Origin of the sequence: Exiguobacterium sp. s78 (genome assembly GCF_018618985.1) — a bacterium.
Lineage (GTDB): Bacteria > Bacillota > Bacilli > Exiguobacteriales > Exiguobacteriaceae > Exiguobacterium_A > Exiguobacterium_A abrahamii.
Genome location: NZ_JACSNB010000004.1, coordinates 115344 through 223825, shown reverse-complemented (window position 1 = coordinate 223825; position 108482 = coordinate 115344). Strand labels below are relative to the sequence as shown.

Annotated in this window: 104 protein-coding genes, 1 tRNA gene, 1 pseudogene and 1 other annotated feature (1 of these 107 only partly in view); of the genes and pseudogenes, 45 read left to right on the top strand and 61 right to left on the bottom strand. The window is 46.7% G+C overall.

Annotated elements, in window-relative coordinates:
* Positions 1-319: 319 nt before the first annotated feature.
* The gene (locus tag KNQ18_RS15550; protein WP_035398755.1) at positions 320-1189 is read right to left on the bottom strand and encodes a nucleotidyltransferase-like protein; all 870 of its coding nucleotides are present in this window, start codon (positions 1187-1189) and stop codon (positions 320-322) included.
* Positions 1190-1303: 114 nt separating this feature from the next.
* On the opposite strand from KNQ18_RS15550, the gene KNQ18_RS15545 reads away from it, so the two are divergent.
* Positions 1304-1666: a DUF2614 family zinc ribbon-containing protein gene (locus KNQ18_RS15545; protein WP_029340912.1), complete on the top strand. Its 363-nt coding sequence runs from the start codon at positions 1304-1306 to the stop codon at positions 1664-1666.
* A gap of 14 nt (positions 1667-1680) precedes the next feature.
* Here KNQ18_RS15545 and perR read toward each other — a convergent pair whose 3' ends face one another.
* Positions 1681-2103: a peroxide-responsive transcriptional repressor PerR gene (gene perR / locus KNQ18_RS15540; RefSeq protein ID WP_369792039.1), complete on the bottom strand. Its 423-nt coding sequence runs from the start codon at positions 2101-2103 to the stop codon at positions 1681-1683.
* Between the two features lie 175 nt (positions 2104-2278).
* Here perR and KNQ18_RS15535 point away from each other — a divergent pair, with 175 nt between their 5' ends.
* Complete coding sequence (locus tag KNQ18_RS15535; protein ID WP_215085359.1) at positions 2279-3577, top strand: glutamate-1-semialdehyde 2,1-aminomutase; 1299 nt, start codon at positions 2279-2281, stop codon at positions 3575-3577.
* Positions 3578-3626: 49 nt separating this feature from the next.
* Here the strand turns inward: KNQ18_RS15535 and KNQ18_RS15530 are convergent, their stop codons facing one another.
* From KNQ18_RS15530 to mutY, 4 genes are all read right to left on the bottom strand, one after another.
* On the bottom strand, positions 3627-5360 hold the full coding sequence (locus KNQ18_RS15530) for an ABC transporter ATP-binding protein (protein ID WP_064300881.1): 1734 nt from the start codon (positions 5358-5360) through the stop codon (positions 3627-3629).
* 90 nt (positions 5361-5450) lie between these two features.
* Positions 5451-5993: a nucleoside tri-diphosphate phosphatase gene (gene ntdP / locus KNQ18_RS15525; protein WP_023467311.1), complete on the bottom strand. Its 543-nt coding sequence runs from the start codon at positions 5991-5993 to the stop codon at positions 5451-5453.
* 116 nt (positions 5994-6109) lie between these two features.
* On the bottom strand, positions 6110-6535 hold the full coding sequence (locus tag KNQ18_RS15520; RefSeq protein WP_023467310.1) for an SRPBCC family protein: 426 nt from the start codon (positions 6533-6535) through the stop codon (positions 6110-6112).
* Positions 6535-7551 (bottom strand): A/G-specific adenine glycosylase, encoded by a 1017-nt coding sequence (mutY, locus tag KNQ18_RS15515; protein ID WP_149426889.1) that lies wholly within the window; start codon positions 7549-7551, stop codon positions 6535-6537. The genes KNQ18_RS15520 and mutY overlap by 1 nt, the downstream gene beginning before the upstream one ends.
* A 103-nt stretch (positions 7552-7654) precedes the next feature.
* On the opposite strand from mutY, the gene KNQ18_RS15510 reads away from it, so the two are divergent.
* Positions 7655-8638, top strand: a complete 984-nt coding sequence (locus tag KNQ18_RS15510; RefSeq protein WP_050677381.1) for a metal-dependent hydrolase — start codon at positions 7655-7657, stop codon at positions 8636-8638.
* A gap of 45 nt (positions 8639-8683) precedes the next feature.
* On the opposite strand, the gene KNQ18_RS15505 is transcribed toward KNQ18_RS15510, so the two are convergent.
* From KNQ18_RS15505 to KNQ18_RS15485, 5 genes are all read right to left on the bottom strand, one after another.
* Positions 8684-8956 carry a YfhJ family protein gene (locus tag KNQ18_RS15505; protein ID WP_023467307.1) on the bottom strand — a complete coding sequence of 91 codons (273 nt, stop codon included), beginning with the start codon at positions 8954-8956 and terminating at the stop codon, positions 8684-8686.
* On the bottom strand, positions 8953-9273 hold the full coding sequence (locus KNQ18_RS15500; protein ID WP_023467306.1) for a DUF1811 family protein: 321 nt from the start codon (positions 9271-9273) through the stop codon (positions 8953-8955). Before KNQ18_RS15500 ends, KNQ18_RS15505 begins: the two co-directional genes overlap by 4 nt.
* A 60-nt stretch (positions 9274-9333) precedes the next feature.
* Complete coding sequence (locus KNQ18_RS15495; RefSeq protein WP_215085357.1) at positions 9334-11394, bottom strand: ABC transporter ATP-binding protein; 2061 nt, start codon at positions 11392-11394, stop codon at positions 9334-9336.
* Between the two features lie 14 nt (positions 11395-11408).
* Positions 11409-13136: an ABC transporter ATP-binding protein gene (locus KNQ18_RS15490; RefSeq protein ID WP_050677384.1), complete on the bottom strand. Its 1728-nt coding sequence runs from the start codon at positions 13134-13136 to the stop codon at positions 11409-11411.
* A 321-nt stretch (positions 13137-13457) separates the two neighbouring features.
* Positions 13458-14276 (bottom strand): RecX family transcriptional regulator, encoded by an 819-nt coding sequence (locus tag KNQ18_RS15485; protein WP_149426886.1) that lies wholly within the window; start codon positions 14274-14276, stop codon positions 13458-13460.
* A 132-nt stretch (positions 14277-14408) separates the two neighbouring features.
* Between KNQ18_RS15485 and KNQ18_RS15480 the strand changes: the two genes are divergently transcribed.
* From KNQ18_RS15480 to KNQ18_RS15450, 7 genes are all read left to right on the top strand, one after another.
* Complete coding sequence (locus tag KNQ18_RS15480; protein WP_050677386.1) at positions 14409-15317, top strand: TIGR01777 family oxidoreductase; 909 nt, start codon at positions 14409-14411, stop codon at positions 15315-15317.
* Between the two features lie 18 nt (positions 15318-15335).
* Positions 15336-16475: an amidohydrolase gene (locus KNQ18_RS15475; protein ID WP_055966708.1), complete on the top strand. Its 1140-nt coding sequence runs from the start codon at positions 15336-15338 to the stop codon at positions 16473-16475.
* 230 nt (positions 16476-16705) lie between these two features.
* Positions 16706-17266, top strand: coding sequence for a GNAT family N-acetyltransferase (locus KNQ18_RS15470; RefSeq protein ID WP_023467300.1), 561 nt, complete (start codon positions 16706-16708; stop codon positions 17264-17266).
* A gap of 127 nt (positions 17267-17393) precedes the next feature.
* Positions 17394-18077: a response regulator transcription factor gene (locus tag KNQ18_RS15465; RefSeq protein ID WP_023467299.1), complete on the top strand. Its 684-nt coding sequence runs from the start codon at positions 17394-17396 to the stop codon at positions 18075-18077.
* Positions 18074-19468: a sensor histidine kinase gene (locus KNQ18_RS15460; RefSeq protein WP_023467298.1), complete on the top strand. Its 1395-nt coding sequence runs from the start codon at positions 18074-18076 to the stop codon at positions 19466-19468. Before KNQ18_RS15465 ends, KNQ18_RS15460 begins: the two co-directional genes overlap by 4 nt.
* Complete coding sequence (locus KNQ18_RS15455; protein ID WP_133208558.1) at positions 19465-20031, top strand: TVP38/TMEM64 family protein; 567 nt, start codon at positions 19465-19467, stop codon at positions 20029-20031. Before KNQ18_RS15460 ends, KNQ18_RS15455 begins: the two co-directional genes overlap by 4 nt.
* A 32-nt stretch (positions 20032-20063) precedes the next feature.
* Positions 20064-20942: an aldo/keto reductase gene (locus tag KNQ18_RS15450; RefSeq protein ID WP_215085356.1), complete on the top strand. Its 879-nt coding sequence runs from the start codon at positions 20064-20066 to the stop codon at positions 20940-20942.
* Positions 20943-20992: 50 nt separating this feature from the next.
* On the opposite strand, the gene rlmD is transcribed toward KNQ18_RS15450, so the two are convergent.
* Together rlmD and KNQ18_RS15440 are read right to left on the bottom strand one after the other, a co-directional pair.
* Positions 20993-22378 (bottom strand): 23S rRNA (uracil(1939)-C(5))-methyltransferase RlmD, encoded by a 1386-nt coding sequence (gene rlmD, locus KNQ18_RS15445; protein WP_023467295.1) that lies wholly within the window; start codon positions 22376-22378, stop codon positions 20993-20995.
* Between the two features lie 40 nt (positions 22379-22418).
* Positions 22419-22631: an SE1561 family protein gene (locus KNQ18_RS15440; protein WP_023467294.1), complete on the bottom strand. Its 213-nt coding sequence runs from the start codon at positions 22629-22631 to the stop codon at positions 22419-22421.
* A gap of 84 nt (positions 22632-22715) precedes the next feature.
* Here KNQ18_RS15440 and yfkAB point away from each other — a divergent pair, with 84 nt between their 5' ends.
* The 3 genes and pseudogenes from yfkAB to KNQ18_RS15425 all read left to right on the top strand — a co-directional run.
* Positions 22716-23828 carry a radical SAM/CxCxxxxC motif protein YfkAB gene (gene yfkAB, locus KNQ18_RS15435; protein ID WP_023467293.1) on the top strand — a complete coding sequence of 371 codons (1113 nt, stop codon included), beginning with the start codon at positions 22716-22718 and terminating at the stop codon, positions 23826-23828.
* A gap of 86 nt (positions 23829-23914) precedes the next feature.
* Positions 23915-24097, top strand: coding sequence for a hypothetical protein (locus KNQ18_RS15430; protein WP_023467292.1), 183 nt, complete (start codon positions 23915-23917; stop codon positions 24095-24097).
* A 68-nt stretch (positions 24098-24165) separates the two neighbouring features.
* Positions 24166-25320: pseudogene (locus tag KNQ18_RS15425) on the top strand (MFS transporter); the annotation flags it as partial.
* A gap of 41 nt (positions 25321-25361) precedes the next feature.
* Here KNQ18_RS15425 and KNQ18_RS15420 read toward each other — a convergent pair.
* Both KNQ18_RS15420 and KNQ18_RS15415 read right to left on the bottom strand, forming a co-directional pair.
* Entirely contained in the window at positions 25362-25649 is a 288-nt protein-coding gene (locus KNQ18_RS15420; RefSeq protein WP_023467290.1) for a hypothetical protein, read from the bottom strand.
* A gap of 163 nt (positions 25650-25812) precedes the next feature.
* Positions 25813-26742 (bottom strand): DMT family transporter, encoded by a 930-nt coding sequence (locus KNQ18_RS15415; protein WP_050677392.1) that lies wholly within the window; start codon positions 26740-26742, stop codon positions 25813-25815.
* A 185-nt stretch (positions 26743-26927) separates the two neighbouring features.
* Between KNQ18_RS15415 and KNQ18_RS15410 the strand changes: the two genes are divergently transcribed.
* Positions 26928-28877: a heavy metal translocating P-type ATPase gene (locus KNQ18_RS15410; RefSeq protein WP_215085352.1), complete on the top strand. Its 1950-nt coding sequence runs from the start codon at positions 26928-26930 to the stop codon at positions 28875-28877.
* 49 nt (positions 28878-28926) lie between these two features.
* Here the strand turns inward: KNQ18_RS15410 and KNQ18_RS15405 are convergent, their stop codons facing one another.
* The 4 genes from KNQ18_RS15405 to KNQ18_RS15390 all read right to left on the bottom strand — a co-directional run bounded on the left by KNQ18_RS15405 (position 28927) and on the right by KNQ18_RS15390 (position 32360).
* Positions 28927-29835 (bottom strand): YihY/virulence factor BrkB family protein, encoded by a 909-nt coding sequence (locus KNQ18_RS15405; RefSeq protein WP_050677394.1) that lies wholly within the window; start codon positions 29833-29835, stop codon positions 28927-28929.
* Positions 29836-29921: 86 nt separating this feature from the next.
* Positions 29922-30350, bottom strand: a complete 429-nt coding sequence (locus KNQ18_RS15400) for an NUDIX hydrolase (protein WP_023467286.1) — start codon at positions 30348-30350, stop codon at positions 29922-29924.
* A gap of 28 nt (positions 30351-30378) precedes the next feature.
* Entirely contained in the window at positions 30379-31290 is a 912-nt protein-coding gene (locus tag KNQ18_RS15395) for a guanosine-inosine kinase (protein ID WP_215085350.1), read from the bottom strand.
* 176 nt (positions 31291-31466) lie between these two features.
* Complete coding sequence (locus KNQ18_RS15390) at positions 31467-32360, bottom strand: 1,4-dihydroxy-2-naphthoate polyprenyltransferase (protein ID WP_029340886.1); 894 nt, start codon at positions 32358-32360, stop codon at positions 31467-31469.
* Positions 32361-32519: 159 nt separating this feature from the next.
* On the opposite strand from KNQ18_RS15390, the gene KNQ18_RS15385 reads away from it, so the two are divergent.
* The 6 genes from KNQ18_RS15385 (at position 32520) to menC (ending at position 39667) form a co-directional block, all read left to right on the top strand.
* Positions 32520-33905: an isochorismate synthase gene (locus tag KNQ18_RS15385; RefSeq protein ID WP_050677396.1), complete on the top strand. Its 1386-nt coding sequence runs from the start codon at positions 32520-32522 to the stop codon at positions 33903-33905.
* Positions 33895-35538 carry a 2-succinyl-5-enolpyruvyl-6-hydroxy-3-cyclohexene-1-carboxylic-acid synthase gene (gene menD / locus KNQ18_RS15380; protein ID WP_215085348.1) on the top strand — a complete coding sequence of 548 codons (1644 nt, stop codon included), beginning with the start codon at positions 33895-33897 and terminating at the stop codon, positions 35536-35538. Before KNQ18_RS15385 ends, menD begins: the two co-directional genes overlap by 11 nt.
* A complete protein-coding gene (menH, locus tag KNQ18_RS15375; RefSeq protein WP_215085346.1) occupies positions 35535-36311 on the top strand; it encodes a 2-succinyl-6-hydroxy-2,4-cyclohexadiene-1-carboxylate synthase in 777 nt (258 codons plus the stop codon). The genes menD and menH overlap by 4 nt, the downstream gene beginning before the upstream one ends.
* 18 nt (positions 36312-36329) lie before the next feature.
* Complete coding sequence (menB, locus tag KNQ18_RS15370; RefSeq protein WP_023469886.1) at positions 36330-37154, top strand: 1,4-dihydroxy-2-naphthoyl-CoA synthase; 825 nt, start codon at positions 36330-36332, stop codon at positions 37152-37154.
* A gap of 72 nt (positions 37155-37226) precedes the next feature.
* Entirely contained in the window at positions 37227-38600 is a 1374-nt protein-coding gene (menE, locus tag KNQ18_RS15365; RefSeq protein WP_133208552.1) for an o-succinylbenzoate--CoA ligase, read from the top strand.
* A complete protein-coding gene (gene menC, locus KNQ18_RS15360) occupies positions 38597-39667 on the top strand; it encodes an o-succinylbenzoate synthase (protein ID WP_215085344.1) in 1071 nt (356 codons plus the stop codon). The genes menE and menC overlap by 4 nt, the downstream gene beginning before the upstream one ends.
* Before the next feature lie 293 nt (positions 39668-39960).
* Here menC and map read toward each other — a convergent pair whose 3' ends face one another.
* From map to KNQ18_RS15335, 5 genes are all read right to left on the bottom strand, one after another.
* Positions 39961-40722: a type I methionyl aminopeptidase gene (map, locus tag KNQ18_RS15355; RefSeq protein ID WP_023467279.1), complete on the bottom strand. Its 762-nt coding sequence runs from the start codon at positions 40720-40722 to the stop codon at positions 39961-39963.
* A 13-nt stretch (positions 40723-40735) separates the two neighbouring features.
* Complete coding sequence (locus tag KNQ18_RS15350; RefSeq protein WP_050678230.1) at positions 40736-41926, bottom strand: EAL-associated domain-containing protein; 1191 nt, start codon at positions 41924-41926, stop codon at positions 40736-40738.
* A 72-nt stretch (positions 41927-41998) separates the two neighbouring features.
* Positions 41999-42265, bottom strand: a complete 267-nt coding sequence (locus tag KNQ18_RS15345) for a hypothetical protein (RefSeq protein WP_023467277.1) — start codon at positions 42263-42265, stop codon at positions 41999-42001.
* Positions 42266-42371: 106 nt separating this feature from the next.
* A complete protein-coding gene (cshA, locus tag KNQ18_RS15340; protein ID WP_215085342.1) occupies positions 42372-43931 on the bottom strand; it encodes a degradosome RNA helicase CshA in 1560 nt (519 codons plus the stop codon).
* Between the two features lie 332 nt (positions 43932-44263).
* Positions 44264-45118, bottom strand: a complete 855-nt coding sequence (locus KNQ18_RS15335; RefSeq protein WP_023467275.1) for a CvfB family protein — start codon at positions 45116-45118, stop codon at positions 44264-44266.
* 233 nt (positions 45119-45351) lie between these two features.
* Between KNQ18_RS15335 and KNQ18_RS15330 the strand changes: the two genes are divergently transcribed.
* From KNQ18_RS15330 to KNQ18_RS15300, 7 genes are all read left to right on the top strand, one after another.
* Positions 45352-45519 carry a hypothetical protein gene (locus KNQ18_RS15330; protein ID WP_023467274.1) on the top strand — a complete coding sequence of 56 codons (168 nt, stop codon included), beginning with the start codon at positions 45352-45354 and terminating at the stop codon, positions 45517-45519.
* 126 nt (positions 45520-45645) lie between these two features.
* Complete coding sequence (locus tag KNQ18_RS15325; protein ID WP_050678231.1) at positions 45646-45951, top strand: hypothetical protein; 306 nt, start codon at positions 45646-45648, stop codon at positions 45949-45951.
* A 38-nt stretch (positions 45952-45989) separates the two neighbouring features.
* Positions 45990-46247 (top strand): hypothetical protein, encoded by a 258-nt coding sequence (locus KNQ18_RS15320; protein ID WP_023467272.1) that lies wholly within the window; start codon positions 45990-45992, stop codon positions 46245-46247.
* Between the two features lie 78 nt (positions 46248-46325).
* The gene (locus KNQ18_RS15315; protein WP_215085340.1) at positions 46326-47024 is read left to right on the top strand and encodes a lysophospholipid acyltransferase family protein; all 699 of its coding nucleotides are present in this window, start codon (positions 46326-46328) and stop codon (positions 47022-47024) included.
* A gap of 1 nt (position 47025) precedes the next feature.
* Complete coding sequence (locus tag KNQ18_RS15310) at positions 47026-48924, top strand: ABC-F family ATP-binding cassette domain-containing protein (RefSeq protein WP_133208550.1); 1899 nt, start codon at positions 47026-47028, stop codon at positions 48922-48924.
* Positions 48925-49092: 168 nt separating this feature from the next.
* Positions 49093-50934, top strand: a complete 1842-nt coding sequence (locus KNQ18_RS17475; RefSeq protein ID WP_215085338.1) for a diguanylate cyclase domain-containing protein — start codon at positions 49093-49095, stop codon at positions 50932-50934.
* A gap of 10 nt (positions 50935-50944) precedes the next feature.
* On the top strand, positions 50945-52732 hold the full coding sequence (locus KNQ18_RS15300) for a GGDEF domain-containing protein (RefSeq protein WP_215085336.1): 1788 nt from the start codon (positions 50945-50947) through the stop codon (positions 52730-52732).
* 56 nt (positions 52733-52788) lie between these two features.
* Here the strand turns inward: KNQ18_RS15300 and KNQ18_RS15295 are convergent, their stop codons facing one another.
* The 3 genes from KNQ18_RS15295 to KNQ18_RS15285 are packed head-to-tail and all read right to left on the bottom strand — an operon-like array spanning position 52789 to position 55059.
* Entirely contained in the window at positions 52789-53433 is a 645-nt protein-coding gene (locus KNQ18_RS15295) for a hypothetical protein (protein WP_023467267.1), read from the bottom strand.
* Complete coding sequence (locus tag KNQ18_RS15290) at positions 53430-54602, bottom strand: DEAD/DEAH box helicase (protein ID WP_023467266.1); 1173 nt, start codon at positions 54600-54602, stop codon at positions 53430-53432. Before KNQ18_RS15290 ends, KNQ18_RS15295 begins: the two co-directional genes overlap by 4 nt.
* Positions 54603-54630: 28 nt before the next feature.
* Positions 54631-55059 carry a hypothetical protein gene (locus tag KNQ18_RS15285; protein WP_050678235.1) on the bottom strand — a complete coding sequence of 143 codons (429 nt, stop codon included), beginning with the start codon at positions 55057-55059 and terminating at the stop codon, positions 54631-54633.
* A 339-nt stretch (positions 55060-55398) separates the two neighbouring features.
* On the opposite strand from KNQ18_RS15285, the gene pflB reads away from it, so the two are divergent.
* The 3 genes from pflB to abc-f all read left to right on the top strand — a co-directional run bounded on the left by pflB (position 55399) and on the right by abc-f (position 60377).
* Positions 55399-57648, top strand: a complete 2250-nt coding sequence (gene pflB / locus KNQ18_RS15280) for a formate C-acetyltransferase (RefSeq protein WP_215085334.1) — start codon at positions 55399-55401, stop codon at positions 57646-57648.
* 34 nt (positions 57649-57682) lie between these two features.
* A complete protein-coding gene (gene pflA, locus KNQ18_RS15275) occupies positions 57683-58402 on the top strand; it encodes a pyruvate formate-lyase-activating protein (RefSeq protein ID WP_215085332.1) in 720 nt (239 codons plus the stop codon).
* Positions 58403-58676: 274 nt separating this feature from the next.
* Positions 58677-60377, top strand: coding sequence for a ribosomal protection-like ABC-F family protein (gene abc-f / locus KNQ18_RS15270; protein WP_050678238.1), 1701 nt, complete (start codon positions 58677-58679; stop codon positions 60375-60377).
* A 72-nt stretch (positions 60378-60449) separates the two neighbouring features.
* Here the strand turns inward: abc-f and rsgA are convergent, their stop codons facing one another.
* Positions 60450-61499 carry a ribosome small subunit-dependent GTPase A gene (rsgA, locus tag KNQ18_RS15265; protein WP_251133443.1) on the bottom strand — a complete coding sequence of 350 codons (1050 nt, stop codon included), beginning with the start codon at positions 61497-61499 and terminating at the stop codon, positions 60450-60452.
* 273 nt (positions 61500-61772) lie between these two features.
* Between rsgA and KNQ18_RS15260 the strand changes: the two genes are divergently transcribed.
* The 5 genes from KNQ18_RS15260 to KNQ18_RS15240 are packed head-to-tail and all read left to right on the top strand — an operon-like array spanning position 61773 to position 65245.
* Positions 61773-62150, top strand: a complete 378-nt coding sequence (locus tag KNQ18_RS15260; RefSeq protein ID WP_023467260.1) for a lmo0954 family membrane protein — start codon at positions 61773-61775, stop codon at positions 62148-62150.
* 50 nt (positions 62151-62200) lie between these two features.
* The gene (locus tag KNQ18_RS15255) at positions 62201-62818 is read left to right on the top strand and encodes a PspA/IM30 family protein (protein ID WP_029340865.1); all 618 of its coding nucleotides are present in this window, start codon (positions 62201-62203) and stop codon (positions 62816-62818) included.
* A gap of 59 nt (positions 62819-62877) precedes the next feature.
* Positions 62878-63597: a cell wall-active antibiotics response protein LiaF gene (gene liaF, locus KNQ18_RS15250; protein WP_029340864.1), complete on the top strand. Its 720-nt coding sequence runs from the start codon at positions 62878-62880 to the stop codon at positions 63595-63597.
* Positions 63594-64619 (top strand): sensor histidine kinase, encoded by a 1026-nt coding sequence (locus tag KNQ18_RS15245; protein WP_035398797.1) that lies wholly within the window; start codon positions 63594-63596, stop codon positions 64617-64619. Before liaF ends, KNQ18_RS15245 begins: the two co-directional genes overlap by 4 nt.
* Positions 64616-65245, top strand: a complete 630-nt coding sequence (locus KNQ18_RS15240; RefSeq protein WP_023467256.1) for a response regulator — start codon at positions 64616-64618, stop codon at positions 65243-65245. Before KNQ18_RS15245 ends, KNQ18_RS15240 begins: the two co-directional genes overlap by 4 nt.
* Positions 65246-65440: 195 nt before the next feature.
* Here the strand turns inward: KNQ18_RS15240 and KNQ18_RS15235 are convergent, their stop codons facing one another.
* From KNQ18_RS15235 to KNQ18_RS15185, 11 genes are all read right to left on the bottom strand, one after another.
* Positions 65441-67132 (bottom strand): b(o/a)3-type cytochrome-c oxidase subunit 1, encoded by a 1692-nt coding sequence (locus tag KNQ18_RS15235; protein WP_133208545.1) that lies wholly within the window; start codon positions 67130-67132, stop codon positions 65441-65443.
* 1 nt (position 67133) lies between these two features.
* The gene (locus tag KNQ18_RS15230) at positions 67134-67604 is read right to left on the bottom strand and encodes a cytochrome c oxidase subunit II (protein ID WP_050678241.1); all 471 of its coding nucleotides are present in this window, start codon (positions 67602-67604) and stop codon (positions 67134-67136) included.
* A 12-nt stretch (positions 67605-67616) separates the two neighbouring features.
* Positions 67617-67730, bottom strand: a complete 114-nt coding sequence (locus tag KNQ18_RS15225) for a cytochrome C oxidase subunit II (protein ID WP_082202575.1) — start codon at positions 67728-67730, stop codon at positions 67617-67619.
* A gap of 218 nt (positions 67731-67948) precedes the next feature.
* Positions 67949-68662, bottom strand: a complete 714-nt coding sequence (locus KNQ18_RS15220; RefSeq protein ID WP_251133442.1) for a Crp/Fnr family transcriptional regulator — start codon at positions 68660-68662, stop codon at positions 67949-67951.
* Between the two features lie 160 nt (positions 68663-68822).
* Entirely contained in the window at positions 68823-69977 is a 1155-nt protein-coding gene (locus KNQ18_RS15215; RefSeq protein ID WP_050678242.1) for a CDP-glycerol glycerophosphotransferase family protein, read from the bottom strand.
* 53 nt (positions 69978-70030) lie between these two features.
* On the bottom strand, positions 70031-70420 hold the full coding sequence (tagD, locus tag KNQ18_RS15210; protein ID WP_050678243.1) for a glycerol-3-phosphate cytidylyltransferase: 390 nt from the start codon (positions 70418-70420) through the stop codon (positions 70031-70033).
* 16 nt (positions 70421-70436) lie between these two features.
* Entirely contained in the window at positions 70437-71606 is a 1170-nt protein-coding gene (locus KNQ18_RS15205) for a CDP-glycerol glycerophosphotransferase family protein (RefSeq protein WP_050678274.1), read from the bottom strand.
* A 62-nt stretch (positions 71607-71668) separates the two neighbouring features.
* Entirely contained in the window at positions 71669-73051 is a 1383-nt protein-coding gene (locus KNQ18_RS15200) for an aldehyde dehydrogenase (protein WP_215085330.1), read from the bottom strand.
* Positions 73052-73152: 101 nt separating this feature from the next.
* Positions 73153-73860 (bottom strand): purine-nucleoside phosphorylase, encoded by a 708-nt coding sequence (deoD, locus tag KNQ18_RS15195; RefSeq protein WP_023467244.1) that lies wholly within the window; start codon positions 73858-73860, stop codon positions 73153-73155.
* Positions 73861-73884: 24 nt separating this feature from the next.
* Positions 73885-74589: a response regulator transcription factor gene (locus KNQ18_RS15190; protein WP_050678245.1), complete on the bottom strand. Its 705-nt coding sequence runs from the start codon at positions 74587-74589 to the stop codon at positions 73885-73887.
* Positions 74586-76349: a sensor histidine kinase gene (locus tag KNQ18_RS15185; protein ID WP_215085329.1), complete on the bottom strand. Its 1764-nt coding sequence runs from the start codon at positions 76347-76349 to the stop codon at positions 74586-74588. The genes KNQ18_RS15190 and KNQ18_RS15185 overlap by 4 nt, the downstream gene beginning before the upstream one ends.
* 197 nt (positions 76350-76546) lie before the next feature.
* Between KNQ18_RS15185 and KNQ18_RS15180 the strand changes: the two genes are divergently transcribed.
* Positions 76547-77839 carry an NCS2 family permease gene (locus tag KNQ18_RS15180; RefSeq protein WP_149426858.1) on the top strand — a complete coding sequence of 431 codons (1293 nt, stop codon included), beginning with the start codon at positions 76547-76549 and terminating at the stop codon, positions 77837-77839.
* Between the two features lie 57 nt (positions 77840-77896).
* Here KNQ18_RS15180 and KNQ18_RS15175 read toward each other — a convergent pair whose 3' ends face one another.
* Positions 77897-79177, bottom strand: coding sequence for an ABC transporter substrate-binding protein (locus KNQ18_RS15175; RefSeq protein WP_064300814.1), 1281 nt, complete (start codon positions 79175-79177; stop codon positions 77897-77899).
* A gap of 188 nt (positions 79178-79365) precedes the next feature.
* Here KNQ18_RS15175 and KNQ18_RS15170 point away from each other — a divergent pair, with 188 nt between their 5' ends.
* Positions 79366-80826: a potassium/proton antiporter gene (locus KNQ18_RS15170; RefSeq protein ID WP_215085327.1), complete on the top strand. Its 1461-nt coding sequence runs from the start codon at positions 79366-79368 to the stop codon at positions 80824-80826.
* Positions 80827-80885: 59 nt separating this feature from the next.
* Here KNQ18_RS15170 and KNQ18_RS15165 read toward each other — a convergent pair whose 3' ends face one another.
* The 5 genes from KNQ18_RS15165 to KNQ18_RS15145 form a co-directional block, all read right to left on the bottom strand.
* Entirely contained in the window at positions 80886-81521 is a 636-nt protein-coding gene (locus tag KNQ18_RS15165) for a DedA family protein (protein ID WP_149426856.1), read from the bottom strand.
* 16 nt (positions 81522-81537) lie between these two features.
* Positions 81538-81759, bottom strand: a complete 222-nt coding sequence (locus KNQ18_RS15160) for a hypothetical protein (RefSeq protein WP_058703665.1) — start codon at positions 81757-81759, stop codon at positions 81538-81540.
* Positions 81760-81929: 170 nt separating this feature from the next.
* Positions 81930-82904 carry an aspartate--ammonia ligase gene (gene asnA, locus KNQ18_RS15155; RefSeq protein ID WP_215085325.1) on the bottom strand — a complete coding sequence of 325 codons (975 nt, stop codon included), beginning with the start codon at positions 82902-82904 and terminating at the stop codon, positions 81930-81932.
* 66 nt (positions 82905-82970) lie between these two features.
* Positions 82971-83218, bottom strand: a binding site (T-box leader).
* 144 nt (positions 83219-83362) lie between these two features.
* Positions 83363-84250, bottom strand: a complete 888-nt coding sequence (locus tag KNQ18_RS15150) for a carbohydrate ABC transporter permease (protein WP_058703664.1) — start codon at positions 84248-84250, stop codon at positions 83363-83365.
* Positions 84247-85134, bottom strand: coding sequence for a carbohydrate ABC transporter permease (locus KNQ18_RS15145; RefSeq protein WP_023467232.1), 888 nt, complete (start codon positions 85132-85134; stop codon positions 84247-84249). The genes KNQ18_RS15150 and KNQ18_RS15145 overlap by 4 nt, the downstream gene beginning before the upstream one ends.
* A 166-nt stretch (positions 85135-85300) precedes the next feature.
* Here KNQ18_RS15145 and KNQ18_RS15140 point away from each other — a divergent pair, with 166 nt between their 5' ends.
* Both KNQ18_RS15140 and KNQ18_RS15135 read left to right on the top strand, forming a co-directional pair.
* Positions 85301-86980 carry a formate--tetrahydrofolate ligase gene (locus KNQ18_RS15140; RefSeq protein ID WP_215085323.1) on the top strand — a complete coding sequence of 560 codons (1680 nt, stop codon included), beginning with the start codon at positions 85301-85303 and terminating at the stop codon, positions 86978-86980.
* Positions 86981-86996: 16 nt separating this feature from the next.
* Positions 86997-87953 (top strand): alpha/beta fold hydrolase, encoded by a 957-nt coding sequence (locus KNQ18_RS15135; protein WP_082202576.1) that lies wholly within the window; start codon positions 86997-86999, stop codon positions 87951-87953.
* A gap of 74 nt (positions 87954-88027) precedes the next feature.
* Here KNQ18_RS15135 and KNQ18_RS15130 read toward each other — a convergent pair whose 3' ends face one another.
* Complete coding sequence (locus KNQ18_RS15130; RefSeq protein ID WP_023467229.1) at positions 88028-88447, bottom strand: hypothetical protein; 420 nt, start codon at positions 88445-88447, stop codon at positions 88028-88030.
* A complete protein-coding gene (locus KNQ18_RS15125; protein ID WP_231681776.1) occupies positions 88444-88989 on the bottom strand; it encodes an imm11 family protein in 546 nt (181 codons plus the stop codon). Before KNQ18_RS15125 ends, KNQ18_RS15130 begins: the two co-directional genes overlap by 4 nt.
* Positions 88990-89158: 169 nt before the next feature.
* On the opposite strand from KNQ18_RS15125, the gene KNQ18_RS15120 reads away from it, so the two are divergent.
* A tRNA-Gly gene (locus tag KNQ18_RS15120) sits at positions 89159-89232 on the top strand.
* A 152-nt stretch (positions 89233-89384) separates the two neighbouring features.
* A complete protein-coding gene (locus KNQ18_RS15115) occupies positions 89385-90194 on the top strand; it encodes an MBL fold metallo-hydrolase (protein WP_215085321.1) in 810 nt (269 codons plus the stop codon).
* Between the two features lie 53 nt (positions 90195-90247).
* On the opposite strand, the gene argF is transcribed toward KNQ18_RS15115, so the two are convergent.
* The 7 genes from argF to argC are packed head-to-tail and all read right to left on the bottom strand — an operon-like array spanning position 90248 to position 99411.
* Entirely contained in the window at positions 90248-91177 is a 930-nt protein-coding gene (gene argF / locus KNQ18_RS15110) for an ornithine carbamoyltransferase (protein ID WP_215085319.1), read from the bottom strand.
* Entirely contained in the window at positions 91174-94206 is a 3033-nt protein-coding gene (gene carB / locus KNQ18_RS15105; RefSeq protein WP_215085317.1) for a carbamoyl-phosphate synthase (glutamine-hydrolyzing) large subunit, read from the bottom strand. The genes argF and carB overlap by 4 nt, the downstream gene beginning before the upstream one ends.
* Complete coding sequence (locus KNQ18_RS15100; RefSeq protein ID WP_215085315.1) at positions 94196-95254, bottom strand: carbamoyl phosphate synthase small subunit; 1059 nt, start codon at positions 95252-95254, stop codon at positions 94196-94198. The genes carB and KNQ18_RS15100 overlap by 11 nt, the downstream gene beginning before the upstream one ends.
* A complete protein-coding gene (locus KNQ18_RS15095; RefSeq protein ID WP_215085313.1) occupies positions 95251-96396 on the bottom strand; it encodes an acetylornithine transaminase in 1146 nt (381 codons plus the stop codon). The genes KNQ18_RS15100 and KNQ18_RS15095 overlap by 4 nt, the downstream gene beginning before the upstream one ends.
* Positions 96362-97135 carry an acetylglutamate kinase gene (argB, locus tag KNQ18_RS15090; protein ID WP_075642958.1) on the bottom strand — a complete coding sequence of 258 codons (774 nt, stop codon included), beginning with the start codon at positions 97133-97135 and terminating at the stop codon, positions 96362-96364. The genes KNQ18_RS15095 and argB overlap by 35 nt, the downstream gene beginning before the upstream one ends.
* Positions 97132-98349 carry a bifunctional glutamate N-acetyltransferase/amino-acid acetyltransferase ArgJ gene (gene argJ / locus KNQ18_RS15085; protein WP_215085311.1) on the bottom strand — a complete coding sequence of 406 codons (1218 nt, stop codon included), beginning with the start codon at positions 98347-98349 and terminating at the stop codon, positions 97132-97134. The genes argB and argJ overlap by 4 nt, the downstream gene beginning before the upstream one ends.
* A 30-nt stretch (positions 98350-98379) precedes the next feature.
* A complete protein-coding gene (argC, locus tag KNQ18_RS15080; RefSeq protein ID WP_215085309.1) occupies positions 98380-99411 on the bottom strand; it encodes an N-acetyl-gamma-glutamyl-phosphate reductase in 1032 nt (343 codons plus the stop codon).
* 507 nt (positions 99412-99918) lie between these two features.
* On the opposite strand from argC, the gene nhaC reads away from it, so the two are divergent.
* The gene (gene nhaC / locus KNQ18_RS15075; RefSeq protein ID WP_050678258.1) at positions 99919-101295 is read left to right on the top strand and encodes a Na+/H+ antiporter NhaC; all 1377 of its coding nucleotides are present in this window, start codon (positions 99919-99921) and stop codon (positions 101293-101295) included.
* A 259-nt stretch (positions 101296-101554) separates the two neighbouring features.
* Positions 101555-101764 carry a DUF3006 domain-containing protein gene (locus tag KNQ18_RS15070; RefSeq protein WP_023467214.1) on the top strand — a complete coding sequence of 70 codons (210 nt, stop codon included), beginning with the start codon at positions 101555-101557 and terminating at the stop codon, positions 101762-101764.
* A 91-nt stretch (positions 101765-101855) separates the two neighbouring features.
* Here KNQ18_RS15070 and KNQ18_RS15065 read toward each other — a convergent pair whose 3' ends face one another.
* From KNQ18_RS15065 to nfsA, 5 genes are all read right to left on the bottom strand, one after another.
* Positions 101856-102308 carry a hypothetical protein gene (locus KNQ18_RS15065; RefSeq protein WP_050678259.1) on the bottom strand — a complete coding sequence of 151 codons (453 nt, stop codon included), beginning with the start codon at positions 102306-102308 and terminating at the stop codon, positions 101856-101858.
* A 2-nt stretch (positions 102309-102310) separates the two neighbouring features.
* Positions 102311-102856: a TlpA family protein disulfide reductase gene (locus KNQ18_RS15060; RefSeq protein WP_050678260.1), complete on the bottom strand. Its 546-nt coding sequence runs from the start codon at positions 102854-102856 to the stop codon at positions 102311-102313.
* Positions 102857-103004: 148 nt separating this feature from the next.
* Positions 103005-103715, bottom strand: a complete 711-nt coding sequence (locus tag KNQ18_RS15055; RefSeq protein WP_023467211.1) for an NAD(P)H-binding protein — start codon at positions 103713-103715, stop codon at positions 103005-103007.
* 156 nt (positions 103716-103871) lie between these two features.
* A complete protein-coding gene (locus tag KNQ18_RS15050; protein ID WP_251133441.1) occupies positions 103872-105113 on the bottom strand; it encodes an LCP family protein in 1242 nt (413 codons plus the stop codon).
* A gap of 15 nt (positions 105114-105128) precedes the next feature.
* Positions 105129-105875: an oxygen-insensitive NADPH nitroreductase gene (nfsA, locus tag KNQ18_RS15045; protein WP_050678262.1), complete on the bottom strand. Its 747-nt coding sequence runs from the start codon at positions 105873-105875 to the stop codon at positions 105129-105131.
* Positions 105876-106019: 144 nt separating this feature from the next.
* On the opposite strand from nfsA, the gene KNQ18_RS15040 reads away from it, so the two are divergent.
* A complete protein-coding gene (locus tag KNQ18_RS15040) occupies positions 106020-106931 on the top strand; it encodes a hypothetical protein (RefSeq protein WP_050678263.1) in 912 nt (303 codons plus the stop codon).
* Between the two features lie 104 nt (positions 106932-107035).
* Here the strand turns inward: KNQ18_RS15040 and KNQ18_RS15035 are convergent, their stop codons facing one another.
* On the bottom strand, positions 107036-107299 hold the full coding sequence (locus KNQ18_RS15035) for a hypothetical protein (RefSeq protein ID WP_050678264.1): 264 nt from the start codon (positions 107297-107299) through the stop codon (positions 107036-107038).
* A 149-nt stretch (positions 107300-107448) separates the two neighbouring features.
* Here KNQ18_RS15035 and KNQ18_RS15030 point away from each other — a divergent pair, with 149 nt between their 5' ends.
* Complete coding sequence (locus KNQ18_RS15030) at positions 107449-108279, top strand: GNAT family N-acetyltransferase (RefSeq protein WP_353049777.1); 831 nt, start codon at positions 107449-107451, stop codon at positions 108277-108279.
* On the opposite strand, the gene KNQ18_RS15025 is transcribed toward KNQ18_RS15030, so the two are convergent.
* Positions 108268-108482: the final stretch of a hypothetical protein gene (locus KNQ18_RS15025; RefSeq protein WP_215085305.1), read on the bottom strand. The gene runs 721 nt beyond the window's last position; only the last 215 of its 936 coding nucleotides appear in the window; its start codon lies off the right edge, out of view — the gene reads right to left on this strand; it ends in the stop codon at positions 108268-108270. The two genes, KNQ18_RS15030 and KNQ18_RS15025, sit on opposite strands and share 12 nt — an antisense overlap.

Genomic DNA, 108482 nt, shown 5'->3' with positions numbered 1-108482 from the left:
AGTCACGATTGACGAAGCTTGCGCTTCATTCATTTTTGTATTCCGTAGAATACGATTTTTGCCTCATCGTTCAGTTTTCAAAGTTCGTCGTGTCGTTTTCAGCGACTTTAATAAGATATCACGGAATAACTTAAGCGTCAATCCCTTTTTGAAATCTTTTTTCTTTCTCGTCACCGTCCAGTGCGTGTTGCCCTGTCGACATGTATTAATATACTATCTCGATATAATACCGTCAATAGTTTTTCTAAAAAAACTTTTATAATCTTTTCCCTTCTATATATAGCAAAAAACAATCAAATGGATAAAATAAAGCCGATCGTCATACGACCGGCTCATACGTCACGAGTTCGACCCCTGCTCCTTTAGTTGTTTGATACGAAATCCTGATTAGACCTTTTCGCATGAAGAAATCAATCAGACTACTTAAATCCACTTTGACTTCTTGCAATCGCTCTTCTTCCATCAATTCATACATCGTCCAAGGACTCGTTCGCTCACGCATGATTTCGAATAAATAGCGTCCTCCCGATAAGACCTTAGACTGCAGAAGATGCTCAAGACCAATCAAGGCGAGGTGAATACGTTGATCTAATGTCTCTTCACTCATCAACAATTGTTCATATAGTTTATAGACATCCGGATCATCCAGTCGTGCTTGTTCCCAGACGACTGTCTCGGGATGTTTTCCTTTTTCAAGAACAGATAATCGCGCGAGATGATGCAAAGCGTGATGGACGTGTGTATAGGCATCATAATGATGTCCGCGACTGAACAAATTCCTTCCGTCTTGGAAACGACGCAGAAGTTTAGCGAATGAGATCGTCATCTGTAGACATCTTTCCTCATCAGGAAAGTTTAAGAGTTGCCGTTTTAAGTCAACTAAATAATCGTTCCGTTCGAAAACGATCGTTCCTTCTGCAATCCAGTGAATCGCACGTCGATTGGCATTTAACAAAATCCAGCGTGATAAGACATCTTCATGTACGAGGTGTAATGAAACCTTTAGTGTATTCAGTCGATAATGTTTGATCGTCCACTCGACTTCTGGGTCTCTCGTGATGACGACAAGAAGTGTATCAAATTGATCCGTCAAGGAATCCCGTGGTTGCCGTTTCTCAACAGCAATGATCCCTTGTGTTTCACGATAAGCCGCGTATTCCGAATAAATCGTTCGTGTTGCTTGTTCCATGTACTTCTCACCCTTCTATACGAACTCGTCGTTACCATTTTCGACAAAAAAACAAGCTTTCCTCCTTCAGACAGTTGCACTTCTTATGCTAGACTGACAACAGGGGGAATTCACTTGAAAAAACAACGTAAAAATAAAATAAACCGCGCGCGAAACCTTGCTATGTTTCTTGTGTTCGGTGGGATGCTCGTCATGTATGGCGGTCTATTACTCAAACAATTTGAAATCATCATGGTCTTACTCATGCTTCTCGGTTTCGTCATGGTTCTTGCCAGTACGGCACTCTATTTCTTGATTGGTCTGACATCAACGAAGGCAGCTGTCGTCACTTGTCCAAACTGCGGAAAAGAAACAAAAGTCCTTGGTCGCGTCGACTTATGTATGCATTGCGATGAACCACTTACGATGGATCCGTCTCTTGAAGGAAAAGAATTCGATGAAAAATATAATAAACACAATAAACGAGCTCCCCGCTAAGGCAGCTCGTTTTTTTATTGGACATTCGATTGACAGTCCGGACAAGTTCCGTACACTTCTAATCGGTGACGATCGACTTTAAAGCCCGTTAAGTGCGCCGCAACCGTTTCGACATCATCGAGCACAGGATAGTTGAAATCAACGATCTTTCCACAGTTCTCACAGATCATGTGGTAATGGCGTGTCGTAACGAAATCGAAGCGACTTGAAGCGTCTCCGTAATTCATTTCCTCAACGATTCCCTTTTCTCGAAACACGCGTAAGTTATTATATACAGTCGCCACACTCATGTTTGGAAATCGATGTTCGAGTGCACGATAAATCTCATCCGCTGTCGGATGCGTGTGTCCCGTCGTTAAATATTCCAAAATCGCGTGACGTTGTGGTGTCATTCGAACGCCTGATTCCCGAAGTGACTTCACGGCGTCATCCAGCATTTCGTTAGCCACGTCCATCCCCTCATTTCTATCTTTCATTGATTATCAGATTGTAATCTTTATAATTAGTCTACCTACAAATAGGCATTCCGTCAACGGCTCTGCATCGGATTTGACGTCCATGATACAATCATATCGTGATATTTTTCACGAATCATCGATTGGAGGAATCCTCATGTCTACCCACACTACACGTCCTACTTCAGAGGCGTTATATGAAATCGCACAAGAGTGTATCGTCGGTGGCGTCAACAGCCCATCCCGTTCATTCAAAGCCGTCGGTGGCGGCGCACCTGTCTATATGGAACGCGGAGAAGGTGCTTACTTTTATGATGTCGATGGCAATCGCTATATCGATTACTTAGCAGCCTATGGTCCGATCATCACGGGACATGGTCATCCTCACATTACGGAAGCGATCACCCATGCTGCCCAAAATGGTCTTCTTTACGGCACACCACACCGTCTAGAAATTGACTTTGCACATAAACTACAAAAAGCGATCCCTTCGCTTGAAAAAGTACGCTTTACGAACTCGGGAACCGAAGCCGTCATGACGACGATTCGTGTCGCACGTGCGTATACAGGTCGTGAGCTCGTCGTGAAGTTCAGTGGTTGTTACCACGGTCACTCGGATCTGATGCTCATTGCAGCAGGAAGCGGACCAGCGACACTTGGTTCCCCAGATTCAGCCGGCGTCACGAAAGCGACGGCAAAAGAAGTCATTACGACACCGTTCAATGATATCGAATCGTATCGTCAAATCATGGAACAATGGGGCGATCAGGTCGCTTGTGTACTCGTCGAACCGATCGTCGGAAACTTCGGTATCGTCGAACCGCACCCTGGATTCCTTGCTGCAGTCAACGAAATCACACATGCTCACGGCGCACTCGTCATCTATGATGAAGTCATCACAGCCTTCCGTTTCACGTACGGCAGTGCACAAGAGTTACTCGATATCCGCCCTGATATGACGGCACTCGGCAAAATCATCGGTGGTGGTTTACCAATCGGCGCTTATGGCGGTCGTAAGGAAATCATGGAACACGTCGCGCCACTCGGTCCTGCTTATCAAGCGGGAACGATGGCAGGTAACCCAGCATCGATGGCTGCCGGTATCGCTTGCCTTGAACTACTTGAGCAGCCTGGTGTCTATGAACAACTTGATCACCTTGGCGCATTACTCGAACAAGGTGTACTTGAAGCAGCAAAACGCCATGACGTCACGATTACGATCAACCGTCTAAAAGGTGCCATGACGGTCTACTTCACGGACGAAACAGTCATCGATTACGATGGTGCAGAACGTGCAGATAGTGAGATGTTCGGACGTTTCTTCAAATTGATGTTGGAAGAAGGCGTCAACCTTGCTCCTTCGAAATACGAAGCGTGGTTCTTGACGACGGAACATACGGAAGCCGACATCACAGAGACGATTGCAGCAGTCGATCGTGCCTTTGCTCGACTCTAAGTCCTCCCACTAAAAAAGCAGCGACCTCGCAAAGGTCGCTGCTTTTGTGTTATTCGACAAGTTCCAGATTTTGAATGGCATACAGTTCGAAATAAGCGCCTCGTTTTTGCATGAGGACTTCGTGTGTTCCGATTTCCGTAATTTGACCATTTTCGATGACGACGATCTTATCGGCATCGGTAATCGTTGATAAACGGTGCGCGACAGTAAACGTCGTCCGTCCTTTCGCGAGACGTGCTAACGAATCTTGAATCATCGCTTCGCTCTCTAAATCGAGCGCACTCGTTGCCTCATCCAAAATCAGAATCGGCGGGTTCTTCAAGAAGACCCGAGCGATGGCTAGACGTTGCTTTTGACCACCTGATAACTTGACGCCTCGTTCACCGACCGGCGTATGATAACCGTTTGGTAACCGTTCGATGAATTCGTGGGCATTCGCTGCTTTTGCCGCTGCGATGACTTCCTCATCCGTCGCCTCCGGATTCCCCATCTTAATGTTCATCTGAACCGACTCACTGAAGAGAATTGACTCCTGCATGACCATCCCGATCTGATCGCGAAGACCACGCAACTTCAAGTCACGAATATCAACGCCGTCAAGCGTGATCCGACCGGCAGACACATCATAGAAGCGTGGAATTAAACTGACGAGCGTCGATTTCCCACCACCTGACATCCCGACGAAAGCAATCCGTTCACCTGCCTGAACGTCAAGCGTTAAGCGATCAATTGCTAGCTCGCCGCCTTCTTCGTAAGCGAAACTGATGTTTTCGAACTGAACGTTTCCGCGGACATCTTTTGGATCGCGTGCATTCGGTTTTTCCGTGATGTCATACGGCTCATCTAAAAACTCAAACATCCGGTCCATCGAAGCGATCGACTGCGTCAACGTCGTTGAGGAGTTGACGAGACGACCGAGCGGCGCATACAGGCGATCGATGTAACCAATGAACGCAACCATCGTCCCGAGTGTCACTTGTCCGTTCAAGACGAAGAAGGCTGCCGTTCCGAAGATCAGGATCGGTGCGAAGTCCGTAATCGTCGAGACGACGACGTACGTCCGCGCATTCCAGTTCGTTTGACGCAGCGCCGCTTTTAAGAACCCATCATTTTGATGTTTGAACGCTTTGTTCTCGTGCGGTTCGAGTGCAAAACTACGAATGACTGCCATGCCGTTGACCCGTTCCGTCAAATGACCTTGTAGTTCCGCAAGTGCTGCCGAACGTTCCCGTGTCAATCCGCGTAAGCGACCGTAAAAGAACTTAACGGCGAGGGCGTAGAATGGTAACGGAATAATGGCGACGAGCGTCAACTTCGGATCAATCGTCCACATGATAGCGATCGCAATGAAAATCGTGATCATATCAAGCCATAGGTTCATTAATCCCGTGACGACGAAGTCTTTCGTCTGCTCGACATCATTGATGATTCGCGAGATGACTTCTCCAGTTTTCGTATTCGAATAAAAACGAAGCGATAATTTCTGAACATGATCAAACAATCGATTACGAACGTCAAATAAAATCTTAGACGCGGACCATTGCGCGAGGTACTGACGGACGTATTCGAGCGGCGGCTTGACGATCAAGAAGATGAAGACACCCGCTCCAATCAAATACGCCAATTGTTTACTTTTTTCCGCCATCGGCATCGTGTTTCCAGTTAGGATATTGTCGATGATGTACTTATACAACAACGGAAGTCCAAGTGGGATCGAGAACTTGATGATCCCGACGAAAACCGTCAGGAGAATCTGTTTTTGATACGGCTTGACGAACGCCATATAGCGGCGGATCGAACCTTGTTTCTTACGTTTTGCTTGTGTTGCCACGTGTTTCACTTCCTTCAATTAAAAAAAGACGATGGCGAACCATCATCTCCGATATCTTGTTTCATATTCACGATACCACATATCCACGAAAGCCGGGTTAAATGGACCCTTCCGACTGCGGATCCATTGAATCAGGATTTGGACATTGTCTTTCAAAATACGATCGATTGCCTTCGGATAGTTCATCTCGCGGCGATGCTTCTCATACTCGTCCTCATCGAGGATCATGTAGGACATGTCCGGATACACTTTGATATCTAAATCGTAATCAATGTACTTAACTGCTCGATCTTTCTCATCGAACGTAGAAGGTGATCCAAGATTGCAGTAATAGTAAATGCCATCCTCCCGAATCATACAAATGACATTGAACCAGAGTTCTGTTGAAAAGTAACAGATTGCAGGCTCTCGCGTTCGCCACTGACGACCATCCGATTCACTGACCATGATGCGGTCATTGAACCCAATCAATTCTTCTTCCGTCGATTTCAGCACGAGCGTTTCTTCCCAAACTCTGTGTAAGCTCCCGTTATGTTTGAAACTTTGAATCTCAATCTTGCTACTTTCTTTTGGGAATCGACTCATGTGCTACTCCTTTCTAAAGCGTTTTTCTTCCATTCTGTTATACTCTCGTGCTTATTATACCCATTTTCAGAACGCATGAAAAACGAAAGGGTATTTTTTCAGAAAAATGACGGAATTCAGGCTTGAAAGTGATTCAAAATCGCATTTTTTCGTTGTTTGAACATCGGTTTCAAGATGAATGCTTCAATGACGAAGGCTGGCAAGAACGATGCATACGTCACTTCATCCACGAAATAGACGCCAGATTCACGTTCTTCGACTCGGTGCACGTGGCACCATGCCCGGAATGGATACGGAACTTTTGTACCGACATCGACGAAGACATATTCTTCTACGAAAGGAATCCAAGACGTCCACGAGACAAATAGTGGAGGAACACCAACGCGCAGACGAATCGTATTTCCTGCTCGCGTCCGTGTATCACCCGACGTCTTCACTTGCGGAAATACCGTCAATCGACTTAAGGCCTTGGCGTCACTTAAAAAATCCCACGCTTGCTCCTTTGATGTATCGACACGTGTCTCAAAACGAAAAGTATGCATTAGATCTCCCCCTTTAATAGTCGATCAATCTTCATTTGCGCGACAGATACCGGATGCGTCGCATACGTTTCCTGATCAACCAGTATTGTCTGGTCCGGCTGTTCCGTCACGCGATAGACGGCAATTTCCCAAATCCGGTGTGAGAAGATATGTCGGACGTGACCGACAAGCGTCCCATTACGATCTTCTTCTGCTTCTCGAAGTGGGTATTGCCACATACCTGCGAGCAAACCCGTTTCTGCTCGTTGTTCAATTGCGATTTTTCCGTTCGTTTCATAGACGAGAGCATCATACGGAATAATTTGCGTCTTCCCTTTCTTCGTCTTCACAGGTAGTTCTTCCTGTGCATTTCGATCATATGCGAAACAAACGTCTTGAACAGGACAGAGTCCACACATCGGAGACTTTGGCGTACAGACCATCGCACCGAGTTCCATCAAGCCTTGATTGAAACTGGACGGATCAGCCGGATCAATCAATTGATGAACTGCTGCTTCAAACAATTTCCGCGTCTTCGGCGCAGCAATGTCTTCATAAATCCCAAGTACACGCGAGAGGACGCGCATCACGTTTCCGTCTACTGCCGGTTCTGCTTGCCCATAAGCAATCGATAGAACCGCTCCTGTCGTGTATGGACCAACGCCCTTCAGCTGACTGAACAATTCCTTTTCGTCCGGAACGATTCCATCATATTTTTCAACAACTTCCTGAACCGCGATTTGAAGATTCTTGACACGGGAATAGTACCCTAAGCCCTCCCAATGTTTGAGCACTTCACTTTGATCCGCTTGCGCTAAATCATGTGGTGTCGGAAAACGTTTCGTGAAGCGCTCATAATACGGAATGACCGTATCGACGCGCGTTTGTTGGAGCATGATTTCACTAATCCAGATATGATATGGGTTTTTGGTTCTTCGCCATGGGAGATCTCGCTGTTCACGAAGGAACCAGGCAATCAGTTCTGTGGTAAATTGTGTTTTATTAAAGTTTGTGAAATATTCTTGAACGACAGTCAAAAGGTTACCTCTTTTCTCTTGAATACGATATATTTATTAAAAATTACTCGGCAGAACCACGATGGATCAACCATCACGATTTTATAGAAGGAGCGAATTGGCATTGGATACTGGTACGCATATCGGCATGGGACTTTGTCTCGCCGCCATCTCGACGCTACACCCTGACGTCGCAGCGAGCACGACGATGTTTGCTGCCGTGACGACGACGGCGCTCGTCGGCTCACATGCACCGGACTTCGACACTGTCTTCAAGTTCAAAGGAAACAGCGCCTACTTGCGCCAACACCGCGGAAAATCGCACGGGTTGATTGCTTTGCTCGCCTGGCCATTATTACTTTCAATCGTCATCGGTACATTGTTTGGTGTACCTCCGACTTCATTATGGCTGATGGCGCAGATCGCTGTCGCCCTCCATGTCTTCGTCGATCTGTTTAACGCTTATGGAACACAAGCTTTACATCCGTTCAAACAATCCTGGATTGGTTGGGGCGTCATCAACACATTTGATCCGTATCTGTTCGCGATGTATTATGCCGCGTTCGGGATTTGGCTACTAACGAGAGCGACGATCGTCATTTTCCCGATTTTGATTGCCATCGTCATCATCTATTACGCTGTGCAGTTTAAGTTACGAAACGATGCACTCGCGACCGCAGCACGCTATTATCGTGGTGCGCATAAACTGTTCATCTCACCTGGCATGAAATGGGATGAGTGGCATGTCGCGGCACGGTTACGCGATGAGTATTCCGTCGTTAAGATCAATAGTGGAACGGTCGTCGAATGTGGAAACTTCCGCATCAAGGACGAACCACACGGTGACGCCTTGTACGAAATCGTCAAACAAAACGCTGACTTGCAAGCGTTTCTTGAGTTTTCGAAGATTCATACGTATACGGTCTCACGAAAGGACGGTATTGTCGAATACCGCTTTACGAACTTACGTTACTTCACGAAGGAAGTCTATCCATTCGTTGCCGTCGTCAGAATCGACGCTGCTACACAAGAAATCGTCAGCTCCTATACCGGCTGGGTCTTCAGCGAACGGACCTTGCAGAAAAAACTGTTCATCCCTGCATTATAAAGACAAAGCTCCGCGCAACGGAAATCCCGATGTGCGGAGCTTTTTTCATTCGACGTTTCGACCTGTCATCAAATGCTTGAATTTTTCGTTCGTCGTATTAAACCGGTGTAACATTGCCCCGTGCTGTTTAATCTGTTGTTCGACGAAATGAACTGCGACGGCTTCACCTTGATATTTCTCACCTGCGCGCGCGAGTGTCGCTTCGAAATCTTCCCAAAGCACTTCCACCCACGTCAGTGCTTCTTCCGGTGTCAGTACTTCATTTACTTGCAATAATTCTTCAGCCAATTGCTGAAGGGCTTGTTCTCGATTCGTCATGTCTGTTCTCCCTCTCCTGTGAATAACGCGAGCGGAATCGCGACTTCCTGAGCGGTTCCTTCAAAATGTCCCCAGCCCATGACCCCATTGACGAAATGTAACTCAAATCGTGCCTCTTCTCCTTCGATTCGGTAAAAGGCTCCCCGTTCGAATCGTGCTGGATCGATCAAATAACTTTTCGCAATGGCGATTTTTCGCGTCACGACTTCCACTTCACTCACATTCCCATGTTGCTCCGCTTTTCGTTTTTGTTCACTTAATTTCGTGATCAACATCTCAAGCTCGTATTTCGATAATTGACTCATCCGTGTCTCCATTACAAAAACTCCCCCTCTTCGTTTTTCAGTATAAACGAAAAGGAGGAGAAACTGGATGGATTAGCTTGATTTCAATTCAAGATTCCGTTTACTTTGTAACGCATACATTTTCGCATAAATACCGGATGCTGCGAGGAGCACATCATGGGATCCTCGCTCGACGATCCGACCATGATCGAGAACAAGAATCTCATCCGCATCCTTGATCGTCGACAAGCGGTGGGCGATGATGAACGTCGTCCGCCCTTTCGTCAACGTCAGCAAGGCATCCTGAATGACCGCTTCCGTTTCCGAGTCAACGCTCGCTGTCGCTTCGTCAAGAACTAGGATCGCAGGATCGAACGCTAACGCACGGGCAAAACTGATCAACTGTCGTTCACCCGCTGATAACGTGGCACCTTTTTCGATGACTGGTTCATCGAGTCCGTTCGGTAAACGATCAATGAAGCGATCCGCGCCGACGGCTTCGATCGCTTGGCGAACACGTGCCTCGGAAATGTCAGGATTGCCAAGTGTGATGTTCGAGCGAATCGTTCCTGTGAAGAGGAAAGGATCCTGTAGGACGATGCCCATATGCTCACGGACCGCTTGTTTCGGCAAACGCGTCACGTCCTGTCCGTCAATCAACAACTGTCCTTTTGACGGATCATAGAAACGCATCAGCAGGTTCATGATCGAACTTTTCCCACTACCCGTGTGTCCGACAAGAGCAATCGTCGCGCCAGGACGAGCATCGATTTGAATTTCACGTAATACGGGATTTCCCGCTTCATAACTAAATTCGACGTCCTTGAAGGACACCGCTCCTTTAAACCGAGCAACGCGACCTTGTTCGACCGGCTCTCCCTTTTCGTCGAGCAACTGGAACATCCGGTCCGCTGAAACGAGTGCTTGTTGTAGTGGTGACAGCTGATTCATGATTTGGGTGACGGGTTCGAATAAACGGGACACGTAATCGATATACGCATATAAGATCCCGAGCGATAAAAACGACCCATTCGTCAGACTTTTTCCGCCGACGACCCAAATCAACAAGGCGAGCGTCAAGTTTTTCAAAAAGTAGGATAAGTTATGGGACATCAGGGCATCGAGTCGTAACAACTTTGCCCGGGTCTGATAGTTCTCTTCGTTTTTTTGTTCGAATTCAGCAAGGACTTCCTTCTCGCGTGCATAAGCCTGAATGATCGGCATCGTCTGGATGTTCTCATTCAGTTGACCATTCATGTCGGCAACGAGGGAGCGGACCTTGAAGTTGTTCTTCGTCGCGAGTTTCTGGAACAGCTGAATCCAGAAATAGACGATCGGAATGATGATCAGCGAGACTAGTCCTAAGCGATAATCGAGGAAGAACATCGCGACCAGAATCCCCGCCATCGTGATGATCCCCGAGAAGACCCGGGCGAGCACACCGAGATATAGATCGCGAATCGTTTCCGTATCATTCGTGACGCGACTGACGATTTTCCCGATCGGTGTCTGGTCGAAATAACGAACCGGTAACCGTTGCAGATGCGTAAAGACATCAAGACGCATCCGTTTAATGATTTTATGAGCAGATCGCTGGAGCAAGATTTGCTGAATCCAGTTCAAACCAGCTGCTACCAGCAGCAAAAGGACGTAGATCAAGGACAACCAGCCGATTGCTTTTAAGTCTTTTGAATAAAAATCATAGACCTGTCCTTGTGTCAGTTTTTGAATATTATCATACGTGTAGACGTCGTCTCCACGCGTGACCGTCATCGTATTTCCACTGATTTTCCGCTCTCCTCCACTGACGACTTGTTTCGGTATGAAAAAGTAGCCGTTGGTCGTTTGGACGATCGAGACGGATTGAACGATCTGACTTTTAGAGACGTCTTGTGCTTTGGCGAACTGACGACCGTCATACGTGACCGCACCGTCCGATTTAACTTCGACCCAGTCCTTCTCAATTGCCACGATATGTTCATCAATGATGACTTTGGCGATATACGGACCTGTCAATTCCGCTCCGACTGCCAGTACGAGTAAAAATAATCCTAAAAAGATCGCTTGTTTCTCATGCATCGCATAGCGGATCAACGAACGGATCGTCGTCTTCCGACGTGCCGGATCGAGTTGGTATAATTCTAATTCATTCATGCAGAGGCACCTCCTTACATCTCTTCACTTTGTCGCTCGAATTGTTGAGCGTACCAGCCATTTTGTGCCATCAGGCTGTCATGTGTTCCTCGTTCAGAAATCATTCCATCTTGCAAGACGATGATTTCGTCCGCATGTGCCACTGCCGACAAACGATGGGCAACAATTAATGTCGTGGATTGGTGACGATTCGATCGAATCGAATCAATGATATGTGATTCCGTTTTCGCGTCTACCGCTGATAGTGAATCATCCAGCAACAGCAACTCTGGTTTTTTTAACATCGCCCGCGCGATCGAGAGACGTTGCTTTTGTCCTCCTGATAACGTGACGCCACGTTCACCGACCATCGTCTCAAGTCCTTGTTCCAGCGTTTCGATATCTTTTTCAAACGATGCGAGACGAATCGCTTCCTGCAATTCTTCTTCTGTCGCTTCACCTGCACCAAACAGAATGTTATCCCGAACAGATTTTGAGAATAGTAAATGTTCTTGTGACACATAACCCGTCCAACCGCGAACCGTCTCTAGCGCAATATCTTCATACGGTACGCCGTTGACCGTCAGCATATCCCGTCCGATTGGATACTCACGTAAGAATTGACGCAAGAACGTCGTTTTCCCGGATCCCGTTGGTCCGACGATACCGATCGTTGTTCCTTGTTCGATCGTAATATTCAAATCTCGCAAGACCGGATGGGCTGTCTCTGGATACGTGAACGTCAAATCGTTCATCTCGATCCGCTCGGGATGTTCGACGTGTTCCCGCGGTGTCGAAGCAATCAACGGTTTGACTCGCATCGTTGCTTCTAAGCGGTCAAGACTCGCTGTCCCACGCTGGATGACATTGATTAATTCACCAAAGGCATACATCGGCCAGATCAGCATCCCGAGATAGATGTTAAAGGCGACCAATTGTCCGAGCGTGATGTCGTTCGTAAAGACGAGATATGTCCCGAACGATAAGCCGATCAAGTAACTGAAACCGACGAGCAGCTTGATGATCGGTTCAAACAAGACATCGATTTTTGCGACGTGCATGTTTTTCTCAAAGACATCCGTCGTGACATCGTCGAAGCGTTTAACATCGACTGGTTCTTGTACGAACGAGCGGATGACACGCAGTCCAGAAATCGACTCGACGACCTGGTCATTCATCGTTCCGAATGAATCCTGGGCAGTGATGAAGCGTCCGTGAATTTGACTTCCGAGCTTATTCATCGCGTAGGCGAGAAGTGGCATCGGTAACAAGGCAGCGAGCGTCAGCTTCCAATCGATCGCCACCCCCATGACGACGAGGGTGATCGCTGTCATGTTCAACGAATCGACGAGCGTCAAGACACCAAATCCAGCTGTCCGCTCGACCGCCTTCAAGTCGTTCGTCGCGAGCGCCATCAAGTCTCCCGTCCGATTCTTTTGGTAGAACGTCGGCGTCAGTTTCAATAAGTGCGTAAAGAAGCGACTCCGAAGTGTCCGTTCTAATAAAAATGCCGTTCCGAATAATTTCGCTAACCACAGATACGTCAAGATGAAGGAAACGATGGAAATGACTGTTAATCCGATGACGTATTGCAAGAGCGTCGCCTGGTCCATCGATCCCGACCGCAATCCGTCGATGACCTTACCGATTAGCCATGGCGGCGTTAAATCGATGAAGCCGGTGATGATCAATAAGACGACTGCTACGAGATACGATGATTTGTGTTCTTTTAGAAACCAACTCAATTGCCGAAATAAACGCATGAGGGTCCCCCCTTTACTGTGAAATGAAGTACTTTTTCCGAGCACGCAAAAAGGCATACGGATTTCCGGATGCAGTCCGAGAATCAGTATGCCTTGAAATGGGCATGATGCATTCTTGTTCGTCTGCGCGCTCGGGAGACGAATCCCCTTGCTCGCACATGAAATGAATTACTTATACGTGCTCAAGAGTCTCCGTCGTATTCAGCTGTTGGATATGAGTGAAACCAATTGGCTTTTTCATAGGACGGTTCCTCCTTTTCTTAGTCTGTGCGTAGAATAGCACAATTGTCGGATAATTGTCAATTTTTCGTCTTGCTTTTATTACTCCGCCTCTTCTTCTTCTTTGACTTGTTCGAGGACTTGAGCGGCTAGACCGTATGGAAATCCTTTTCGGACGAGTGCTTGCTTGACTTTTTGTTCGCGTTCGAACGGTTCAAGTTGTCGGTATTTCGGATAATACTTGCGCGCTTGATAAAGGGCCGCTTGTTCTTCTTCGTCACCTTCTTCAGCTCGAAACACCTCTTCAATGCCCGCTTTAATCAAATCGGACGAAAACCCACGCTGCATGAGCGTTAACTGCAACTTTTGTGTCAGTTCCCGCACGGAACGCCGTTGCAGCTCTTTTTGCTTTTGCCGCAAAAACTTCAGGACTTTTTCGTATTCCTCTTCATCCGTAAACGTCACGATCGCTTCATCAATCGCTGTCTTCGGTATCTTCAATGCCTCAAGGTCGCGGCGAATCCGTCCCGGACCTTGAGGTGTCGTCGCTTTTTTCGTTGCCGTATAAGCAAGTGCGAACTGTTGATCATCCAAATAGCGTTGCTCCGTCAATCGATCGATTGCATGTTTGATCGCATGCTCCGGTGTCTCTTTCTCTGTTAGATAGGCGACGACTTCACTCGTCGCCCGCATGCGGTACGATAAATGATTCAATGAGAGACGATACGCTTTTTGCTGTTCTTCAGCCGTCAACACTTCCTTGACGAAGTCGTCATCGAGTTCCTTATCGCGTTGTAGATTGTATTTAATTAAGATATCGACGTCTACGGCAAAGGCATATTCCTCTTTGCCATCACGCTCGACATAGATATTGAATCGTTCACTGTTCTTTTTCTGCGTCGAGATCCGTTTGATCTTCATGTCGTTCCCTCCCCTAACCTGATTCGGTAGTTCTACGATATCATGAACAGGCAGGTCTATGTTTGAGTGAAACCATGGAACGGGAACAAATGGAAAGAAGCTACTTTTACTTATTTAGGGAGGATGGATTACATGAACATTGCGATTACCGGTGGAACCGGTATGATTGGTCAAGCCTTGACGAAACGTTTACTCGAGCAAGGACATCACATCTTCATATTGACGCGTCATCCGAAAGCGAATGATGCGCATGTCACATATATCAAGTGGATGACAGAAGACGCAAAACCGGAACAGCACTTAGAAGGCGTCGATGCCTTTATTCATCTGGCTGGTGCTTCGATCAACGACGGACGTTGGACGGATGAACGTAAACGCGTCATTCTCGACAGCCGCGTCAGTACGACGAAGGAGCTCGTGCGAATCGTTGAAGCACTCGATCAAAAACCAAATGTCGTTTTATCTGCTTCTGCAGTTGGCATTTACGGACAAGATCGGCATCAAACCTTCTCTGAAGATCAACCCCTTCCACCGACCGCTGACTTCTTAAGTCATGTCTGTGTCGCGTGGGAAGACCTTGCTCGTCCGATTGCCGACGCTGGCATTCGACTCGTCCATCCACGAATCGGTGTCGTCTTAACGAAAGCCGGTGGCGCTTATCCGTTAATGCGCCTGCCTTATGTCTTGTTTGGTGGTGGGACGATGGGCGACGGAAAACAGTGGGTCTCCTGGGTCCACATCGATGATTTAGTCGATTTATTCCTATTCGCACTTGAGACCCCGACAGTCGAAGGACCGCTGAACATCACTGCGCCTCACCCGGAGACGATGCGCCGTTTCGGACAGACGATCGGAAAAGTCTTACATCGCCCACACTGGCTCCCGGCGCCACGCTTCGCGTTAGAGCTCGCACTCGGTGAAAAGAGTACGATTGTACTAGAAGGAGCTCGTGTCATCCCGAAAAAAGCGCTCGAAAACGGATACAAGTTTCGGTATGCTGAACTAAAGGATGCATTGCGAGCAATCGAGCATTCAAACTAGTACAGGGGTGGACGATACTTGGATATCTTAATTCGAAACGCACATATCTATCCGATTACTTCGGACAGTTTTTACGGGGACATCCGTATTCGTGATGGAAAAATCATTGAAATCGGTGAATTACTGGATCATTTAGACAACGATCAAGTCATTGAAGCAGAAGGTCACTTTTTATTGCCCGGTTTCATCGATGCCCATACACATCTCGGATTATATGACGAAGGTACCGGAACCGTCGGAAATGATGCGAATGAGACGATTTTCGCGATGACTCCTCATCTGCGTGCCATTGATGGCGTCTATCCGCTGGATGAAGGCTTTAAGGAAGCCGTCGAACATGGGATCACGACCGTTCAAGTCATGCCTGGTAGCATGAACATCATCGGCGGCGTCACGAGTGTCATCAAGACGCACGGACGATTCATCGATGATATGATTCTTCGAAAGTATGCGGGTCTGAAGGTTGCGCTCGGTGAAAACCCAAAGCGTGTCCATAGTGCTGGTCGCGCCGGTGAACTGACACGGATGGGCATCATGGGGATGTTGCGCGAAGCCTTTCTTGAAGTTCGGACACAAAGAGTTTCCGAAACGTTCGCCCATCAGATGATCAAACGGGTCCTTGATCATAAAATGCCGCTTCGTGTACATGCGCACCGAGCAGATGATATCCTTTCCGCCATTCGTTTTGCGGAAGAGTTCGATCTCGATTTACGTATCGAACATTGTACGGAAGGTCATCTCGTCGCAAAAGAGATGGAACAATTACCGATCGAAAAAGTGACGGTCGGACCAACCTTCACGCGAAAGTCTAAAATCGAACTGAAGAATAAGACATGGGAAACGTATCGGATTCTTCATGAGCATGGTCTTGAAATCTCCATTACGACCGATCATCCGTACACCCCTGTCCAGTACTTGAATCTCTGTGCCGGTCTAGCTGCACGAGAAGGTCTACCGGTCGATGTCGCCTTGCGCGCGATCACGATTCATCCAGCCCGCTCGCTCGGTGTGGACGATCGCGTCGGATCGATCGAGGTCGGAAAAGACGCGGATCTCGTCCTATGGAGTCACTTCCCACTCGACTATTTAGCGAAGCCGCTCATGACGATGATTGACGGAAAAATCATTTTTGAACACGCTCAACTGAACTTGACTTAACCCCACCCCCGCCAGGTGTTTTTTGCACCTTTCGGGGGTTTTAGACGCTTACGGAAAACATCTTGTTTTTGTATCTTTTTTCACAAAAATTATTTTCTTGCAATTTTAAAAAAAGAAGGTAATATTATCTTATCCGACAACTGAAGAAGGCATACCATGCGCGGTTCAAACGAGTCAGACAGGTAGCTTTCGACAATCATTCTTGCGGTCCTAAAAGGAGGAATGGAAGTATGCTCAAGCAACGGGAGCTGAGCGACTGCGCTGATTTGTTCGAACTGATGCAGCATCAAGACGTATATCCGTACGTCCGCCAAAAAACACGGTACTTTGATGAATTTCTGTTTACTACAAAGCAGGCAATCGAAGAGGAAGAACGTGGTGAAATCGTATCACGTACCATCCTAGATGAATTCGATCAACCGATTGGTACGATTAGTTTACTCGATATCGAAGGACAATATGGGTTTCTCGGTACATGGTTAGGTAAACCGTATCATGGTAAAGGATACAATCATTTAGCGAAAGAAGCCTTCTTCTCTGAGCTGTTCTTCGAGCTTGGATATGAGAGTGTCTTCATGAAAATTCGCAAAAGCAATATTCGGTCACAAAAAGCAGCTGAAAAATTGCCATATGCGTTCTGTGCGGATGAGTTGCGCCCTGCGCTTCTTGAGCAATTGAATGCCGGTGAGACACAGTTCACGCTATATGAAGTCTCAAAATCTAGTTTCCACATGTACATTCATGGTCGGGAACTCGAAACACTATACGATCACCAACAACTCGAAGCATGAGAGCCTTGTCTCTCATGCTTTTTTGTGTCCACGCATGCGCTTCTAAAGTTTGAAATGGTATGATAAATAAGAAAACTCATCTTTATGGAAGAAACACTTTCTTCTACAGGAAATGGAGCGAAGACTAATGCCAGAATCGTTTAACATTCTCGTAGTAGATGATGAAGCACAAATGCGTGACCTTCTCGTCTCGAATCTTGAAAAAGAACACTACACGACGATGACAGCTTCTAACGGACAAGAAGCGATCCATCTCATTCAACAAAATACATTCCATCTCGTTCTACTCGATGTCATGATGCCGGAAATGGACGGCTTGACAGCATGTATGCGCATCCGTGAATTCTCAAACGTTCCGATCATCATGCTGACGGCACGTTCGGACGAGCTCGATCGTATTCACGGTCTGAAAATCGGAGCTGATGACTATATCACAAAACCATTCAGCCCTCGAGAATTGCTTGCTCGCATCGAAGCGACGCTTCGTCGTTCTCATCGCTTTACAGTTGATCAATCGGCTACCTTGACGCTCGGCATGCTTGAACTCGACACTGAAAGTCGGAGTGTCCACGTCAATGGCAAGCCGGTCAGTCTGACGCGTAAGGAATTTGATTTGTTGCACCTGTTCGCTCAAAACAATGATAAGGTCTTTTCTCGCGAACAGTTACTCGATCAAATCTGGGGTGCGGACTATATCGGGAACTTACGGACGGTCGATACACACATCAAAACACTTCGCTTAAAGCTCGGGGAAGCTGGTGGCTCGATTCAAACGGTCTGGGGCATCGGTTATAAATTCGAGGAAGTATGATTAAGCGCTATACGATCCGGCGCCGGATTTGGATCACGATTTGGTTCACAAGCGTTTTTTCCGCTATTTTATTCGTCCTGCTCACTTTCTATCTCTACGACCGGTTCTATCTTCAGACGCAGGAAGATATCTTATTGAACCGAGGCGAAAAGCTGATCAACATTTATGAATCTGAAGGATTATCTGGTGCTTTTTACGATGGAATGACTTATACGAATGAGTTGACGGAATCGAAAGTCTTCTTCATCGATTTCCTGAAGAAAAATCCAGCTGGACTGCGCTTTTTGACGAATGCGGATATCGAAGAACTTCGAAACGGTGAAACCGTCGTCTCCAGTCGGACCCATCCGATTGAAGGAACGGACATTTTGATGACCGGGTTTCCGATCATCGAAAACAATCGACTGGTCGGTACACTGATTTTATATCTGGAACTTGGCCAAATCAGTGAACCATTCCGCCCACTCCGTCTGATGATCTTCTTCATGATCGGACTGATCGTCTTGAATCTCGTCATCTTCGGACGACAAATCATCGATACGATCATCCGTCCGTTGATTGACATGAAGCGCGCCTCGACTGTTTATGCGCAAGGTGACTTTGATTACCGGATTCCGATTCAATCAGACGATGAGATCGGGGAGCTCGCAGAAACATTAAATAAGATGGCGGAATCGCTCGGAGAAGTCGACGAGCAGCGTAAAGAGTTCCTCGCGAACGTCAGCCACGAATTACGGACACCTCTCTCCTACATCCGTGGCTATACGGAGATGATGCAGGATGATTCGCTCGAGGAAGAAAAGCGTGCGCAGTATTACCAAATCATCGAGCGGGAAACGGAACGTCTGCAACGTCTCGTCAATGATCTGCTCGATCTCGCTCAACTTGAACGCGATTCCTATCCGATGTCGAAACAACCACTTGTCTTCAGTCAAGTACTTGAAGATGTCATTTACCGGATGGAACCAATCGCCCAGTCAAAAGGAGTCACGTTCGTCATGAATCTCGACCCGGATCAAATCGTCTTAGGCGATACGGACCGCCTCGAGCAAGTCTTCGGCAATTTACTCGATAACGCCTTACGGTACACACCGCCTGGAAAACAGATTTTCTTATCGACTGAAACGATCGGCGACCGGACGCATTGTCTTATCCGGGACGAAGGAGAAGGCATTCCGGAAGAGCATCTTGATCGACTGACAAAACGTTTTTACCGTGTCGATAAATCACGGACGCGTAAAGATGGCGGAACCGGTCTTGGTCTTGCCATCACGAAACACATCATCGATCGTCATGATGGGACAATCCGGTTCGACTCCGTTCTTGGAGAAGGAACGACTGTCCACATCGAGTTACCGCTTCTTCCGGATGAAGAGGATGGATTCGAATGATGGAACATCATGTCATCCAAACCTTTGAACTCTTCGGACCGTTCGCTCCGTTCGTTAGTATCTTAGTCGGCGTCGTCGTCAGTGTACTTGGTGTCCTACCGAGTACGTTCGTCACCGCTGCGAATCTCGTCTATTTCGGTCTATGGATGGGCACATTGCTCTCTTTCATCGGTGAAGTCCTAGGTGCGGTTTGTGCGTTTCTACTTTACCGAAAAGGACTGCGGTATGCCCTTCGTCGCCCACTTCCGGATCGATTCGCTCGTTTGCAACAAAAACTACAAGCACAACAAGGACGCGAAGCTTTTTTGACGATCATCTTGCTGCGGCTGTTACCGTTCGTCCCGTCTGGCATCGTCAACATCGTCAGTGCTGCTAGTGGTATTTCCATCCTACTTTTCCTGACTGCGAGTACGATCGGAAAAATTCCAGCCATGTTAATCGAAGTGTTCGCCGTCCATCAGTTCATGCAATCCTCATCCATCATCCAATGGTCGATTGCAGGCGTGGCACTCGTTGGTTATCTGGCCTATCGTATTCAACAAAAACGAGCATCATCGATATAAAACTACAGGTTTTCTGAAAGGAAGTATCGTTCATGGAGTTAAGACGTTTTGGAACATCCGACCTACTCGTATCCCCGCTTGGGTTCGGAGCTGGTCACATCGGCGCAGAACAGATGACGGATCGCGAAGCAGTTTATTTACTCGAACAAGCACGTGATCTCGGCATCAATCTGATCGATACAGCACGCGGCTATGGCTTATCGGAGCAACGCGTCGGACAATTTCTAAAGAATCGTCGCAACGACGTCATTCTGTCGACGAAAGTCGGCTACGATGTTCCCGGTACGCAGGACTGGACCTTTGAAGCGGTTCATGGTGGCATCGATCAAGCCTTACAGACGATGCAAACGGATCATCTCGACATCGTACACCTCCATTCTTGTAGTCGAGAAATTCTCGCCCAGGGAGATGTCATCGAAGCGCTTGAACAAGCAAAACAAGCTGGAAAAGTCCGCGTCATCGCTTATTCCGGTGATCGGGAAGACTTAACATATGCTATCGAAACGAATCGCTTCGACAGTTTCCAAACGTCATTCAATCTATTTGATCAACGTGTCGATGAAGTCCTGCCCACCCTTCTAGATCACGGTGTCATCGCCAAGCGTCCAATCGGTAACGCCCCGTGGCGATTCGCAGAGCGTCCGGTCGGACAGTACGTCGAACCCTACTGGGAACGTGCGCAACAACTCGCTTATCCACTCGAGGAATCCAGTTGGCTTGAAACTGCCCTTCGTTTCACGGTCTTTGAGCCAGGGATCACGACAGCCATCATCGGTACGTCTCGACCAGAACACCTCGCGTTGAATCAGCAACTGATCGAGCGCGGTCCACTTCCTGTTGATCGTGTTGCTCGGTTGAAGGAACGCTTCGCTGAGTGTGACGCGACGTTCGGTTATCTTTCGCAAACATGATAAAAAGCCCGTATGTCCACTCGTTCAAAGAGTGCATACGGGCTTGTTACTTAGAACTTTTTCTTTTTCTTTTTTTCGAGCACGACGATTGCTTCGACGTGCGCTGTTTGTGGGAACATATCGTACGGCTGAATGTACGATACCTTGTATCCCGCTTTCATCAAGTGATCGCAATCGCGCGCAAGCGTCTGCGGGTTACACGAGACATAGATGATTTTTTTCGCTTTAGACGAGATCATCGCGTTCAACAATTGTGTATCGCAACCTGAGCGTGGTGGGTCGACGATGAAGACATCTGGAATCCAGCCTTCCTTGACCCAACGCGGAATCCAGGCTTCTGCCTTACCGACGACGTAGTGGGCATGGTCGAATCCGTATTGCTTCATGTGCGCATTGGCATCTTCGACAGCTTCTTCAATGATTTCCATGCCGCGGACTTCTTTTGCTCCTTTAGCGATCCAAAGTCCGATTGAACCAACACCTGCGTATGCATCAACGACACGTTCTTCGCCTGTCAAAGCAGCAGCACGCGCAATTTCTTCATACATCCGCTCTGCTTGTTCCGGATTCAATTGGAAGAAGGCACGCGGAGACAATTGATACGTGAATTCCCCCATCTCTTCCTCGATCCGTTCAACGCCACGCAAGACTTCCGTCTCTTCTCCGAAGACACGTGATGTCAACTTATCATTGATGTTCAGTGCAACCGAGACGACACCTGGAATGTCCATGATATCGCGCGATAAGCCCTCTAGATCACGGAAGCCGTCTTTAAAGGCAACGAGCACGACTTGAATTTCGCCCGTTTTGATTCCTGTCCGGACGACGATATGGCGCATGACACCATCTTGTTTTGATGCATGGTAAACGGGTACTTTATAGTCATTGAGTAATTTCGTGACAGCTTGGTTGACGCGAAGCGTATCCTTATTTTGGACGACACAATCATCAATCGCGACCAAACGATTCGAATTCGCAGAATAGAGACCGCTAACGATTTCATTGCCTTGTTTCCCGACGACGAATTGCGACTTGTTGCGGTATCCCCACTCCCTCGAACCGATCGTCGGGCGGATATCGGCTTTTTCGACATTCAACTTCGTTGATTTCAAGAAAGCGTTGCGAAGCATTTCTTCCTTATAACGCAATTGTCCATCGTAACTCATGTGTTGTAATTGACAGCCGCCACAGACACTATAGACCGGGCAAAGTGGAGTAACACGGTCTGGTGAACGATCGTCACGCTTTAAGATTTTTGCATTCGCATAGTTCGCATGAATTTCCGTGATCTCGATCTGTGCTGTCTCACCGACGAGTAGACCTGGGATGAAGACGATTTGTCGTTCAAGTGTTGCGATCCCTTCACCGTTGATTCCCATTCGTAGACAAGTGACCGAACGGACCTCACCCGTCTGTAATTTGATTTTTGTTGCCATTGATTTCATCCTTTCCGTTTGTGCAAATGAAAAAGCGGTCTCAATCTACCGCTTTTTTCGTTTCTTCTTGTTCTTTCATATCCTTTGCATATCGAACGACCTTCGCCTTGAGTTGATCTAGTGATACGATCAGTCGTTCCAAATCTTCGATATCTGATGATTCATCGAGTGAATCGATTGTATGACAGAGAAGCTGCATTCTTGATTTTAGCACATTCATTTGACCAAGTTTATCAGTTCTTGCTTTTCCCATTATTCAGACTTCCTTTCTTCCGCTGGATTCCGACGTTATTTTAGCATACGATACGAAGTGGAGCACTAAAAAGGAGGAGTATCTATGTCACATTCATCACCCATCACGATTGCGAACGATCCGTGGGAAGCTTATCGCGACATTGAACAATACGGCACGGTCCGTTTGACGAACATTGAAGTCACGACAACAAAACTGTGTAACATGCGCTGCGAACATTGCGCCGTCGGTTACATGTTATCCAGTAGCGAGTCACCCGAGATTCCAGTCGAGCTACTTATTCAACGTCTGGATGAAATCGAACATCTGCGTGCCTTCTCAATCACCGGCGGCGAACCGATGCTTTCAATGAAGTCCATCAAGGAGTACGTTGTCCCTTTACTTAAGTATGCCCACGAACGTGGTGCTAAAACCCAAATCAACTCAAATTTAACACTTCCGTTATCTCGCTACGAATTAATCATTCCTTATTTAGATGTCTTGCACATCTCACATAACTGGGGAACAGCTGATGATTTCATCGATGGTGGCTTTGCGATGATGGAACGAAAACCGTCACGTGAAGCACGGACGAAGCTTTTCGAGACGATGAAAGAGAATGCCCGTGTTCTAAATGCACGTGGTGTCATCGTGTCTGCAGAGACGATGATCAATAAACGGACATTACCACACCTTGAAGCGATTCATAAGGAAATCGTCGACATGGGCTGTGTCCGCCACGAGGTGCATCCGATGTACCCCGCTGACTTCGCGTCAATGATTGAAGCAGCTAGCTTGCCCGAAATTCGCGACGGGATCCATCGTTTGCTTGACGTCCGGGATCCGAACGTCTGGATGTTATTCGGAACACTCCCCTTCTATGCTTGTTCGATGGAAGAGGCGGATTTAGAACTTCATCGTCGATTGCGTCAAGAGAAAAACGTCTCTGTTCGCAATGACCCTGATGGACGTTCCCGTCTCAACGTCAACATCTTTGATGGCGAGATCATCGTAACGGATTTCGGTGACGAACTTGCTTCGCTAGGTACGATTCATGAGACATCCTTCAATGATGCTTATGCCGAGTGGCAAGAGACAGAACTGAATAAAAGCTTGTCATGTCACTGCCCTGCGGTGCAATGCCTTGGACCGAACGCGCTTGTGAAAAACGCATATTACCCTGAGATTGATTTCACAAAACAGTCCAGCCGGCTTTAAAACTAAAAAAAGGTTTTGAACGATGGCATCCCGGGAAAAATGTCACAAAGTAGACACATTCTGTTTTTCTAAAAGGGGTGACCGGGATGGAATGGCTCGTAGGTATTGTCGCAATCATCGGTACGTTCAGTATGGTCTTGTTCGTCATGATGGTTGGTATTCGCGCTTCACACAGCATCGAACATGATGAAGTATTCGACCAGACAGACTGGGACGAACATCTTCTGCATATGCCGCGTCCGACACGTTTTGAACAAGAAAATAAATGAAGCACGCCCCGGTCTCCCGTTTCAGAGACCGGGGCGTGTTATGCTAAAAGAAAAAAGAAAGGTCGTCGTTACTTGTGTCACGTCGTTTTGCTCTTATCTTATCGATCGTCTTCATTTCCGGATTCACGCAAGGTCTGCTGATTCCACTGTTATCTATTTTACTTGAACGCCAAGGAACCCCCGCTTTCATCAACGGTCTCAGCGCTGCCGTTCTCTATATCGGTGTCATCGTCGCCGCCCCTCTCATGGAAGGTCCACTACGACGACGTGGTTATATTCCGGTCATCTCGTTTGGACTCGCTCTTGTTGCAGTGGCGGTTTTCTTATTTCCACTCCTTCCAAGCGTCATTGCTTGGATGATTTTACGGTTCCTCGTCGGATTTGGTGATCAGACGTTACACTATGGATCACAGGTTTGGGTGACGTCCATTACCCCAAATGAACGGTTAGGACGAACGATGTCACTATACGGGATGGCATTCGGTCTCGGTTTTGCTCTCGGTCCTCTTGCGGCACCTCTCGTCGATGTCATCAACTGGCTACCATTCGTGTTGACTGGTACATTGACTGTCATCGTCCTGATCTTGTTATCGCGTATGCCGAACGAAAAACCGTCATCCGTCATGCCGGAGGAGCTGCAAAGCGCCGCCTCACGGTATAAACTTGTCCTATCAACTGCTTGGTTCACGTTACTTCCTGGCTTTACATATGGTTTTCTCGAAGCCACACTGAATGCCAGTTTTCCCGTTTTTGCGACGCGTAACGGGTACGGTCTATCTGAGACGAGTACCTTGATCACGACATTCGTCGTCAGCTCGTTGATCATGCAACTTCCACTTGGACGACTTGCTGATCACTTCGGAAAACGTCGGACGTTAGTAACCGTTCTTTCGATTGGCTCCGTTGCTTTCCTTATCGCTTGCTTCGTCTTCGAACGATACGGTTGGTTATTAGCGATTTTTGCTATTAGCGGGATGGCACTTGGCTCGACGTACTCGCTCGGTGTCGCCTATATGACGGAACAGTTACCGCGACACCTTCTTCCGACGGGCAACTTGCTTGCAGGGATTGCCTTTAGTCTTGGTTCGATCCTTGGACCGATTGCTGGCAGCTTGTTCGTTCTGCTTCCAGCTATGCTTTATTTCAGTCTATTCGTTCTGGTTCTAGCGACACTTGCGTTTCTCTTACGATACGCGAAACGTCACGAATCATCCCGGATCTAAAACAAAGGATCTTGCGCTAATGATGCGCAAGATCCTTTGTTTTATTTCACGATTCCTTCTTGCCGAAAACTCCGCCAGAGCTTATCGTCGATCGCATACGGCTGTTCTTTTGCACGCTTCAGCTCTTCTGTCTCGAGCAGCACGACGACCTCTCGACCGTTGATTGACCACACTGAATCGTAACCTCTCTCCGCCTCGATGATTTCCACATCCACATCTCCATGGGTTTCCTTCAACTGCTGACTGACGCACGTTACGACGAACCGGGCAAACTCATCACGTGGACGACGAGTGGCAATGATCTTTCGAACGATCTCATTCCGTTCCATTCGTTTTCATCTCCTTCCGTTTTATAGTCGCACTAGCCTTTCAGACAAGGCCGAATCGGTCTTCACTTGACCGTACAGAAAAAAGCCGAACGGGTCGGCTTGAGCAACGAACGATTGGGAGTTACTTTGATTGAAACTATTTTTGCACGATTCTGAATCTTCGTCAACCTCGCTTTTGAAACCATACAGGAAGGTACGTCGAGACTAAGATACCACTGACGACGAAGAGTAACCCAAGCAACGCTTGCGGTGGAATCGTCTCGCCGAGAATCAAGGCCGATAAACTGACACCATAGATCGGTACGAAGAACATGAACAACGACACTTTACTGACTGGATTATATTTCATTAGTAAGTTCCAAAGCGTAAATCCAGTCGCTGATAAGAAGGCAAGATACACGAGCATCCAAGCACTTGTCGTTGAAAAGGTAAACGGTGCGACATGACCATCGAGAATGACTCCTGCGATAAAGAGACCGATTGATCCAATGACCATCGCCCATCCTGTCATCGGCGCCACCGGATAACGTGCTGAGTATTCTTTCGCGATCAAGTTACCGAACGCCCCGGAAACCATTGCCGCAATCAACAGCCCTTCCCCTATACCGAACGAGACACCTTGTCCACCTTGCGGCCAGTTGGCCAAGATGACACCTGTGAATCCAAGGAATAAGGCGAGTCCTTTAAATCGATTCAGTCGATCGTCTTCGTATCGAAAATGAGCAAGTAACATCTGGAAGAATGAGGTCGATCCAGCGATGATTGATCCTTGCACTCCCGTCGATAAAGAGAGACCAATATAGAAGAAGACATACTGCAAGAACGTCAAAAAGAAGCCGAGACGACTATAGGCGTAGGTCCGCTCCTTCAGTGTAATCGTCTGTTTGAAGACGAAGACACTGACGACAAGTAATAACACACCTGCTAAAAAGAAACGATAGCTTGCAAATAGCAATTGCTCTCCGTATTCCGAAGATGTGATCTGTAATAAGTCATAACTTTTTTTAATGAAGGGAAATGCACTGCCCCACAAAAAAGTCGTCAGTAACGCAAAGACGACGAGTCCAATCCGATGGGTTAAAATTTTTTGCATCTTTCTAGTTCCTTTCCTGTTCCTTTTCACTGAAGCATGGTATAGTAATTCTACAGATAATAATAATTATAATCTAGAGACAATGAAACTCATTATCAATCAGTTAAACTCATTGATATATCACATTCTCATTCTCTTTCTATAATGATTTCATTTCTCATTTACATTTTGAAAGGAGTTTTAATATGACGACTTCCACTACTACCGATGTTCAACAGCGTTCCGTATTCCGTCATGCTTGGGATGAGCATCACGAATTGATTCTAGCATTGTTTAGCGGAATATTGATTTTAGTTGCTTACGGACTTGAAAAATTCAGTGCGGCATCTGCCGTATATGTCACATTGTACTTATCGGCTTATGTAATCGGAGGATATGCGAAAGCGAAGGAAGGATTGACGGAGACGTATCAAGAAAAAACGTTGAACGTTGAATTATTGATGATTTTAGCAGCTATCGGTGCTGCTGCTATCGGATACTGGATGGAAGGTGCGATCCTTATCTTCATCTTCGCGTTATCCGGTGCTCTTGAGACGTATACGATGAATAAAAACGAACGCGCCCTACAAAGTTTGATGTCTTTACAGCCAGAGGAAGCGACACGCCTAAACGCAAACGGACAACTTGAAGTTGTCGGAATCGAGCAATTATCGATTGGTAACCTCGTCTATGTCCGTCCTGGGGAACGGATTCCGGTTGATGGTGTCATCATTCGTGGTCAAGCGGCGATTGAAGAAGCATCGATTACTGGTGAATCAATCCCAGTTGAAAAACAGACTGGTGATACTGTCTATAATTCGACGGTCAACATGAACGGTGTCTTGACGATTGAGATGACGAAAGCTGCTGACGAGTCGTTGTTTCAAAAGATCATTCATATGGTCCAAAACGCGCAAAGCGAACAGTCTCCATCTGCTCAGTTCATCGAACGTTTCGAAAGCCGTTATGTCAAAATCGTATTGCTTGTCGTTGCACTGATGATGGTCCTCCCTCATTACGTCGTTGGCTGGACATTTGAGACAAGTATTTATCGCGCGATGATTCTTCTCGTCGTCGCCTCACCTTGTGCCCTTGTTGCGTCGATTACACCTGCTGCTTTGTCTGCAATTGCCGCATCTGCGAAAAATGGGGTTCTCTTTAAAGGAGGCGCCCACATCGAAACGCTCGGACAAGTCGACACGATTGTCTTTGATAAAACGGGAACACTGACAACTGGTAAACCTGTCGTCACCGAAAGTCGTTATGCGGAAGACATGGACGTCCGAATAGTCCAACAAGCGGTTGCTTCCATCGAAGCTCAGTCGAACCATCCGCTCGCACAAGCGATCGTCGATCACTTAAAAACCGATGTCCTCGAACCTTCAACGTTTAAGGATGTGACAGGATACGGAATTGAAGCGACCGTCGATGGTGTCACGTATCGTATCGGTAAACGAGCGTTCCACGATGGTTTAGAAGATCCATTCGTTGCGATGGAACAATCACTTAAAGAACAGGGACATACAATCGTTTATGTCAGTAACGGATCGCAAATCGTAGCACTTTATGCGCTACGTGACACGATTCGTCCGGAAGCCAAAACAGCGATTGCTGCTTTAAATGATCTCGGAATCGCAACGATCATGTTGACAGGTGATAATCCGGTCACGGCAGCTGCTATTTCGCGTGAAGCAGGATTAACGGATTTCGTCGCTGAATGTCTACCGGAAGATAAAGTACGCTACATCAAGCAATACCAAACAGAAGGTCGGACCGTCGCGATGGTCGGTGACGGCATTAACGATGCCCCAGCGCTTGCACTGGCACACGTCGGAATCGCGATGGGTGAAGGAACAGATGCAGCGCTTGAGACCGCTGACGTCGTCTTGATGAAAAATGATTTAGGTCGCCTTGCCTATGCCGTGCATAAAGCCCGGAAGATGAACCGGATCGTCAAACAAAACATCACGCTAGCGATCGGTGTCATTCTCTTATTGATCGTATCGAACTTGTCACAATTCTTGATCATGCCGTTCGCTGTCGTTGGACACGAAGGATCGACGATTCTCGTCATCTTGAATGGTTTACGCCTCCTCCAACAGGATGCGTTACCAAGTCTCCCACAGCGTATGTCCGAGAAACGATTAGCTGCTTAATCATCAAAAAAGCCTGACCGCCACATGGCAGTCAGGCTTTTTTGTACCTTCATCCGAACGTATTCGTCGGAATGGCATCAAGTTCGGCTTGTTCCTTCAAGCGCTTTTCTTCCATTTTCTTCGGATCCGCTTTTTTCATGAACCGTTCCCATGATGCGTTCAATTCAGAACCGAGTAAGATGATCAGCCCTGTGAAGTAGAGCCATAGTAACAAGATGACGACACTACCGAGCGAACCGTACGTTTGATTGTAATTCGAGAAGTTCGAGACGTAAAATCCGAATCCAACCGATAATAATTGCCAGACGATGACACCAAAAACGGCTCCTGGAATTGCTTCTTTGAATGTAATCGGACGCTTTGGTGCGACGCGGTAAAAGATCGACAGGATACCGATCAATAGAATCGTCGACACGACATACCGTAAGACCGTCAGTAAGACTTTTTGCCCCATATCGATCGGAAGCACGAAATTCGCAAGATACGTGATGATCGGACCACCGAGAACATTCAAGACGATCAGCAACAACATCCCGATTCCAAGCACGATTGTGAGCAACAAGGCAATCCCACGTGCTGCGACGAAACCACGGGGAGAGAAGTCACCATAGGCATGGTTCGCCGTCGTGATCAAACGATCGACTCCTTTTGAGGCGGACCAGACGGCAAGAATCGCACCGATCGATAACAATCCACCTTGTGGTTCCTTGATGGCTTGGAAAATCGTATCGGTGAATGTGTTGACGGCTCCACCTGGCGCTAAGTCGCGAATTTGTGATTCGAGCGTCTGACGATCGATGTCAAAGAAAGATAAGACGGAAATGACGAAAATGATACCTGGGAAAATGGATAAAAACCAGTAATAAGCGAGTGTCCCTGCATAATCTGTGATGTTATGATCGGACATTCGTTGCTTTAAGTTCAGGGCAAGCCCTTTTGGATCGCGTGAATGCGCCATCGTCATCTCTCCTTCATGAAAAAGAGGCAGTCAACGACCACCTCATTGTTTTAATATACTTTTCCCATTTTATTTCAACTAAAACCTCATTCGTTTTCAGAAAGGATCAATTCATAGAATGGTTCTGTCATTTCTGCCAGCTGTTTAGCAAGTGACGGTGGACGAACCGGTAACGAAGGTAGCTCCGAACGCTTGATCCAGACCGGTGTATAACCCGATCCTTCCTCTTCGAATTCTTCACCCGTACCCGTGCCAAACCGACCACCAATTGTTTTCGCCCAAAAATAAGGATTATCAAATCCATTAAAACGGACGATGGCGGCAATACCGGTCAACTCCACGTCGATTCCAAGTTCTTCATGTGCTTCACGAATCGCTGTTTCTTCTAACGATTCTCCATCATCTTTCCCACCGCCTGGAAAGACATAATACGTTTCGTTCAGTTTATCCCGACGAATCAACGCAATTTGATCCTGTTCGTTTCGTAAAATGATTGCACTTCGTTGAATCGGCATGACGCCACCTCCCTTTTATCATTTCTACTTATTGAAGAGCATCCAGCATTTCAGGAACGAGTCCATTCTCTGTCGAAGCGATGACTTCTGCTGCAACCTTCATACCAAGCTTCAATGCCTCTTCTGCTGACTTTTCTTGTGTCAATTCAGACAAGACAGCAGAGAAAAATGAGTCGCCTGCTCCCGTCGAGTCGACGACTTTTACTTTTTTCGTTCCGACATGACCTGATGTCGCTGTACGACGATCAACGTAGACCGCCCCGAGTTCACTCATCGTCACGACCGTGAACGGAGCACCCTTTTTCGCTAGCTCATTTGCTACATGAATCGCATCTTCGACCGTCACGATCGACAGATCAGACAGAATTTCCGCCTCTTCTCGGCTACAAATGAATCCAGTGAACCCTTGTAGCAGATGACGATTTCGTTCGATGACGCTCAAGTGACCACAAACACCAAACAATGGCAACTCCATTTTACGGCATAGATGAATCAAACGTTCTAAAACCGTAACGGATAAATCAAGATCGATCGCAACGGCATCGACCCCATCGAGTGCATAGATTGATTGACGTAAAATCGCCTCTTCGAGCAACTTGGCATCTGGTTGTTTTGAGATCGATGTTTGCAAATCGCCTTCATTATCCATGACAGCTAGCCACATGCCCATTCCATGATCTTCTAACAATTCGACATGATCCACATTCGCACCGTAAGATTTCAGCTCATCGAGCACTCCCACGCCAATCTGATCATTCGTAACCGTCGAGATAAAGCGAACTTCATTCCCGAGGACGGCTAGATTTTGTGCTACGTTGCGTCCTGTTCCTCCATTCGAAAACGTGATGTCTCCTACGTTTTTCGCATCCTTATGCAAAGGAGCGAACGAAGTTCCTTTTATGTCGACGAATACTTTTCCGATTACCGCGATTTTATTCATTTCAGTTCCACCTCTAACCATATTTCCTGATTTCCGACCTTGTTTGATCTTTCAGGCACATTGCTTCAATTATAGTAAAATTTTAAATCAGTGACAACCGAAGTACTTTTTTTCTAACTGTTCGCTATCTTCACGTAAAAAAAAGCAGCAAGCGAATCGCCTGCTGCTCCAAAGAATCAGATATTCGCAATCACGAGACTGATTGCAAGTAATAGTCCGAAAATCGTGTTCACTTTACCGGTCTGTGCCATTCCAGGCATCAGCTTTTCCGGTGGCAAGTCTTCCCAGAAGAGACGGACCGCTTTGATCATGAGCGGAATACTCAATAACGCGAGTAACGCAAACCATGAGACTTCAAATGCGAGTACGGCAATAATGAGAGACAGGACAGCCGCCGCAAAAAATCCGATCAAGACGTACACGGCACGGCGATGTCCGACGAGACAGGCAATCGTTTTTCGTCCGTTGACCTTATCATTATCCAAGTCACGAATGTTATTCGCAAGTAGGATCGAACCAATCAAGATGGCGACTGGTACCGAAATCGCAACGGCTTCTGTCGGAACATAACCAATTTGTAAGTACGCAGAAATCGCGATGATGATATATCCCATGAAAAAGCCTGCAACGACCTCTCCAAATGGTGTATAGGCAATCGGGAGTGGTCCCCCCGTATAGATATATCCGACGAACATCGAAATGAGTCCTACGACAAGTAACCACCACGATGTCTCGATGCACAGATACACACCGAGTAATGCCGAAATGCCGTACAATGTAAGTGCGAACGCTAGAATCGTCCCCGGCTTGAATCCGTCACGAACGATCGATCCACCGATTCCGACCGACTCCTCCGTATCTAAACCACGTTTGTAATCGTAGTATTCATTGAACAGATTCGTTGCGATTTGAATCAGCATCGATGCGATCAACATCGCCACGAACAAATCCAAGCGTATCGATTCCACGCGTGGTGCGACAACTGCCGTACCGACGACGACCGGAACAAAACTTGCTGTTAACGTATGCGGTCGTGTCATTCGCCAATAGACAGCGATTGATTTATTCATATAATAACCCCTTTCCTGTCTAAGTGTATCGGGTTTCGTTTTTTGCTGTCAATGTTCAATCCGAGATAGCTTATTCCTTCTTTTTTGTCCGCAAAAAGTTTACACTTAGATTAAGTGAAACATATCACAGTATCTATAGACTAGGGGGCAATGAGCGGTATGGCTTACGCTCAACAAGAGCTAAAACAGTGTATCGAACAGGCCGTCAGTCAGGCGAACGCCTCACAACGACCTATACTCGCTTCGTATTCATGGGAAATCGAAGCAACTGACATGCGTTCCCTCGAACAGGGTATCGAGGAACGATTTTATTTCGCGACACCTGATCGCTCGATGCGGGCCATCGGGTTTGGCATCGTACAACAACTTCAGGCTTCAGGAACGGATCGTTTTTTACGGATTCAATCGCAATGGACAAACTTGAATCGCGATCATGTCGGTCATGATTTATTTGCGTTCAGCGGATTTTCGTTTACCGAACTCAAACAACCGGATTATCGCTGGTCTTCCTTCGGAGATGCCTCGATGACGATTCCGAAGTTTTTATTTCTAGAACAAGATGGCAAGACACGTGTGACGATTTTTGCCCGCGTCGAGCCAATGGATCAAGTCGATTCAATCTTAAATGAACTCGCACTCGATTTCGCCAAAGTCAATCAACCGCAATCATCGACTTCCGCAGGCGTCACGCGCTTACGACTATCGCGGGATGGAAATGAAGCCTTTGAAGCTTCGTTCCATCAAGCTATGCACTACTTGGAGACGACACTTGAAAAAATCGTCCTGGCGCGCGAAGTCGTCTATGAACTGGATCGTCCACTCGATATAGCCGCTGTCGTCGCTGAACTCGAAGATACGCAGCCCGGCAGCTACGTCTTCTGTTTCCAACCGAATCCAGAAGAAGCCTTCATCGGCGCCACACCGGAACGACTCGTCTTAAAACGTGGACGTCGTCTTGAAACAGCAGCCGTCGCTGGTTCTGCACCACGCCACGCGACGGATGAGATGGACGAAGCACTTGGTCAATCGTTATTACAAGATCAAAAGAATCGGGTGGAGCACGGAATCGTCGCGGATTCGATCGAACGGACATTATCTGTATTTTCAGAGGAACTGGATTGTCCGGATACGCCGATTCTCTTGAAGAATCGCCATATCCAACATCTTTATACACCGATCACAGCTCATTTAAAAGAAGATGTGACGTTATTCCAATTGATCGAAAAACTGCATCCGACACCTGCGCTTGGGGGCGAACCAAAGCAGTTAGCAGTCGATGCCATCCAAGAAATTGAGACGTTTGAACGAGGATGGTATGGTTCACCTGTTGGTTGGATGAACGGACAGGATGACGGGGAATTCATCGTTGCCATTCGATCTGGATTGTTTACAGAACGGGCGGTCATTCTTTATGCCGGTTGCGGTCTCGTCGAAGGCTCTCATCTCGATAGTGAACTGGCAGAGACGGAAACTAAACTATCACCGATGTTACAAGCACTTGGACACGTCGGTTCGATTGAAAAGGATGATATTTATGTTGACTAAGTGGATGCACACGTTAATCGATACGCTCGTCGCTTCTGGTGTCCGGGACTTCGTCATCAGTCCCGGTTCCCGTTCGACACCACTTGCTATTGCTGCTTTTCTGCATCCTTCTAGCCGTACCCACGTCCTTGTTGACGAACGGTCGGCTAGTTTTTTTGCTTTAGGTCTAACACGGACGGAAGAACGTGTTCGTCCCGTTGCGTTGATTTGTACAAGCGGTACCGCTGCGACGAACTATTATTCAGCAGTGACCGAAGCGAATATTTTTGAACTTCCGTTGATCGTCTTGACCGCCGATCGACCACATGAATTACGGAATGTCGGTGCGCCACAAGCCATTGATCAGGTCGGTCTGTACGGGAAGCAGGTTCGGCATGCGTTTGATCTTCCGTTAGCAGAAGAAGCGAGCCTTCCTTACGTCGCTCATGTCGCACAACGTGCAACCCTACTCTCTCTGACGGAACCAGCAGGCCCGGTTCAAATCAATGTTCCGTTACGTGAACCCCTCGTGCCGGAACTCGATCTCTTACGGACAGGACGCCCGGTCGGTGTTTTACCTGAACCGACACCGGGAGTAAACAACGCTTTAGCGACCGCACTGCAAGAAGAGCGTCTTCTTTTTGTACTTGGACCACAACTCACTGCGGTGGACAGTCAGGTTGTCATCTCGTATGCGAAACAAGCAGGGATTCCGGTGTTAGCGGATCCACTCAGTCAAGGACGACAATCGCATGATGCTCACGTTTTTGCCTATTACGATACATGGCTCAAACATCCAGCTACCGCACAGCACGTCCGACCAGATCGAATCATTCGTTTCGGTGCCATGCCGACGTCAAAACCTTATCTGCTTTGGTCTCGGGATATTCCGACGACGGTCGTCGGTCATCCAGGAAACTGGCGCGATCCACAGCTTCATTCGGATTTCGTGATTGGTCACGCGCGACAACTCGCGCATCATGAATCTGTTCCGCACGACCCTAAGTACCTCGAACTGTTGCAACAGGCGGAGCGACGCGTCGCCGATGCTTTTGCGACAATTGATCAAGAAGAAATGACAGAGTATAACGTCGTCCGTGCGTTGACGACGTTACAAGACGGAAGTCTATTCGTTTCGAACAGTATGCCGATTCGGGACGTCGATACGTTCCTGCCGACAGGAACACCCCTTCGTCTACTCGCGAACCGAGGTGCGAACGGGATCGACGGGATTCTTTCCAGTGCGCTCGGAGCAACGTTTGATGCCACACATCGCTACTTACTCGTCGGCGACTTGGCGTTCATTCACGATATCAATGGGCTGATGACAGCACGCACACTTCCGTTAACGATCATTCTCGTCAACAATGCGGGTGGCGGCATCTTTAGCTTTTTACCACAGCAACAACTCGATCAAGATGTTTTCGAACCACTCTTCGGTACACCGCAGCATCTCGACTTCGCTTCCCTCGCTTCCGGATACGGCGTAACCTATCAGGCGATTGATTCAATCGCCGCGTTACGTCAAGCACTTGCGGAAGAGACGAACGTCACTCGGATTCTTGAAGTCAAGACGACACGAACAGAAAACGTACAGATGCACCGTTCGATCTGGGACGTGACAAATCAAGCGTTAGCCGAGATGTTCCAATGATTTTGCGTGGGCATACGTATCATGTGAAAATCGAGGGATCTGGTCCACCGCTCCTATTGCTTCATGGTTTTACAGGCTCCCTCTCGACGTGGGACATGCTAAGTGAGCATCTATCGCCTCACTTCACCGTCTATCGCCTCGATTTGATGGGACATGGAAAAACGACACCGGCGTCTGAGCAACGAATGCGTTTAACGCAACAGGTCAAGGATCTCGAGGCACTGCTCGCTATGCGATCCGAGCAATGGATTGTCCTCGGATATTCGATGGGGGGACGAATTGCTTTAATGCTGAGCGTCGTCTCTGAGCAAATCGCTCGGACGATCGCTGTTAGTACGACACCAGGTATCCAGACGGCAATGGAGCGAAAAGTACGTCGTACATCCGATCGGATGTTAGCGGAGCGACTTGAAAAAGACGGACTCGAAGCTTTCATCAATCACTGGGAGACACTTGGGCTATTTAAACCCCAAGCCCTTCTCCCAGAATCGCAACGTACGCGACTGCGTCAGGAGCGCCTGTCCCAAACGGTGGAAGGTCTGAGTGCTTCGTTACGTGCACAAGGTACAGGGAGCATGCCATCCCTTTGGTCATGTCTTCCGAAAGAGATTGATTGGATCGTCGGGGAAGAGGATGAAAAATTCCGTGCCATCGCTTTGCGCGCGGCATCACCTGAAAAAATTCACGTGATTTTGCATGCTTCGCACGCCCCACATATCGACCAACCGCAAAAGTTTGTTACAATGGTAGAGAATCTACTTATTCATCACTAACATATTGGGGGAATTCACATGAAATATGCTCCGGAATGGGTATCAGCCCGCAGCTATGAAGACATCAAATATGAACAATGGAACGGGATCGCGAAAATCACGATCAACCGTCCTGAAGTTCGCAATGCGTTCCGACCACACACGGTCCACGAACTCATCGACGCATTTTCACGTGCACGTGACGATCAAAATGTCGGCGTCATCATCTTAACAGGTGAAGGCGATCTCGCATTCTGTTCTGGCGGAGATCAAAAGGTACGCGGACATGGTGGATATGTCGGTGACGACGAAATTCCACGCTTGAACGTTCTTGATCTTCAACGTTTGATTCGTGTCATCCCAAAACCAGTTATCGCTATGGTCGCAGGTTATGCGATTGGCGGCGGACACGTCCTTCACCTCGTGTGTGACTTGACGATCGCTGCAGACAACGCCCGCTTCGGACAAACTGGTCCAAAAGTTGGTTCATTCGATGCTGGATATGGCTCTGGTTACCTCGCACGCGTTGTTGGACACAAGAAAGCGCGTGAAATCTGGTACCTCTGCCGTCAATATGACGCACAGCAAGCACTTGATATGGGACTCGTCAACACGGTCGTTCCACTCGCAGATCTCGAGCAAGAAACGATTCAATGGTGTGCTGAAATCCTTCAACATTCGCCAACGGCTCTTCGTTTCCTCAAAGCGGCATTCAATGCTGATTCAGATGGTCTTGCAGGGATTCAGCAACTCGCAGGAGATGCAACATTGCTGTACTACACAACGGACGAAGCAAAAGAAGGACGCGATGCGTTCAAAGAAAAACGTAATCCGGACTTCGGACAGTTCCCGCGTTTCCCATAATGAAAAAAAGGTTCAATCGTCTTACGACATTGAACCTTTTTCGTATATTCATCTCAAAAGGAAGTGACTATTTTGTATCCTTGGATCTATACACGGGCAAAAGAACAGCCGGATGACATCGCGCTCATTACGGAAACGGAGCGTTGGTCGTGGTCTGAACTATATACACGCGCACATCGCTTAGCAAGTACTTGGGCGACGATCGTGACACGCGGAGACCGGATCGCCCTTTACGGTCCATCGAGTGCACAGTATATCGTCGCTCTTCACGCTGCTCAGTTGCTCGAACTGACCGTCGTCCCGATCAACACACGTTTGACGCAGACAGAAGTGTTGCGTCAATTCAAACAGGCAGATGTACGGCTCATCGTGACGGACCGGGCACTTGATACAGCGATTCCGTGCCGTACTTTCTCTTATGAAAAAGAAGCGCCTGACCTGTTAATACGCCATATGCCAAAACAATACGTCCAATCGATGCTCTTTACGAGTGGTACGACCGGACATCCGAAAGCCGTCGAACAAACCATGTTGAATCATTTCTCGAGTGCAACGAACGCCGCGCGTCATATTGGATCACTGCCAGAGGATCGTTTTTTGATCGTCACGCCGCTGTTCCACATGAGTGGGTTAGCTGTCGTCTACCGGGCGGTCATCTATGGAGTACCAATCATTCTCGAGCCACATTTTTCACCAGAACGCGCCCTGCACTGGATTACGACAGAAAAGATCACCCATGTCTCACTCGTCTCGGTCATGCTTGATCGGTTACTCGAAGCCGGACTACGTCGCCACGCGCTTCGCGTCGTACTGACAGGAGGCGGTCCTGTTCCATTACCGATTCTGACGCGTGCCCTTGATCGTAATATCCCGGTCATGCAGACATACGGGATGACGGAAACAGCTTCTCAAATCGCGACTCTTTTGCCAGAGGATGCCTTACGAAAGATTGGATCGGCCGGACAAGCGATTCATCCGACGCAAATCCGCATTACGCGTCACCAAGAGATCGAAGTCAAAGGCCCGACGATCATGAAAGGCTATTTTCATGATGAAGAGAAAACGGCAGACGCCTTTACGGCAGACGGATTTTTCAAGACTGGTGACTTAGGACGTATGGACGCCGATGGATACCTCTATGTCCTCGATCGTCGAAGCGACCTCATCATCTCAGGTGGGGAAAACATTTATCCGGCTGAAGTCGAATCAGCACTTCTCTCGATTGATGGGATTCAAGAAGCAGGTGTCGTCGGACGATTTGATGCTAAATGGGGACAGGTTCCGGTCGCCTTCATCGTCAGTAGACTCGATGAAGCCACCGTCCGAACGGAAATCAGTCAATTGCTCGCTAAATATAAATGTCCGGTTGATTATATCTATCATAGCGCGCTGCCACGCAATGCGAACGGTAAACTATTGCGGAAGCAACTGAAGGAGTCATTATGAGCATCACGCTTCGTTCCGCCGAACTATTCGATGTTCCACTCGTCTTTCGTCGTCCGATGCAAACTGCCCTCTCGACGCTGACGGTACGCCAGACGACGATTTTGCGCCTGATCGATTCGGAAGGACGAATGGGTTACGGGGAAGGAGTCGCGTTTGATACACCGTGGTATACATCGGAAACACAACACTCCCTCAAAGGAATTGCTCCGCTGCTATATCGGTTACTTGAACAACCGCTTCATCATCCAGCAGACGTTACGGATCGCTTCCGCATCGTGCAAGGTAATCCGATGGCAAAAGCGATGTTTGAAGGAGCGATTTATGAATTATTCGCAGCAGCTGCCGGTCAATCACTTGCCACGTATCTCGGAGGTGATGAATCATCCCCCGTACCTTGTGGGAAAGCACTCGGACGGGCTTCCGCAGCACAGACCGTCGAAGCCGTCGGACAAGCGATCGCCTCCGGGTATGGACGGATCAAGCTGAAGCTCGCTCCGACGGATACCGTCGTTCTTGAGCAGGTGCGTGCTACTTTTCCTGATGCTCCCTTGATGTTTGACGCCAACGGTAGCTTCACTGAAGCAGACTTTCCTCTATTACAACATTGGGATTCATTCGGTCTCGTTATGATGGAACAGCCGCTCGTAGCGTCGGATTGGTCCGGACATCAACGTCTCGCTAGCCTCTTACAGACACCGATTTGTCTCGATGAATCCATCGCCGCTCCAGCGGATGCTGATTTGATGAAGACCCTTCACGCCGGTCAGATTCTGAACATCAAGCCGGCACGCGTTGGTGGACTGACGAATGCCTTATCCCTTCGAACAAAAGCGCCTTACTGGCTCGGTGGGATGTTCGAGAGCGGTATCGGTCGTCGTCAGACCCTTGCTTTTGCAACACTTCCTGGACTTGCTTATCCGATCGATATGGCAAGTACTGCCGATTATTTCGAAGAAGATTTGCTTGAGACCCCGTATCATGTCGAACACGGACACATTCGTTATTCCGCTCCAGCCGTATCCGAATCACAGTTAAACAAATTGGCAACGTCCCGGATATCCTTATAATAGGAGCACTACGACGAAAAAGGAGGCTGACTCAAAAAAGAATGACGCGTCTTTTCACGCCCTTTCCTCAGTCGAGACACAAGCCAGCTTTCCTGCCTTATTCAAGCAGGAAAGCGGGTCTTGTTTGTCTCTGACAGCGCAAAGATGCGCTTTTTCTTGTAGGAGTTGCGTGAAACGCGTCATTCTTTTTGTTATGAAATAAGGGTGGCAGATTATCATTCTGCCACCCTTACCTTTGTGGAAACTGACTTTTGAGTCAGCCCCCTTCTCGTGTTTTACTATATGAGCTTTTCTTAGAACGATTCTTTGCCTTCGACTTTCGTCAAAATCTCATACCCGTCCTTCAAGACGACGACCGTGTGCTCGAATTGTGAGACGAGGCTCCGGTTCGGTGTGTATAACGTCCAACCGTCCCGCTCATCTTCGATACAGAACTCATCTCCTGTTGAAATGAACGTCTCGACAGCGATGACTTGCCCTTCCTTCAACAAATCGTTTTCTTCACGATTGAAGTAGTTCGAAATGGATTCCGGCTCACCATGAAGTGTCTTACCGAGACCATGTCCCGCTAAGTTACGGATAACCGTGAAACCACTCTTACGCGTTTCGGCATAGATCGCTTTTCCGATCTGGTTGACCTTCGTTCCGGCTTTGACCTTCTCGAGTCCTTTCTCAAGCGCCGTCAATGATACTTCAACGAGTCGGACATCTTCCGGACGTTTTGCTTCTCCTGCGATGACCGTCTTCCCAGTGTCTGAGTAGTAGCCGTTCTTCACAGCCGAGACATCGACATTGACGATATCGCCTTCTTGAATGACGTACTTCCCTGGGATACCGTGTGCTGCGATATCGTTGACACTAATACATGTCGCTCCTGGGAAATCGTACATGACGATTGGAGCAGATTCTGCTCCCTGTTCCTTCAGGATGCGTGCTCCGATGTCATCGAGTTCCTTCGTCGTGATTCCCGGTTTGACGGCATCCGCCATCTCATCGCGTGCCATGGCGACGATTCGTCCAATTTCTCGTAATGCCTCGTAATCATAATCTAACACTTTCATTTCCTCCTCATTCACTCAATCGTTCTTGATATAGATAATCTGCAGAAATATCCGCAAATAAGAACATCCCATTACTGAGCGGCATACTAAATGTCCGCGTTTGTTCACTCGAGCTGAAGTCGACATACCGTTCGGACAAATATCCGCTATGTCGTCGCTCCATCGCTACCGTCGTCCGGATGAAGTAAGGACGGAAACTCCAGTTGTATCCTTTGTAGAAAGAATACAGTTTCCACTCCCCACTCTTTTTACTGACGTTTGAAGACTGTTGGAATCCATTCGCATCCGTGATATAAAACCGGATGAATTCCGGCTCCATCTTCCGGGCGAGCGTCAGCAACCATTGATCGAGATCTTGCTCCGGCTTTAAGGATTGACAATCTTCCTTAAACCGAACCGTCCAGTCTTGCTCTAGCTGAAATAGGCGATTCATCTGCTCGCGATCATATTTATAGAACATCGGAACTTCATGGATCAACACTTCCATACCAGGACAGGTCATGACCCATTCAGGTGATGCTTCTCCAAGTAGATTCCCCATGTAGTAACGTCCTCCGTGCTGCCACGCATACCGAAGTTGACCGAGATGACTGATATTCTTATACAAAAGTGGCGCTCCAAGCTGGTCGCAAAGATGCTCCATCGTCTGTAAGAGATGTGGATACGACGCTGAGACGGTCTTTTTTTCAATCATGGAGGATAAATCGACGATCAACATATCCGGCGACATCGAAAAGACACGTTCAAGACTCGTTGCTTCCGCACGGTCCAGCGCTACCTTCAGTCCAGAGTTCTGGTAATACGCGACGATCCGACCCAGACGGTCAAAATCATCGACTTGGACATCCGTCAAAGTAACGTACATCCGCTCTTTTGGAAACGACGAGTCGACCGTCCGTAAGACATGCAAGAAGTCCTCCCCACCGTTTTCAAACAGCCAAGCTGGACGACAACGGATCAGAATAAACGCTTGTGCATCGGAGGGTACTTTTTGGAATGCTTGACGGACGACATGCCCCATGACTTCGAGTTGATACTCGATTGGAACATCGTCTTCCTGAAAAAATGGTTTTAACGGTTCTCCACGAAAATGGGACTGGATTTCATACCCTTCCACCTTAAAAGGGGCAGCGCCTACGATCGGTTGAAACCATGCCTCTATCTCTTCGGGATGAACGATGACATCTAATGCATCCATTCTATTCCCCCCTTGTACTCTTGTTCTATCTTAACAAAAAAAGAGCCTCTCTGTAACGAGAGAGCCCCTGTTTTACGATAACGTCGTATCTTTCCGCAATGCGATATACAAGTACACACCGAATGTCGCCGTCAAGTAGATGATACTCAGGACACCGTATTGGATTCCGACGGCTCCTCCCTTACCGATGGCTAGCACAAGAAAGATGATGCCGCCAAATAATAAGGTCGCCAACGGAATATAACGAAAATGTCCTTTTGTCGTCCGCTCACAAATCTTTTTCGTCGCGACGATCAGTGCAACGAGACAGACGGATGCTGCTACATAAATGGTATACACGAATGATTCAGCCCTCTCCCTATCGTTCATGGCTCATTTTATCATGACCGCTCAGATAAATCATAAAAAAGAACCGACTTGTCTGTGACAAATCGGTTCGAATCGTTTACTTTTCAAAACGTGGTTTACGTCCACCACGGTTACGATCGCTTTCGCTACGGTTGCTACGTCCAGCATAACCGCCTTCACGACGATCTGATGAAGAAGATGAACGACCACCTTCACGACGCTCGCCACCGCGTGGGTTGTTTCCACGGTATCCGCCACTGCGGTTGCCGCTTCCACTTCCACCTTTGTTTCCGTAAGGACGACGGTTTCCACCACCGTTGCTACCGAAACGTTTCACGCGGATTGGTTCGATTGAAGAGATTTGGACTGGTGTTGCATCCGGCTCTTTCGTCAATCCTTTAAGTGCTGCTGAAAGAAGTTCCACTGCTTCGTACTCTTCTAAGAGTTCTTGTGCAAGTGTCGTATATTCTTGTGAATTTTTTGCTTCAACGCGTTTGATGAGTTCTTGTGCAGCAAGCTTCAAGTTGCCTTCTAAGATCTCGTCAAGTGTTGGTGCATGACGACGTGACATTTTTTTGTTCGTGACACGTTCGATTGTTTTGATTTGACCGAATTCACGTGGTGTAACGAATGTGACAGCCGATCCTGTTTTACCAGCACGACCCGTACGACCGATCCGGTGAACATAGCTCTCTGGATCTTGTGGGACGTCGAAGTTGTAGACGTGTGTGACACCAGAGATGTCAAGACCACGTGCTGCAACGTCTGTCGCGACGAGGATATCAATCGTTCCTTTTTTGAAACGACGGATGACTTGGTCACGTTTTGCTTGTGTTAAGTCACCGTGTAAACCGTCAGCTGTGTATCCACGTTGGATCAAGCCTTCAGTCATTTCGTCAACACGTTTTTTCGTACGACCGAAGATGATTGAGAGTTCCGGAGAATCCGTGTCGATCAAACGGCAAAGAACGTCGAATTTTTGGCTTTCTTTCAATTCGATGAATGACTGGTCGATGTTTTCAACTGTCATTTCTTTTGCTTTGACTTTGATGTGTGTCGGAGTCGTCATGAAACGATCTGCGATTTTACGAATTTGTGGTGGCATCGTTGCTGAGAATAAGAGTGTTTGACGTGTTTCAGGAAGTGCACCGAGGATTTTCTCGATGTCTTCGACGAATCCCATGTTCAACATCTCATCTGCTTCGTCAAGGATGACCGTTTGAACGTGATCGAGGTTCAACGTCTTACGGTTCATGTGGTCCATCAAACGTCCTGGTGTCGCAACGACGATTTGTGGATTTTTGCGAAGTGCGCGGATTTGACGATCGATTTGCTGACCGCCGTAAACAGGAAGTGCATGAACGCGTTTTACTTCACCGATCCGGTTCAATTCTTCTGCTACTTGGATTGCGAGCTCACGTGTTGGTGCAAGAATCAACGCTTGGATGTTGCGTGATTTTGCGTCAAGACGCTCGATTGTTGGGATACCGAATGCTGCAGTTTTACCAGTACCTGTTTGTGCTTGACCAATTAAGTCAACGCCGCTGAGTCCGACTGGAATTGTTTCTGCTTGGATTGGTGTTGCTTCTTCGAAGCCCATTTTTAGGACACCTTTGATAAGTGCCTCACTAAGATTTAATTCACGAAATGTTGTCAATGCTAAATACTCTCCTTTGTCATATGAAAAGCGTCTGCCACTAAACAGACGCTACCGTAACGAATACAATCGACTACCTATTATAACAGAATCTATCACATAAAGATAGAGTGGTTTCTCTTATAATAATGTTTAGGGAAGTCACCATCATAATCGTTGCCATAAGGGCGAGGGAAAGGCGAAGTGCCCGGACCGTGCGATGTACGTCATCGCGTGCCCCCACTAGTGATGGGGTATATTCAGTAAATGGTCGCCGGTAATCAAACCAGCCGCAACCACCAAAATGATGAATTCCTTACTATCTATTCGAAACGCAGGCTTACTCGGTCCGATTATTTCGTCAACCGAATACCCGTTTCATTTTTTTCTATTTTTTTATCTTTCAACAGGCGACCGAGCGCTCGTTTGAATGCTGCCTTGCTGAGACCGAATACTTCATCGATCGTCTCAGGAGCTGTCTTATCACCATACGGCATCTGACCATCATGTTCAAGTAGATGGTTCAGAATCAACTCCGCGTCTGTATCAATGGCTTCAAAGGCACGTGGTCGTGCTGAAAGTAATACTGTACCATCTGGTTTTACATTTGTCACTCGTAATTTCAAGACTTCTCCAAGACGCGGCCAACGTTCCATCTCACGTTCATGCAAGAATCCGATCGATTGATCGTTGACCCAGACGTTAACGCCTGGTTCACGTTGTGAGAAGACGAGACCTTCGACGTCCATATTGTTCCACTCTTCTGGAGCTGGCTTCGCACGTAAGTTGAAGTATGCATAAGGTGCAGGGTCTCCGAGTAACCGAAGCTTCTGATCATGTTTCAGACGAATGAAGAGTTGATCGCCTTCTTCTGGCCAGAACATCCGGCGCTGCGGCAAATCGTCGAGTGAGACGAGAACGTCTTTTTGAATACCGATGTTCGCGAACACTCCTGTGTTATAGCGTGTTCCATTAATCGTCGTCTTGACATAGTCTTCAAATGAAGCTTCTGGAATCGTCATCGATGATGCTAGACGCCCTTCATTATCTTGATACAAGAAGACTTCTACCTCTTCATCGAGGGCTACTTTCCGTGTTTGTTCATTGTTATGCAACAACACGTCTTCATTTCCATCTGTCAGAAACACTCCGAACTCTGCTTCGCGTTCTACTTTTAATGTGACAACCTGTCCTGCGCGTAATCCCATTTCGGGTCATCTCCTCTCTGTATTTGAATCGATTCCAGTCCTTGTGAATCGTTCTGCTGTTCTTTCCCTACCATACTATACTCTTTTTTCATTCATCTCTGATATCGACACAACGATGACAGTTGTGACATATTTGTGAACGGAACACATTTGCGTGATTTTTTTGAAAAAAAGATATATGATTAAATAACAGGAAAAAGAAGGTTTAGTTTAGGTAAATATGGGGGATAAAAATGTTTCATAACATTCAATCGCGTTCGTTCGCACGACGCTTCACGAAAACATTGGTTTTTGCATTTTTTGCGTTCCTTGCTACGATTGGAATCGTCTTCGCAGAAGGATCGAACAGTACTGATATGACACCGAAGACACCAGCGCTTCAGCAAATCGACCGCCCTTAAAATCTACACCTTCCGTGTGGATTTTTTATTTTTTTCCGGACATTTACAGGACGATAAAGGAAAATCACGACTTACCTCGAATTGTAATGGACATACCATTATTTTAATTTCGAGGAGGAAACGGACGTGCTCTTCTACTTATTCACGACGATTGCGGGTCTCATCACTACATATTTAAGTTTTGTTACCGGTTATTATACGAGTTCGATCGGTGTGTTCGTCTTTACGCTAGCGATTTGTCTGTCACTATCATCAATCCGCCAGCTGATACGTACGTCCTATCTGACTTACATTGAATACATCCAACACCGTCGTGTCAAAAAACAATACGAACGGATGAAAAAGCGTGAACTTTCTTATCAAGTCTCCTATCCTCAACAAGATTCCAGCACACCACTTGCATTCTCCGCGACAGACCAGCATGATAAGTAAAGAACACGATTTCATCATCTAGGAGGAACAGATTCATTATGAACGAAATCCCTTTATCAAACGGTTGGACACTTCGCTACTCCCCTGTCATCGATTTATGGTTGAAGGAAGATGGCGTACTGCTCGTAGATCACGAAGATAAGGTCCGCTTGACTCTCATTTTGGATGAGGAAACGATGGAAATCAAACAGATCGACAATACGAACGCTACGTTCTCTGTTGATCCAACGACGCGTCGCCTCACCTTTGAACTAGGAGAAAGCGAAGAGGAATCTGAACCTCGTTACTGGGAATAATCACGCAGACCGGGTGCGACGCCCGGTCTTTTTTTGTACAATAACATCAGTAATGAAAAAAGGAGCTGTCACTTCACCATGATACGTACTGTCATATGGTTCATTTATTTTGGACTTGTCTTACCCTGTACCTTACCGTTTTTACCTAGTGCAAAACGTCGAACGCACCTCGCGCGCTATGCATTCGTCCAGCGTGTAGCAAGTGCCTGGGCAAACTCTCTTCTCCAACTCGCTGGTGTTCGTGTCAACGTGACGGGTCGTGAACACATCCCAGCAAACGAACCCGTCGTTTTCATCTCGAATCACCAAGGGAACTTCGATGTTCCGATTCTACTTGGAACAATCGATAAACCGAAAGCATTCATCTCAAAAATCGAAGTGAATAAAATTCCAATCGTCAATGTTTGGATGAATCTGATGGGATGTGTCATGATTGATCGAAAAGATCGACGCCAATCGCTGAAAGCGATTCGTTCTGGTGTCGAGACGATCAAGGACGGACAATCGATGATCATCTTCCCGGAAGGAACACGCTCCAAAGGCGGTCCAATGGCGGAGTTCAAAGCGGGAAGCTTCACACTCGCGACCTCAAGTGGCGCTCGCGTCGTACCCGTCGCAATTTCGGGAAGTTATCGTGTCATGGAGGAAACGGGTAAGATTCGCCCTGCCACGGTCGACGTCACGATCTTACCGTCGATTGATCCGAGTACGATGACGCAGAAAGAACTCGTCCAGACAGTCGAACAGCAAATCAAACAGATTGTAGAAGGTGTCTAATATGTTAATGAAAGCAGAAAATCTCAAAAAAGAATTCGCCGATAAAATCGTCTTCGAAGATGTGACATTCTCCGTCTCACCCGGCGACCGGATTGGCATCATCGGCGTCAATGGTACCGGTAAGTCGACACTCCTGCATATCTTAGCAGGTAAAGAGACGGCAGACGCTGGTACGATTCATCACCCGAATGATTATCGGATCCGCTTGCTATCGCAAACGACCGATTATCCGGAAGACCAAACGGTCATGGAAGTACTCCTGTCTGGTGATACACCAACGATTAACGCGTTACGTCACTATGAAACAGCGCGTCTAGCACTCGAACAAGATCCGACGAGTGAAATGCTACTCAATCGCTTCATCGTTGCTCAGACAGAAGTCGATGCTGCGCAAGCTTGGGACACGGAATCACGCTTAAAGATGATTTTAAACAAACTAGGCATCCTCGACTTGAACGCGTTGATTGGCTCTCTTTCCGGAGGACAACGCAAGCGTGTCGGACTCGCTGAAGCTTTACTCGATGAAGCCGATCTTCTCCTGCTCGATGAGCCGACGAACGAACTCGATGCCGAGACGATCAGTTGGCTTGAAACTCAAATCAAGGAATACCGTGGTGCGATTCTACTGATCACCCACGACCGCTATTTCTTGAATCGTGTGACGAATCATATGATGGAGATCGCGAACGGTACGGCTTATTTCTATGTCGGAAACTATGAATCGTTTCTTGAGAAACGTGCCGAACGTCGTGAACGGACGGCATCTATGGAAGAAAAACGTCAAAACATCCTCCGTCGTGAACTCGCTTGGTTGCGTCGCGGAGCAAAGGCGCGGACGACGAAACAAAAAGCTCGGATCCAGCGCGTGGATGCTTTACAAGATCTCTCGTACGAGGAAGAAGAATCGACACTCGAAGTACAAGTCGGTTCGACCCGTCTTGGTAAAAAAGTCATCGAAGCGCATGATGTCTCGCATCGATTTGGTGAACGGACTCTTTTTGAATCGTTTAACGCTCTGATCGGACGGAAAGAACGATATGGCATCGTCGGGCGAAACGGGAGCGGAAAATCAACACTTCTTTCAATCCTTGCGAAACGCTTAGAACCAACAACCGGTGAAATCATTCACGGCGAAACGGTGAAAATCGGCTTTTACGGGCAATTTGCCGAATTCACGCATCCTGAACGCCGTGTCATCGATGAGGTCGAACGGATCGCAAAAGTCATCACGACACTCGCTGGTGAGGAGATCACGGCAAGTCAGATGCTCGAACAGTTTCTCTTTAAGCCAGAAGCACAATATAAACAAATCGGTAAACTATCTGGTGGAGAAAAGCGGAGATTGAAATTGTTGACGATTTTGATGGAGGAACCGAACGTCCTCTTCCTCGATGAGCCGACGAACGACTTGGATACCGAAACGTTATCCGTACTCGAAGATTATTTGGAATCATTCCCAGGCACCGTCATCACAGTCAGTCATGATCGGTATTTCCTCGATCGGGTCGTCGATCGTCTGATTGCTTTCGAAGATGCGAATATCGTTTTCTATTACGGACAATATACAGACTATCTCGAGCAAATCACGACACCTGCTCCTTCAGTCATCGTTGAAAAAACCACTTCAGTTAATCTACCTAAAGTAGAAGCACCGAAGAAATTGAGCTACCAGGAACAGCAAGATTGGGCTGTCATTGAACAACAAATCGAAGAGAGTGAGGCTGAACTGGAGCAATTAGAAGCCGAACTTGCTTCGGCAGGAAGCGATCTCGGTAAGGTCAATGAACTGTACCAATCCATCGAAAAAACGAAAGCGATGCTTGATGAACGGATGGAGTATTGGTCATACCTATCCGAGAAGATCGAAGCATTCGAGACCTATCGCCAATCCAATCAATGATTTCAAAGCGGAGTTCTTCACTGAGAAGAACTCCGCTTTTTTCATGAAATGGGAGCCATCTCTTTATTTCTTTTTTAATATGAAAATAAATGTGAATTCATGCTAGATATCGGGTAATGTTATAGCATATTTCATTTTCATGAAAGGCTTGCGAAAGGAGGAGTTCCGGTGAAACGGATTGTTCAAAACATCTACCCTACCGTCGCATTCTACTTAGTCGTCACGTACACTCTGCTCTGGCTATTGCCACAAGATCGCTCGTTACAACTTTCAGCAATCATTAGTCTGATCGGTTCTTTCGTCATTTTCCTACTTAGTCAATCGAAGGCTTTCAAACAACCCTCTATTCCATATAAATGGTTATCCATCGCCTTTTTTTCGTATTTCCTTGGCGACTTCTTCAATATGATCGGCCGTCTTTTTCAATGGGACGCTGTTAACCTGAACGTCTTACTCGATCTGCCTTACACGGTCCATTTAACGATGATGGTCATCTTCTTATTTCGACAGTTGGATTTAACTTTGTTTCAAAAACAAAAATTATTGATTCTTGATTCTTTAACATTGTTCACTGTATCGATGATTGCTGGATACATCGCTATTTTCCGCTTTGTCCCCTCTTATACACGAACGGTGCTCGAGCAAATCAGTTGGACCTTCTATGCCTTCTTGACGATTCTCTTGACGCTTTTCTTTTTCTTACTTTATGCTTCTGGTCTAAAGCGAAACGTATCGAGATTGGGTTTCCTCTTCCTAGTACTCGGAACGTTCGTGCTCGGTATGACGAACTTTATTTTTTATACGTTGTTATTGAACGGTGAACCACGAATAGCTGGTTTATTGCTTCCGTTATACCCACTCAGCGGACTCTTCATCCTTGCCTTTATGAATACTCGCGCTCTTCCCATCAGTCATGAACAACAAGCAACTCTTATTCGGGTCGAAACACTTACGCGTTCCTTGATGTCTTACATCTTATTATCTGTACTGATTCTCTATATTACATTCTTCCCTGTCTCCCAAACCTTTTTCTTACTTTCCGTCGGCATTACGTTTTTATTATTTTTAACGCGACAGCTTTTTTCATATCAGGAAAATCTGCGGTTATTACAGGAAACAACAGCACTGCAAACGAATCTAGAAGACATCGTCCATCAAAAGACAGCACTCTTACAGTTACGCGAAAAAGAACTAACATCGCTTTTTCTATCTTATCCAGAAGTTGTTCTTGAAATCGATGCTACGAATCAGATTCGATCTGTCAATCCAGCTGCTGTAGAAGCTGGGTGGAGCGATTTACCGCTCGGACCGAGTCAACGGCTACAACTCGATCGACTCGTTCCATTGCTTCAACAAGCACAGCTGATTTACCCCTCTCACTTGCTACATGTACCGGCTACGGAGGAACATCCGGAAAGCTTTTTGAATACGACAATCATCGATATCCCAGATCAACAACGCTATTTCGTCATCTTGGCGGATATCACGGAAGATTATCAACAGGAAGTATGGCTAGAACGTATGGGGTATCACGATTCGCTCACGCATTTGCCAAACCGGCGTTACTTCGAAGAACAACTTTATCTGACTCTCCCGATGTTAGAATACGGCTCCTTATTATTCATTGATTTGGACGGTTTCAAACACATCAATGACACTTATGGGCATGATGTTGGTGACCTAGTGTTACAAGAGACAGCGATCCGTCTTCAATCGATGACGACGTCAACTGATCTCGTTGCACGTCTTGGCGGAGATGAGTTTTTGATCTTCATTCAAGCATCTGCTTCGGAAACACGACAGTTTGCCGAACACGTTCTCGAAGTTCTGAATCATCCGTTCTATATCCAGACACATACGCTTCAAGTCACACCATCAATCGGAATTTCCTTATACCCTGAAAATGGTAAAAGCTCAGAACAATTATTGATTCGAGCAGACGAAGCCATGTACCATATTAAGAAGACCGAAAAAAACAATTTTTTGTTCGCTACTCAAATTAAACGTTAGGAGGGAGTCCATGCTTAAATCGAACTATTTCATCCGTTGGTTCCCTGCCATGCTCGTCATCTCTTTTACTCTAATGATCCTTGCCACATGGACCCCTTCCATCTCTAATCGGATCGTTGAACAAGTACTACAGTATGCCTCTCTTGGATTAATTGCTTATTTTATTCTTACTGCTTATCGTAAGGAACAAGCATTAGTCGTACCAAGACGAAAATTCTGGCTGATTGCTTTAGGATCACTGGTTTTATCCTGTATCGGTTCCGTTCTTGAGACATTACATTTCTTCAATCCAGACTTTCCAGTTCCATCTATTTATAGCCTAATTTTATTTTCAATATCCCATTACGTATTCTTATACGCGATTTTTTACCGAATCATCACAAAACGGACACTCGGACAACACGTACTCGCTTTCGTCGATGCCGCGATCATCGTCGTTTTCATTGGACTTGTCGCGTTTCACGTCCTCAATGAATTGACGAATCCTGGACTGCAAACTGTTCCTTATGCCATCATCGTCATCACGAATACATCACTCGGTTTATTCGTTTTCTTCTATTTCACGTTCATCCAAGAAACCCATTGGGTATCAAGGATGGCATTGTTCTTATTGTTTTTATCCATTTTCATTCGCGGTATCTACGAAGTCTCAAGTGTTTATTTCCCGGACTTCTCAGCGAATTATCTGCTATTTTTCCCGATCTTGATCCGTTTGGTGCAAAGTTCAGCTATTCTATGGCATATTGATCATATCGAAGAAGGAACCACTCGAACGACGGTCATTCCCCGTTCCTGGCTCCCTCTACTGGCCGTTCCTTTATTTATTCATTACATGGTGGAACGAGAAGGCGGAAAGCTCGATATCTTTATCATTTTAGTTTTACTAATCATTCGACAAATCTTGATTGCTCGTCAGCATGGGTTGATCGTCGCACAATTGCACGAACGGAATGAACAACTCGCTTCACGCATCGAGCACCGAAAACAACAAATTAAAGATAGCGAACAGCAAGTCATCCCACTCTTTCTCGGTCACCCTGATCCGATGATTCGACTCGATCAATCCGGAACGGCACTATACGCAAATTTAGCTGCCCAACGTCTGTTTCATTTACCCGACATGACGATTGAACATATTCCTCGTACGATGCGTCACTTATTAGAAACACTTGAGACAGATATCGATGAGTATGAAGATGAACAACATAGACGATATGAGATCATTGATATTCCGATTCAAATTGCCACCACCTCGATGGGACGTTTCACGATTTTACATGACGTCACTGAACGAAAGCTCCGGCAAAAACGTATCGAATACCACGCCTACCATGACGCCTTGACAAGTATCGGAAACCGTCGTTCGTTAGAGCGAGATTTTTCGAACCATCTCCTCGAGATGAATTATCTTGCGGTAGTCGATTTAGACGGTTTTAAGCAAGTCAATGATACGTATGGTCATGAAGCAGGTGATTACGTATTGATCGAGGTCGCGAAACGATTGAGCGAGCATACGAATTCTTTAGAACAGGTGTATCGACTTGGTGGAGATGAGTTCGCGATCCTCTTACACGCCGATGATGAACTGTCCTTACGTCGAAAATGTAAATCCTTCTTACACTTTTTAAGACGTCCTTACGTCTATAAAGGACAATCCTTATTCGTTTCTGCAAGCATCGGTGTGACCGCGTGTCATAAGGCTGATCTTGAAACATGCTTAAAGCAAGCCGACCTTGCCATGTATCGCGTGAAACATCGGGATAAAAACGATGTCGCCCTATATCGAGCAGATTCTTGAAAAAAAAACCTAGAACACATTGACCATAGTCGGTCATGTGTCCTAGGTTTTTCCGATTATTCTTCTGGTCTCGGCGCAATGTTGCCTTCTTCGATATCGAGGAGTAAGTCGATCAATTCCGCACAAAATTCAGGGTACTGGCGAAGTAACGCGTCTTCTCCTACTTCATCCACGAAATCTGTCAACAAGGCGAGGACTTCTGGTACCAGTGCGCGCGCTACTTTCATATAGGCAATCGCAAAGCGCCATTTCCCAGAAATGTAGAGCAGTTTTCCAATCAACAAATCACCTGGTTCGACTTCAATCTCAGACAAATCTGTTTGATACGTCTGTTTTGACATCAAATCAACGACACCATCCGCCTCGACTTGAAACAGTGAGGGCATCGGGTCCGCTAATCCACGCAAGGCACGATAGAGGCTAGGCGATAACTCTTCTTTGACCTGCTCAAGAAAACGACCGTGCGGCGTTTTTCCTTGATCATCCGTCTCATAGAAGATTGCCCAATCTACGAATAAGTCCCGGAACAATTCAGCATCTTTTAAATACCAACGTCCCTCCGTCGCAATCTCTTCAATGAAAGCGACCCAATCCGTACTACGCGCTGTCGCTGCTTCTTGATACATCTTCTTCAAGGCTGCATTCATTTCCGCTTCAGAAACCGTCGTCGGAAACGGAATTACTTTTCGATCGTTCTTCATTTCGATCGCCCTTTCCGGTGAGGAGTAGCCGGTCGTTTAATCGTCTGAGGTGCTGTGAATTCACGTTTTGGAATGACTTCCCCACGGTAAATTTCCATTGCTTCCATCTCGACGCCCATTTGTTTCGCAAGTGTTTTTAAGTGTTTTAAGTCTTGATCCGTAACAAGAGCAAGTACCATTCCGTTCGCGTTTCCGCGTCCCGTCCGACCTGAACGGTGTACGAAATCGTCAAGCGACTCCGGCAAATCATAATGGACGACATGCGTGACTGCTTCGATATCTAGACCACGTGCCGCAAGACCTGTCGTGACGAGTAACGGAAATTCTCCCTTTTTATAAGAACGCAATGTCTCCATCCGCTCTCGTTTTCCTTTTTCAGCATCCAAAATCCGATATTTCAATGAGAATTTACTCAACTCACCATTTAATGGTCCGAGGAAGGAGCGGTTATTAATGAATGTCAGCACCTTTGATCCTTGCATGTTCGCCAGACGACGTAACAATTCCGGTTTCTGACGACGTGAAGTCTCCAAATAACCGAATGTCACTTGGGTACTGACGGCACGCTCAACCCGAATCGTCTCAGGGTTGTTTGCAAGCGTCCGTCCCCATTCTGCTGTCCGTTCCGGTAATGTAGCTGAGACGAATGCCAGTTGTCGATCGCGTAGTGCACTGTTTGCGATCCGCGTCGCCGAGTCACTCATACCACTCTCATAGATTTGATCCGCTTCGTCCAAGACGATCAATTTCACTTTATGCATCTTCAGCTTCTTCGAATCAATCAACTCAACGAGACGCCCAGGTGTTCCGACGATGATTTGTGGTTTTTTCTTTAATCGTTCATATTGTCGTTTTAATTCAACACCACCAATGAATGCACCGGATTTGATACCACTTCCTTGGGCAAACAATTGAATGACTTGATGAATTTGCATGACGAGTTCCCGTGTTGGTGCCGTGATCACAACTTGCACGTGTGGTTCTTCTACTTCAATCTTTTCTAAAGCTGGAATGACATAGGCAAGCGTCTTCCCTGTTCCTGTCGGCGCTTCAGCCAGGACATCTTTTCCTTCGCGCAACAACGGAATCGCTTGTTCTTGAACAGGCATCAACTCGGTAAAGCGTGCGCGTTCCCATGCTTCCTGTAAAAATGGTTTTGTAAAGTTCATAACGATTTCTCCTACTCTCTTAATTCCATCATGCCGTTACGTATTCGACATGATCTCCTGATGCATCACGGTAACCCCGTAATGTCTGTGTATATTCATTTCCTGCATCGAGCAATCGAATGTGGAACCGGATCTCTCCTTCACCGGCTTCTTCTTCTAAAATTTCGAATCCTTGGATGACACGATCCTGTAATTCTGCAGCGAGTGCCGGGTACTCCGCAAGACTCGCATACGTCGATTTTACGTCAACCGGACGACGAACAAGCGCAATCCAATACGATTCATCATAGCCGATAAAGTCTTCATAATCAAAATCATCTTCAAACCGAATCCAGAATCCATCATTTTCGAATTCCGTGATCATTCCCGTTCGCGTTGAACCGTCCGATCCGATTTTCAGCGAGACCCAGTCTCCTGACTGATACTCTCCTTGTTGTGTTAATGATACATACTCCATTTGGCACACCTCCACGTTCTATATTCCCTTTTTCATTGTCAACGATACGTCTTAAAAATACAAGGCACCGTAGCGTGACATTCCTCACAGTTTCAACTGTTCTAGTGAATCTTTTTCAAATCAACTCATACAGTTTCCAAAAAACCTTGAATTAGCGGTCCCAAACTGTTTTTTTTGAACAATTCTCATATGGATACAGAATTAAAGAAAGCCCGTCATATCAACGTTTGTTCACTTGTTAAAACATTCACATGAACGTAAAGGGAATCTCCTTCTCCTTTTGTTACACTATTCACATAAGGAACTGATGATTAGCTCAATATTAAAGGAGTGGTATCCATGTTATTAGAAAAAACAAGTGCCTGGGCAAGCTTTACGTCTGGTGAATGGCTAAAGACGATCGATGTCGCAGACTTCATCCGACTCAATCGCACGGAATATACAGGAGATGATCACTTTTTAGTCGGTCCGACGCAAGCAACGGAACGTCTTTGGCAACAAATTCTACAGCTGACGAATGAAGAACGACAACGTGGTGGTGTGTTTGCCGTCGATGCTAAAACACCATCAACGATCCTCTCGCATGATGCAGGGTATCTGAATCGCTCACTTGAAAAAATCGTCGGTTTACAGACAGACGAACCGTTTAAACGTTCGATTCATCCGAACGGTGGGATTCGGATGGTGAATGATGCCCTAGCTGCGTATGGCTTTGAAGCAGACGAGACCGTCACGAAAACTTTCAGCGAGTACCGGAAGACACATAACCAAGGGGTTTTCGATGCCTATACCCCTGAGATGCGTGCCGCACGTAAAGCCGGTATCATCACAGGATTACCGGACGCCTATGGACGCGGACGGATCATCGGCGACTATCGTCGTGTTGCTTTGTACGGAACGGCACGCTTGATCGAAGAACGTAAGAAGGATTTAAAGGCACGTGGCGGATTCTTATCTGAATCGATGATTCGCGACCGTGAAGAGATGAATGAACAGTTGCGCGCATTAACGGAATTGACCGAGCTTGGAGCTCGCTATGGTTTCGATCTCTCCCGCCCTGCAGAAACAGCACAAGAAGCATTCCAGTGGGTCTATCTTGCCTATCTTGCTGCCATCAAAGAGCAAAACGGGGCAGCCATGTCACTCGGTCGAGTCTCGACGTTCCTTGATATTTATGTCGAACGTGATCTTGCGGCTGGTCGCTTGACGGAAGAGACTGCACAAGAGCTCGTCGATCATTTCGTCATGAAACTTCGGATCGTCAAGTTCTTACGGACACCAGACTACAACGATCTCTTCTCAGGTGATCCGACGTGGGTAACGGAATCAATCGGTGGAATGAGTGAAGATGGACGATCAAACGTCACGAAAAGTTCATTCCGCTTCTTACACACGCTCTCGACACTCGGTCCGGCACCGGAACCGAATCTAACCGTTCTCTGGTCTACTCAGCTTCCACGCGGATTCAAGGAATTTTGCGCGAAGATGTCGATCGTTTCAAGCTCGATTCAATATGAAAACGATGATTTGATGTTACCGGTTTATGGAGATGATTACGGCATCGCTTGTTGTGTCTCCGCGATGAAGATCGGGAAACAGATGCAGTTCTTCGGTGCTCGAGCAAACCTGGCAAAAGCATTACTCTATACGATCAATGGCGGAATGGACGAGAAGCTCAAAATCCAAGTCGCCCCAGCTACACCATTGATGCTCGATGAAGTACTCGATTACGAGACGGTCATGGCGGCTTATGATCGTCAACTCGATTGGCTCGCGGAACTGTACGTCAACACACTGAATGTCATCCACTATATGCATGATAAGTACAGCTACGAACGGATTGAAATGGCTTTACATGATCCGGAAATCTTACGGACGATGGCATGCGGTATCGCTGGTTTATCAGTCGTCGCTGATAGTCTATCCGCCATCCGTTATGCGACAGTTCGTCCAATCCGAGATGCGGATGGGATTGCAGTTGATTTCAAGATCGAAGGCGAGTTTCCGAAGTTCGGGAATAACGATGAACGGGTGGATCAGATGGCGGTTGATCTCGTCACACTGTTCATGGAGAAAATCCGTAAACATCCAACGTATCGCAATGCCCTTCCGACGCAGTCTGTCCTGACGATTACTTCAAACGTCGTCTACGGTAAAAAAACAGGAAATACGCCAGATGGACGCCGTGCGGGTGAACCATTCGCACCGGGTGCTAACCCGATGCATGGACGTGACACTAGAGGAGCTGTCGCCGCACTGACATCTGTCGGAAAATTACCATATGAACATGCGCTCGACGGGATTTCCTACACGTTCTCGATCGTGCCAAAAGCACTTGGTAAGGATGAAGCCACACGCATTCGCAATACGGTCGGATTACTTGACGGATATATGGGTGGTACGACTTCAAAAGGACACCATTTGAATGTCAACGTCTTTGACCGTGAGACGTTACTCGATGCCATGGAGCATCCAGAACAATATCCACAGTTAACGATTCGGGTATCCGGTTATGCCGTCAACTTCATTAAACTGACGCGTGAACAACAGATCGATGTCATCAATCGAACGTTCCACGGTTCTCTCTAAAATGATGTGTAGTATGTGAAAGGAAGTGAGCAGGATGACCTATGGTATGATCCATTCCGTTGAATCATGTGGAACAGTCGATGGTCCTGGCATTCGATTCATCGTCTTTACGCAAGGATGTCCACTACGATGTCAATACTGTCATAACGTGGATACATGGGAGTTCGGTTGCGGACGGCGTGTCTCAGCAGACGAAGTCGTAAAAGAAGCGATCAGCTATCGCTCCTTTTTCGAGACCACGGGTGGCGGAATCACCTTCTCTGGAGGTGAACCGCTCGCTCAGCCAGAATTCTTGGAGGCTGCTTTAACAGAAGCAAAACGCCATGGACTGCATACGGTCATCGATACCGCGGGATCCGTCGTCCCGAAAAACATCGATGCGATTCTCGATGCGACGGATCTAGTACTACTCGATATCAAACATATCGACGATGCCGCTTGTCGCGTCTTGACTGGACGGAGTAACGCCAATACACTCGCCTTCGCAAAACGCCTAGCCGAGCGAAACATTCCCGTCTGGATTCGCCACGTCCTCGTTCCAGGTATTACGATGTCGGAACATTTCCTCCGTCAGACCGGCGAGTTCATCCGGACGCTCGGAAACGTCGAGCGCGTCGAGGTACTCCCGTATCATCAACTCGGTGTCTATAAGTGGGAAAACCTCGGTCTTTCTTATCCGTTAACTGATGTGCTTCCCCCTTCATCAGAAGAAACGGATGCTGCGCAAACCCTACTTGAATCGTACTTGTGTTAACGTTTCCATTTTGTTACAATAACGTCATAGACTAAGAACAGGAGGTACAACACCGAAATGAAGCAATCACTCGTACACGTCGCTTGATGAATGAAATCATCTCTTTCGCAATGCAGTTGCGGATGTCTGACGCTACGAGTCTGCTCTTTTTCGGTGTGACCATCCTCTGGTCATCGCCTTCTTTGAGTTACACTCCGGCACACCATCCGCTCGCTTCGGATGGTGTGTTTTTCATTTCATCTTATCGGAAATGAACACTAAAGGAGCTGCTTTTATGCCTACTGAAACACTTACGATCCAACACCTATCGATGGACTACGACGAACGACGCCTTTTCTCGGACGTTTCTTTTCATATTCATACCGGTGAACATGTCGCCTTAATCGGTCCGAACGGCATCGGAAAAACGACACTGTTACACTTGATCGCTGATCAACTTCAACCGACTGACGGTTCGATCAAGCGTCATTACAAAAAACTCGGTCTACTATCACAACACTTCGTGGCGGGCGATCACACCGTTCTTGATGTCGTCGAACGAGCGGATGCGGTTCGTTATCAACTTCGCGCTAATGCCATGAATGGTGACTTGACGATTTATCAACAAGCAATCGATCAGGACGCCTTCTCGCTGGAAGCAGATGCAGCACGTGTCTTAAAAGAAGTCAAATTAGAGGAAGCACTCTGGACACACAAAGCATCCAGTTTAAGCGGTGGTGAACAGACGCGCCTCCAACTTGCCTGTCTGCTTCTATCACGACCTGATTTCATCATTCTCGATGAACCGACGAATCATCTGGATCAAGAGACACTCGAGTGGCTCACGGAATGGGTCAACATGTCACGGACCTCAATTCTCTATGTCTCACACGAACGATTCTTCATCGACGCAACGGCTGATGCCGTCATTGAATTATCCGAATCAGGGGCAACGCGATACAGCGGAAACTATCAGTCCTATAAAGAACAAAAGGAACATCAAGCTCTGTCGCAACAACGAGCGTACGAAAAACAAGAACGCACCCGTAAAGAGCTGACACGCATGATTCAAGGATACCGGCAATGGCATCAAAAAGCCTCGAATCAAGCGAGTGAACGGGATCCGTATGCGAAAAAGAAGGCTGCTAAACATGCGACGAAGGTCAAGGCAAAAGAGCAGCAACTCGAGCGTCTACTCGAGGATCGTGTACAAAAACCACAAGTTGCACCGACTGTTCACGTCGCATTCGAACATGAAGCGATTCGTGCGAAACGACTGATTTCGTTCGAACGTGTCTCATTCATGCATGAGACGAAACCGATCCTAAACGACGTTTCGTTTACGGTAGAACGTGGTGACCGAATTGCTGTCATCGGACCGAATGGAAGCGGGAAAACGACCTTACTGCGTCTCATCGAGGGCGAATATGCTCCTCATCAAGGGAACGTAATCCGTCATCCTCGATTGAAGACCGGCTATTTTTCACAAGCCCTTTCCCACTTACCGACATCCGGTACGTTGTTAGAGGCGTTACTTGAGTACGGCACGATGAGTGAAACGGACGCCCGGACGTTGCTCGCCTGCTTTTTATTCCGTCGCGATGATGTTTACCGGTCGATTTCCGACGCCAGTATGGGTGAGAAATGTCGGATCGCTTTCTTACGTCTGTATTTTTCTGGTGCTCACTTGCTTATTCTCGATGAACCAACGAACTATTTGGACCTTGCGACTCGTGAACAAATCGAAGCCGCCCTCGATGTTTTCCCTGGTGAGCTCCTCTTCGTCTCTCACGATCGTTATTTTACCGATCGGCTGTCGAATCGGACGTTTGATTTAACGACTGGATTCAACGATCATCCGGTCGGAACGGCCACGGTACGAAACGCGCGCCGAAGTGACCCTGAAGCGATTCAATCCGACTTACATCGTCTTGATGCTTTGACGGGTAACGTGCCGTTCAATACAGAAACAAATGAATCACTTTCAAAAGAATAACGAGAAAAAAGCATCTGCATAGAAAAAGAGACTCCTTTTTCCGTTGCAGATGCTTTTCATATATCAATCGTATTATCGCTTTTGATACTTCACTTTCGTATGCGCTTGGGCCTGCTTGTGGATTTTTTTCCACTTTTCTTTCTCCGCCGCCTGCAACGCCACGTTTTGCTTGCGTTCCGCATAGGCGATTTCTCGTTTTAGCTTGACGAAGCTGTTCCAGCGCTCAGCAGTTAGTGTGCCATCTTCTAAAGCTATCCGAACGGCACATCCCGGTTCCTTATCATGTTCACAGTCTCGGAAACGACAGTTTTCAGCAAGCTCCTCAATATCGGAAAACGTCGACGATAAACCGTCACTGCCATCCCATAAGGCCAATTCTCGCATCCCCGGTGTATCAACAAGCAATAGACCGTTCGATAGTCGTTTCAGTTCGCGATGTGTCGTCGTGTGACGTCCACGTTCATCGTCTTCTCGTACGCCACCCGTCTCCATTAACTGTTCTCCAGCTAAAGCATTGACGAGCGTCGACTTCCCGACGCCGGACGACCCAACTAACACGATTGTCTGCTTGATTTGTAACTGTTCACGCAACTCCTCTAATCCGTCACCAGTTAAAGAATCAACGGCAAGGATTGGTGTTCCGAACGCAATCGCTTCGACAGCCTGTATTTCCGTTTCAATCGACGGCATCAAACTTTTTTTCGTCAGGACGATGATTGGTGTCACCCCTGCATCCCAAGCAACCGTTAAATAACGTTCCAGTCGACGGACGTTGAAGTCATGTCCAAAAGCCATGACGAGCAAGGCGACGTCAACATTCGCGCAGATGATTTGTTCCTCGGTTTCCGTTCCTGCCGCTTTTCGGGAAAATTGAGAAGATCGTGGCAAGACACGTTCGATCCGTCCTTTGCCTGGCTCTCGCTCTGTTTGGATGATCCAGTCTCCAACCGACGGTAATTCGGCTTTCGTTCCCGATTGAAAACGCAATTTACCAGACAGTTCACTCAGCGATTCTCCTGTTTCCGTCATAACACGATAGTGTGTTTGATAGACAGCTGTAATCCGTCCTAATCGTTCTGTTCCTGTCGTTTCGTAGACAGGTGGTGTACCCCATTCGTTCAAACGGTTTCCTCCTCTGATTTAAGGGAGGGAAACCCCTCCCTGGTTTCCGACACATGTCACTTTTTTAGCGTTGATTGTTGCACTCATCAACATCACTCCTCTCGATTCGATTCCCTTATAGAGTATCATATGAATCATTGGTTCTGATAGCGCTTCCCTTAAAGTCAGACCTTCTCTCCGCCTTAAGCCCGAGAGCAAATACGGTCCAAAGAGTGTCGTAGGAATAGAAGGACTCCCGTATCATAAAGGTATCAACACAAGGGAGGCTTCCTCATGAAGCAATCGAAAGGAAAACAATTGGTGATGATTCTCGCCGGACTGGCGTTACTTGCCGTCGTCATCGGAACATTACCGCATATGATCGGACTTGGCTTAGGGGCGTTACTCGCGTTCTATTCGATCAGTAAGTTCATGCAATCGAACAAATGGCCAGCGAAACTCGGCTTCGGATTCCTAGCAGCCATCGGAATCGGACTTGCCCTTTCGAACATCTGGGCAGTCATTGGAATCGCAGCAGCCATCGCATTGTACGTCGGTTACATGCGTATGAAACTACAACGTGTCAATGTTCAAGATCTTTTTAACCGTCGCCGTACATCAACGACACATTTCGAAGCAGACTGGAAAGACTTAGACGAAAAACGTTTCTAATCAAAATGTGTGACCCGATATCATTCGCCATTTCCAAGGAGGAATTTTTCATGAAAAACGTATTTGATCAACTCAACGATTTTGCGACACAAATGATGACAGAAGTCAAAAAAGCAGCCGAACAGGGTGAAGTACCTGCTAAAAAGCTCGTTCGTCATATTCGATCTACAGAAGCTGATTTAAAAGAGATTGATCGACTACTCGAGCGTCAACGGACATTACTGCAAGAATTAACGCATAAACAAGAAGAAGCGAAGGATTTAGCAGATAAACGCTTCAAGCAAGTCGAGATCGCGAACGAAGCCGGTGAACAACAACTGGCTGAGCGTGCAGCTATCGAATCGAAGCATTACGGGGAGCAATACCGCTTCTTCGAAGAACTCGTCGCTGAGACGAAACGCGAGCTGAACGAATTGGAACGTGAAGCCCTCGAATTGAAGTTAAAGCTCGAAGATCTACAAAACAAACGGTACGAATGGATGATGCGCGAAAACGTCTCGAACTTAAAAAACAAGATGAACCAGGTGCTAGATCGCGAACCAAATGCTACTATAAAAGAAGAAGCACATCCGTTCACGGCAGAAGAGCCTGAAGCAAAACAACCAGCCGTTGATGAAGATGATATCGATGCGCGTATCGCTGAACTCGAACGCCGCATTCACCAATAAGCAGTCAATGATGAAGGAGGCGTATGCCTCCCTTTGTCATGTTAGAAAGGAGATTGATCGTGCGACGATTAAGTACGAAACAACTGGTCGGTTACGTATCGATCCTGTTCGCCCTCGGTCTGTTCTATGACCTATTGTCCGGTGCAGGAAATGTATTGTTTGGTGTCTTATTTCCGTTCCTGCTGTATTATGTCGGGATTCATTTCCGACGACGTAATCATGAAAAATTAGCAATCCTCTTTTACATCGTCGGTACGATCATTCTTGCTGGCGTCGTCCTTAGTTCGGCTGCCATCGGTTTTGTCATTGCTGGTATCTTGCTCTATCTTGGGATCATTCTCGTGACACGACATTCTGTCCGCGAATTTTTATTTTCACGGATTGCTCCGCATCAATATGAAGAGGAAGGGATCAAGATTCAACCCGCTTATTCCTTCTCGACTCAAGCCGATGCACCGTACGTCTTACAGGATTTGAGCGAACAGTTCATCGTCAAGGATTTAGAAATCGATTTGACGCACGCCTATGTTCCAGAAGGCGAGACCTTGATCGTCGTCAGTGGTGTCGTCGGGGACGTCCGAATTCTTTTACCGTCCGGCTACGACTATACACTCGACACGTCAATCGGCTTCGGAAGCGTCAAGACAGATATCCGCCGGATTCCGACCTTCTTTAATCGACGCATTCAATTCCGGGCACCGGAATACGGCGAAGCGACGCGGAAGGTTCGCATTCATGTCATGCTCGGTATTGGCAACGTGGAGGTGTCTTCGATATGAAGCGTGATCAATTCCCGCTTGGTGTCATTGCACTCCAAGTCATGACGGGTTTTTTGACAGCCGTCATGACAACGTTGTTATTCTTAAGTACACGACAAGTTGATTGGCATGTCCTATTCGTCCGTCAACAAGATTTCCCTGTCCTTCTACTCGTCATTGGACTCTCGTTATTACTACCGCTTGCCATCGGTAGCATGCATTACTTTTTCTTGCGACGTGACTTCAAACGTGTCACGACTGCCATCATTGAACTGGAACAAGGAAAAGATGTGACGATCGTTCCGGGTCCCTACTTTCATACGTTGACACGCTTGTCGCGGATTGGAAAACGTATCGACGAACAAGTTGAGACCGTCCAAAAAATCAGTACACGTCCGCAACATGTTGAACAAGTAAGAGTTCAAGCCGTCACGGAAGAACGAAAGCGACTCGCACGTGATTTACATGACTCCGTTTCGCAACAGCTCTATGCCATCTCCATGATGACGACAGCAGCTAAACAGACCATTCTGTCTCAACCTGAAGCTGCAGCCAAACAGATCGAGATGGTCGAGACGATGGCACAAACGGCGCAGTCTGAAATGCGCTCCCTCTTACTTCAGCTTCGCCCCGTCGAACTCGAAGGGATGACGTTACAACAAGGACTTTCTCAACTGCTCGAAGAATTATCTAGAAAGCAGTCCACACAATTGAGTTGGAAGTTAGAAGAGATGACACTTCCACGACAAATCGAAAACGAGTTGTTCCGGATCGTTCAAGAAGGATTGACGAATGCATTACGTCACGCGAAAGCGTCTCATATGGATATCGAACTCCGACAATTTAATGAAACAATCATTCTGAGCATGAATGATGATGGTGTTGGATTCGTTGTTGATGAAAAAAAACTTGCCTCTTATGGCATTAATTCGATGCGGGAACGAACGGCTGAGATGGGCGGAACGATTCGTCTCGTCAGTGTTCCAGGACAAGGAACCCAAATCGAAGTCAAACTTAGAAAAGATCGGATGGTGCAAGTATGATACGCGTATTATTAGTAGATGATCACGAGATGGTCCGGGCCGGTGTGTCTGCTTTCCTTTCCACACAACCAGACATCGAGGTCGTCGCTGAAGCGTCGGATGGTCAAGCAGGAGCCTTGCTTGCGCTTGAACACCGACCGGATGTCATCTTGATGGATTTAGTGATGGAGCCAGTTGATGGCGTCGAAGGAACGCGACTGATCCGCAAAGACTGGCCGGAAGCAAAAATTCTCGTCGTGACGAGTTTTCTTGATGACGAGAAAGTTTATCCTGTCATTGAAGCGGGTGCGATGAGTTATGTCTTAAAAACGGCTAGCGCCTTTGACATCGCAGAAGCGATCCGCAAGACGGCAAACGGTCAATCCGTCATGGCAGCACAAGTGACTGGTAAAATGATGGAACGTCTTCGTCGTCCTACGACACACTTGCATGATGATTTAACGGAACGTGAGCAGGAAGTTCTTCAATTGATGGCTCGTGGTATGGCGAACCAAGAAATCGCAGACGAATTATTCATTTCTTTAAAAACCGTTAAGACACACGTCTCGAACATCTTATCGAAACTCGATGTCGTAGACCGTACACAAGCTGTGGTCTATGCCTTCAAGCATAATCTCGTCAAATAAGATTTAGTCCTTCATTACTTATTCCTTAAGCACACGCAACTCCTACAGGAAAAAACGCATTTATGCGTTGTCAGAGACAAACAAGCCCCCCTTTCCTGCTTAAATGAAGTAGGAAAGAGGGGCTTGTGTCTCGCCTGAGGAAAGGGCGTGAAAAGACGCGTCATTCTTTTTTGAGTCAGTCCCTTCTTCATTGTCTTACCAGAGTCTCCATCCGGGAGCTCCTGGAGGGGCATTTTCAATCATATGCCAAATCGGCACCGTATACGCAAACGCAATCAAAGCGAACGTTACGAAAATCCATAACTTCCAATTTTCAAAGAAGAGTGGCGTTGCCATCGCCTCTTCTTCCGTTTCAGCAATCGGAAATTCTTCCGTTCCTTTTGGCGTGCGGAAGGCAAGTTGGAACATCGCATAGAGGAATAGCAGAATCGAGATGAATAAAATCGTTCCGCCGATCGCCATTGCGACATGATATGGAATCCAGTCAGCGACGATTGAATCTTTGAAGTAGGCGGCTGGACCCGTCCGTCGTGGATTACCGAGTAGTCCTGAGATGTGCATCGCAGTCGACATGAAGAGCATTCCGATCGTCCAGGCAGCCGTTTGAATAAGCCCGAGACGATTCATTGCCGCTGTTAACGTCCGACCACGTAAGAGCGGGACAAGCCAGTAGGCTGTTCCGAAGAACGTCAGTGCGACAGCAGCACCGACCGTGATATGAAAGTGTCCCGTGACCCACAATGTGTTGTGAACGATGATGTTCAGCTGATGCGATGCATTAATGACACCACCTGCACCCGCTGGAATGAAGAACAACATCCCGATGAACGGTGCAAGGAACCGGACATCGCGATATGGCATTTTCTTCACCCAACCAAATATGCCAGTTGCCCCCTTCCGGCGACCCGCCAACTCAAAAGTCGCAAACATCGAGAAAGCAGTCATCAATGATGGAATGATGACGAGGAATGTCAAGACGACTTGGACATACTTCCAAAATGCAGAAATCCCCGGCTCTAACAATTGATGGTGAAAACCAACAGGGAATGAAAAGAGTAGGAATAACAAGAACGACATGCGTGCTAACGCATCAGAAAAAATCTTCCCACCAACGATTTTCGGAATGACCGTATACCAGACGATGTAGGCAGGTAACAACCAAAAATAGACGAGTGGATGACCGAAGTACCAAAATAGCGTCCGGGATAGCTCGATTCCGACCTTATCTGTCCAACCGAGGGATAAGGGAAGTAACTGAAAGAGAATCGTTGCTGCTACACCGAGTGTCGCAACCACCCATAACAAGGCAGTCATGATGCTCATGTAGGCTTGAAGCGGTGGATGAACGCCAGGATGTTCCCGCTTGTAATCAGCATACATACGGAACATGGCACCAGACGCGATCCACGTTCCAACGACGAAGATGACGAGTCCGATATAAAAAACGGGATGCGCCTTCAGTGGTGCATAGAATGTATAGAGGACGGAAGCTTCACCTGCAAGTACCATCCACGTGACGAGGACGACACCAAGAATCATGAACCAGAATCCGACCCATCCGAGACGTCGCGGAAACTCTTCGAATCGTCCGAACGATTGACCTAAAAATGAGAACAATAATCCAAAAATGAATAACGTCGTAAAGACGATCGCAAGCATCAATCCGTGCGCAGTCAGAAGTTCATAGTATCCGATTCCCGCGATTTCTGGAATGGCACCTGTCCGTACCATCGTTTGTAGTAATCCACATAGACCACCGATCAATAAAGCAACAAGTGAAAAACTAACATGGGCGAAGGCCAGTTTCGCTTCCTTGATTCCGATGACGGTAGCGGGTAGACCACGCTCCATCTCGAACTGTCTTAGTTTATTTGAAATAGCATTCATCTTATTCCACCACCTTGATTTTCGTTGCCATCATATGATGGGCATTTCCACAATATTCATTACAGACGACGAGATACTCGCCTGCTTCCTTGAACGTGTACTCAATCGAATTAATATGTCCCGGAACGACCATCATGTTGACGTTCGTCTTGACGATTTCGAATCCATGTACGACGTCCTTCGATGTCACGAGAAAATCGACTGTCGCCCCTTTAGGTATGACCATATCTTTTGGTGTAAACTGAAAAGCTTGTGAAACGATGACCGCTTCGTATCGGTCATCATCAATCTTTTTTAGTCCTGGCTTATCAAACGGTTTCGTTTGATCGACTTTTGTCGGATCAATCAATGTCGCATCAGATGGTGGTTGATTTCCGGATGCAAAAGCGGATACACCGATGATAGTTAAGAAGACCGCTAGCATCGCTACTCCGAAGATCAGCCAGATTTTTTCTAAACGATGAATGTGCATCGTGACTCCCCCTTAACGTGATATGAATAATAAAAAGATTGAGCTCCACATCCCGATGATGACACCTGCTACGATCAGGACGGCAACGAGTGTTCCTTTTAGATTCGATTCTGTCTTTTGGCTCATCGTGATTACTCCTTTCCTACTCTGAACTTGTCTTTATTGTAAGAATTCAGCAAGTCTGGAAACTGTGATAAATATCACTTTAAATATGAAAATTCCGCACTTTTCATTTCGAAAACACACAGAAAGTTCACATCTAAACGAGCGTAGAAAAAACTTTTATACACAAAAATAACGCGAGACAGGAAAGTCCTGTTTCGCGTCGGGATTATTCGTACATCTTAAATTCGACAAACACCTGCCGGACACCCTTCACAATGACACAAATCCCGGAGATATTGCGGATCGTGAATGATGATTTCTTTTGCAGTCATCGAAATGACCCCTTCTTTTTTCCACTGAGAAAACATACGATTAACCGTTTCACGTGGTGCACCAATCAATTGACCAAATTCACCGTCGGATGGTCGCTTCGCAAGACGATACGTTTCCCCCACTTGTTCCCCTTCCATCGCAATCAGGCGAAGTAACGTCGAAGCTAATGCCCCTGGTTTTCCAAACAGTAGTAAGTCACGTAATTTCGTTTCCGTTTGCTTCCGCATTAATGCTTGCCATCGCATGATCTCAAGCGCAAAGGCACCGTCTTTTTTCATGAGCTCTTCTAATTGGTCTTTTGATAAGAATCCGATGATACTATCTTCCATCGTTTCAATACTGTAGGAACTCGGAAAAGCTTCTCCTACATCAAATTCGCCAAACAAATCTCCTTTGAAATATAAAAACATGAGTAATGGACTGCCTTTTTTCGTCAACTTCGATAGTTTGACGCCTCCTTGTTTCACATAAAACAACTTATCGTTCATTTCCCCTTCCCAACAGACAATGGAATCCTTTTTGAACGTCGTTTCTGTCATGAAGCTCTCAAGCAACGTTCGCGTTTCGGGTGATAAGACGAACGTATTGGCTTCAGTCGTTCCACAAGTTAGCATATCCATTTCTCCTCTCCTCTTCTTCTGCTTTTAGTATAGAACATCACAGTCGAAAAGAATGGATTTTCAAAAGATTGTCAAACTTTGTTCAACATTTCACATTATTATTTTTAAAATGACCTGACGACTACTTTTAAGAATACAAAAGGAATCGTCAGGAGTGATGTCATGGATTTATACCATAGTAATGATGAACAATTCGATTGACTGCTTGACCCGGTGTCTGATCATACCAGTTCTTTTGGAACTTCTGCATGTGTTGACGACATTCTTCAAGTATCACATCAGACGTGATCCACTCCATCAACTGCTCCATCCGTTCTGTCTGTCGGACAGGTAGCGGTTTCGGATACTGATCAACGAGCCCTGGTAGTTGTCGGTATGTGTCGATGTCCGGTGTATACAAAAACGCCGGAATGTTGAGGAGACAGCTTTCAAATGGAATGGAAGAATAATCAGTTACGAGAACATCTGTGATCAGCAAGTAATCATTGATCTGATACGTATCGTCCAAAAGATGGATATGGCTAGAACGATAGGTAGAAAGAGATCGTATCGTTGGATGTAATTTAACGAGAATCGTCCATCCCGCTTTAGCAAGTTGTTCGAACTGTTGAATCGTATGATCTTCTGTCCCTTTGTATTCCCGGTATGTCGGTGCATACAATAAGATCCGACGATCAGTCTTTGCATATTGTTTTCTTAATTCCAGTGTTTTCTGCTTTCGTTGCTCCTCATCAAACCAATAGTCCGTTCGTGGCATGCCGAATGGTTTAAAATGAGCTCGTTTTAAGTCGTGTGGTGCCATGAACTGTGTCGCACAGCGCATCCCTGGTACGATGAAATCGCCATATTCCTGATAAACACGTCGAAATCGATTTCGTACCCGTTCTGATACGAACAGACTTTTTGAAGAGGTCAGCCCGAACTGCTTTAATGTTCCTGCCGCATGCCATAGTTGGACACGTCGTGTTCCTCGTCGCGTTTTTGCGACACTGAATTCTGCGACATAATTATCGATGAAGACCGTCCGTGAGGTCGCAAGCAAATACGCCAATCGGACGAATCGTAAACGACGAAAGCGAAGAATCCGATCTGACTTCCACAGATCAGGTTGCTTCATGAAATGATGATCATATACAAGATACCGTTTCTCACTTGGCAATTCCTGCGCTAAGCGATCATTAACAGGTTTTGCGTTATCACCATACGTCATCCAAAACAAAGTGACTGGTCGAAGCGGTAGCCATCGAAAGACACCATAACAAATACGAAACAACAATAAATAGACCCATACGATTCCTTCTCTAACCACTTTCATCCTGCCCTTCTACGAAGAAAGACCGCACGTCGATCGTGTGGTCTCCTCTTCAATCACTTCGAAGCTAATTCCGTTTTAATCTGGCTTGTAGAGATGCCTTCAGTCCGACTGAGGTAAACGACCTCACAGTGTTCTTTTAAGAAGTCGAACTCGCCTTTCCAGTCGTCACCCATGACGAAGAGATCGACATCATGCTTTTTCACATCTTCTACTTTTTGATCCCAGCTATTTTCTGGAATGACTTCATCCACATAACGGATGGCTTCAAGGATCATCTTCCGATTCTCGAAGTTATGGTAAGACTGTTTATGTTTCAAACGATTGAATTCGTCTGTCGAAATCGCGACGATGAGGTAATCCCCCATCTCTTTTGCACGTTTTAAGATGTTGATGTGACCCCAATGCAATAAATCAAATGTTCCGTACGTAATAACCTTCTTCATGATTTTGCTCTCCCTTTTATCCGTAAATTCTCTTTACAATCGTCTTCATCGCCCGTTCTGAAGCCTGCCCATCATCCCATTGACAATACGTCTCTTGGAACGCTCGAAATGCTGACGCATAGCGTGTGTGCCAATCATCCAACTGATTGAGTTCTTCAAATAGTGCTGTCTCAGTGGATAGTAATGGTCCTGGTGCCTCCTGTTCAAAATCGAAGTAAAATCCGCGCAACTGATCGCGATAATGTTCTAAATCATACGTATAGAATAAAATCGGACGCGATAAATGCGCAAAATCGAACATGACAGAAGAATAATCCGTGATCAAAGCGTCTGACGCCATATAGAGCTCCGCGATATCCGGATAGTCCGATGCATTTCGAACGGATGGATAAGCAGTGACGTCGAGACGACTTCCGACTAAATAGTGCATTCGGACAAGCAGGACATATTCATCCCCAAATCGCTTTTCAAATTCCTTTAACGAAAAGGGCAGCTCAAATGAATATTTCCCTTGACCTTCGAACGCATTATCTCGCCAAGTAGGTGCATACAGCAAGACTTTTTTCGAAGAATCAATCTCATAGTGGCGATAAACCGTTTCTTTGATTTTAGCATGCCGTGCCTCTTGATAAAATATATCATTTCGAGGATATCCAATTTCTAGCATCTCACCTTCAAAAGCAAATGCCCGCCGAAAGATCGAACTAGAATAGGCATTCGGAGAAATTAAGCCAGACCACTTTGCAGTCTCTTGCTTAAATCCTTGCTTGTACCGCTCAGTCGTCGTATTCGCCATTTGGACGTCATCCATATCAAGCGCGAGCTTTTTGAGCGGTGTGCCGTGCCATGTCTGAAGATAATACGTTTTTTTCGGTTTGATCAACCATCCCGGTAACCGACTGTTTGATACCCAGACCCGTGACGTTGCGAGCAAATAAATCCAGCGGAACGTCAACCGATCTACCGTCTTGACGTCTGACGGAAACTTAACACCTCGTTGTTTACTAAAAATCAACTCACACTCCGGATGCATCGTACGCATCAATTCGTAGATGGCACGTGGACTGTCACTATATTGCTTTCCGAGAAAACTCTCGAAAAGGACTCGATTTGATTTTTGTGGCAACCACGTAAAGACTTTCATGATGGTTCGCAGACTGCGTTCAATCAAGCCTGTTCGTTTCATCCACTGTTTTACTTGATCTTTCAAGTGAAGAGCTCCTTCTTAAGTCAATTAATCACAGCTCATCATAACAAAAAGCGCATCCATTTGGAATTGCTATTTGTTCGCATGTAGCGGAAAGGTAAATCGAACGCCGTCGTGTTTTTGACGATTCCTTTACGATGGCTGAACGTCTCGAAACTATACTTGCCATGATATCCACCCATGCCACTCGCCCCGACTCCACCAAATGGTAAGTGATGCTGTGCGACATGCATCAATGTGTCATTGACACATCCACCACCGAATGAAATCCGTTCAAGGATACGATGTTCGACGGCTTTGTTCTCTGTGAATAGATAAAGCGCAAGCGGCTTGTCACGATCATTGACGAACGCGATGACCTCTTCGATTTCACGGTATGTCAACACCGGTAGAATCGGTCCGAAGATTTCGTCTTGCATCACTGGAGTATCCATCGCTACATTCGTCATGACGGTCGGCGCCATCTTACGCGTTTCCGGATCGACTTGTCCACCGAATTCAATCGTCCCTTGCGACAAGTAACTGCTGAGACGATTCAAATGATCGTCCGATACGATTTTGACGTAGGATGAGACGCCGACGCCATTCCCGTACTGTTTGAAGGCTTCTTCTTCAATCAACTGCAAGAAACGTTCTTTGACGTCTTCATGGATTAATACGTAATCCGGTGCGATACATGTCTGTCCGGCATTCAGCCATTTTCCCCATGCGATCCGCTTCGCTGCTAGACGAAGATCCGCATCCTTGTGAACGATCGTCGGTGATTTCCCACCCAGTTCAAGTGTGACCGGTGTTAAATGCTTCGCCGCAGCCTGATGCACGATTTTTCCGACGCGTGTGGAACCCGTAAAGAAGATATAATCAAAACGTTCGTTTAATAAGGCGCTACTGACTTCAGCATCTCCTTCTATGACGATTCCGAATCGTTCATGGAATGCCGTTTCAAAGACTTCTCGTAATACACGAGAGACATTCGGTGTCAGCTCGGATGGTTTAAGGACGACCGTATTCCCCGCCGCAATCGCACCAATGACCGGAGCAAGTGCGAGCTGGAAAGGATAGTTCCATGGTGCGATGACAAGGACGTTGCCATAGGGTTCGTACTGGATTTCACTTTTTGAGCCGATATGCAGAAGCGGTGTTGCGACACGCTTCGGGCGTGCCAGTCGACGGAGTTGTCGCTCCATCCGTTGAATCTCTCCGTAAACGAAACCGATTTCCGTCGTAAAAGCATCATGCTGTCCTTTATTGAGATCTTGTTTTAATGCCTCATAGATCGCGGCTTCATGCGTTTCAATCGCTTGGCGTAAGAACGTCAGCATACTTAAGCGAAAAGCTAGACTTCGTGTTGCACCTGTTTGGAAAAAGTGACGCTGTGTCTCAAGGCGCTCTGAAAGAACTGTCTCTGTCATCGTTGTCTCCATCCGAAAATCTCCCCTTTAACTGATCTATAACACTGCCTTTATCTTACCATATCTCTTTTTCGACTATGAAAAAAGACGGAGAGGCTTCTCCGTCTTACTTCTTATAATTGAATCGCTGTTTCAAGCGCAACTTTCATCATATCGTTGAATGTCGTCTGACGCTCTTCCGATGTCGTTTCTTCACCTGTCAACAGATGATCTGAAATCGTCAGGATCGTCAGTGCGTTTACTTTATGTTTTGCTGCAAGTGTGTAAAGACCTGCCGCTTCCATCTCGATTGCGAGACATCCGAAATCCGCCCATTTTTTGAAGTGATGGAAATCATCTTGATAGAACTGATCTGTCGTGAAGATTTGACCGACTTTTGCATCGATACCTTGTTCTTTAGCTGCTGTATATGCTTTATGCAACAGATCAAAAGAAGCTGTCGGTGCGTAGTCTAGTCCATTAAAACGGACACGGTTCTGTGCCATGTCATGCGAAGCACTCATCGCGATGACGACGTCACGAACTTTAACGTCTGGAGTGATCCCACCGGCAGTTCCGACACGGATCAAGTTCTTCGCACCGTATGACTGAACGAGTTCGTTTGCATAGATCGACATCGATGGTACACCCATACCTGTTCCTTGAACCGAAACTTTTTTACCTTTGTAAGTACCTGTGAAGCCATACATTCCTCGAACTTCGTTATAAAGAACGACATCCTCTAAAAACGTCTCGGCGATGTATTTAGCACGTAGCGGATCTCCTGGAAGTAAGACCGTTTCGGCGATTTGTCCTTCAGCTGCGTTAATGTGTACACTCATGTACGATTCCTCCTCGATAGTCGTTTAAATCGACAACAATTCACGAAACTCATTCGGCGTCATACCGAATTGTTTTTTGAACACTTTCCGAAAATACTTATCGTCCTGATATCCGACTTCAAGTGCGATTTCGTAAATGCGCGCTTCCGTCTCACTCAATAATTCCTTCGCCCGATTCAAGCGAATCGTTTGGATGTAATCAGATAAGTTAACGGAAAAACGCTGTTTGAAGCGTCGTGATATATACTCTCGGCTCAAGTAAAACCGTTCGCTCATGAATTGCAGTGTCAATTCTTCCGCATAATGCGTTTCGATGTATTTGGCGATTTGATCAATCGCTTCCCCTGATTCCACTACCGGATGGATACATTCCATCGCGCGGGACAAGGCATCATTGAGTACATCTGGATCAACCGGCTTCAATAAATAATCAAAGGATTGATGCAAAATAGCACGTCGCATATACGTATAATCATCATACCCTGTCAGCACGATCGTGACGACCTTTGGATGATGATTTTTTGTCCATTCTAGTAATGTTAGTCCGTCGAGTCCTGGCATTTCGACATCTGTCAGCATTAAATCAATCGTTCCAGTATCCAGTAATCGTTTCGCTTCTTCCCCATGTTCCGCCTCGTAAATATGTGAGACCTGCCAACTGTCCCATTCTCCGAGCAATTTGACCGCTTCCCGTACATGTTGTTCATCGTCTACGATCAACACGTTCATGCCAAGTCCCCCTTCTCATATGGAATCCGAATCACGATTTTGAATCCTCCCTCTACAGCTGAAGAAGAGAGCGTCATATTTGCTTGTTCTCCGTAAAAAATCAAGAGCCGTTCATAAATATTATGGAGACCAATCCCACTCGTCTCGAGATCTTCTGGGTTACGATGCATGCGCATTTTTCGATCAATCTCTTCAAGTCGTCCTGTTTCAAGAATGGCGCCGCTATTCTCGATTTGAATGATGAGACGTCCACCATCCGTCCGTACTTTGTAGGCGAGATAGTTTTCCGTCGCTGCTAATTGCTGCCGAAAGCCGTGTTTAAAGTAATTTTCAGCGAACGGTTGCAAGATCATCTTCGGCACTTCAATGTCATTGAGATGCCACGGGACGTCAACGATATAACGGAACCGTTCTGGAAAACGTTGCTGTTGCAAACGAATATACGCCTGAAGATGGTCAACTTCTTGTTTTAACGTTACGATCGTCTGCTCATTATTCATCGAATAACGCATCATTTGCGATAATCCGGTGATCGAGCGGTACGCAATCTTACGATCCCCTTGTAACGTCGTCGTTCCGATGGATTGTAAGGCATTGAATAAGAAGTGCGGATTGAGCTGGGATTGTAATGCCCGTAGTTCATTCGTCCGATTTTCAAGTGCCAGTCGATACTCCCGTTTGATTAAACGATCAATCCGTTGAATCATGCGTTGAAACTGTCGATTGAGTAATCCAATCTCATCATTCGTCGTCGCAACGAATGGTGCTGATAAATCCCCTTGTTCGACTCGCCAGACGTTTGCTGTCAACTGTTTGATTGGTTTCGTGATCTGCATGGCAACGAGACTTGCGGCAATGATCATGACGAACAGTGAGACGAGACCAATCAAAACAAGAATCAATGCCGTTTCGTTCGCCCCTTGGATGACCGACGCATACGGAATCCGTTTGACGAGTATAAGTGGAACTCCATTCGTCATCGTCTTCGAGTAGACGATGAACGATTTTCCGACACGTAAACTCCCACTCTGCCCAGTGAATTGATCGACCGGTAGTTCCATCTCTGCCCCAGTCTGTGCCAAAATATGTTGTTCTGTCATCAACCATAACGACTCTTCCGGATCATTCTCGAACAGTTTCAACTGTTGTTCAAATACACGGACTGGAATATCCACTGAAAGGAAGCCGAGCGGCTCATCTGTTTCGACACGATCAATGCGATAACGAAAACTAACGACTTGTTTCTCATCAAGAATCATCGTGTGGACATTATATGGTTCAATCGTGTGCGCTCCGTCAATCAACCAGCCACTTTTTTGTTTCATCAATCGAAAATAATCCGTTTCTTGCATCCAATCAAACGTTCCCCGACTCGTCGTTTTCATATTGTAGACCGAATACTCCGAATAACCATTTAAGATGACGAAATGTAACTGTTCGATATCCTGACGTGATAAAAACAGACCTAACATCGCCCGCGAAACGACTCCATCGGATTCGTCTAGTTCCTGATCTGCTCCGACGCGCATGATGTTCATCAACGAACGATTCGCATACAGACTTGTCGAGAGACGGCGGATATCCTCTATGTAATGGGTCACCTGTGTATTTCCCCGTGTCAACACGTTCAGGCTAGAACGTTCTGCCTGTTCAATGTTTTGGTGCCGCACATACAAGTAGGAAATCGATGTCGCGAGGGCTGTCGGAATCAAGATCGCCAGGACGACGAGACGAATCAAACGCGTCCGGATACTTTTCATAAAAGGCGCCCCCATCCTTTTTCTTGTAATCAATCGTATCATAACCTTGAATCCGCTTACATCATTTCCTGATATTCTCTTTCTTGATTCCTATAAAAAATTCTTTTTTGTTTCGACTTGATTCCGAATGAATTTTACTATAATATCATCAATGTTCGTTTTTTAATCAATTTGTTATGAAGGTGGTCCTTTTATCCATGTTTAAACTTGCCGCACATCAAACAACCGTAAAACGTGAAATCCAAGCTGGATTCGTGACGTTCATTACGATGGCATATATTCTGCTCGTCAATCCGACGATTTTAGCAGATGCCGGTATCCCCCAAGCCCAAGCTTTTTCTGCGACGATCATCGCGACATTGATCGGTACACTCCTGATGGGGCTTTATGCGAATCTACCAATCGCAGTCGCACCCGGAATGGGACTCAATGCGTATTTTACTTATACACTTGTCGTTGGTGAGAAGATTCCATATCAGACAGCACTCTCAGTTGTTTTCGTTGCTGGTGTCATTTTCTTATTGTTATCACTCTCACCAATCCGTACGAAGCTGATTGAAATCATTCCGATGACATTAAAGCTTGCGATCACAGGTGGAATCGGTCTTTTCATTGCTTCACTCGGTCTCAAGATGTCAGGAATTCTCATCGCTAGTGAAGATACACTCGTCACGATTGGCGCATTGACGTCACCAGAAGCATTGATCACACTCATCGGACTATTAGTTGCAGCCATCTTGACGATCAAACGTGTACCAGGTGCTATTTTATATGCCATGATTCTCTCTGGATTGATTGCATTCCTGACAGGTGAATTGAAGTTTTCCGATTCCTTCGTTGCGTTACCGACTTTACCAGAAGGATTGATCATCACGAATCCGTTCAACGCCATTCAAGACGTGTTCCAATACGGTCTGTTCAGCGGTGTCCTCTCCTTCGTTCTCGTGACGATGTTTGATACGACAGGTACGATGGTCGCTGTCGGAGAACAGGCTGGATTGATTGAAGAAGATGGATCATTGAAAAACAGCGAACGTGCCCTATTATCTGATTCGACTGCGATGGTCGCTGGTTCATTGTTCGGAACAAGTCCCACAACCGCTTACGTAGAATCTGCAGCGGGTGTCGCTGCTGGTGGACGGACTGGACTCACATCCGTGACGGTCGGGATTCTATTCGCATTATCTGCCGTCTTTGGACCGTTCGTTCAATCGATTTCGAGCGTCCCTGCGATTACTGCGCCAGCATTGATTTTAGTCGGTGCCTTCATGATTCAAAATATCAAACAGATTCCATGGGATGATTTCAGCGAAGCTTTCACGGCTTTCCTCGTCATCTTGATCATGCCATTATCCGGTAGCATCGCAACCGGTATCGCATTCGGTTTCATCGTCTATCCAATCATGAAAGCTATCCAAAAAGAGCGTGTCCATCCACTCATCTATGTGTTCGCGCTTCTCTTCTTCATCCAATTATTCTTCTTATCATAAAAAAACATGCCTGTTCCGTCAGTTAATCGGAACAGGCATGTTTTTTTGAATCACTTCTTATTTTTTCATTTTATCCCATGTTTTCGTGAAGTCCTGCAGCATCTCGTCAGCTGTTTTTTGCTTACCAACATATGCTTGCATAATCGCTCCGAACTCGTTTACAGCACCATCCGGATACTTGAACCAGTTCCATGAGATGGTTTTTCCGTCTTTCGAGTACGCTTGAATATCATCTGCAAGCGGTCCTAAATCCTTCGCTTCGATTGATTTGAAGGCAGGGATGAATTTAAATTTATTGACCATGTAGTCTTTTCCTGTGTCAGACGTCGCCATCCACTCGAGGAATTTTTTCGCTTCTGCTTTGTTCTTCGAGTTCTTATTGACGACCCAGTTATTTGGTACGCCAACAGGAAGACGATCCATTTTTTCTTTATCATCATTGATTGGCATCGGGATGAAGCCCATGTTGATGTCCGGATTGACGTCCGTGATCAATTGTTGTGCCCAGTTCCCTTGTTGAAGCATCGCTGTCTTACCTTCAGCAAACTGAGAGACTTGTGTGTTGTAATCCGTCGTTAACGGATTTTTATTACCGTACTCAATCGTTAAATCAAATAGATTCATGAAATCCTTGAACTGTTTATTGTCCTCGAACTTCGCTTTTCCAGAGTTAAGATCCGCGATGAACTGATCTGGATCATCCTGCTGTGCAACCGGAATGTTCAAAAGGTGATTACCGAGAATCCACCACTCCCCGTACCCAATCGAGAATGGCGTCACTCCGTCTGCCTTCAGCTTCTTAGAAGCTTCCGTCAATTCAGTTAATGTTTTCGGAAGTTCCGTGATACCTGCTTTTTTGAAGATATCTTTATTGTAGATAAAGCCATAGCCCTCAAGGTTCATTGGCATACCATACAATTTACCATCGATCGTCATTGGCTCTTTTGATAGGTCCGTTAGATCACCGACCCACTTTTCATCTGACAAATCTTCTAACTTATCCTGCCATGTCTTTGCTTCCGTAAAGCCACCGTTATTAAAGACATCTGGTTCATTACCTGAAGCGAACTGTGATTTCAGAGCCGCGCCATAGTCCGATCCACCACCGACTGTTTGCACGACGACTTTCGTCCCGGTTTCCTTTTCATACGCTTTTGCCATCTTTTCCATGTCTTTTGCGATTTCAGCCTTGAATTGGAATACGTTGAGCGTCTTACCGTCTTTTGAACCACTATCTTTCGAGTCATCGCTATTCAATGTACCGCCACCACATGCTGCCAAAGCGACGACCATCGCCGTCGTGACGACAGGTAATGCTGCCCATCTTCTTTTACGCATTCGGATTCCCTCCCTGATTTCGTTTCATTTCGTGCTACATCTTCACAATAAATGAAAACGCTTGCAATGAAGAGAGAGAAAGTTGTCCGGTGTGGTGGAAAATATTGAACAATCGTTATCCGAGTCTTTTCGTCGGAATTGTTGTATCATGAAACTAGAGATTCTTTTATGAATAGGAGTTTGATGCCATGTCCTTGCAACTCACGATTTTATTGATTGGTATATTGCTGTTTGCCGCCGTCTGGACGACGAAGTTATCAAGTCGTCTGAATATTCCTGCTCTACTGATTTTTATCGCTCTTGGTATGATTGCCGGAAGCGACATTACGGGGTTCATTCGTTTTGACGATGCAGAACTGGCTCAGCTTCTTGGAACTGTCGCCCTCATCATCATCTTATTCGAAGGTGGTCTGCAAACGGTTTGGAAGGAAGTGCGTCATGAATTAGCCCCTTCCCTCTCGCTTGCGACGTTCGGGGTCTTCATCGCTACATCCATCGTTGCCGTTGCTTCCCATTATATTCTGGGCTTCAGTTGGGCGAATGCTTTTTTACTCGGGGCAATCGTTGGTTCGACGGATGCCGCTGCTATCTTTTCTGTCTTGAGTGGTCAGCCGATTCGACGGAAAGTCGGATCAACACTCGAAGTCGAGTCCGGTACGAATGACCCGATGGCCGTCTTTTTGACTGTCTTGTTCCTTGAGTTCGTAACAAACCCTGAAGAAGCATCACTCTTATCGGGACTTGGATCACTCGTTTGGGAAATGGCGATGGGACTTCTGATTGGTTTGTTCATCGGATGGGCAGCTTCGACCTTGATCAATCGGATCGATTTGTCCTCTTCTAGCTTTTATCCGATCATGCTCATGTCGTTTGCTTTCCTGTCTTTCGGTTTAGCTGATACGTTTCATGCCAGTGGATTTTTAGCTGTTTATGTCACAGCGATCTACATCAGTAATCATGAACTCGTCTACCGACAGACACTCGTCCGTTTTACGATGAGTATGGCGCATCTTGCCCAAATCGGAATGTTCATCGTGCTCGGTCTACTCGTCTTTCCGAAACAATTGCTCGATGTCCAGGTCATCCTGTCTTCCATTGCGTTGGCGCTGATCTTAATTTTCATCGCTCGTCCTTTGTCAGTCTGGGTGAGTCTTCTTCCGTTTCGTTATTCGTGGCAAGAGAAGGTTTTCATTTCTTTTGCTGGTCTAAAAGGAGCGGTACCGATCATTCTCGCGACATATCCTCTCGTTGCGGATATCGAGAATGCATCGATGATCTTCAATATCGTGTTTTTCACAGTCTTATTATCAACGCTAATTCAAGGAAGTATGTTGACGTTCCTTTCCGAGCGGTTACGACTGAACGAAACACAGACTACTGCTATCCATACCGTCATTGAATTCATGTCAATCGGTAAACCGAATGCGGAAATCATTGAATTGACGTTACCGATGTCCCATCCATTCATTGGAACGGCGATCTCAGAGATTGATTTGCCTCAGGAATTTTTGATCACGGCCATCATCCGTGATGATCAAATCATTACACCACGTGGGGACACTGCCCTAGAAGGCAATGATCAGCTACTACTCCTTACCCCAAAACATCGGATCAAGACACTGAAGCGATTCCTGTTTCCTCCCGCTTGATCTGTTCATGAAACAACGCAGTGGATCCTGAAGATCCACTGCGTTGTTTTTTTACATATTCATGAATCTTGTTGTTTCGTTTGTGTGTCTTGCTTCTGTTCTTTACGCTTCGCTTTAGCACGACGGTAGAGAACGTATCCACCAAGAATCACGACGATTCCACCTAAGATCCACCATAACTCCTGTTCTAATCCTTTTAGCATGGATTCAGCACGTTCTACTCCGAATCGTTCACCGACCCAGATGTAAAAGAAGGAAACCGGAAAAAGTCCAATACTTGAAGCGAGTAAATAGCGTTTGAACGAAAGACCAAACAAACCACACGGAATCGAGACGACCGAGCGCACGACGGGGAAAAAGCGACCGAACAAAGCAGACCATGTTCCGTATTTCCCGACGATGCGCTCCCCTTGCTCAATTTCTTTTTCTTTAATCAGTAACCATTTGCCGTACCGTATAAGTATCGGACGACCTGCATAACGACCTAGAAGATAAAAGACCGTCGCGCCCATCAGACTTCCTAAAAAACCGACCAGAACAGCAGCTGTCCAGCTGACCGTTCCGTTCGACACATATAGACCGAGCAACGGTAAGCCCACTTCTGCCGGAATCAATTCTGTTCCAAGACCAACGATCATAATTCCTAAAAACAGCCAGAGATTGGATTCTCCGGCTGAAAACAACCATTCCAACATACGAGTAACCCTCCGTTCATCCTCTCGCTGGACGGAGGAGATAATAAATGATGACGACTAACGTCGTCCAGACGCCTGTGAAGATTCCGATAATCCCGACAATGAAGAAACCGAGTGCAACGATTGAGCCTGTCTGTTTATAATCCCGCCACATCGTCCGTAATCCTTTAATGTTGAACCAAAGGAATACGAGGAATAATACAGGGATGAGTAATCCTACGATCAATAAAGAAGACATATCTTCACCTCTTTCTTATTTATTGTTATCCCCATTCTATCAGGAATCGACACGTCTTTCCTCCGCCTGAGGTCTTACGAACCTAAAAAAAAGAACACGCTTCTGAATCGAAGCATGCCCTTTGCTTTATAAAACATCCTGTTTTGACGCTTTCTTACTATATATATATGTCAGAGCAAGTGGATGCCTTCCGCTTGGAGACTTTTACGCGTCTCTTCTGACCAGACAGAAGCTTGGACTTCACCGATGTGACTTTTCTTCAATAAGAACATCGCCATGCGGGATTGACCGATTCCTCCACCCATCGTTAACGGTAGACGCTCTTCGAGCACACCTTGATGGAACGGGAACGCCAATTTATCCTCTTCTTGAGCAATCGCCGTCTGTTTTAAAAGCGCTTCACGGTCAACGCGAATTCCCATTGAAGACAATTCGAATGCTCCGATTTCTGGGTGGTGTACTAAAATGTCACCGTTGAGTGTCCAGTCATCGTAGTCAGCCGCTCGACCATCATGCTTCTCACCTGAAGCCAGTGCGCCACCGATTTGCATGAGGAAAACGGCGCCATATGCTTTCGTGACTTCTGTTTCACGTTCTTTCGTCGAAAGTGTCGGATACGCATCCTCTAGCTCTTGCGTCGTCATGAAATGAATCGTTTCCGGTAAGATCGCTGAAATGCCGTATTCCGCTTCCACTTCTTGCTCAACTTGACGAATCGTTGCATAGATCGCTTGTACCGTTTCTTGTAAATAAGCACTCGTCCGCTGTTCTTTCGTAATGATACGTTCCCAATCCCACTGATCGACGTGAATGGAGTGTGTCGCATCCAGCATCTCATCGCGACGAATCGCATGCATCAACGTGTATAAGCCTTCTCCTGCTTCAAATCCATACGTATGAAGCGCTTGACGCTTCCATTTCGCAAGAGATTGTACGATTTCAAGATCTGCTGTATGATCCAACGCATCGAAGCGAATGATTCGCTCTACGCCGTTGAGATGATCGTTGACACCGAGTGTGCTTTCTACGAACAATGGTGCTTCGACACGTGTCAATCCGAGTGTCGTCGAAAAGCGTTCTTCAAAGCGTTTCTTTACGAGTGTGATAGCTTCCTGTGTGTGTTTCATCGATACGAGTGTTGTCATGGTGGTGTTCCTCCTCAATTGTGTTTTGAAAAAGAAGCCATAAAAAAGAGCCCTTCTTTCCCAAGAATATGGGACGAAAGACTCGGTTCCGCGGTACCACCCATGTTAGCAACGATGTTGCTCACTCAAAAGACGAATCACTTCATCTTCGGCCATATGATAACGGACAGGCAACTCCGGCTACGCCTACTGACATTCGGGTTCGGGTAGCGACTCCGGGAGGTTCTTCGCATCTTGCTTCCGACTGGGCTCTCACCATCCCCAGCTCGCTATACGGTCGTACAAGGTGTTACTCTTCCCTTCAACGTCGTTGTTACAATTGAATTGAGAACATCGTACAACAGGTCGCAAGTGTTTGAAAAGACTTTTTTTCAAAAAAAATAAAAGTTGTCAGATTAATCTGACGTGTGAATCATGAAAAAAGCGTTCTCGCAGAAGCGAGAACGCGCTTACAAAAATTATTTGATGGATCCACTCGTAATTCCTTGAATGATCTGTTTTTGCAAGGCAAAGAAGAACAACAATAACGGAATGATCCCGAGGACGAGTCCGGCAAGTGCTAAGTCCCACTGCTTCGTATACTGACCGAAGAAATAGAACGTCGCAAGTGGAATCGTCCGTAAATCGACGTCTCGTAACATCAGCGATGGTAGTAGGAAATCGTTCCAAATCCAAAGCGTGTTCAAGATGATGATCGTCACCGTGATGGGCTTGAGTAATGGGAACACGATACGCCAGAATACACCCCATTGTGAACAACCATCAATGATGGCCGCCTCCTCGATTTCTTCAGGAATCGACTTCATGAATCCATGGTATAAGAAGATTGATAATCCAGATCCAAAACCAAGATACATCAGAATCAATCCCCAATAACTGTTCTGCAATCCGAGATCACCAGACAGTTTCGATAAGGGAATCATGATCGATTGGAATGGAATGATCATCGCGGCAACGAATAAGAAAAAGATGATCGTCGACAAGCGTGTTTTCGTCCGGACGAGTTTCCAAGCCGCCATCGAACAAAAGATGATGATGACCGCGTTAGCGCCGACTGTAATGATGACGGAGTTTAAAAAGACTTTTCCGAAGTTCATGGCTTCCCATGCTTCTGAATAGTTGGACGTCATCCATTCTTTTGGTAGACCCGAGGTATTCGTAAAGATATCTCCCTGCGTCTTGAATGAATTCGAGACGACGTAATAAAACGGAATCATATACAGAAGCCCCATCAATAAGGCTGCCAGTTCGACTGTTCCAAGACGGAATGAATAACGACCTCTCGTCTTTTTGGAGCGTTTCGGTTTCTCCTCTTGCGGAGTGGGTAACGGTTGTGCCGTACTCATGCTTCCACCTCCCGTTTTTTCGTCAGATAGACTTGAGTGACTGTAATCGCGGCGACAACAACGAAGAAGATGATCGCTTTCGCTGACCCGAGTCCAAGATTATTGTTCGTAAACGATTCTTTATAAATGTTTAAAGCAAGCATTTCGGTCGATTTGAATGGTCCACCATTCGTTAGGGATAAGTTCGTATCGAATAACTTGAAGGACCATGAAATCGTCAAGAACAAACAGATCGTGACCGACGGCATGATCAGTGGCAACGTAATGTTCCGTAACGTCGAGAGACGATTGGCACCATCGATTTTTGCTGCTTCAATCAGCTCTTGTGGCACGTTTTGTAGAGCTGCGATATAGATGACCATGATGTAACCGCCACCTTGCCAAATCGAAACGATGACGATACCCCAGAATCCTGTCCGGGCATCTCCTAACCATGGAAGTTCAAATATACTCCACCCTGTCAATTCACCAATCGATGCGAAGCCTTTGACATAGATGAACTGCCAAACGAACCCGAGGATCAACCCACCGATCAAGTTTGGCATGAAGAAAATCGTTCGTAAGAAATTACGCGTGCGAATATTTTGTGTCAATAAGAACGCCAAGATGAAACCAACGACATTCGTTAAGATGACGGCGACGACCGTATATTTCGTCGTCAACCAAAATGACTGCTGGAACTGCTCGTCACTCGTAAAGAGACGGACATAGTTATCAAAGCCGATCCAATTTAATTCTCCGGTTACACCGTTCCAATCCGTGAACGAATACATGACGCCATTGAAAAACGGTACAAGCACGATCACTGCGAATACAAGAAAGACCGGTCCGACGAAGAGCCAAAAATCAAGACCGCGTTTCCACTTCTTTTGTCCAGATGTCATTGTTTCATCCCTCCTCCACTCTACAGTACGTCTTTCTCTAACACTTGAACACGTCACCATTTGACCCATTGGGTGGAAAATATTGAACGTTTTCTTTTGGCGCGTTCGCACTAGATACGCTACTATTAGAAAAAAGAGAGATCCAATCAAAGAGGGAGTCGATACCATGGAAAAGACCATTCGTTCAGACTTAGAAATCGCACAGCAAACCGTCTTACGCCCGATTCGAGAAATTGCGAACCGAATTGGTTTGCAAGAAGAGGATTTTGATACGTACGGAAAGTATAAAGCGAAGTTGACAGACGGACTGTTGAACCGATTGGCAACGAAATCTTACGGTAAATTGATCCTTGTCACTGCCATCAATCCGACAGCCGCCGGTGAAGGAAAATCAACCGTCACTGTCGGACTCGGACAGGCGTTGCATCGGGCAAACCAAAAGACGATGATTTGTTTACGGGAACCCTCACTCGGTCCGACGATGGGCTTAAAAGGTGGCGCGTGTGGTGGTGGCTATAGCCAAGTCCTACCGATGGAAGAGATCAATCTTCATTTCACAGGCGATATGCATGCGATCACATCTGCTCATAATACAATCAGTGCCTTGCTCGACAATCACCTGCATCAAGGTAACATCCTTGGCATCGATCCGCGTCGTATCGTCTGGAAACGCGTTCTTGATTTGAATGACCGTGCCTTGCGCCAAGTCACGATTGGTCTCGGTGGTCCTGCTCATGGCGTACCGCGTCAAGATGGGTTCGATATCACGGTCGCTTCCGAGATCATGGCGGTCCTCTGTCTAGCAGACTCTATCACGGATCTCGAACGACGCTTGAGCCGCATCGTCGTCGCGTATACGTACGATCAACAGCCGGTTACGGTCAAAGATATTCAGGCGTCAGGAGCTGCGACGTTGCTTCTAAAAGATGCGTTTCGTCCGAACCTCGTTCAAACCGTCGAAGGAACACCGGCACTGATTCACGGTGGACCGTTCGCGAACATCGCACATGGTTGTAACTCTTTGATTGCAACGCAAACTGCACTGAAGCTAAGTGATTACGTTGTCACAGAAGCAGGATTCGGAGCTGATTTAGGTGCCGAAAAGTTCTTCAACATCAAATCACGGATTGGCGGACTCCACCCGGATGCCGTCGTCATCGTCGCTACGGTTCGTGCCTTGAAGATGCATGGTGGTGTCGACAAAACGCAACTCAGCGAAGAAAATCTCGCTGCCTTAACAGATGGTCTTGCGTTACTTGAAAAACACGTCGAGACGATGAGTCTGTTCGGCGTCCCTGCCGTCGTTGCCTTGAATCGTTTCTTCACTGACACGGAAGCAGAACGGAACATGATCCTAGAATGGTGTCAGGATCGTAATATTCGTGTCGCGGAAAGTGAGGTCTTCAGTAAAGGGGGGGCTGGCGGCGAAGCACTCGTCACGGAAGTCATGCACGCTCTTGAGGAACCGAGCCAGTTCCGCCCACTGTATCCTGACGTCTTACCGCTTCGTCAAAAGATCGAGCGTATCGCAAAGCGTGTCTACGGTGCAGCCGACGTTCATTTTGAAGCCAAAGCGCTTCGCGAACTCGAACGGTGTACGGAGATGGGATTGAATGAGTTACCGATTTGTATGGCAAAAACACCATTTTCTTTAACCGATGACCCTGCTCGTTATGGTCGTGTCGAAGACTTCACGATCACGGTCCGCGAAATCCGACCATCGGTTGGTGCAGGGTTCATCGTTGCATTGACTGGGAATGTATTAACGATGCCAGGATTACCCGCAGTTCCTGCCGCCTTCCATATGGGCGTTTCGGAAGACGGACAGGTATTCGGACTTTCTTGATGAGAGGATGAGTTACATGACGATTGATCATTCACATTGGATAGCCTCTGACGGCTATACTACGACATTGCATAGCCTCGAAGCCCATGACCCTAAAGGAGTCGTGATCGTCTTTCACGGGATGATGGAGCATGGTGCACGGTATGAGGAATTCGCAGAATTCCTCTATGCTCATCATTACCACACGATCATCGCAGACTTACGCTGTTTCGGAACCCGAGCAGCACAGCTCGGAACGCTCGGACACCTCGAGCCGAATCAAGGGTTTAAACAATTGATGCAGGACGCAGAAGAACTCGTCTCTGACATCAAAGAGCGTTATCCGACATTGCCGGTGTTCATTTTTGGTCATAGTTTTGGTTCGTTGATCGCTCGCCGGATTGGTCAAACACTCGGTCATACAGTAGCTGGAATCATCGCGAGTGGTCCTCCGACTAGCACAGGCCTACTCGGTGATGTCAGCCAAAAACTCGTCGAACGTCAAATCCATCAGCTGTCAGCAACACACCCTGCTGAGCGGTTCGGACAACTCGTGTTCGGGCGGTATAACTTACGCTTCTTCCCAGCACTTTCTAAAAATGCTTGGCTCTCTTCGGATCCTCAATCCGTCATGCGCTATGATGCAGATCCATTGTCCGGTCAAACGGTCACGCTTGGGTTCTTCCACGAACTCTTGCATGCAACGAAGCTCGTCAACGCACTTGCTTCCGTCTATCAGCATCCACGTCACTTACCCCTCTTATTGCTTGCTGGTGGGGATGACGCGGTCGCGTTCGATGGAAAAGGTATCCATCATCTATTTGACATGTATAATCGTGTTCGTGTCGATGCTGTACAGCTGACGATTTATCGAGGGTTACGTCATGAGCTCTTCCATGAGTTCGAACGCATCCGCGTTTTTGCCGATATCGCGAGCTGGTTGAATAAGCAAGTCAACCCTGCAGCTAAACAGTCATCTTCCCGTTCTTCTTAAGCCACACCGATCAATATAAAAAAAAGGCAGCGGATCCTTGCGATCCGCTGCCTTTTGCACTTCTATCGTATCCTTCATTGAATCCAAGTCAGTGAAGAAATCATTGCTTCGATTTCCTCGATTTCAAGCGTCTCGCGTTCTGCAGAGTACGTCAATAAGACTAACCGTTCCCCGTCCGAATACGCGTAGATCCGCAAGAAGATGTCTTCTTCTTTCCCATCTACCGCAAGCAATGCTTCTTTTGTTGAATTACGACGGACTTCAAGTGCTCCTGTTAGTTCGATGCCGAACTCTTCCACCAACAGGTTGATTTCTTGTTCCGCCGCCTCATACGGTGTCAATTCTTCTGAATCGGACTCATAAATGGATAATTGGAGCGTTCCCATTGCATTTTCATCCGTCGAATAAAAACTAACATATGTCTCTTCTTCTTGATATTCGAATACCTTTGGATATTCTAGCGTGATCCAATGATCGACTGTGTACTGTTTCATTTGAATTCCTCCATTCGTTGTATCTCTTCAAAGCGGATACCCGTCACAGCCATACGCTCGAATTGGCGAGCGAGTTGAGCAGATACGAACATGCGATGCGTGCGTTCATCTCGCATAAGATGATGCGGACAAATCGAATCGCTGATTCGTCGCTCTGTCAAAAAATAGACACGTCGTCTCGGTACCAGACGGAATACATCCGTCGTATGTAGATGTTCGATCCGACTGACAGATAAGAGATTGAGAAGATAGTACGGAACCACTCCGTCCTTCGTCTCAAGATGTACCTTGAGACATTGTACAGAAAAAGGCGCGTATGCTGCAATGACGCGTTGCACACGTTCCGAGACGAGCGGCAGATCGAATGTGTTTGGAAGGACATCCGGTAGCAAATCCGCATCTTGATTGATGGAAAAAGCAAGTACACCTACGTTATGGAACCACTCTCCTATCAATAAGCGATGACGATCGAATTGGTGGTGACAAATCGCTTCCCATCCTTTTCCCATCGATTGTTCGCTCCAAACTCGCACTTCATTCACCAGACACTCTCTCCTCTACCCAACTTTACCCATATTGCAAATCAAGATTACCATTGGAAACGATTAACTAGTATTATTGTACACCGAATCTTAAAAGAAATTGCTTTTTTTCATAAAAGTTATGGAAATGCTCTCTTTGCTATGCTACTATATTTCATGTAGCCGATACGCGGGTGTAGTTTAATGGTAAAACCTCAGCCTTCCAAGCTGATGACGAGAGTTCGATTCTCTTCACCCGCTCCAATTATGACATAACATAGGTCTAGGACCATTTCCCTCTAGAGGGCAGGCGACTCGCGACGTGCGAGTCGTCTTTTTTATTGATTCTGCTGATGATTCCAACGAATTTATGGGTATACAACGATATAGATAGAGATTCGTAAAGGAGGATTCGTATGATTCAGATGAAGATGCCCGGCGTGACGATTTATCAAAGTACACTCATGAAAACGACTTCGACATTAATCGAGACGCCTGATTGTCTGATCGTCGTCGACCCTGGCTGGCTTCCCGATGAGATTGCAACGATTCGTCGAGACGTCGAAATCGTGCGTCGCGAACGACCATTATACGTCGTCCATACGCATGCCCATTTCGATCATATTTTAGGTGCCTATGCCTTTACGGATGCCATCGTCATCGCTTCGAAACCGTTCATCGATGTCGACCGACAAGAAGCGCTAAAAGCCGTCCAAGATTTTAATGATGAGTTCTATATCGATTCTCCCGTCCTTTTCCCAGACGTGACACATGTCATCCATGAGTCTGAGACGATATTGACGATCGGACAAACGAAGTTAATCTTCTTTTTGACGCCCGGTCATGAAGCGACTCACCTTTCCTTCATCGTCATGCCACTTCACTTGTTAGTCTGCGGCGACTATGCTTCAGACGTTGAAATCCCCTTGATCGAACACGATTCCTCTGAGTATTTGACGACGCTCGAGTTACTCGAGTCGTTCATTTATGAATATGAAGTCAAACTCTTGATTCCCGGACACGGTCACATTTGTGATGTCCGAACAGAGATGATCGAACGACTTCATCAGAGCTATGACTATATTCTTGCCCTCCGTGCCGGAAAAGAATCCGACTGGGCTCCGTCTTGGCAAACGACCCCTTTTATGAAACGTCTGCATGAAAAAAATAAGCGACAAGTCAAAAAAGAACAAGAAGAACGATTAGCCCGACGCCATTATGATTAACTTCGCTCAACCAAAAGACTCGGTCGCCAAATTGGCGACCGAGTCTTTTATTGTTATCCAAGTAATGTGACGAGCAACGCTTTTTGTGCGTGGAGGCGATTCTCAGCTTGATCGAAGATGACCGATTGTTTGCCATCGATGACGTCCTCCGTGACTTCCTCCCCGCGATGCGCCGGAAGGCAATGCAAGAAAATAGCTTCATCATTTGCTTGATTCATAATATTGGCATTAACCTGATACCCTTCAAATGCTTGCAGACGCATCGTCGCTTCTTCTTCTTGTCCCATACTCGCGAAGACATCCGTATACACGACGTCTGCACCACTCGCTGCTTCCTCAGGATCCGTCATGACGATGATGTTTCCACCCGTTTCCTTCGCAATGACTTGTGCCTCATGAACGATTTGTGAATCAGGAGCATACGCCTCCGGCGCACAGATGCGAACTTCCATTCCACTGAGCGCTCCACCAATCATCAGCGAATGCGTCATGTTATTTCCGTCCCCGATATATGTCAAAATTTTTCCGGATCGTGTTCCAAATGTCTCTTCGATTGTCAGCAAGTCAGCAAGGACTTGGCACGGATGGTGTAGATCCGTCAATCCATTGATGATTGGAATCGTACCATGTGCCGCAAGTGTGTCGACGATCTCATGACCGAACGTCCGAATCATCAGGGCATCGACGTAACGGCTCATGACTTGAATCGTATCCGAGAGCGGCTCCCCCCGCCCGATTTGCATGTCTGCTCCACTTAGCACGATCGGATGTCCACCGAGTTCGACGACACCCACCTCAAACGATAGACGTGTTCGCGTCGATGCCTTTTCAAACAATAAGGCCACTTTTTTATGGCTTAATGCGTTTTGGTAGACACTCGGCTGATGCTTGATGTCTTTCGCGAGTGCCAACAGCTCCGTCAGTGCTTCCGGCGTCAGTTCCGCCATCGTCAAGAAATGTTGTAGTTGTTGCATCGTCTTCATTTTACTTCCTCCTTGATCGGCTCTGTCCATGTATGAAGTGGCTTCACAGCATAAGGGGACTTTTCTGTCGCTTGTAGATGATAATGTGCTAGTTCAGGTTCTGTCAGAACTTGTACCCCGGCAGCAAGCGCTGCTTCGCGACTCGCTTTTTCTTCTGTCGCGTGCGAATAGAAAATCGCACATTGTGCCCAGTCAATCGTTTCATCTAATGCTACACCCGTTCCGAAAGCCTCTGTATCTGCTCCAGCAACGATGATGTCTCTCGTCGTCAAATGTCGTTTTGTCGTCTCATCGAAAATGAAACGTTCCAGCGCCAGTCCGTCTGTCGTCCATTGCAGCGTTTCACCTGTCGAACGCATGACGGGACCTGTTTTCGGATCAACACCTTGTAGTTTCAACGTTGAAAAAACAGGGGTCTTGACGGCATGGAAATCAAGTTTCGTCTGTTCCGTTGGTAGTGCGACCGCTTGACCGACCGCTGCTTGGACTGCCCACTGCAAGATCGGTTGACCTGTTACTTTGGCGACGATCGGTAACGTGCGGGAGGCACGTGGATTGATTTCTAGCACGTAGACTTGATCGTCATGCAAGACGAATTGGATATTATACGCTCCTTTATAATCCATTCGTTGCCCGATCATCTGTGCAATTCGCTCGATTTCGCTCTGAACGGTATCGCTGAGCGATACAGGTGGCAGAATCATCGTCGAATCTCCGGAGTGAACTCCTGCCCGTTCCAATTGCTCCATCAAAATCGGAACGTACGTCGTTGTTCCGTCTGTAATGCAGTCGACTTCAATTTCCTTTCCTTGGAGGTAGGCATCCACGAGGACAGGGAATGCTAATTCGGAAACGATCGTCTCTAATTGCTCTTGATCGTGGATGATATGCATTCCCTTACCTCCGATGACATAGGAAGGACGAATCATGACCGGGTAACCGATCGTTGTTGCGACTTCTATCATTTGTTCGTGCGTCGCCACTTCTTGTCCCGGAATACGATCGATACCAATGTCATCTAAAAATTGATAGAACCGCTCACGGTCTTCCATTTGATCGATGACATCTGCCGTCGTTCCGAGAAGATGATAACCGGCGTTCTCCAAACCAGACGCAAGCGCAATCCCTGTTTGTCCTCCGAACTGGACTAAAACGTCTTCGCAATCCTCTGCTTCTAGCACATGCATGACGTCTTCAAGTGTCAACGGCTCGACATACAGGCGATCTGCGACTTCGAAGTCGGTCGAGACGGTCTCCGGGTTATTGTTGATCATGATTGTTTCGTAACCGGATGCTTGTAATGCACGTACCGCGTGAACGGAACAATAATCAAATTCGATTCCTTGACCGATCCGAATGGGTCCCGCACCGATGACAGCAACTTTCTTTTTCGTCGATGCTGTGACTTCCGTTTGACCACTCCAGTTTCCGTAGAAATAAGGCGTCGCACTCTTGAACTCACCTGCACATGTATCGATCATATGATAGACAGGGAGGATGCCTTTTTCTTTACGTAAGTGCTCGATCTCTACAGCACTGACACCCGTCAGAAGCGCAATCTGTTCATCCGTAAAGCCCATCATTTTGGTTTGCTTTAGAGAACTTTCATTCGATACATCGATTTTTTGTTGCTGATCGACAAGACGTTGAAGTACTTTGACGAATAAAGCTTGTACTTTCGTCTGTTCAACGAGTTCTTCGACGGTCGTCTCCTTGCGATCGAGTAGTGCGAGCATCGCAAGCAAGCGACGGTCCGTCGGAGCCTTTATTTCTTTCCACAATACGTCAGCCTCCGCTGTTTTCATCCATGTCGGATAAAGAGGTGATTGCTCAACTCCCGCACCGCGCCACGCCTTTTGTAACGCTTCTTCTAGCGTCTTCCCCATCGCCATGCTCTCACCCGTCGCCTTCATTTGTGTTCCAAGCGTCCGGTTACTGCCGGTAAATAGATCAAATGGGAAACAAGGCACTTTTGCCGTGATATAATCCATCGTCGGTTCAAAACTCGCCATCGTCTCTTTCGTGACAGGATTGATGCAATCGTCGAGTCGCTCACCGAGCGCAAGACGTGTCGCTAATTTTGCGATCGGATATCCCGTCGCCTTGGAAGCAAGTGCCGAAGAACGACTGACACGCGGATTGACTTCAATGACGAAATAACGTTCTTCCGTCGGATGGATCGCGAATTGTATGTTGCATCCACCGATGACACCGAGATGCGATACGATTTTACGCGCTTCCGTCCGCAATTGTTGATTCATTCGATCCGAAATCGACTGAATCGGTGCAAAGACGACCGAGTCTCCGGTATGGACACCGACAGGATCAATGTTTTCCATGTTGCAGACGATGATCGTCGTATCTGCGCTGTCACGCATGACTTCGTATTCGACTTCTTTATAGCCAGCGATACTCACTTCAACCAAACACTGTGAAATCGGACTCGCTTGTAAGCCGTTCTGCGCTAACAGACGTGCCTCGTCCTTCGTCGCCGCGATTCCGCCGCCCGTTCCCCCGAGTGTAAAGGCTGGTCGGATGACGAGTGGCACCCCGTGTACTGCCATGAATTCCTCAAGCTCCGCTAACGACTCGATCGTTTGACTTTCCGGAAGCGGTTGCGCGAGTTCGATCATCTTTTGCTTGAATCGTTCGCGATCTTCCCCATCTCGAATCGTCTCAAGCGAAGTCCCTAGAAGTTCGACTCCGTATTGTTCAAGTACACCTGCTTCTTCGAGTGACATCGCAAGATTGAGTGCCGTTTGTCCACCGACCGTCGCTAAGAGATGGGATGGTCGATCTTGTTCGATGATGGCCGTTGCTTTTTCAAGGGTCATCGCCTCAATGTAGACATGATCTGCCGTGCTCGGATCCGTCATGATAGTAGCCGGATTCGAATTCATTAAGATGACCTCGCATCCCGCTTCTCGAAGCGCCTGACAGGCTTGTGTGCCGGAATAATCAAATTCTGCTGCTTGCCCGATGACGATCGGACCCGAACCGATGACGAGTACTTTCTGTTTATCCCACATATGCTACCTCCTGATGTAATACGCTATTTACGAATTGATCGAAGACGACCATCGCCTCTGTTGGTCCTGGGCTCGCTTCTGGGTGAAACTGGACTGTCATGATTGGCAGAGCCGGATGAATCAATCCTTCAACGGACCCATCATTGATGTGTTCGTACGCAAGTTCCATCTCAGACGCTTCGATGCTTTTAACATCAACGGCATAGCCATGATTCTGAGATGTCATGAACACTTGCCCGGATGCTAGATGACGTACGGGATGGTTCGCTCCTCGGTGTCCATGATGTTGTTTTAATAAGGTACAACCAAACGCATGAGCGAGAACCTGATGTCCCATACAAATACCAAGTGTCGGATAGCTCGTCGCCAGTTCATGGATTCCTGAAAGAAATGGATCCAGTTGTGTCGGATCACCAGGTCCATTGGAAAACAGTAGACCATCTGGTGCCAGCGCTTGAACCTGTTCCGGTGTCGTATCATATGGCACGACCGTTACACGCATATGGCGTTCAAGCAAAGCATCAATCATCGATTGTTTCACGCCGTAATCGATACAGACGATGTGCCCCTGTTCGACTTCCGGTACGTATTCAACGTTTGAAGTCGTCGATACGGAGGCGATGTATGCTGTGTCGATTGACGCAGTGACGCTCATATCCACTTGCACCATGTCACCGAATTGGTCGCCCTCCGTTCGTAATAGATGCACAAGAGAACGCGTATCGACTCCCGACAAAATCGGCACATTCGCTTCGCTCAACCAGCTCGCGAGTGATGTTCCTTCCCCGTCCTCTGCTAATGTTTGAACGATGACACCAGCGACTTGAATCTGGCTGCTTTCTGACGCCTCCGCTTGAATACCGTATTGACCGATCAACGGGTATGTGAAGACAAGAATTTGCCCTTGATAAGATGGATCCGTCAAGACTTCCTGATATCCTGTCATTCCTGTAAAAAAGACGACTTCGCCTTTGACTGGAGCTGTTCCTTGCCACGAACCGGTAAACGTCGTTCCGTTCGCAAGCGTTAGTTTTCCGGATTGTTTCATACGATGACCTCCTGTTGACAAACGAGTTGTATTTTTTCGATGGCGTGCATGAGTTCCTGTTCCGTCACGAACAACGATGGCAATAAGCGAATGACATGAGGACCAGCCGAGACGACGAGAAGACCATTCTCACGTAAGGCGTCAATCAACGGTGCAACAGGCATCGTACACTCGATACCAATCATCAAGCCACGTCCACGAATAGAACTCACGATCGACTTGGGTAATTTTTTTTCTAATTGCTGACGTAAATATTCGCCTTTTCTTTGAACGTCTGCCATGACAGTGTCACTTAACAAGAGGTCAAGTGTTGCATCCGCAGCTGTCATCGCGAGTGGATTTCCACCAAAGGTCGAACCATGAGATCCAGGCGTGAATACTTCCGCTGCCTCTTCCGTCGCGAGTAACGCACCGACCGCGAGTCCACTTCCAAGCCCTTTCGCAAGGGTGATGATATCCGGTACGAGTGGCGTCTGCTCAAATGCAAAACGAGAGCCCGTCCGACCGATGCCGGTCTGCACTTCATCGACGATGATTTTGACATCGTATTGCTGCGCCTTCTTCATCAACGCTTCAAGCCACGCATCGTCGGCGACGACGACCCCGCCCTCTCCTTGAATGATTTCGAGCCATACGGCAGCAGTTTGCTCCGTAATCGCTGATAGACTCTCCATCTCGTTAAACGGCAGATGTTTGAAGCCATTCACCATCTCCCCGTATCCCGCTTTGATTTTCTCCTGTCCTGTTGCGCCCATCATCGCAAACGTTCGCCCGTGGAAGGACTGTTTAAACGTGACGACTTCCGTTTTCCCTGTCCATTTTCGAACGAGTTTATACGCCGCCTCGTTTGCTTCCGCACCACTGTTACAAAAGAAAGCATGACTGAGATGACTGTCTTCCGTCAGTCGCTCGGCGACCCGCTCTTGTGTCGCGATTTGAAACAGATTCGACGTATGCCAAATTTGATTCAACTGTTCCTCTAGCCGTTGCTGAATATAAGGATGACGGTGCCCTGTGTTGCATACAGCGATTCCCATGATGAAATCAAGATACGTCTTTCCTGTCGCATCTTCTACGATCGACCCTTGTCCTTTGACCAATTCCACATCAGTACGTTGATAAGTGGGTAGTAGTGCACTCATGTAATTCCTCCTTGATTCGTGTCCCTGCAGCTAACGCATTTTTCCCAGACCGAATGACGACCTCTGGAATACCATGCTGAGTGGCCTGCATCATCGCTTCGACCTTCGGAATCATTCCTCCGTAGATTTCTCCCGACGCTATCGCAGCTTCGATGGCTGCAGACGTGATTTCTAATTGATAGTCACCGTTTACTTTTACACCCTCGACATCCGTCAACAATTCAAATCGGTCGACAGACCAAGCCTTCGCGACAGCAATCGCACACGCATCCCCGTTACTGTTCAATACACCTTGCTCCCCTGTGACAAGGGATGTGACGACAGGCACATAGCCATTCGTACTCAACACCGTGAATAATCGTGGATGAATGTGCGTGATCTGACCGACTGCCCCGAGTCCTTTGATCGTTTTACCATGAACGCTTGCTCCGTCTAACCCGCTCATCCCGACGGCAGGAATCCCTGCTTGATTCAACTGCTGGACAATACCGGATTGGACTTCCCCTGCTAAGATCCGTCGTGCCCCGAGTAAGACACCATCCGTCGTTACACGGACACCGTTTCGAAACACGGGTTTGATTCCCTCTTGTTCACAGTAACTCGATAGAAGAGGACCGCCCCCATGGACGATCAATAATTCGTTACCGGTTTCAACCCACGCTTTCCATTCCTCGAAATACCGAGCATCCAGTTGCTCCCACACACTACCACCTAGTTTGATGACTTTTCGTTTCGTCATGTCCGGTAACTCGCATTGATTTTGACGTAATCGTACGTCAGGTCACAGCCGTAAGCGTGTCCTTGTCCTACTCCATCATGCAAATCAATGTGAATCTGTACCTCCTGCTGTGCTAGATCCTGCGATGCAATCGTTTCATCGAATAAAGCAGGCATGCTATGTTGCAACACCCACTGCGAACCAATTTTGATGTCAACGTTTGATACATCAAGCGGCTCCTTGATACTTCCGACAGCAGCGATGATTCTTCCCCAGTTCGCATCTTCCCCAAAGATGGCTGTTTTGACGAGAGACGATCCGACGACTTGTTTGGCGACCATCCGTGCTACTTCATCGGTTTGTGTTCCCTCTACCGTCACTTCGATCAACTTCGTCGCACCTTCTCCGTCCCGCGCAATCTGTTTCGCTAAATCTTGACAAACCGTTTCGATGGCCTGTTCGAATGCCACTGCTTCTTCTGTCCCTTCAAGAATCGTTGCTCCTCCCGCAGCTCCACTTGCTAGAATCATGACCATGTCATTCGTCGAACTATCGCCGTCTACCGTAATGCAGTTGAACGTCCGATGAATCGTCCGGCGCAACAGTGTCTGTAAGACATCCGGTTCAATCGTTGCATCGGTCGTCAAGAAACCAAGCATCGTTGCCATGTTCGGATGAATCATCCCTGATCCTTTCGCCACGCCACATACTGAAATTTGGACATCCCCTTGCATGTATTGTTGACCAGCTGATTTCGTACCGGTATCGGTCGTCAGGATCGCATGGGCAAAATCACTCGCGGCATCCTTGTCATTTGTAGGCATCAGCTGTGGAATACCTGCCAGTAACGTATCAATGGCTAACGGTTGACCGATGATTCCTGTTGAAGCAATCGCGACTTGTTCTGGAGTGATCCCGAAGTGGGTCGCTAACGCTTGTTGTGATGTATACGCATGTGATAGACCAAGTTCTCCCGTGCAGGCATTCGCATTTCCGCTGTTGACGAGGACGGCATGAATGCGTCCTTGTGACGCCTGTAACGCTTGCTTCGTCACAGTGATCGGCGCTGCTTGCACCTGATTCGTCGTATAGACAGCTGCAGCACTTGCTCCTTCCTCACACCAAATCAAACCAAGATCCTTCCGCTTTCGCTTTAGCCCCACGTGTATACCTGAAGCTTGAAATCCCTTCGGTGTCGTGATCGTCAATGGGGTCTCTACTTGTACTTGCCACACAGGCGTTCCTCCTCTTTCATCTCAAAATATTTAAATATAAATCGGTTGTTGGGTCAGACCAGACATTTCATCAAATCCTGCTAGAATGTTGGCATTTTGAACGGCTTGTCCGGCAGCTCCTTTTTGCATGTTATCGATGACTGAAACGATGGTCACTCGCCCTGTCCGATCATCCTTATAGACGGTCAAATCACAGTGATTACTCCCGACGACGGACTTGATTTCCGGATCAGCCTGTTGGATTCGGACGAATGGTTCCGTTGCATACTGATCAGTCAACCAGGATCGCCACTCCGTTTCCGATAAATCGATCAACGGCTGGACCGTCATAATCGCCATGATGCCTCGATTGATCGGTAGTAGTTGAGTCGAGAACGTAATCGGATCCGATGATCCAGTCCATTCGAAAAGCGCCTGCTCAATTTCCGGGATGTGCTGATGCTGATTCACTTTATACAAGCGAACGTTTTCGCTTGAATGGACATGATGCGTTTTTGCCGTTAACGTTTTGCCGGCCCCCGTCAGACCAGAAGAAGCTTGAATGGTGATTTGAGATGGATCGATTTTTTTCTCTTTTAAGAATGGTGTCAGTCCAAGCAAAACTGCTGTCGCGTAACAGCCCGGATTCGCAATCCATTTGCTCGATGTAACAGCTTGACGATTCCATTCTGGTAATCCATAAGTTGCTCTTTGTTGTAACTGGGCATCAATTGGTTCCTTGTCATACCACGTTGCATATGCTTCAGCTGGAAGTCTCAAATCGCCACTCAAATCAATGACGTAACCGGACCAGTTTTGAAGTTGTTCTAAGTAATGCTTCGAAATCCCACTTGGTGTCGCTAAGAACACCATGTCCGTCTCGGTTTCCATCAAATGCTCCACCGAAAAGGAAGATAACGAGGAATATGTTTTTTTATTCATGAATGGGAATACGTCATGCATGGATTCCCCTGCCATCGAGTCACTCATCAAACAGACGATCTCAAATGAAGGATGTGACTCTAGTAGGCGAATCAGTTCAATTCCGGTGTATCCTGTTGCTCCGATGATGGTACATTTCATATGTGTACGCTCCCCTTCAAAGAATGTTATACCGATTTAAACATATGTATATTTATACTGTCAATTGAATTTTTATTAGTTTTTATACAAAAAAAGAAGCGTTGAAGCGATTGTCTTCTATAAGACAGTCCCTTCAACGCTTCTTTTACACGCACCTACTTAACGCTTTTCCGCACGTTGCGCTACGAGATGATCAATCCCAAATACGCCTGCACCCATGATCGCGACGACTACTACAAAAATCAATGTAAACATATGTATCCTCCTCATCGTTCACAAAAATGTCATTTGATACTTCTTATTGTGCAAGATTTGAGCTAAAAAAGAAAGCGTTTACGACAAAAAATCGTCACATTTTCGTTTTTTTATATTTTTCATAGAAACTCTTATGGTTGACGTCCTCCAGAATATTCGTTAGTATTACGTTTGTTCAATGCTTTTGTGCATAAAAGCGTGTTAGCAACAGAGAGCCAACATACTTTCATATTCATATAAGGAGGTGGAAGCATGCGCATGTCATTCCGTGAATCCGCAGCTATCCTAGGAATCAGTATCATCATCTTATTGTCCGCGTTATTCGGTGCTAAAGCCGAACCGCATCTTGCCATCTTGTCCAGTCTTATTTTCGTCTCAGGATATGCCGTTTACCGGGGGTTTAAGTTCGAGGATGTCGAACACCATATGATTCAAGGTATTCGGGAAGCCATCAAACCGATCCTGATCATGTTGCTCGTCGGTATGACGATTGCGGTCTGGATGATGAGTGGCGCAGTGCCGACCCTTCTCCATTTTGGTTTATCTACACTTTCAGCGACTTGGTTCGCACCAAGCGCTCTTCTGATTGCGATGGTCGTCTCGACCTTTACAGGTAGTTCGTTTACAACGATCGGTACGGTTGGTGTTGCCTTGATGGGAATTGCAATCGCACTAGGCGTTAATCCAGCACTTGCAGCAGGCGCTATCATCAGTGGAGCCTGTTTCGGAGATAAGATGTCACCTTTATCAGATACGACGAATTTCGCACCAGGAATCGTCAACGTATCCGTATTCGATCATATTCGTTTCATGATGGGGACGACGATTCCCGCTATCACGATCACATTCATCTTATTCTTCATCTTCGGACGTAGTAGTGGAAATGTCGATTCGTCAGCTGTTCAAACGACACAACAAGAGTTAGCTCGTTTGTTCGACTTGTCACCTTGGACATTGCTTTCACCATTGCTCGTCATGGTGTTAGCATTACGTAAGATGCCGGTCGTCCCAACACTTGTTGCTGGCGTTTTAAGTGGATTGTTGTTAACAGGTCTTGTACAAGGAAACTGGAACATCTCGAACTGGATGGCAGTCATTCAGAACGGATTAAAACTAGAATCTTCTAGTGAGACGGTTACATCCATCATTAGTAAAGGTGGATTGCAATCGATGATGTGGTCCGTTTCACTCGTCATGCTCGCGCTCGCTTTCGGTGGCGTCTTGCGTGGTATCGGTGTCATCGATGTCGTCATTGAACGAACGGTTTCCCGATTGAAGCGCGATGGCAGCATCATTTCATCGGTTGCCTTATCATCGATCGGTGTTAACTTCATGGCTGGAGAGCAATACTTGTCCATCTTGCTTCCGGGTCAAGCATTCAAGAAAATCTTTGAAGAGCGTCAGATTGATCCGCGTTTCCTTTCTCGTTCACTCGAAGATGGAGGAACACTCGTCAACCCACTCATTCCGTGGGGAGTTTCTGGAGCATTCTTTGCTTCTACTCTTGGTGTCCCGGTAACTGAATACATCCCGTTCGCATTCTTTTTACTCCTTTCACCATTGTTTACGTTTTTACTCGCATTTCTTCGTCCAACGAAAATCGAAACAAAACAATCTCTCGCTTCTTAAGTCTATTTCATATTAAAGATCCGATATGTCCTATCGGGTCTTTTTTTCTTACCAGAATCTCCTTTATTTCCTGTTAAATACGTCAGATTTAAGACGAAAACGGCTTGGAATCACGTTTTTTTAAAGAATCATGTGTAAAGATGAAATGAACTGGGAATATACCAAACATAAGATTAAAAATTACAAAGAATGATAGAGAGAGAGTACGTTCCTGATCGACCAAGGGATGACTTCGATGTAATTTGTGGGAGGAGTTAATATGATCAAACGTGGTACGCTGGAGCGACTTGACGGCAAATATGCTGTCCTGCTATGGGAAAATGGTTCAAGTTTCATTCCACGACGTTATTTACCACCTGAAGCAAGGTTAGGCGATACGATTATTTTTGACGGTACAACCTATACGTTAGATGTCAGTAATTCATCACCCTCTTCCTTTCAAACATTTTCGTTTCGGCAAATGGGTTGATGATCGATAAAAAGCCATTCAGTACCATGAATTGACTATAGAGAAGGAGTTTCTCTCATCAGTCTTTCATGAAATGAATGGCTTTTTCGCTTTATCTACGCACATATAGGGAGTGACCATGACACGATGGGCAGGAAAAGTGATCGATATCGGATATTTCGATTCGCTCTAGTATCGTCTGATCATGTGGGCATTCGTAAAGTGGTTGAACGACATCTAGTTGTAAAAATAGGGCACACCAAAACCGATTCGAAAATCGGTGACAAGTCGGACAGTGGTATAAATCCAATTGATACGGTACCCAACCATCCGCTAATTCCTCCTGATAAAGCTGATAGTGCTGAATTAATCGAAATCGATTCCAGTCGTCTACATACGTCCGCTGTAAAATCGGTTCATGCATCGACGGAACGAACCAAAGCGGGAGACCTGTCATGAACGCTTCGACCCCTTGCGTCAAGACAGCAGGAAATGTCGGCCAACCATCTAGTTGACCGAGTTGGAATGTTTGTCGAAAGGAGCAGTTGTGGCATAGGAGTTCCATTGTCATCCTCCTGTTCGTTTCACCATCTCTTTTAACATCTGTTCCGTTACAGGACCGATGTGCTTTGAAAGAATCTTTCCTTTCCGGTCTAATACATAAGTCGCTGGCATTGCTACGAGGCGATAAGCATCTTCTGACGTTCCCTTTCGATCATATAACACAGGATATTCAACAGGTGTCTGCTTCAGAAAATCGGCAACATCCGAAACACGTCGTTCTGATGTCGTGACATTGATCCCGTAAACGGGTACATCTGTATGTCGTGCAAAGGCATTTAGTTCTGGAATCTCTTGTTTACAAGGTGGACACCACGTTGCCCAAAAATTAATGACAAAGACATCATGATTGATTTCGTCTAGATCGATGGTTTTTCCTTCTTGATGTAAGGATAGATTCGGGGCTTTCATCCCTACTTCGAGACCACCTTGTGATACTTGTTTTTGTTGTTGCTCCACTTTTTTTTGTTTCGCATCATATGTTTGATAACTTTGATAGGCAATACCGATAATAGCAATCGCTAGGATCAGATAGATCAACGGTTTTTTCACATCTAACCCCCTCCTTCTTTGTTCAGTGTAGCAGACTTCCTCTTTTCGACTATCTACTTTTATCAACAAAAAAGCGAACTCTTCCGTCTTATATGCGGAAATGAGTTCGCTTCATTTTAGAGAATTCACGTTTTAACGAGACACACGGTTAGTTAAAACGTGGTAATTGTTTTTTGACTTGACGGTTATCTTTAACGCTACCGACAGCTTCCGCTCCCCCTAAGGCCTCATTCAAGGAAGTCTTCCCCTCCTTGACTTCTAGACGTCGATTGAATACCGATCGATTATCGACAGAAGCAACGAGAATCGATGCGACATCCGTTTCCGAAATCGTCGCGTCCTTCGTGTCCTTCAAATCTTCATCGGCTTCAATCAAGCCACGTCCTTCACCTGTTGTGATGGCAACCGGACAAATGATCGTATACGTCAAACCACTATGTTCAATCTGCTCCTCTGCTGCATTCTTAGCAGCATAGAACGGATAGACATCTTTCTTGAATTGCTCAGGTCGATCTGCACCATAAGCGCTCAGTAGCACGAAATGACGTACTCGCGCTTTTTTAGCTGCATCAATTGTTTTCAAAGCGACTGTTCGATCCAGCAGTTCTATTTCAGTTGCTTCACCGTCTACTCCTGCGGTCGCCGCACAAATGACTGCATCCTGCCCTGCGACTCCGTGCTCAATGACTTTTTCGAGTTCTGTTTCGATATCGACGTAATGCGCCTTGACACCGAGTTTTTCGAATCGTTCCACCAGATGTTCATGACGAACGATGACCGTGACCTGATGACCCTTGGCAAGCGATTTGACGACGCGCGCTCCAATCGTACCGGATGCACCTACGACTAGTACTTTCATATGGGGGGTCCCTCCTCGATAAGTTAGTCACCTTCGTGGAATGTCATGATGTCATGTCCAAAAATCATCGATTTCAGAGATAACCTAAAACAATCCACCAAAGGAGCAACGTACATCAATTTATACCCGCAATGACCGGAAGGAAACCCCTCCCCTTTAGTTCTTCAATGTGCCATAAAACGTCGTATCGAGCTGATCACGTAGTTCTTGCAGTGCCTTCTCATTCGGTAAGTCATAGAAAATCCCGTTCAGTCGTTGGCTGACGGCTTCGATTTCATAATGTTTTCGTTCTGACATCAAGACAATCGATAACCCTGCCGTCGCCATCTCGCGGACACTTAAATCAAGGTTCATCTCTTCTTTCATATACGTGTGCGCTGCTGGAATTTTCGACCATCCAGTCGGCTTCATCAAGTGTGTCGCGACGGCTTGAATGACTTCCGACTGACGATTCGCGCGCGCTCCGTCATTATCCGTTTTTCGATGTCTTGAATAGGCAAGTGCCATCGCACCATCCATATGGTATTCTTTCCCTTTTTGGAATGAATACTGATTTGCTTTCCCACTCGCATCCTGCTCGGAGAACGTTCCTGTCGAGACAAGGTCGATGCCGCCGATTTGATCCACTAATCCGATGAAACTATCGAAGGAGATGACGATCTTTCCATCGATCTCTTCATCGAGTAGACCCGAAACAGCATCTTGCGTACATTCTTCTCCACCGAAGGCAAAGGCATGTGTGATTTTATCCTTCTTTCCATTCTCACAGGAAATCGGTGTATACGTGTCTCGAGGAATCGACGTCAGTTGAATCGTTCGAGAAAGTGGAATGAATTGCATGACCGACAGGGAGTCTGAACGTGATCCACGCAACGACTCTCCAGGTCGTGCATCACTACCGATCAATAAGAACGTGAATGGTTGTGAGGCAAAAAGAACGAATGCGATGAGCAACAATAAAAATAGCCCAAGAAGCTTTCGTTTAAAACGACGTTTTTTCTTGATTTTTTTAGGATGAGCTTCTCTTGAAGAGACGTCAGGATTCTGCTGTACCGATTGCTCTGATCGACCCGCCTTCCTCGAGCGTCTCGAGCGTTCCCGATTAGCAAACAATCGTGATCCGGCACCCCCGATCATCTGTGCGACCTGTTTAAGCATGCCGCTCCCGGAACGACGCGATGTACTTTTTCGATCTCGCGGTTGCTCTTCGACATATCGATGGTACGTAGCTGGTTCTTGCTGCTTCTCAAAGGATTCTTGAGAAAATGATTCGTCCGGCGCGTACGCTTTCGAAAAAGCTTCTTCTTGCCTAGCCTGCTCTTCTTCTTGTCTAGCTTGCTCTTCTAACTGCATACGTCGTCGCTCCAAGCGAGAGCGGTGTGGTTGATGTTCTGCCATTCAGATACCTCCGTATCAATCTTTTGCGATCTGTTTCTCTTTCAAGAACTCGCGGAGATACGTCCGTTTCGGTTCGTGCATCGAGGCAGCCATCTGTTTGACCCACCCTTCTGTCCGTTGACCAGCGGTCCGTTCTCCGTAGTACGATGACGTTGACTCTTCGTATCCTGTCAGTAACTCACGCATCGTATCGTCATCAGTATACGTATTCCGGTGGAAGACCGCATCCATCGGAAGGCGGGGTTTTTTACCCGGTTGTTGATCCGGAAGACCGACCGCGACTCCGAATAACGGTACGACGTGATCTGGAAGTCGTAAGAGTTCGCTGACACGACGGGCATCATTTCGTAGTGAACCGATGTAGACCGTTCCGTAGCCGAGCGACTCAGCAGCTACGACTAAATTTTGAGCAGCGAGTCCCGCATCGACAGCCCCTACGACAAGCGCTTCCGTCGTCTCGATCGTCCGGCTCACGTCGCCTCCTGCTAGTTCTGCCGCTAACGTATGTTTGTGGTAATCCATACAAAAGACGAAGAAGTAACTGTTTTCTGCCACATATTGTTGACCACTTGCAACGTCGACTAATTGTCGTTTCAATCCTTCGTCTTCGACACCGATGATCGCATAGGCTTGCTGATAAGAGGATGTCGAGGCAGCCTGTGCGGCTTTTATGAGTGTTTCAATCGTCTCTTCGTCTAATTGATGTTGTTTGAATTTCCGGATTGACCGGTGGTTGAGTAAATGTTGAATGGTTTCATTCATGTGTAATCGTCCCCTTCTGTAATGAGTCTTCTTATTTAAGATAGTCGTCTCTGACTAAAAAGCGCAAATGAAGAGGTTCGGTTTATGAAAAAAGCGGGAATTAAATAGTGTTGTACTGTGCTTTTCTTGCGAAGGAGGGCGATCATGAGAATACGGAAACTGCGACTCTTACTAGAACAATATGGCGATACGACCCTTCGCGATATCATCGTCGAAATCTATCGTCAACTCCCGAGACAAGTCATCGAAGAGAAAGAGTTTGACGCCATGTTGACACAGTTCATGAAGTATAAGGATTTGCAAAAAGAACAGGAACAACCGACCGTCGAACAGACGATTGCTCAGACGGAACGGTTTATTCAATTAGCATACGATCTCCAGTACCTTGAGCCGAATCCGATCGTACCGCTTCGCGAACAAAAGAATTGGTATATCACCGCCAAACGCCTGCTTAAGCATTTACGCCACTATGCTCATCGTAAAAACGGAACCCGTATTGCCTTTGAGGAATTTTTCTTTCTTCTTTCGTCGGCTGCCGGGGAAGAACCTTTATTTTTAAGTAATGATCCGTTTCGATTATTGAAAGTCTCGCAGGTCGATTTTTTTCAAGAATTAGTCGGCTATTATAAAAATGATAGTCATGGCGTCGAATGGATGGAACGCGCCCTCTATACAGCGTTGAAGGTTCCGATGGACGTTGATACTGAGCGCAGTGATCTTTTGCTTGCCGTACTTGCCCATTGCGAGAAACCAGAACATCAAGAAGCATATATCCATTGCTTGAACGCGCATGCAAAAAAACTACAGTCGCATGTTCGGATTGATGCAGACGCTTTATCCACCTATCAAGAAATCCGTTTCGCAGAGCTACATGCTCTCATTTCCCTACGCGCGTTAGATCGAGCGGAGACGATGCTTTTCACAGAATATATCCCATATTTTTCGCATCGCTCGACTCCGTTTCGCTATTACCTCGATCTCCTCGAACGTGCTGGACTCGAACAAGAACACGAACGAATGGCACGCGTTGGTCGAAAAAAACGAATTCATTTCTAAGAGTAGATTCTTCTTGATCCCACGTAGTAGACAACAAAAAGCAAGTGACGATGGATTCGTCACTTGCTTTTTGTTAGTTTCTAATGGCTCAGAGCAGATTCATCTTAATCGGAGGCATTGACGATTCCAAGTCCAACTGTTGCGAGTAATGCAATACAAGCGAATAGGAATGCCATGTCGTTCGGTGAATCGAATCCTTCATAAATCGGTTCCTTCCGATCAACGATGATATGATCCTCCGCACCGTAATTGCCATATGTCGTTGAACTGCTTACACCCGGTTCATCGTAATCACGTGCTTCGGCTACCAATGTATCCGCGCTGAGTAAAAAGCCCGATAAACCGATGACGATCCAGAGATACTTCATGATAATTTTGCCTCGATTCTTTCTTATCTTCAGGAATCCATCTACTTTTTGTTTGAAACAGAAGATATAAATACCTTTTATTTCCTGTAATATAAAAGCAAGATATTTTCAACTTCACTTTGCTAAAGGAGGAACTTAATTTGCCTATTGTGTATTACAATCAATTGTCTCATGTTCAAAGGCGACACGTCCATCAACTTCTACAGCACCATCAAAAGGCATATGATTTTTCATTTTTTCAGCCGCTTGAAGATTGTCAATGGGTCTACCTCGAATCCGGTCAGGTGAAAGCGACGCTTGGATATCATGTCGTGCATGACGTCGTTCACTTTATGAACGGCGCCTTCCATGATATCAAAGCTTTTCGTAGTCTGGCTATTTTGCTACACTTACATGCCGTTCGACAAGGATGCCGGCATATTCATGTACAAGTCTCTCCGCCGCATGATCTTTCTCTAACTTCGATTTGGAAAGAGCTTGGTTATAGTTTATATGCCGAACAGTTTCGTTTAATCGGCCTCTCAGAGGGACAGCCTGCTACGCTGCGTTTGAAAGCTGTTCATGCACAGAATCAAGATACTTACCTTGCACTTCGTAACGATGCCCTTAAAGGAACACATCACTTTTTTCCTTATCAGATATCTGATTTAGACAAGTTGATTCAACGAAAAGCGCTTCCTTACCTCGTCTATGATAAGCAACTGGTCGTCGGTACACTATTATTTCAAAAGCAGGGACAGAATATCCGTCTTCTTGAAATCACGTGCCTACCTGAGCTGAGACGTCAAGGATACGGTAGCCGCATCCTTCATACATTTCAAGAAAAATTACGACGTGCAAACATCCAAACGTTTGAAGTCTTTTTTCTCTCAACACAACAAGATGTACTACGCCTGTATCACCCCTCGATGTTTTGCGATATCCAGTTAACCTCTCATTGGCACACGTTCAGTACGGATCAACCTCCGTTAATCATTTAGTCGATTGACGATCCCCCTGTATTCAGGCAACACATACTCCGAATCCATTTCTCGAAAATCAACATGACCCGTTTTACGAAGCACTAGCCCCATCTCGTATAATTGTTCGATGTAGGCGTCTCCCCATGTCAAGGCAAGTCCAGGTTGATGGTTATGAAAAGCAAGCAAGGCATCTTCAATAATTTCAGAAGCAATAGATGCTT

Excerpts from the sequence above, each read along its gene's own strand:
- KNQ18_RS15520 (WP_023467310.1), bottom strand. The coding sequence starts at position 6,535 with ATGCATACTTTTCGTTTTGAGACACGTGTCGATACATCAAAGGAGCAA.
- KNQ18_RS15495 (WP_215085357.1), bottom strand. The coding sequence starts at position 11,394 with ATGAATGAATTAGAATTATACCAACTCGATCCGGCACGTCGGAAGACG.
- KNQ18_RS15230 (WP_050678241.1), bottom strand. The coding sequence starts at position 67,604 with ATGCACATTCATCGTTTAGAAAAAATCTGGCTGATCTTCGGAGTAGCG.
- KNQ18_RS15410 (WP_215085352.1), top strand. The coding sequence starts at position 26,928 with ATGACGACTTCCACTACTACCGATGTTCAACAGCGTTCCGTATTCCGT.
- KNQ18_RS15430 (WP_023467292.1), top strand. The coding sequence starts at position 23,915 with ATGGAATGGCTCGTAGGTATTGTCGCAATCATCGGTACGTTCAGTATG.
- KNQ18_RS15180 (WP_149426858.1), top strand. The coding sequence starts at position 76,547 with ATGTTTAAACTTGCCGCACATCAAACAACCGTAAAACGTGAAATCCAA.
- KNQ18_RS15455 (WP_133208558.1), top strand. The coding sequence starts at position 19,465 with ATGATGGAACATCATGTCATCCAAACCTTTGAACTCTTCGGACCGTTC.
- KNQ18_RS15185 (WP_215085329.1), bottom strand. The coding sequence starts at position 76,349 with ATGAAAAGTATCCGGACGCGTTTGATTCGTCTCGTCGTCCTGGCGATC.
- KNQ18_RS15225 (WP_082202575.1), bottom strand. The coding sequence starts at position 67,730 with ATGAGCCAAAAGACAGAATCGAATCTAAAAGGAACACTCGTTGCCGTC.
- KNQ18_RS15235 (WP_133208545.1), bottom strand. The coding sequence starts at position 67,132 with ATGAATGCTATTTCAAATAAACTAAGACAGTTCGAGATGGAGCGTGGT.
- KNQ18_RS15415 (WP_050677392.1), bottom strand. The coding sequence starts at position 26,742 with ATGCAAAAAATTTTAACCCATCGGATTGGACTCGTCGTCTTTGCGTTA.
- KNQ18_RS15550 (WP_035398755.1), bottom strand. The coding sequence starts at position 1,189 with ATGGAACAAGCAACACGAACGATTTATTCGGAATACGCGGCTTATCGT.
- KNQ18_RS15310 (WP_133208550.1), top strand. The coding sequence starts at position 47,026 with ATGTTAATGAAAGCAGAAAATCTCAAAAAAGAATTCGCCGATAAAATC.
- KNQ18_RS15170 (WP_215085327.1), top strand. The coding sequence starts at position 79,366 with ATGTCCTTGCAACTCACGATTTTATTGATTGGTATATTGCTGTTTGCC.
- KNQ18_RS15320 (WP_023467272.1), top strand. The coding sequence starts at position 45,990 with ATGAACGAAATCCCTTTATCAAACGGTTGGACACTTCGCTACTCCCCT.
- KNQ18_RS15285 (WP_050678235.1), bottom strand. The coding sequence starts at position 55,059 with ATGGAGTATGTATCATTAACACAACAAGGAGAGTATCAGTCAGGAGAC.
- asnA (WP_215085325.1), bottom strand. The coding sequence starts at position 82,904 with ATGACAACACTCGTATCGATGAAACACACACAGGAAGCTATCACACTC.
- KNQ18_RS15255 (WP_029340865.1), top strand. The coding sequence starts at position 62,201 with ATGAAAAACGTATTTGATCAACTCAACGATTTTGCGACACAAATGATG.
- perR (WP_369792039.1), bottom strand. The coding sequence starts at position 2,103 with ATGCTGGATGACGCCGTGAAGTCACTTCGGGAATCAGGCGTTCGAATG.
- nfsA (WP_050678262.1), bottom strand. The coding sequence starts at position 105,875 with ATGAATGAAACCATTCAACATTTACTCAACCACCGGTCAATCCGGAAA.
- menD (WP_215085348.1), top strand. The coding sequence starts at position 33,895 with ATGTTGACTAAGTGGATGCACACGTTAATCGATACGCTCGTCGCTTCT.
- KNQ18_RS15160 (WP_058703665.1), bottom strand. The coding sequence starts at position 81,759 with ATGTCTTCTTTATTGATCGTAGGATTACTCATCCCTGTATTATTCCTC.
- argF (WP_215085319.1), bottom strand. The coding sequence starts at position 91,177 with ATGAAGACGATGCAACAACTACAACATTTCTTGACGATGGCGGAACTG.
- KNQ18_RS15115 (WP_215085321.1), top strand. The coding sequence starts at position 89,385 with ATGATTCAGATGAAGATGCCCGGCGTGACGATTTATCAAAGTACACTC.
- ntdP (WP_023467311.1), bottom strand. The coding sequence starts at position 5,993 with ATGAGTCGATTCCCAAAAGAAAGTAGCAAGATTGAGATTCAAAGTTTC.
- KNQ18_RS15245 (WP_035398797.1), top strand. The coding sequence starts at position 63,594 with ATGAAGCGTGATCAATTCCCGCTTGGTGTCATTGCACTCCAAGTCATG.
- KNQ18_RS15215 (WP_050678242.1), bottom strand. The coding sequence starts at position 69,977 with ATGAAAGTGGTTAGAGAAGGAATCGTATGGGTCTATTTATTGTTGTTT.
- KNQ18_RS15190 (WP_050678245.1), bottom strand. The coding sequence starts at position 74,589 with ATGAACGTGTTGATCGTAGACGATGAACAACATGTACGGGAAGCGGTC.
- KNQ18_RS15460 (WP_023467298.1), top strand. The coding sequence starts at position 18,074 with ATGATTAAGCGCTATACGATCCGGCGCCGGATTTGGATCACGATTTGG.
- menC (WP_215085344.1), top strand. The coding sequence starts at position 38,597 with ATGAGCATCACGCTTCGTTCCGCCGAACTATTCGATGTTCCACTCGTC.
- KNQ18_RS15335 (WP_023467275.1), bottom strand. The coding sequence starts at position 45,118 with ATGGGATTACGCGCAGGACAGGTTGTCACATTAAAAGTAGAACGCGAA.
- KNQ18_RS15465 (WP_023467299.1), top strand. The coding sequence starts at position 17,394 with ATGCCAGAATCGTTTAACATTCTCGTAGTAGATGATGAAGCACAAATG.
- KNQ18_RS15440 (WP_023467294.1), bottom strand. The coding sequence starts at position 22,631 with ATGGGAAAAGCAAGAACTGATAAACTTGGTCAAATGAATGTGCTAAAA.
- menB (WP_023469886.1), top strand. The coding sequence starts at position 36,330 with ATGAAATATGCTCCGGAATGGGTATCAGCCCGCAGCTATGAAGACATC.
- KNQ18_RS15505 (WP_023467307.1), bottom strand. The coding sequence starts at position 8,956 with ATGACGAATCGAGAACAAGCCCTTCAGCAATTGGCTGAAGAATTATTG.
- KNQ18_RS15260 (WP_023467260.1), top strand. The coding sequence starts at position 61,773 with ATGAAGCAATCGAAAGGAAAACAATTGGTGATGATTCTCGCCGGACTG.
- KNQ18_RS15485 (WP_149426886.1), bottom strand. The coding sequence starts at position 14,276 with ATGAAGATCAAACGGATCTCGACGCAGAAAAAGAACAGTGAACGATTC.
- KNQ18_RS15350 (WP_050678230.1), bottom strand. The coding sequence starts at position 41,926 with ATGGATGCATTAGATGTCATCGTTCATCCCGAAGAGATAGAGGCATGG.
- KNQ18_RS15140 (WP_215085323.1), top strand. The coding sequence starts at position 85,301 with ATGGAAAAGACCATTCGTTCAGACTTAGAAATCGCACAGCAAACCGTC.
- KNQ18_RS15470 (WP_023467300.1), top strand. The coding sequence starts at position 16,706 with ATGCTCAAGCAACGGGAGCTGAGCGACTGCGCTGATTTGTTCGAACTG.
- deoD (WP_023467244.1), bottom strand. The coding sequence starts at position 73,860 with ATGAGTGTACACATTAACGCAGCTGAAGGACAAATCGCCGAAACGGTC.
- KNQ18_RS15130 (WP_023467229.1), bottom strand. The coding sequence starts at position 88,447 with ATGAAACAGTACACAGTCGATCATTGGATCACGCTAGAATATCCAAAG.
- KNQ18_RS15135 (WP_082202576.1), top strand. The coding sequence starts at position 86,997 with ATGACGATTGATCATTCACATTGGATAGCCTCTGACGGCTATACTACG.
- KNQ18_RS15330 (WP_023467274.1), top strand. The coding sequence starts at position 45,352 with ATGTTTCATAACATTCAATCGCGTTCGTTCGCACGACGCTTCACGAAA.
- KNQ18_RS15065 (WP_050678259.1), bottom strand. The coding sequence starts at position 102,308 with ATGGAACTCCTATGCCACAACTGCTCCTTTCGACAAACATTCCAACTC.
- KNQ18_RS15055 (WP_023467211.1), bottom strand. The coding sequence starts at position 103,715 with ATGAAAGTACTAGTCGTAGGTGCATCCGGTACGATTGGAGCGCGCGTC.
- KNQ18_RS15240 (WP_023467256.1), top strand. The coding sequence starts at position 64,616 with ATGATACGCGTATTATTAGTAGATGATCACGAGATGGTCCGGGCCGGT.
- abc-f (WP_050678238.1), top strand. The coding sequence starts at position 58,677 with ATGCCTACTGAAACACTTACGATCCAACACCTATCGATGGACTACGAC.
- KNQ18_RS15050 (WP_251133441.1), bottom strand. The coding sequence starts at position 105,113 with ATGGCAGAACATCAACCACACCGCTCTCGCTTGGAGCGACGACGTATG.
- tagD (WP_050678243.1), bottom strand. The coding sequence starts at position 70,420 with ATGAAGAAGGTTATTACGTACGGAACATTTGATTTATTGCATTGGGGT.
- KNQ18_RS15035 (WP_050678264.1), bottom strand. The coding sequence starts at position 107,299 with ATGAAGTATCTCTGGATCGTCATCGGTTTATCGGGCTTTTTACTCAGC.
- yfkAB (WP_023467293.1), top strand. The coding sequence starts at position 22,716 with ATGTCACATTCATCACCCATCACGATTGCGAACGATCCGTGGGAAGCT.
- KNQ18_RS15220 (WP_251133442.1), bottom strand. The coding sequence starts at position 68,662 with ATGGATATGCTAACTTGTGGAACGACTGAAGCCAATACGTTCGTCTTA.
- nhaC (WP_050678258.1), top strand. The coding sequence starts at position 99,919 with ATGCGCATGTCATTCCGTGAATCCGCAGCTATCCTAGGAATCAGTATC.
- KNQ18_RS15395 (WP_215085350.1), bottom strand. The coding sequence starts at position 31,290 with ATGAATAAAATCGCGGTAATCGGAAAAGTATTCGTCGACATAAAAGGA.
- KNQ18_RS15145 (WP_023467232.1), bottom strand. The coding sequence starts at position 85,134 with ATGACATCTGGACAAAAGAAGTGGAAACGCGGTCTTGATTTTTGGCTC.
- KNQ18_RS15175 (WP_064300814.1), bottom strand. The coding sequence starts at position 79,177 with ATGCGTAAAAGAAGATGGGCAGCATTACCTGTCGTCACGACGGCGATG.
- KNQ18_RS15400 (WP_023467286.1), bottom strand. The coding sequence starts at position 30,350 with ATGCCGATTCAACGAAGTGCAATCATTTTACGAAACGAACAGGATCAA.
- KNQ18_RS15500 (WP_023467306.1), bottom strand. The coding sequence starts at position 9,273 with ATGGAGACACGGATGAGTCAATTATCGAAATACGAGCTTGAGATGTTG.
- KNQ18_RS15200 (WP_215085330.1), bottom strand. The coding sequence starts at position 73,051 with ATGGAGACAACGATGACAGAGACAGTTCTTTCAGAGCGCCTTGAGACA.
- KNQ18_RS15405 (WP_050677394.1), bottom strand. The coding sequence starts at position 29,835 with ATGGCGCATTCACGCGATCCAAAAGGGCTTGCCCTGAACTTAAAGCAA.
- KNQ18_RS15300 (WP_215085336.1), top strand. The coding sequence starts at position 50,945 with ATGCTTAAATCGAACTATTTCATCCGTTGGTTCCCTGCCATGCTCGTC.
- KNQ18_RS15295 (WP_023467267.1), bottom strand. The coding sequence starts at position 53,433 with ATGAAGAACGATCGAAAAGTAATTCCGTTTCCGACGACGGTTTCTGAA.
- KNQ18_RS15390 (WP_029340886.1), bottom strand. The coding sequence starts at position 32,360 with ATGAATAAATCAATCGCTGTCTATTGGCGAATGACACGACCGCATACG.
- menH (WP_215085346.1), top strand. The coding sequence starts at position 35,535 with ATGATTTTGCGTGGGCATACGTATCATGTGAAAATCGAGGGATCTGGT.
- KNQ18_RS15480 (WP_050677386.1), top strand. The coding sequence starts at position 14,409 with ATGAACATTGCGATTACCGGTGGAACCGGTATGATTGGTCAAGCCTTG.
- KNQ18_RS15040 (WP_050678263.1), top strand. The coding sequence starts at position 106,020 with ATGAGAATACGGAAACTGCGACTCTTACTAGAACAATATGGCGATACG.
- KNQ18_RS15385 (WP_050677396.1), top strand. The coding sequence starts at position 32,520 with ATGGCTTACGCTCAACAAGAGCTAAAACAGTGTATCGAACAGGCCGTC.
- KNQ18_RS15315 (WP_215085340.1), top strand. The coding sequence starts at position 46,326 with ATGATACGTACTGTCATATGGTTCATTTATTTTGGACTTGTCTTACCC.
- pflA (WP_215085332.1), top strand. The coding sequence starts at position 57,683 with ATGACCTATGGTATGATCCATTCCGTTGAATCATGTGGAACAGTCGAT.
- KNQ18_RS15450 (WP_215085356.1), top strand. The coding sequence starts at position 20,064 with ATGGAGTTAAGACGTTTTGGAACATCCGACCTACTCGTATCCCCGCTT.
- pflB (WP_215085334.1), top strand. The coding sequence starts at position 55,399 with ATGTTATTAGAAAAAACAAGTGCCTGGGCAAGCTTTACGTCTGGTGAA.
- carB (WP_215085317.1), bottom strand. The coding sequence starts at position 94,206 with ATGTGGGATAAACAGAAAGTACTCGTCATCGGTTCGGGTCCGATCGTC.
- KNQ18_RS15150 (WP_058703664.1), bottom strand. The coding sequence starts at position 84,250 with ATGAGTACGGCACAACCGTTACCCACTCCGCAAGAGGAGAAACCGAAA.
- KNQ18_RS15205 (WP_050678274.1), bottom strand. The coding sequence starts at position 71,606 with ATGAAACGAACAGGCTTGATTGAACGCAGTCTGCGAACCATCATGAAA.
- KNQ18_RS15420 (WP_023467290.1), bottom strand. The coding sequence starts at position 25,649 with ATGGAACGGAATGAGATCGTTCGAAAGATCATTGCCACTCGTCGTCCA.
- argB (WP_075642958.1), bottom strand. The coding sequence starts at position 97,135 with ATGACGAAACGAAAAGTCATCAAACTAGGTGGTAGTGTGTGGGAGCAA.
- KNQ18_RS15535 (WP_215085359.1), top strand. The coding sequence starts at position 2,279 with ATGTCTACCCACACTACACGTCCTACTTCAGAGGCGTTATATGAAATC.
- argC (WP_215085309.1), bottom strand. The coding sequence starts at position 99,411 with ATGAAATGTACCATCATCGGAGCAACAGGATACACCGGAATTGAACTG.
- rlmD (WP_023467295.1), bottom strand. The coding sequence starts at position 22,378 with ATGGCAACAAAAATCAAATTACAGACGGGTGAGGTCCGTTCGGTCACT.
- KNQ18_RS15530 (WP_064300881.1), bottom strand. The coding sequence starts at position 5,360 with ATGGCGTTCGTCAAGCCGTATCAAAAACAGATTCTCCTGACGGTTTTC.
- KNQ18_RS15490 (WP_050677384.1), bottom strand. The coding sequence starts at position 13,136 with ATGCGTTTATTTCGGCAATTGAGTTGGTTTCTAAAAGAACACAAATCA.
- KNQ18_RS15070 (WP_023467214.1), top strand. The coding sequence starts at position 101,555 with ATGATCAAACGTGGTACGCTGGAGCGACTTGACGGCAAATATGCTGTC.
- KNQ18_RS15165 (WP_149426856.1), bottom strand. The coding sequence starts at position 81,521 with ATGTTGGAATGGTTGTTTTCAGCCGGAGAATCCAATCTCTGGCTGTTT.
- KNQ18_RS15095 (WP_215085313.1), bottom strand. The coding sequence starts at position 96,396 with ATGAGTGCACTACTACCCACTTATCAACGTACTGATGTGGAATTGGTC.
- KNQ18_RS15100 (WP_215085315.1), bottom strand. The coding sequence starts at position 95,254 with ATGAAACAATCCGGAAAACTAACGCTTGCGAACGGAACGACGTTTACC.
- KNQ18_RS15290 (WP_023467266.1), bottom strand. The coding sequence starts at position 54,602 with ATGAACTTTACAAAACCATTTTTACAGGAAGCATGGGAACGCGCACGC.